The organism is Paenibacillus ginsengihumi DSM 21568 (assembly GCF_000380965.1).
In the GTDB taxonomy this organism is placed as follows: Bacteria; Bacillota; Bacilli; order Paenibacillales; family NBRC-103111; genus Paenibacillus_G; species Paenibacillus_G ginsengihumi.
Genome location: NZ_KB905565.1, coordinates 1 through 83,422, shown reverse-complemented (window position 1 = coordinate 83,422; position 83,422 = coordinate 1). Strand labels below are relative to the sequence as shown.

Here is an 83,422-nt window from a genome sequence, read left to right as displayed (position 1 = left end):
CTACGCATCGTCGCCTTGGTAGGCCGTTACCCTGCCAACTAGCTAATGCGCCGCAGGCCCATCCGTAAGCCGCAGATTGCTCCGCGTTTCTTGGCTCCCCCATGCGAAGAAGCCACCTATCCGGTATTAGCTACCGTTTCCGGTAGTTATCCCGGTCTTCCGGGCAGGTTGCCTACGTGTTACTCCCCCGTCCGCCGCTCCGGATAATTCCCCGAAGGAAATCATCCAGCGCTCGACTTGCATGTATTAGGCACGCCGCCAGCGTTCGTCCTGAGCCAGGATCAAACTCTCCAAAAAGGATGTTGATTTAGCTCATGGCTTTGACTTGCTTAAAGTCGCACAAACACTTGCTCGTTGTTCAGTTTTCAAAGGACAAGATCATTTCTTAGTGCTCCTATCGGTTTTATCAACCTCTCAGAAGCGACTTTTATAATATATCATGTTTACTTCTTCGTTGCAAGTACTTTTTTCTCCCAAAATCGATTTTATTCGACTTTTTTCGCCCGCAACAGAAGCAGCAACGAATACTATATCAAAATTAAATTCAGTTTGCAAGTATTAAATAGGGGGTGTTTCTTGCCAAGCAAAATGCAATGACGAAGGAATCATTCGTCATAGGCGTCGATGCGAAAACAATACTGCCCAAGCCGTGTTTATTTCATCAGCTGTTCCTTACTGAGCTGTCCCTTCCTGCGCTCCCGCCGAAGCTTCCAAATTTCTAACGCTGGTGACAAACGCTATTTTGCTGAATCGAGCATTTTTTAAAATGTAACGAAACGTAGTAACGCTATTTGGTCAGAAACGCTGAATCGGGTAGCCCAAAATGCCCAATAAGGCTACTCACTTGCGTTAGAATGTCAAATCGATCGTTTCGAGCTAAATAAGCTCTGTGGCTAGCGTTAGCTCGGGCAAAAGGAACTTTTCTGGCAGCGCTCGAGAAAAACTTGCTCTCGGGCATGGCCCTTTATTGTGCAAATCTGCACTTTACTGCGACGAAGATACCCAGCCCGGCGCCCCCGAAACCCGCGTAAGCGCGCACTTCATATTAGCGTTTGGACTCCACGTTAACGTACGCACTCCATGTTAGCGCGTCCTTCCCCGGGCGACTCCTAGCACATGAGGCAACAAATCCTGCATAAAATGCAACATTTGCCGCGTTCCTCGCACAATAGTAAGGGAAATGTTGCACTTCGTGCAACATTTTGGGCGCGATTGGCTTCAAACCCGGGATCATCGCCCAAAATGTTGTACATTCTACAACATTGAGCCGTAAATAGGGTTTATCCCCCCGTTTTTGTTGTACAAAATACAACATTTGCGGACTCTCTCGAAAATTTGGCGATTAATCCACGGGCCAAAATTTCAACGCCGGAGGCGACGACTGATGACGAAAGGATTCGCTCGTCATAGGCGCCTCTCGTGAAAGTAGCCCCCGGTTCTGCCGCGCTGGCGGCATTTTCAACCTATATTACACTGACCAGCTCTCCAGCTTCATCAGCGGCTCCGCCTTCATCGTCAAAGAAGAATACTGCCCCCGGCGAAGCTTGAGGAACGCCGCGGCGGCGATCATGGCCGCGTTGTCCGTGCATAAGCTAAGGGGCGGCACAAGCAGCGGCAGCCCTTCCGCAGAGCAGCGGGCGGCAAGCTCCGTCCGCAGTCCCTTATTGGCGGCGACGCCTCCAGCCAACAGCAGCTGCCGGGCGCCAACGTCCCGAGCGGCGCGGAGCGATTTGTTCACCAGCACATCGATCACGGAATCCTGAAAGCCGCGGGCTACGGCGGAAGGAGCAAGCTCGATCCCCTTCATACGAGCCTGATTCAAGGCGGCCATCACGGCAGATTTCAAGCCGCTGAAGCTGAAGTCGTAGGAATTGGACTCAAGCCACGCCCGCGGCATTTCGACCGCTTCGTCCGCTTCGTGGGCAAGTCGGTCGACATGAGGCCCACCGGGATAAGGGAGTTTCAGCGCACGGGCCACTTTGTCGTACGCTTCGCCGGCTGCGTCATCCCGCGTTTGACCTATAATGCGAAAGCGTCCCTCGGTCTCAACGTGCACAAGCTCGGTATGCCCGCCGGACACGACCAGAGCGACCAACGGATATTGCAAATCGTGGACCAGCTGATTGGCATAAATATGGCCGGCAATATGGTGCACGCCGATTAACGGTTTGCCCAAGGCAAAAGCCAGCGCCTTCGCCGCAACCATGCCGACCAGCAGCGAGCCGACAAGACCTGGCCCTTGCGTTACCGCTACCGCAGCTACCTCATGCGGTGCGATTCCCGCTTCCTCGAAGGCCTGCTCGATGATCCAGCTGACCGATTCCACATGCTTGCGGGAGGCCACCTCGGGAACAACGCCGCCGAATTTTTGGTGGATATCCACCTGGCTCGATACGACATTGGACAGCACTTCTTTGCCGTCGCGTACAACCGCTGCCGATGTCTCATCACAGCTCGTCTCAATCGCGACGATATATGTCGGCGAATCGCCGTTCGCCATTTCCTGCATTCGTTGAATGTTCATCCGTTTACGAACCTTTCTTCCATTGCTCGTTATTCCGTTTCCGCCGCAGCCCCGTTCCGCTGCGATCGGACGCTCTCCGCAGCGCGGTCATCGGGGAGCTCGGCCCACATGATAATAGCGTCCTCCTGATTGTCCGTATAGTAGCCTCGGCGCACGCCAACCGAATAAAAGCCCAGCTTCTCGTACAGCCGCTGCGCGATTATATTGGAAGGGCGCACCTCCAGCGTCATCCGCACGGCGCCAAATAATCGGGCAGTCCGCTGCATTTCGCGCATCAATCGTTCCCCGAACTTGAGCCCGCGGAATTTGGAACGAACGGCGATGTTCGTGACGTGGGCTTCTTCCATAATCAGCCACATCCCTCCGTAGCCGGCAATTTCGCCGTCGCATTCCAATACGATGTATTTGGCGAATTGGTTATGAGTCAACTCATTATGGAAAGCGCCGGAGGTCCATGGCGTCGTGAACGCTTCCTGCTCGATTTCGCAAATAGCCGGGATATCCTCCACCCGCATAGGGCGCAGCTGAACGGAATTGGACAAGCCCCAAGCTTTCGCTTCTTCCATTGACTCGCCCCCTTATTTTTGTTTGGCCAGCAGCTTCGCTTCGGCTTCGGCCAACTGGGTATAATTGGGGACGAGACGATGAATTTCCTCGAACTGCCCGCTCCGCCATAGCCCGCCGGCCAATTCGGCGACATGTCTCGCCCGCATCGCATGCGGAACGAAGGAGACGCTGCCGTCCCACCGCTCGGCGAATCGTTGAATCGCTTCCCGATGAAGGTCCAGTTCTCCTGTAAAAACAATCCGCGCCGGCGCCTCTTCCGCCTTCGTCCGCTCCAACAAACGCTCGGTCCAATCAACGACAAGTCGAATGCCGTCCGGCTCGCTGCGCTGCCAGTAAAGCTCATCGCCCGGAGCCGTCCGAAACAATGCCGTAAATGCTTGTCCGCGCCGGGCGTCGACCAGCGGCACGACCCAGACGGAACGATCGGCCCATGCTGCCTGCAACGAAGACATCGCTGCCAGCGGCTCGCCCTTGCCGCCAATTTCGGGATGGGCATCGCTTGCGGCGGATTGGACAGCTTCATCATTCCCTTCCGCTTCGCCCGGGATACCTCGAACCGTTTTCTCCGCCCCGCCAAGCGCCAGCGCTTCCAGCGTCGAGACGCTGATCACGGGAATTCCGCGCGTCCAGGCGAACGTCTTGGCCATCGTGACGCCGATTCGAACGCCCGTGTACGACCCCGGCCCGCAACCGACCGCCAACGCGGACAAATCGCCTGGCTGCACGCCGACAGATTCCAGCAGCTTTTGGACCGTGGGAACCAAATATATCGAATGGTTGCGCTCGGCTTTGGATACGGTCTCGCCAAGCAGCTTGCCGCCGCGGACAAGCGCTGTCGTCATCGATGCAGTGGCCGTATCGATTGCCAGCAGCAGACCATCCGGCTCCGTGATGGATGAAAATTGTTCTCTCGTCATGTCAGCACACCGTTCTCCTTTAATTGTCGGCACCACGCGCTATACGGCTCTCCTATCGGATGAAGCCGGAACGAGCGGCCGCTTTCTTCATAGGCGATATGGATATGGAGCCGTTCCGGAGGCAAAATGTCCTCGATGAGCGAAGCCCATTCGATCAAGGTCACTCCGCTTCCATAGAAATAATCGTCCAGACCGAGCTCGTCGGCCTCCTCCAGGGACAGCCTGTACACATCCATATGGTAAAACGGAAGCTGCGCGCCCTCATACTCTTTGATAATCGTAAACGTGGGACTATTGACAAGATCCCGAACGCCAAGGGCGCGAGCGAGCGCTTGGGAGAAAGCCGTCTTGCCCGCGCCAAGGTCGCCGTCCAAGCCAAGCACGCTGCCCGGCTCCAGCAGTGAAGCGAGACGCTGCGCCAAGTAGGCCGTATCCTCCAAGCTCGCCGCTCGATACAAGTAACTGTTGTCATTTGCTGCTTCCGCCATACTGGCACCCGCTCCTTTTGACTTTCTTGAAAATTTGGCGGTTCCCCGGGGCAAACATTTCAACACCGCAGGCGACGTCGATGGACGAAGGGCTCGCTCGTCACAGTCGTCTAACGAAAATGATTGTACCCGCCCTTCTCGAGAACTCGGCGGCTTCCGTCCGATCCGATCAGCCTGACCTCGCGATGCTGCGGAGTGACCGTTCCGATCAAGTGAAACGCGATACCTGCATCCTGCAGCTTGCTCTGCACGGCGGCAGCGGCGGACGGCGGCAGCGTGCCGATCAATTGATAATCTTCGCCGCCGTACAGCACATAATCCAGCGGATTTTTGCCTTGAGCCATGGCCCAATTCGCAACCGCTTCATGCACCGGCAATGCTCCTTCCAGCAGCTCGATGCCGATACCGGAAGCTTCCGCGATCTCCCACGCCTCGCTCGCCACGCCGTCGCTAACATCGTTAAGCGCGCGGCAGCCGGCCGCCAGCAGCAGACGGCCCGCCGCAATTTGCGGCTCCGGCCGGCAATGAGCCTGCACGAGCGCAGCTTCCCAGCCCGATGCGCAATGCCACTCGCTTGCCGGCACGTTGCGCTCCAGCAGCATAGCGAGCCCGGCCGCCGACATGCCCGGATGCCCCGTGACGAATACGACATCGCCCGGCCGCGCGGCCGAGCGTAGCAGCGCATGGCCAGCTTCCACTTCCCCGATAACGGTAACCGATACTGTTCGGCCGCCTGCCGAGGAGGTCGTATCCCCGCCGACGATCTCGATGCCGTGGCGGTCTGCGCATGCCCGAAGCCCGTCGTATAGGGCGCGTATCCCTTCAACCGGCGTATGCTTGGGAATCGATAAAGCGACAAGCGCATACCGGGGCATGCCTCCCATGGCGGCGATGTCGCTGGTCGCGGCAGCCATCGCTTTGTAACCGATGTCGTATTCGCGCATCGTGACGGTTTTAAAATGAATCTCCTCCGTCATTGTATCGCACGTAAGGACCAGCTGCATGCCGCCCTTAGGCTCGATAACCGCCGCGTCGTCCCCGATGCCGGTAATCACGCCGTCTTGCCGAACGGGCGCATCGTGCGGATTGCGTTCTGTCAAGAGCCGGATTAAAGAAAATTCATCGAGATTCAATGCGGACGCCCCCGAACGTCGAATTTCCGCGCTAGCGTTTTGACCATTATTATAGCCCTCCCCGGGAGCATGGGCAACAACGCGCAGCTTATTTTTTGAACGCCCTCTGCATCGCCCGCCATTCGCAAAACAAAAAAAGACTTCCCGGCGTTCATTATCAGAATCGACGGAAAGTCTCGCGTTTAAGCGGCGGAATTGCTATTCGGACTCGATCAATCGTTCGACCGGAACGACGCGCGTATCGTTCGGCCGGTTCTCGGCGTGTACTGTAGCGGTATGGTTCTGGCGATCCACATTGTCGATCCATACGGGTATTCCGTCCAGGTGCACGTTGATTTTTTGCGTGGATTCGATAATCGCCTGAGCGCGGTCGGCATTCATGATGTCATTCACCTCCGCCTGCAACCGAATCCGGTGCGTTCATGGTATCGGTCGTCGAATCGCCGATCAGACCGTTGTGGGGAGTGACGTATCCGCCCCCAAGCCCTTCGTTAACCATACGGTCGATATCCATAAAATAATCGTCCCGGCCTTCATGGGGCAGATCGGAGTTCGGGGCGCCGCCGGATGTGTTCGCATCGCTCACCAAATCATCATCCTTTCTGTCATCGCATCAAAGGGTATATTGCCCGCTCCAGGCCATCCTCATGCACGGGGCACGATTGAAACGCTGTGACGCATTGCGGGCGGGACGCCGGCCGTCCGCATGCAAAGGGCACGATGCATTCCTGGGCTTGTCCGAGGCATACTAACCGAGTAAACGACGTCAGATCTGTCGGACCAATTGCTGCATTACGCTTAAGATATCGGTTTTCCTTCGGAAACCGGGCAATGCTCATGAATGCCAGCTTATCTAATGGAAATCTCGGCTTAGGCTTTCGATGCCAGCTTTCCTGAAGGGATGCCCAGCTTATGCTTTTAGGCTTTCGATGCCGGCTTTCCTGACGGAAAGCCTAGCTTAGGCTTTCGATGCCGGCTTTCCTGACGGAAAGCCTTGAGGAGGGATTCTATGCACACGGTATGGAAAGGCGCGATCAGCTTCGGCCTCGTGCACGTACCTGTCAAAATGTTCTCTGCCACAGAAGACAAAAACATCTCCATGCGCATGATCCATAAGGAATGCAGCACGCCCATCAATTTCGTCCGCAAATGCCTAACATGCGACCGCGAAGTGGCGAACGAGGAAATCGTGCGCGGCTACGAATACGAGCCGGGAGCGTTCGTCGTGTTCGACAAGGATGAGCTGGAACAGCTGACAGGCGAGGTGACGAAGGAAATTAAAATTCTAGACTTCGTCAAGCTGGAGGATATCGATCCGGTGTTTTTCCAAAAAACGTACTACCTGGCCCCGAGCGAAACCGGGGCCAACGCCTACAGCCTGCTGCTCGAGGCGATGCGGCAGACCGGCAAAATCGGCATCGCCAAAGTATCGATCCGCTCCAAAAGCAGTCTGGCGGCGATTCGCATCATCGACCGGTGCATCGCCATGGAGACGATCTTCTATCCGGACGAAATCCGCTCCGTCGATCAGGTGCCCAATCTTCCCGAAACGGCGAAGGTGAACGACAAGGAGCTGGATATGGCCAAAATGCTGATCGAGCAGCTCAGCACGCCGTTCGAGCCGGAGAAATACAAGGACGACTACCGCTCGGCCGTGCTGGAGGCGATCGAGCAGAAAGTATCCGGCAAGCAAATCCGCGTAGCGCCGGAGCCGCAAAAATCGAACGTCATCGACCTGATGGCGGCGCTCCAGGCCAGCCTCGAGGCGTCCAAGCCCGCAGCCGACACCGGAAAAGCCGAAGCCAAAACGGCGAAGGGGAAATTAGCGGCAGATCCGGAAGACAAGCCGACAGGCAAAAGAAAAAGCAAGTCGAAAAAGGAGAACGTCGGCGGCTAAAGCCTTGTCCAGGCTGCGGCCGGGCATAGTAAAAGACCTGGCCGATTGGCCAGGTCCTTTCGCGCCGGTCAAAATCGTTTGTGAGTTGTCGCTTCGCGGGTACGCTGAAAATTATCCAAATAATAATCTTGATCCGTTAAGGCAACCCCGGTTACGAGCACATCGATGATCGTCAGCTGGGCAATCCGGGAAGCGGTGGCGTCCGTCCGGAAGCGGGTCTCCTTGGAAAAAGTGAACAAGCTGAAATCGGCCTGCTTCGTTAAAGGCGATTTCGAAAAGTTGGTGATCGCAATAACCGTAGTCTTCCTCTCCTTACAAAGCGAGATGGCCGAAAGAATATCCTTGTTCGTTCCGGAATGCGAGATGGCGATCATCACATCGTCTTGCGAAAGCATGCTCGCGCCCATCAATTGCATATGGTTGTCCAGATAAGAAATGACGGGAATGCCGATTTTCAGAAATTTATGATGCGCATCAAGCGCTACCATCCCCGAAGCGCCATTTCCTACGATCATGATGCGTCTGGCCTTCTTCAGCGCATCAATGGCTCCCTGGAGCTGCTGGTCATCCAATATTTGCAGCGTGTCGAGAATGGTGGAAGACGCGGCGGTAAATATTTTTTCCTTGATCGCTCCGATCGAATCCTCGTCGTTAATATCCTCGTGCAGCTGCTTTGTCGGAGTCGACAAGCTTCGCGCAACATCGATTTTCATTTCCTGATACCCTTTATAACCGATCTTGCGGCAAAAGCGAATGATGGAAGAATCGCTGCTCGTCGTTTTTTCGGACAGCTCCGTAATCGATAACCGAATAATCTCGTCAGGTTTGGATAACAGAAATTCGGCAATTTTCTTCTCAGTATCGGTAAAATACTGCTGCGTCGCTTCTATTCTGGCAATGTAAGAGGCTCTTTGAGTAATCATGCAAACTCCTTCTCTATTCCTGAAAAAATCTCGATTTTCTAGGGATTTGGCAGCACTAAGTTCATATTACACCGATAAGCTGAAACTAGCAATTCTTATATCTTTTTAGAAGAAATACTTCAGAAAAAATAAAATATTACTTGAAGTTTATCTTCAGGATAGATATAATCAAGGTGAAAGGAGGCTGCATTCGAATATGACGAGAAGCGCCCCGCCTGAGCGAATCATCCGTCCGTATTGCAAGCGCTTCCTGTTCGGAGGAGGAAACAACGCGGGTACCGCTCAATTTCTGAAGACGAGGAGAGAACGATCAGCATGAAGGCAGCTATTTTACATGAACCGAAAAAAATTTCCGTACAGGACGTGGCCGTACCGCAAATCAGCGAGTTTGAGGTACTCGTTCGCATCCGGGTCAGCGGGGTTTGCGGTACCGACGTACGCATTTTTAACGGCGAGAAAACGAAGGGAGTTCGCCCCGATTCCATCATCGGTCATGAAATGGTGGGCGTTGTCGAACAGGTCGGAAGCCAGGTCGCCGGGTTTGCCAAGGGAGACCGGGTAGGCATTATGCCCGTCATTCCTTGCCTTAAGTGTCATTATTGCTTGAACGGGCGGGAAAATGCATGCGCCAACCGCAAGGCCATCGGATACGAGTTCGACGGAGGCTTTGCGGAATATGTCAAAATTCCGCAGATTGCGCTGGAAGCAGGCAACCTGGTGAAACTGCCCGATCACGTTCCTTTTGAGCAGGCCGTCGTAGCCGAGCCTTTAGCCTGCTGCATCAACGGACATCGCAAGGCCAATGTGCGCATGAACGACACTGTCGTCGTCATCGGCGGAGGCCCCATCGGACTCATGCACGTTCAACTGGCCAAAATTTCGGGGGCGCGCAAGGTGATCCTCAGCGAACCGGTCGAGCATCGGTTGGAGCGCGCTTTGACAGCAGGAGCCGACATTGTCGTGAACCCGCTGAGACAATCGCTGCATGATGTCATCATGCAGGAGACGAACGGGCTTGGCGCGGATGTGGTCATCATGGCGATTGGCGTACCGTCCATCGTACAGGAATGCATCGGGCTGCTGCGCAAAGGAGGCACCATCAACCTGTTCGCCGGCTTCCCCAAAGGGGTGAAATGCGAAATCGATCCGAATGTGATTCATTACCAGGAAGTACAGGTAACCGGAACGACCGCCTTGACCCGCAACGATTACTTGACGGCCTTGTCCCTTATCGCAACTGGAAAAATAAACACCGAAGTTCTTACTACGCCGGGTTACACGCTGGATCGGATCGAGGAAGCCATTTTGGATGTAAAGACCGGAAAAGGAATGAAATCGATCATTCACATGTAAACGGACAAATTGAAAAAAGATTACCAGCCAATTTACACTCCAAGGAGGATGCTATATGTTATTAGGAAAAGAGATTCGATTGAAACGACTGCTCAATAAAGAAACAGGCCGGCTGCTTGCGGTAGCGGTCGATCAGGCGACGGCAAGAGGCATCTTTGACGAATTAATGCCGATCGGCCGGAAAATCTCGGAGATCGTCGCCGGCGGGCCGGATGCGATGACCATGCACAAAGGCATAGCCGAAATGTGCTTTCCGCAGCATGCCGGGAAAACTGCGCTTATTCTGAAATGCTCCACCTTCTCGCCATGGCAGCCGAATTATGACACGTGGGTAGCGGATGTGGAAGAAGGCATTCGGCTCGGCGCCGATGCAGTGTCGATGGGTTGTATCGTAGGGGGCGACGACCAGCCGGAACAACTTCGCAACCTGGGGCTCATTTCGGGGCAAGCGGCGAAGCACGGAATTCCGATGATCGCCCATATTTATCCGCGCGGCAACCTGATTCCTTCCGAAGAAAAGGATCATTGGAAGCATGTAGCCTATGCCGTAAGGGCAGGCGCAGAGCTGGGCGTAGATATCGTCAAGACGAAGTACACCGGCAACCCGGACACGTTCCGCAAAGTGGTGGAAGCGACGCCTTGCAAGGTAGTGGTCGCAGGCGGAGAGAGCGGAAGCCGCATTGAAGATTATTTCCAAATGGCCAAGGATGTCATTGATGCCGGGGGCATCGGCATTACGTTCGGACGCTTCGTATGGAGCAACAGCAACCCGACAGCGATCGTCAAGGCGTTGGATCATGTCATCCACCGGAACGGATCGGTCAAGGAAGCGGTCGAATTATATAACGAGCTGAATCAAAGGTAATTCAGGTTTGGCGCAAAGCGGGAAAGCGAGGGGAACGTATGTCTCATGTCATGGGAATTGATATAGGCACCAGCGGGATTAAAGTGGGCGCGCTAAATCGGGAAGGACAGCTTGCGTGGTTACAGTATGAGCCGTATTCTCTCCTGTTTCCCGGGCCGGGTTGGGTGGAGATCGATCTGGAGCTGATCTGGGAGCTTGTTCAGAAGCTGGCAGCCAAAGTGTGCAGACAAGTAAGAGATCACGGCGGAGAGATCGAGGCCATTTCCTTGTCCTGCTTCTGCAACGCCTCCGTGTTCATGGATGAAACGGGGAGACCGCTGTGCAACGGCATCATGTATATGGACCAACGAAGCATAGCGGAAGCCGATTGGATCCGGAACCATGTGCCCGAAGAGCAGCGCTTTGCGATCACCAAAAATCGGATCGAGCCGGGGATGTTCTCCGCGACATCTTTATTGTGGGTCAAAAATCAACGCCCCGAACTGTATCGCAATACGCACAAATGGGGGCATTTGTCCTCGTTCATCCTGTATAAGCTGACCGGCGAGTTCGTGCTCGATTGGACCCAGGCTTCCTATACGTCCTTGTACGATGTAGCGCAATACCGGTGGTCGCAGGAGCTGGCGGACCTGTATGGAATCGATGAACGGAAGTTACCCGAAGTGGTAGGCTCCAGCGAGATCGTGGGCAGGCTTCTCGCCTCCAGCGATCTCCCCCTCGGTCCTGTCCCGGTCGTCGCCGGAGGAGCGGATACGGCCTGCTCCACCCTGGCGCTGGGGCTGAAGCCCGGAGAACTCTTCGAATCGGTCGGAACGTCGAATGTGCTGACCATCTGCAACGATCATCCGCAATCGTTCGACGCCCGCTTCATGAACCGGTGTCACATCTTGAAGCACCGCTGGCTGTCGCATGGCGCTATGTCCACTCCCGGCTCCACCATCCGCTGGTTCAAGGAAACGTTCCTAACCGCTGCCGAACAACGGAACCACGCGGCCTTGGACGAACTCGTTCAAGGTTCGCGTCCCGGAGCTAACGGATTGTTTTTCCTCCCCTACATGTTTGGGGAACGAACCCCGATCTGGGACATTCATGCCAGGGGTACCTTTATCGGGCTGGACCTGACCTCGACGAAAGCTGATATGCTGCAAGCGATCTTTGAAGGGTGCGCATACGGCTTGCGGCAAATTTACGAAATCATGGAGCAAAATTATGCGCTCCCTTACAGCGAATTCAAGTCAATCGGGGGAGGAGCCAAGAACCAGCATTGGGCGCAGATCAAATCGACGGTGCTTGGCAAAAGTATCCAAGTGCAGGAGGTATCCGAATCGGCGGCCTGCGGTGCGGCCCTGCTGGCCGGCAATGCCGCCGGGTTCGTCGACAGCCTGCAGGAGGGCATTCCCGGGTTCGGGAAAACCTTGTATCACGTGGAGCCGGATCAGCAGCTAAGCGATTTCTACGAACAGCGGTATCAATTATTCAATGAACTGTACCCTTCACTGCGAAACTTTTTTGCAAAGGCCTCCATATTGAGAAATAAACAATGACCATTTAAACAGTTGCTCATGAAAGCGTTCGCAAATTTAGGAAGGGATGATGAGCAATATGGCAAAGCCTATTGGAGTACAAAAGAAGAAATCGGGTTACCGCTGGATCGTGCTTGCCGTTATTTTTCTCGTATACACCGTTTGCATGGCCGACCGGACCAATATCGGCGTTGTATTGCCGTTCTTAAAAAAGGAATTTACGCTTAGCAACTTCGAGTCCGGCGCCATCGCCAGCTTCTTCTTCCTCGGTTACGCGATTACCCAAATACCGGCAGGCTTCTGGTTAGGCAAAAAAGGATCGCGCGGTATCGTCTCATTGGCTGTGCTTGGATTTTCCGCCGTCACCTTTCTGATCGGGACGATCAGCAATGTGGCCAGCCTGAAATGGCTGCGTCTCGCGCTTGGCGTGACGGAAGGCCCTGCTCCGGTTAGCATGACCTCGACGATCAACCAATGGTTCCCGGCAAAAGAAAAAGCGACGGCCACTGGAGTGTATATCGCTTCCACGCAGCTGGCCCCTATCATTGTGCCGATCATTGCCACCTGGATTGCAATCGCTTACGGCTGGCGCAGCGTATTCTATTGGTTCGCCATTCCGGGGATCATTTTGGCTGCCGTATGGTACTTCCTGGTCAGAACGAAGCCCGAGGAAAGCCCTCATGTTTCGCAGGAAGAATTGGAATATATCCGCCAAAGCGAAGCGGACGACACCAAGGGAACCGTCGATCAAAAATCATTCGGTTGGCTGGATAAGCTGATTCGGTATAAACAGGTCGAACGCATTTCGAACATCAAAGGCGTTTTCAAATCATGGAATATTATAGGAAATACTCTCGTTTATTTCCTTATGAACTGCGTCGTTTACGGCATGTTAACATGGGTTCCTTCCTACTTGGTGAATGCGAAAGGCTACTCCTTTATGCAGATGGGGTTTGTTTTTTGAATCAAGGAGTCATTGCCGGCGCTGCCCTGGATGTTCTGTCCATCGAGCCGCCTCACGCTTCGAACCCGTTATTCGGTGCGGCCAACTGCATCATTACTCCGCACATTGCCTGGGCGACGAAAGAAGCAAGAGCCCGATTGCTCGCCATAGCGGCAAATAATATTCAAGCTTTTTTGTCCGGGACATTGACGAATGTAGTGAATAAATAGAAGCGGGGCTGTCCCTGCTTATCGAGCAAAGACGTACTTCAGGAGAAATTCCGCGAAGTACGTCATTTTCGCTTCATGGAGGGCGCTGCCCGCAGCTTACCCGCAGCTTTCCTGCGGCTTAAGTGAAATCGAACACGCAATCGGCCGGATCGGCATCGACGAAGGCCTGGATCGACGGCTGGCGCAGCGTGCGGCCTTCCTTCCAGCGCCACTCGGTATACTTCACCTTGACGACGAACCGCGGCTCGACAAAATAAGCTTTCTTCATATCCGGATGATCGTTGACGAAAGGCTTGACGCCGATCAGGAGCGGCTTCAGCTTGTCCGTCAGTGCAGCCCATTCGGACCTGGCCATTCTGCCCGTGCCGACATGCCCGATATAATAAAGCCGCCCTTGGCGATCATAGACTCCGACCAGCACGGCGTTGACGATTCCCGCATTCAAGGTAAAGCCCCCGATGACGGCCAGTAAATCTCCGTAATTTTTGACCTTTACCCAACGTTCGTCCTTGCCGTTCAACGCATAGGAGCTGTTCGCATTCTTGCTCACAATGCCTTCCATCCCCTGCTCCTTCATCAGCCTGAACAACGCTTCCCCGTCGGCAAAGGAAGGGACGAGCTGTACCCGGCGCTCGGGCTTTAAGATGGATTTCAGCAGCTCGTTTCTCTCTTTCAGCGTCCGCTCCGTGACCCACGCGCCGTTATAATACAGCACGTCGAACACCATATAAGCGACAGGCACCAGCTTCGCCGCCGTCTTCACCCGTTCGGCCCGGCGAATGCCGTCCCGTTTCATCACTTCATGGAACGACGGCTTGCCATTTGCTCCGAGCGCGATCATCTCGCCGTCCAGAATGACCGACTCCGCGGAGCAGTATGAGCGAATGTCCTGCAGCTCGGGATAATTGACGGTCCGTTCGTTCCGCTTGCGGTTGAACAACCTTACCTCGCTTCCGTCATAATAGGTCAAGATGCGGACCCCGTCCCATTTGACCTGGTGGATCCATTGCTCCCCCTCCGGGACCGACGTCCGGCTAACCGGTTCGAAAGGTATGATTGGCTCCATGAGGCAGCGCCCCTTCCCTCGTTTTTCTTAGTATATCCAGTCGGAATGGACCATACTATGAATGCCTGAAACGAAAAAAACGTGAAGCAGCAAGCCACCACACCCGCTTTCCGCCGGAAAGCCCGAGGAGGACAAGCCGATATGGCAGCGCCGGGAACTCCCCACCGTACAGTCAAGGGCACCGTGACGATCGACGGCCACGAGCTGACGATCACGAACCCCGACAAGCCGCTGTGGCCAGAGAAAGGAATCACCAAGGCTCAATATCTCGAAAAGCTGGGCAAGCTCGCCCCTTACCTGCTGGCGTATTGCCGCAGACGGTATTTGACGACGATTCGTTACCCGCACGGCTGGGAAGGCAAATCGTTCTATCAAAAGAACGCGCCGGAACCGACGCCGCCTTTCGTCAAAACCGCCGTGCTGCAAGGCGTCAATTACGTCGAGCTCGACTCGCTGCCGACGCTCATCTGGCTCGGCAATCTGGCCTGCCTCGAGTTCCACCCTTCGTTCCACCGAATCGGCGAGACGCTGCCCGCCGAATGGGTGATCGACATCGACCCGAGCGTCGACCCCGAGCCGCGAATTATGCAGGCCGTGCAGCTGATCGGCGAAATTTTGGATAAAATGAACATCCGTTCCGTTCCCAAAACGTCCGGGGCGACCGGCGTGCAAATCTACGTGCCGATTCGGCAGGACAAAGGCTACACGTTCGAGCAGCTGAGAAGCATCGGCCATTTCGTCGCGTCCTACGCCGTCAAGCTTCATCCACGGCTGTTCACGATCGAACGACTGAAGAAGGACCGCGGCGACCGCATCTATATCGATTATTTGCAGCATTGGCCCGGCAAGACGCTGTCCGCGCCGTATACGCCGCGCGCCCGCCGGGACGCCAGCGTATCCACGCCGCTCACCTGGGAGGAAATTGCCTTAAGACCGGACCCCCGCGACTTTCATCTGCTCAATATCGAAGAGCGCCTTAAAGCAACCGGCGATTTGATTGCCCAATGTCCGCCGCAGGATCTGGACCAGGTGCTGTCAGTGATTGGCGGCCGGCACGCTTAAAGCAACGGAGACAGCAAATGCGCCGCCGCCTCCATGCCCTTCTGCCAGCAGGAACGGCGCTCGAAGCGCTCCAGCTTGATCTCCGTGCTGTTCTTCAAATCTTGCAGAAAATCGCTCTCGATCCGCTTGATTGTCTCCTGATCGAACAGCACGGCGTTCAGCTCGAAATTGCTGAAGAAGCTGCGCATATCGACATTGGCCGTGCCGACGGACGCCATCAAATCGTCGATCAGCAGCACCTTGGCATGAATGAAGCCGGCCCGGTAAGCGTAGAAGCGAACGCCCGCGTGCATCAATTCTTCCATATAAGATAGCGAAGCATAATGGACGAGCCGGGAATCGGCCTGTTCGGGAAAAATGACGCGCACGTCGATCCCGCTGGCCGCTGCCGTCCTCAGCCCCATGCTGATGCTCGGATCGGGAATAAAATACGGCGTCGTTACATAGACCCGCTTCTTGGCGGCGGTGATCGCGCCGAAGTACATTTCGAGAATCGCGTCCGAATAGGCGTCCGGGCCGCTGGCGATCACCTGAACGGGCTTGCCCGGAGCCGTGCTATGCTCAGGAAAATAACGGCTCTCGGCGACAGCGCTTCCGCTGACAAAACGCCAATCGTTCAAAAAAACCTGCTGCAGCGAATAAACGGAATCCCCGCTCAAGGCCAAATGCGTATCCCGCCAATAGCCCAGCTTCGGGTTTCCCCCCAAATATTCGTCCCCGATGTTGATGCCTCCAAGGAAGCCGACCGTGCCGTCCACCACAATAATTTTGCGATGATTGCGGTAGTTGATTCTTTTATCGAAAAAAGCGATCGCCGCCGGCAAAAAGAAATAAACCTCCGCCCCCGCTTCCCTCAGCTCCTTGACGTATGCGCCGTCCAGCGCGTAACTGCCGATCCCGTCGAAAATGCAGCGGACCTCGACGCCTTCCCGCGCTTTGCGGATCAACAGCTCCTTGAATGCCGTGCCGATCCGGTCGCTGCGCACCGTATAAAACTCGAAATGAATGTGATCCTTGGCCTGCTCCATCGCCTTGAGCATCGCCGGGTACGTCTCGTGCGCATCGATGTAGATGGAAATCTCATTGCACAGCGTGATCGGCGCGCCGGGCATATTTCCGAGCAGAGCGTAGAGCCGCGGTTCGTCCCGCCATTCCTCCATGCCCCCGAACTCCAGCACACGTTCGACCGACGGGCGCGCCTTGACCGCCTGCTTGCCGATCCCCGTATGCCAGGCGCGCCGCTTCCGCACCTTCCGGCGCTTCCGGTATTCCGACGCCAAAAAATAATACATCACGAAGCCGATCAGCGGAAAAACGAACAAAATCGCCAGCCAAGCTACGGTTTTGGAAGGATTGCGGAATCCCCCGATCAGGATCGTCAATATTTGAACGATAAATAAAACAAGTGCGGCGATGATCCAAATCATGATGTCGCTCTCTTCCTTCCCTTCCCATGCAAATGCCTCGCAGGCTGCGCTTTGGACCTTTGTTAGCTTTTACCGCCAATTCCATGCCTATTCCTCGCAGCAGAACTTTTTGCGACGCGAGACAGTTTCAGCCGCTTCGCGTGCTCGCTGCTGCATTTGGCATAATTTTTCGTTATTGGAGAAAAATAAGCCGTATCCCAGGGATGTTATTGCATGGGCTTACGCAAGGAGGTCAGCAGTCCGGTGAAGCGCAGCCGCGGCAACGCTACTGAACAAACGCGCAGCAAGCAGCTGCACCAATTGGACTACCGTTTTATCGACGACCTGAAATCCGCGCCGATCGCGGATCGATTAGAAGACAATAAACAATATTTGAACGAGCTGTTCGAGGATTGCTCGGATTTTGTCGTACGCGAATTCCAAATTGAGCAGGGCGCCAAAGCGCTGCTGTTTTTCGTCGACGGCATGGTCAACACCGAATTGGTCAACGACGTCATGAAGACGTTGATGGTGTTTGACGGCGGCGACCGGGATATTGAGCGTCTTCTTCGCCAATCGCTTCCCGTATCGCAAATCCAGCAGGCCGACAATTTCGGCGATCTCCTCTTGTCGCTGTTGGGCGGCGACGCCGGGCTCATCCTGGACGGCAATCATCAGTCGCTGCTCTTGGGCATACGGGGAATGGAGAAGCGGTCGATCAACGAGCCGGAGAACGAAGCGGTCGTCCGCGGTCCGAAGGAAGGCTTCGTCGAGAACATGCGGACCAATACGTCGCTCGTTCGCCGCAGGCTGAAGACGCCGCGGCTCAAGATGAAGCATTTGACCATCGGCCGGGAAAGCAATACGAGCGTCGTCGTCACTTACCTGGACGGCATCGCCGACCCGCTGGTGGTGGACGAGGTGCTCAACCGGCTGGAGCAGATCGATATCGACGGCGTGCTGGAGTCCGGCTACATCGAGGAGTTTATCCAGGACTCTGCGTACTCCCCTTTCCCCCAAGTGCAGTATACGGAACGGCCGGATATGGTGGCGGGGGCGCTGCTGCAGGGCAAAGTCGGCATCATCATCGACGGAACGCCGTTCGTTCTGATCGTCCCCTTCGTCTTCATGGATATTTTGCAGGCGACAGAGGATTATTACGAGCGGTTCCAGATCGCTACCTTGATCCGCTGGCTGAGATATTTGTTCATGTTCCTGTCCTTGCTCACGCCCGGCCTGTATGTGGCGATCACGACGTTTCACCAGGATTTGCTGCCCACGTCGCTGCTGCTTTCGGTCGCGGCAGCGAGAGAGGCGATCCCCTTTCCCGCCGTCGTGGAGGCGCTGATTATGGAGATCACCTTCGAAGCGCTGCGGGAAGCCGGCATTCGCCTGCCCAAGACGGTGGGCTCCGCCGTCAGCATTCTCGGGGCGCTCGTTGTCGGACAGGCCGCCGTACAGGCCGGCATCGTCTCGGCTCCGATGGTCATCGTCGTATCGATCACCGGCATCGCATCCTTTACGATTCCGCGCTACAACGGAGCGATCGCCGTGCGGATGCTCCGCTTCCCGATCATTATTGCGGCGTCGCTGTTCGGACTGTACGGAATTATGATTTCCGTCATGCTGATTATCGGACATCTGGCCGACCTGCGCTCCTTCGGCATTCCGTATTTGTCGCCGCTCGGCCCCTTGTCTTACGCCGACCTGAAGGATGTGGCGATCCGGGCGCCGTGGTGGACGATGAGAAGCAGGCCTTCCTTTATATCGCTGAAGGATACGCAGCGGATGGATACCGAGCTTCCGGAGCAAATCTATAAGCAAGGCGGACAGCGGGGCATGGAATTCCGGCATCAGAAGGAGGAGGATGAAGCGCAATGAGGCGAATACGCCAAGCGGCCGTCTCGGTTCTGTCGCTCATCTGCATGCTTCCCGTGCTGTCCGGATGCTGGGACCGCACCGAGATCAACGACCTGGCTTTTATTTTGACATCGGCCTTAGATCTTGAGCCCGGGGGCAAAATCCGCTATACCGTGCTCGTTCCCCTGCCCGGGCAAATGGGCGGCGCGACCGGCGGCGGCGGCGGGACCGGCGGCGACAAAAGCTATTATGTCGATTCCGAGGTCGGCAATACATTCCCCGAGGTGCAGGAGAAGCTGCAGAGGCGCATGTCCCGCCGCATGTTTCTGGCCCACCGCCGAACGATACTGATCGGGGAAGACTTGGCCAGGCAAGGAATAAGCAACTTTTTCGACCATACTCCCCGATCGCCGGAGAGCCGAATGACTACATATTTAATCATTACGAAGGGCAAAGCATATGAACTGCTGCAGTCGAACCCCCGATTCGAGCGGTTTCCGTCGGAGACGATTCGCGAGCTGGCCAAAACCCGGGCTGTTATCGACATGGACATGAAGGATTTCGGTCTCGCGCTCAGCGCGCCGGGAAGCGACGCATCCGCCGCTTATATGTCCATCCGCAAGTCGCAGAAGAGCGAGAAGCCGTCGGAGGAGGTGGAAATCATCGGCTATGCCTTGTTCCGGGACTACAAGATGGTGGGAACAGTTAGCGGCATCAGCGCTCAAGGCCTCGGGTGGCTGAAGGCCCGCCCGGTCATGGCTACCGCCATGATCGAAATGGAAGGCGGGCCAAAGCTGACGATGCGCATCATCGATTTGCGCAACCGCATCCGCGTTAAAATCGTAAACGGCAAGCTGCGCTTTGTCATGAACGTCGAGGCCAAAGCCAAATTGCAGGACTCCGCCCCTCCCGTCGACATGATGCTGACAAGCAACGTCCGCAAGGCGGAGAAGGCTCTGTCGGATTATATCGAAAAGGCCATGCGCTCGACGCTGAAGGACATGGAGAAGCTTGGGGTCGACGCCGCGCAGCTCGGCGCTTATATCTGGCGAGCGTACCCGAAGCTGTGGGAGGATCGATATCTGCCGCAATGGCCGCAAGCGCTGGGGAAGGCCGAGTTCGATATCCGCGTCAACAGCCGGATCGTCGAAACCGGGCTCATCAACAAAAACGTCCTTACGGAATAGACGCCTACGACCGAATGCTTCCTTCCGTCATCGGTCATCACCTGCGGCGTTGAAAATTCAGCGTATGGATACCGCAAAATTTTCAAGATAGACCCCCATTCCGCTGGCGCAGCACCATCAGAAGATGAAAACGGGCCGCGCACCAAGCGCTATTTTCAAGATAGGAGAATCGCAGCATGAACAGCTTGTTTCTACTCGTTTTCCTGTGCTTTCTGGCCGGGCATCTTGCGTTGGACCTCAAAAAACTGAAGCGGGCCGGGAAGCCCGAACGAGGCGTATATTTCACCGTGTATGCGTTAACGGCAGCGTTCTATTGGTGCCTGGCGATCGGCTGGCTGCCGCCTATGCCTTCGCAGTGGTTCGTCCATGCCGTCTCGCCCAAGGTTATTCAAATGATGGGACTTTAACGCGATTCCACCCTTAAAGGAGGTATCCCCCTTGGACCGTACGCAAGTCGTCCAGGTGCGCCAGATGACCTGGCTGGTCGCTTCGCTGCTGATCGGAGGCGGGCTGCTCAGCATTCAGCACGTGCTCATTCGCATCGCCCGCATCGATGCCTGGACGTCGTATTTGCTGCCGATCTTTTATATATTCGGAGTCGCCTACGTCTTCTACAAGCTGTCCCAGCGCTTCGAAGACAAAAACCTGTTCGAAATCAACAAGCTCGTGTTCGGAAAAATCGCCGGCACGTCGATCAATGTGCTGCTCATTGCCCATTTGTGGCTGATGCTCGTTCGCGATATTCGCCTTTTCAGCCGGTTTGTCGGCACGGTGCTGCTTCCAAGCACCCCGGAGGAAGTGCTGGTGCTGCTGTTCATGCTGCTGCTGCTGTTTTACGGAAGGACCAGTCTGGAGGTGGTCGCACGGGTCAACGACATTTTCTTTCCCGTCTTCATGCTGCTCGTGATGTCGCTGCCGCTGCTTCTTTCCAACGAGCTGGACAAGCATTTTATTCAACCGGTGCTGACTGTGCCCGCGGCCAGCTTCCTCAAATCGAACCTGCTTGGCATCGGCTGGTTCGGCGATGCGATCGTCATCGGAGCGTTCCTGCATATGCTGTGGAGCCCTCGTCAGCTCCGGTCCGCGCTGCGGCACGGAGGCATTTTGGCCGGGGTGATCCTGACCGTCTTCTTGCTGATGGAAGTGATCGTGCTTGGGCCGAAAATGCCGGGCAACTTCATTAATCCGAGCTACAGTCTCGTACAGCTGATCCATATCACCGATTTTCTGGACCGCATTGATCTGACGATGCTGAGCATCTGGTATCCGATCACGCTTTGCAAGGTGATCGTCATTTACCTGGCTTTTTTGACGGGCATCGCCTCTTTGATCGGTCGGCGGGACTATACCTTAATCAGCTCGCCTGTCGGTCTGCTGCTGACGCTGACGGCCATCGCCTCTTTCCGGAACACGTCGGACGCCTACAGCTTCGGCAATTTCAGCTCGCTCGTCATCACGCTTGCTTATCAGCCGCTGTACTTTGCCGTCCTGCTGCTGCTTGTCCGCAAGCGGCCGGTCGTGAAGAACGAAGCCGCCCGCCGGGCGGGGGCCACCTCTGCATCCGGCAAGACGGCAAACGATTCAGAGCGGCAGGACGGCGGCCAGCGAAACGGCAGCAGGCGAAAGCGGGTCCGGTACGAGACGTGGTCTCTGGCCGGCAGCTTGCTCATGATTGCCTGCCTCGCTCTTATCGGCATCGGCATCGCCTGGAGCCGCTATTACTCGCTTGTCGGCATCGTCTGCGGCATCGGCTATGCCGCGCTGTTTTTGCTCGCGCTGCTTACCACCCGCATGGAGATTTCGTCTGTCCTGAAGCAGGCCGAATCGCCCGAAAATGCGCCTGCGGCGGCCAAGTCGGCCCCGGGCTAAACGGCTCGGCTCGTGGCCAGGAATGCGGCGGATTATTGGATATCGTCCGACTCGCCGATGCTTCGAACGCCGATCACTTTGTTGAAGGGGATGAGAATCGTCAGCTCTTCCTCCTCGTCCGGCCGATCGACGGTCAGCTCGAGGAAGTCGATTCCGGTTCGGTTCAGCAGCGCTACAAAGGCAGGCGCATACGTCGTATGCGTCAGCACGCGCTCCGCCCCGGCTCTGCGGGCAGCTCCGAACAGCACGATTTCCTCCATAACATAAGGAATATAGTATCCGTCATCCACGCGGATGAACCGTTTGCCAACATGCCGAAGCACGCCGGGCCCGCTGTCGAAGTCCCGGGCTTGCAGCGCAATCTCTTTGCTGACGTGCCGTGCGAGCCTCTCCAGCAAACTCATGCGGCTCGATTTCAATAAAGACAAGTCGCATCCCTCCCGGCATTGACTCGCTGTCTCCAATATATGCCGCAGAGAGAGGCATCATTCCGACCGAAAGGAGTCGTCATGCTACTTAACCGTTTCAAGCGCAAACTGACCTTCGTGATTATTCCCGAAGCGGACGAAAGCGTCATCCGCCTTTCGCTATCCCGCGCCGCGCTCTGCGCGATCGCCGTCTGTGCCGCCTGCATATTGGCCTCCTCAGGCTTCGCCTGCTTAAGCTATGCGAAGACGTCCGCAGCGCTTGCCATGTCGAGGACGGAGCTGCGCGGCAAGAACGAGCGGCTGCAGCAGGAAATGCGCCAAAAGAACGCGGCGATCGAGGAATTGCGCAGCCAAATCTACACCATATCGGAGCAGGCGGCGAAGGTGCGCGCTCAGGTCGAAGATTTGAAGCGGCTGGAGCGTGATTTGAAGGCGCTCGCTCCGCACGCGGACAGCGGCAAGCCCGCCGGCGCCGCCGCAGACGCTGCGGCGTCAGGCATGGCCGAGCGCGGAATGGGCGGCCCCCGCGTCCCGGTTACCGCGCAGGAGGTTCGCGCCATCGCCGCAAATGCCCGGGCCAGCTACGATCAGCTGCTGCAGGAGCTTTCGGGGCTGAGCAGCCGGCTGGACCAGGCGAAGGCAGAGCTGGCGGCGGCGCACGAGCGCAGCCGGCGCACGCCCAACCATTGGCCGACCGTCTCCCGCCTCATCACTTCGCCTTACGGTTACCGGCACGATCCGTTTACCGGCAAACTGAGCTTCCACCGCGGGATCGACATCGCCGGCAAGCTGAACGATCCGGTCTATGCGGCGGCCAGCGGCATCGTGCATACGGTCGGCTCCGACAGGCTGCACGGCAATCACGTGATCGTCGAGCACTCCGAAGGCCTGCGCACCTGGTATATGCATCTGAACAAGGCGACGGTCAAGAAGGGCGATGCGGTCGATAAAGGCCAAATGATCGGCAAGCTGGGAACGACCGGCCGCAGCACCGGCCCGCACCTGCACTATGAGGTGATCAAGAGCGGCAAAAGCATCGATCCGCGCACGTACTTGCCGTAGCTTTTCATCGGCCGTCATCTTCGGTATTGAAATGTTGTCGGCGGGTTACCGCCAAATTTTCAAAATAGACGCCTATGACGAGTGATTCCTTTCGTCATCGGTCGTCACCTTCGGTGTTGAAAAATTCGCCGGAGAGTTCCGTCCAATTTTTCAAAATAGACCCCCATGCGGCTTGCGCAGCACCATCAGAAGGTGAAAATGTGCCGCGGGTCTGGGGCGGGGCTATTTTCAAGATAGATAGGAGCGAAGCAGCATGCGATGGTTGAACAGGAAATCCGCCGCAAATGGCGGCCTCACTTTGATTGGCGAAGGAAGCGTATTCTCGGGACAGCTGGAAGCGGCTGCGGATATCCGCATTGAAGGGGAAGTGCGCGGCGATATCCGCGCGGCGGGAGAAGTCACGATCGGCCAGGGCGGCTTCGTCCGCTCCGATCTGACCGCCCGCGATATCGTGATCGCCGGCCGGATGGAAGGCCGCGTAATCGCCGAGAGGTCGCTGCGAATTACCGCTACGGGACGGCTTGCCGGAACGGTCCAGGCCGCGACTCTGATCATTGAGCCGGGCGCCGTCTTCCAGGGAAGCAGCGAAATGCTCGAGGCGCTGTCGAAGCCGGACTTGTCGTGCGTTGGCGTATAACGTGATATAATGTTGAACAAATGCCGACACGATACCCGGGAGATGAGGAGCCATGAAGCCGCAAACGATATTGTTCGATTTGGACGATACGCTCATATACTGCAATAAATTTTTCGATATGGTCATCGAGCAATTCGCCGATCAGATGGAAGCCTGGTTCCACGGTTACGGATTGTCCATGGACGAGGTTAAGAAGAAGCAGGCGGAGATCGATCTCGGCCGCGTGATGGCCGAAGGCTTCTCTCCGGAGCACTTCCCCCGCTCGTTCGTCGACACTTACGAGCATTACGCCAATCTGACCGGGAGAGCCAAAGACCCGGAAGAGGTCGCTCGGCTGGCCGAGCTCGGCCGCTCCGTGTACGGTCATCAGATCGAGCCCTATCCTTATATGGAAGAAACGCTCGAGGAGCTGCGCCGGCATGGCCACGAGCTGCGGCTGTATACCGGCGGCGATCCGGCCATCCAGATGCGCAAAGTGAAGGAGGCCGGCCTGGAGCGTTTTTTCGGCGATCGCATCCATGTAACGCGGCATAAAACGTCGTCATTCATGGATCAGTTGATCCGCATGTGCGGCTTGGACCGGAAAGCGACCTGGATGATCGGCAATTCGCTGCGCACCGACATCGTCCCGGCGCTGGAGAACGGTCTGCACGCCATCTTCATGCCAGCCGAACGGGAATGGTCCTACAACATGGTGGAAGTCGAAGTGAAGCCTGCCGGCGCCTATTTCACGCTGCCTTCGCTCAGGCTCATTCCCGAGACCATTCATTCCTATATTTCCGGCGCATGTGCCTCAAATAAATGAAGAACGCAGCGGCAATCGGAATCAGACCCAGCTCGACGACAGCCAGCGGCAGCACTTTGGCCTGATACAGCGCCGGCAAGAAATCCACGGCGGCATGAAGCGCGATGGCTGCGACGACATGGCGGAACCGGCCGCTGCGGACGCCGTGCAGCACCATAATCGACAGCGCCAGGTGAAGCAGCAGCGCAGGAATGCGTTCCCAGGCGGCGACCAGATAAAGCGCCCATGGCGTATCCGTGAGCTGCGCCTTGATCTGCTGCATCGCCTCGCCCGGCATGGCGGACCCCAGCGCCTGATCGAACGTGCCGGAGTTGATCATCAGGGCAAATCCGAGCATCTGCGCACCGCCGACAACTCCGAGCAGCAACGCTTCCAGACCGCCGTGGCCGAAGCCGAACGCGATGCCGTCGCTCCAGCTGCGCCGCCGCTTCAACCAAAAGCGAAACCCGATATAACGGCCCAGCTCTTCGAATACGCCCGCCGCCAGCGCCCCGTATGCGGCGAACAGCCACGGGTTTTGCAAAGCTTTGGCGGTCGCCGCATTCCCCTGCAGCATATAGACGTGCAGCACTTTTTCAAGCAGTTGGGAGAATAGCAGAAACACCGCCATTCCCGCCAGCAAGGGCAGCCAGCCGATTCGCTCCGTTTTGCGGAAATAAACGAACAAGCTTGCCACGAGGATGACGATGCTCGCCATCTGAATAATAATTCCTGCTATAGAAGCAGCGCTAACCATATAGCTCCTCCTTATTTTCGATAATTCTCGGGATTCGTTGTTTCGGGCGCCGGAATCAGGATCGTAGCAAGCGTCCGCTTGCGCCGCCCCGGCCCAGGTTCATTGGCCATAGCCTGCATAACGGCCCCCCCGATCGTATACAGCAGCTGCCGCAATTCTTCGTCGGTCAAGTAAAGGGCCGCCTGGCGGAACGCAACGCCGTCCTTAAACATATCCATCTTGTCCTGCTCCAGATAACTGCCGAACTCTCCGATCAATCCCGCAACGAACTGCATAAAAAATTGCATATGCTCTTCTCTTGTTGCCGCGCTCACCTCTTCAGGCGTCGGATCAATCCCTGACAGGGCGAGACGGTACGTTCTCTCAACGGCCCCTCTTACCTGCTTCTCCTCGGCAATCTCCAGCACGCCGCCCTTCAGCAGCAGATTGAGGTGGCGATAAAGCGTAGCCTGCGGAACGTCGGGCAGCCTTTCTGCCATCTGCTGGACGGTCAGCATTCGTCCCCCGATTAGCGTCTGAATGATCTTCATCCGCACAGGGTGGAGAATTAGTCCCGATTTCGAACGGATCATGCGAATCGACGTCCTTTTCAGATTTTATTATCGTTTTATAAAATGATAATAATAAATCAGCATTCGCATGTCAACATTTTCCTCTATCGGGAGCAAAAATAAAAGCATGGCTCCAAAGACCATGCCTGAGATGATGATCATTATGCCCAGGGCAGACCGTTCACCCCCGGCAGCCGCTCCCGCGAAACATGCCGAGCAGCTCGCCAACCAGGGAATGAATCTCTTCGCCTGAAAGAGCCTGCCCCCCATCGACCGAGGCAAGCAGGCGGGTGAGCGCATCCGCCGCATCGCCTGCTCCGCCGCCAGCTTGCGCGCGCAGGCCCTCCGCTGCTTCGCGGAGACATTGTTCTGTCCAAGATACGGATAATGGCGTTCTCCCTGAATGCATTGTCTGTCCTCCTCTTTCGCCCGCCTTAGGCTCGTTTTGCATCGCCCGCATCCCATCCGGCTTGAGCGGGTGCAGCGGCAACTGCCTAGCTTTATTGTAGCTCTTAAAACAGGAACAAAAAGCGCAAATTACAGGCACTGGTTTTCCTATTTTGTGCACTCGGTTATGCCGCCCCGCATGCGCGCTGCCGCCCCATCGCCGGCTGATTCAGAAGCAGCGGCGAAGCCAATACACCGGCCAACAATCCCGTAATAAAAATTTTTATTTTTTATTGAAAATGTAAATTATCCGTTATATATTTATTCGGAAAGTAATCATTCACTTCGTTTCACATACGTATTGCAACTATCCATCCCAACTGGAAAAGGAGTTGACTCGCCGTGCATAACGACACGCCTCCGGTACAGATCGACGATATCGATCGCCGCATCATCAAAATATTGAATGCAAACGGAAGAATCTCTTATACCGATCTTGCCAAAGAAATCGGCCTTTCGCGCGTTGCCGTCCAGGCCCGGGTCCAGGCGCTGCAGGAAAACGGGGTGATCGAGCGGTTTACCGCCGTCATTAATCCGGAAAAAATCGGCATCGGCGTCTCCGCTTTTTTCAACGTGGAGGTCGAGCCGAAGCATTTGCACGAGGCGGCGACAGCGCTGGCCGAGGAGCCAGCGGTCACCAGCCTGTATCATATGACGGGACCCAGCAAGCTGCATATGCACGGACTGTTTCAAAATAATCAGGAGATGGAAACGTTCCTGAAGCAGAAGCTGTATAAGCTGCCCGGCATTACGAGCGTGGATTGCCAGGTGCTGATTACGCGCTACAAGAGCAGAATGGGGATGAGATTGTAGAAGTATGGCTATATCACCGCATCGTCAAAGTTATTCTCAGCTTGCCTGGGCTATGTTCAAAACAGGCATCCTCGGGTACGGCGGCGGCCCCTCCGTTATCCCGCTCATCCGCCACGAAGCGGTCGCCCGGTACCGCTGGATGGACGACGAGGAATTCGGCGAAATTCTTGCTTTGGCCAATGCGCTGCCCGGACCGATCGCCACGAAGATGGGAGCGTATCTGGGCTACCGCCTGCATCGCACGCCAGGCGCGATCCTGGCGGTAGCAGCGCATATTTTGCCGTCCACGCTGGGCATGATCGCGCTGATGTCGGCGGTTCAAGCGCTGAGCAGCTCGCGGGTTGTCCAGGGCATGATTGCCGCCGTCGTGCCGGTCATCGCCGTCATGCTCGGGGTGATGGCCTGCGAGTTCGGCGAACGCGCCGTCAAAGGGCTGGGCAAGCCGCTCGGACTCTGCATGTTCGCCGTCTCCTTCGCCCTGCTGCAAACGGCTCAACTCCATCCGGCGCTCGTCATCGTCATCTTCCTCGGCTACGGCGCTGTTCACCACCGCATTGTCGGCTGGTTCAAAGGCAGGAAGCGGCGAACCGAACATACCGGAGAAGAGGAGCGCTCGACATGGACTGGTTAAATCTGCTGATCGGATTTTTGCTCTCCAACCTGCTCGGCTACGGCGGAGGACCGGCCTCGATTCCGCTGATGCACCGCGAAATCGTGACGAATTACGATTGGGCGACAGACCAGGAATTTTCGAACATGCTCGCCCTCGCCAACACGCTGCCCGGGCCGATCGCCACGAAGCTGGCGGCTTACGTCGGATACGACGTGTACGGCCTGCTCGGGCTTTCGATCGCTCTGGCGGCAACGGTGCTGCCCTCCGCGGCGGCGCTTATCTGGCTGCTCAAGCTGCTGCAGCGCTACCGCCAGTCTCCGGTCGTCAAAGGCATGACGCTGCTCGTCCAGCCGGTCATCGCGGTCATGATGGCAGTGCTGACCTGGCAGATGGGAGCAGGCTCCATAGAGGACATCGGCGTATGGCAGTCGCTCGGCATTGCGGCTGCGGCCTATTGGCTGATGGAGCGGAGGAAAATGCATCCGGCCCTCGTCATCGTCCTCGCCTTTGCCTATGGCGCGGCCGTGCTTTCCCATTTTATCGTTTAACGGCAAGCCCCCCTGGAAATTTCCGGCGGGGCTGCTTTTGTGCATGCCCTCCTCCCCTCCCGCTTGCAAAACAGGAACAAAAGAAGTAACTTGAAGCTAATAAATTTCCTATTTTACGCCGGCATGTTACGCTATGATGAATGAAGCATCTGCATTCGCGAAGTACAGATCGGGAGGTTGGCGCTCGTGAAGCTCGAGCATCACTATTTGAAGCTGCGGGAAGGGTATCCCCTTGCCGGGGAAGACGAAGCGCAATATGTCACTTTGGACGAGCTGGCGGCCGTGCTGCAGTGCACCCATCGCAATGCGGCGCTGCTGCTGAAAAAAATGGCGGCCCGCGGCTGGCTTCAGTGGTCGCCGCAGCGCGGCAGAGGCCGGCGGTCCGCTCTATGCTTCCGGGTGCCGGCGGAGGATTTGCTGCTCGGCCTGATGCAGTCGCTCGTCAATCGGCACGATCTGCGCGGCGCCATGGAGCAGCTGCATGTGGCCCGCTCCGAGCCGCTGAAGGAGCGATTTCGCCATTGGCTTGACGGCTATTTCGGCTATTCCAGCGAATTGCGCGGAGACCGCCGCTTCGACACGCTCCGCTTCCCGCTGGCGCAGCCGCCCGACTCGCTCGATCCGCTTACGATCCAGTTCGCCGCCGAGGCGCATCTGGTGCAGCAGCTGTTCGATCCGCTCGTCCGCTACAACCGGCTGACGCAGAGCGTCATCCCCCATATCGCGCATGCCTGGGAAACCGATGCGAGCCGCACCGTCTGGACGTTCCATCTGCGCAAAGGCATCCTGTTTCACCACGGCCGCGAGCTGCATGCGGACGATGTGAAATATACGTTCGAGCGGCTGAAGCGGTACGGGGGCGGGGCGTTATACAGCTGGGCGCATCAGCGGATCGAAGCGGTGGAGACGTTGGACCCCGTTACCGTCCGCTTCCGGCTGGCCGCCCCGAACGAATTGTTCCTTGCCTATGCGGCAACCAACCGCGCCTCGATCGTACCGGCCGACGTCTGCGCGGAGCTGGGCGAGCAATTCGCCCGCGCTCCTGTCGGAACGGGGCCGTTCAAGCTGTCGCTGAACGACGGCGCGATCTGCATTCTCGAAGCGTTCCCCGCCTACTTTCAAGGGCGGGCTCATCTCGACCGGGTCGAGCTGTGGCATATGGGCGAAGCTTCAGGCAAAGAAGCTTATCGCCCGCTGGACAGCTTTCAGATTCTCCACAACTACACCTTGCCCGAAGACCGGCAGCCGGAGGAATGGGAGCAGGTTCAGCAGCAAGGGGCGACGTGTCGGTTCCTGACCTTCAACCTGTTGAAGCACGGCCCCTTGGCCGATCCCGATCTGCGCGGCGCGGTCTGCGCCGCATTGGACCGCACCCGGCTGTTCGAGCGCCTCGGCGGCGACGTGCTCTACGCCGCGGACAGCTTCGTTCGCGGCGACGCCGGCGTCCTCGGGCAGACGCCCTGCCCGCAGGCGCTTCCCGTCGCTCACGATCCCGCAGCCGTCCGCGCTCTGCTGAAGCGGCTCGGGTACGCTCGCGAGCGGCTCGTGATCTGCACGATTCCGCAATACGAGCGGGATGCCCGCCTCGTGCAGTCCATGCTGCAGGAATCGGGCTTCGCCGCCGAGGTGCGGCTGCTAGCCATAGAGGATTTCCGCAGCGAGCAGCGGCTGCAGGCAGACCTGCTGCTGTTCTCGATTATGCTCGACAACGATGCGGAAGTGCGGCTGATCGACCTGTTCACGACCATGCAGCGGCATCTGGAGCCCGCAGCCAAAGCGGCAGTCGGCCGCGGCCTGGAGGAGGTGCTTGCGGAGCGGTGTCCCGAGCGCAGGCTCGAGCGCCTCGAGCGGATCGAAGGGTATCTCGCCGCCCGTCGGCTGCTGCATTTTCTCTATTTCAAACGGCTGAAAACGGTGTTCCGCACCTCGGTCAAAGGCATCGCGCTCGATTCCCTGGACTGGGTTCATTTTAAAGACATATGGTTTGAAAACGGTGCGCCCTGACCCCTTCTTTGGCAAGCGGTCCGGCCTTCCAGTTGCCATCCGCGGTATATAACCCTTTTTCTCCGAATACAGTATAGTAGCAACCATAGCAAGAGAGGAGACGGGGGAATGCCGAGACAACCGCAACAAATCATCTATCGCGATAACAAGTACGGATTCACCTTGCGGTTTCCGGGCTGGTGGCGGGCCTATACCGTGATCAGCCGCAAAAAGACGGACCGCGACACCGAATATGAGGTCCACTTTAAATTCAAGTATAAGGGCAAAGTGTACGACGACATTTTTGCCCTGCTCGTCTACCGCATGACCCGCAAGGAATGGCTGGAGGCAGGCTACGGCGATTCGCCGCTCGTTTACATCGCCGAATATAACGGGCGGGTATTCGCCTATCTTCCCCCCAGTGAGCTCCCTTATCAATTCATCGACCCGCAAACAGGCGATTACGACTACAAAAAATACGGAACCGCCATCGCCATCCTCAAACGAATGGTCAACCGCGATGTGCCGCGAATTGCGGAGACGCTCCGCTTTCCTTGCGAAGGCTCGGCCATCCGTTCGCTCCCGCTGCGCTCGCGCCAGGTGTGGCCCCGCAAATGCCGACGGAAATAGCCTCCCGGGCTCGGGTATCGATCGCAGCAGACGTCGGCCTTGCCTTCTCTATTCCGCTTGAGCGCTGCCGCTCCCCGGGCCCAGGCAAACCGTCGTGCCCGACTTGATCAGCGTCAGCTTGTCGTCCTGCCCGCAGGCGAGCTCCTCCTCCTTAAACGCGATGCCGGCGGCACGGAACCGTTCGCGGTTGGACCAGCTGTAGGCGAAATCGGCGGAAACCGGTCCGGGCGAAGCCTTGAGCACAGCCAGCTGTTCCCGCAGCGTCTGGTTCCACTGCGTCTGCCTCACCGTATATGCCCCTCCGACCAGCAGCGCATTGACGGCAAGCACCAGGACAAGCGCCCAGCTCACGCCGCGCACGAGCCGTCCTTCCGGCAGGCTGATGCCCAGCCAGGCCGCCACGAGCGGAACGAACCACAGCTGCGGCACATAGCGCGCCCACCAAACCCCCGGATTGATCAAGGCCGAGAAAACGAGCCAGCCCATGACGCCGGCGGCAATCAGCGCCCATCCCAAGCGGCGGCGGAAGGCCAGCGCCATGACGGCCAGCGACAGCAGCAGCGCTCCGCTGAACAGCGGCCCGAAGCCGGACACCGCCACGTCGGGCTCGGCGAACGCGCTTAGCTCCCGGGCGCTAAACGTGAACGGCCATTTGAATTTTGTGCGGATTTTTTCGGTGCTGTTTTCCCGCGTCTCCGCAAAATAGGAGGCGACCGCCTGCTCCGCCCGGTTCATCGTCTCCAGATTGCGCGGGGTAAAGCTCTCGACGACATCGATCGCCCCTTCGCCGGCCAGCGGATAGAACGGATGGCCGTTGTTCAGCGTATTGGTCACAAAAGGATTGTAGCCGAACAGCAGCACCCCTGCGATGCCGCCGATTGCCGCGAACTTAAGCAGCCGCTTTACGCCCGCGAACTGCTCGCTCATATACAAAGCGGCCAAAACACCGATCGTAACGAGCCCGGCATAGGCTATCGCCGTAAATTTGATATTCATCGTCCATATCATCCCCGCCGTATAAACGATGGCGGTGACCGGCGACATCCGGGTAACCATGAGCAACCCGAGTGCGAGAAGACACAGCAGCAGCGAAGCGATCAGGCCGTCGACATAAAAGCTGAACACCTGATAGACGCTTACCGGATTGAGCGCCAGCAGCATAGCGATCGCCAGCCAGCGGAAAGGCTTATCCGGCTTCAGCGCATGCAGGGCGGCGGCGCTGAGCAGGAACGAGGCGGTGATCATCAGCGCGTTCAGCGCCTTGCTGTGCTCAATCAGGCCGGTCGCTTTGAACAGCACAGCCGCGGCCGTCTCTCCCCCTCGCCCGTAATGGTTAACCCACAGGGCATGTCCTGTTGGCAGCGATAGCGCGCCGTCGTACACAGGGTTCCACCCGCCGGCCAAGTGTAAAATCGATTCCTGGTGATACGCCTGTCCATCGTAAGACAAATCATAGAACCAGCCGCTGACGACAAAGCAGACGGCAAACATCGCCGCCGCTGCCGCCAGGCCTGCGGCGAAAAGCTTGCCCGCCGCCGCAGCTTCCCCGCTGCCGGATCTCTCCCGCGCAGCGAACCAGGCCGTGGCGAGCGCCAGGCCAGCCGCCAGCCACAGGTGCAGCGGCAGGATCGGAATGCCGCACGCGAACAAGAGCGTCGGCACGAGAAAGCAGCCGGCGCACAGCGACAATAGCGCGATTCCGGCCACATAACTGATCGAAGCAAAACGATTGCTCATTCGGCCTTCTCCCCACATTCTTCTAAATATTGCAGCGTCAGAGCAGCAGCGAACCCGCCCAGCCGAGCGCCAATCCGACGCCGAGGCCGCCGAGCACCTCGAGGCGCGTATGCCCTTGCCGCTCGCGCAGCCGTGCCGTCTCCGCCCCTGCTGCCAGCCCGGCCGACAGCGCGTTGATCCGCTTGGCTGCCTCGCCGACAGCCCGGCGAATGCCGAGCGCATCGATCACGACGATGAACGTGACGGCAACCGCCAGGCCGAATAGCGGCGAGCCCCAGCCTTGATCGAAGCCGATCAGCATCGCCATGGAGGCGACGATCGAGGTGTGCGTGCTCGGAAAGCCGCCATTGCCGATCAGTTCGTTGGCCCTCCGGCCGTAGCGAACCCGGTTGACGGCATATTTCAGCGTGCCCGACGCGAACCAGGCCGCCGCAGGCAACGCCGGATATATAAGTCCTGGAAATAGCTCCATCGGCTTCTTTCCTCCCGCTTCATTCTGAATCCGGCTGACCTCATGCTCCCGCCCGGGCGATCAGCAGCACGCCGACGCCAATGAACGCCGCGCCGAACCAGTGCTGGGCCGAGACCGGTTCCTGGAACAACAGGCTGCCGCAAATCATGACGATAATGTAGCTCAGGCTGACCATCGGATAAGCCGTGCTGAGCGGAAACTGCCGCAGCGCCAGCAGCCAGAACACGGAGCTGAGTGCGTAGCTCGCCAGTCCCGCCGCCACCGGGGCGAATGTCGCAAGGCCGGACCATGAGAACGACGGCATGCCCCGCAGCTGCAGCGATTCGACGCCCCATTTCATTAATATTTGTCCGGCGGCTCCGAGCACGATCGAAGCGGCCAGCCACAAATACTTCAAGATCATGCGGTTCCTCCCCGAGTTATAAATACAGCAATATGAAGGCGACGGAAAAACCGTACAGCACGACCGTCAGCAAAATATGCCTGTCCTCCAGCAGCACCTTTTCCGGCCGCCCGCCTTTGCCTTCCATATGAATGAGATACAAATAGCGGAACATCCCGTACAGCACGAAAATGAGGGTCCACATCAAATGAACGGAACGGCCCGACGTAAACGTGAACAGAGCATAGCTCATAATGGTAGCCGTCGTCACGATCGCCGACATCTGATTCAGCATTTCCATGGAATAATACTTCAGCACCTTGCGGTGCGCCGTTTGATCCGCTTGCAGCAAATACAGCTCGTGACGCCGCTTGCCGATCGCCAGAAACAGCGCCAGCAGCATGGTGCACAGAAGGAACCAAGGGGTCAATGGCACATCGATCACCAGTCCGCCGCCGACGGCCCGCAGCACGAATCCCAGCGCAACGACAAGCACGTCGGCAATTACGATATGCTTAAGCCGCAAGGAATATAAGACGTTCAGCACAAAATACAGCGCGAGCACTCCGCCGAACGCGAGATGGAACCGGAAGGCGAACCAGAGGCAGACGGCCAGCAGCACGAGACCGCACAGCAAAGCCCCATGGGGGTTAATCGCCCCGCAAGCCAGCGGCCGGTTCTTCTTCTCCGGATGCAGCCGGTCCCGCTCCCGGTCGACGTAATCGTTCAAAATATACACGCAGCTCGAAACAAGGCAAAACAGCACAAACCCGATCACGGCCTGCCCCAGCATGAACAGGTCGGCGGAGCGGATGGAAAAAATCAGCGCTGCGAAGACAAGCACATTTTTGCTCCATTGCCGGGGCCGCATCAGCTGCAGGAAGACCGCAGGAGGAAAGGCTTTGCTCTCACCTCCTTTAATTTTGACATCCGCTTTCCAAGGATCCATAACCGATTCTCCTTTTTCGGTAAGGGTCAACAGACGGGGAGCGCCTGTCACGCCATTCATTATAACGAATGGAATATTCACTATAAAGAACAACATTGCGACGCATTTTGGCGAAAAAAGAAGAATAACCGCGTTTTTTGTTCTCTAAAACGAAACAAATGCCTTTCATTGGATTTTTCATTTTCAGAATCAAGTGGTATACTTCGTTGTGTCCGTTCGTTATAAGGAACAATTAAAGAACAACGATTGGCGCCCATCGCTCGAATGCGGTGCATCCCCACAAAGTGAGGCGAAGCTGGCAAGGCCACCCTATGCTTTGCGGGAACCCAAGATTTTACGCAAAGGACCGATCGACATGTTGGGAAAGCGTGTGAGGGAGCTGCGCAAGGAAAGGGGGCTGTCGCTTTCCGAGCTGGCGGAAGCCGCAGGTGTGGCCAAGTCCTATCTCAGCACGATGGAACGGGACATTCATTCCAATCCATCTGTCCATCTGCTCGCCAAAATCGCTGGCGTTCTCGAGGTTTCTCTGGAGGAACTGGTTTATCCGCAAGCGCAGAAGACGGACCCCCTGACGAAGCAGGCCTGGTACGAGCTGTTCAGCGAAGCGCTCGATTCCGGCATCAGCCGCGAGGAGCTGCGCAGCATGATCGCCGTTCGGAAGCGGCATAAAAGCCGGAACGCAGAATGAGGAGGAATAACGATTATGTGCGGAATTGTCGGTTATATCGGCAAACGAAATTCGCAGTCCGTATTGCTTAACGGGCTGAAAAAATTGGAGTATCGCGGATACGATTCCGCCGGCGTTGCGGTACATACCGCTCAAGGACTTCATATTTGCAAATCGAAGGGGCGCATCAGCGAGCTGGAGTCCCGGTTGCAAGACGCGCCGCTGGTCGGCTCCGCCGGCATCGGACATACCCGCTGGGCGACGCACGGCAAGCCGTCGGACGTCAATTCCCACCCCCATACGGACATTGAGACGAAAATATCCGTCGTGCACAACGGCATTATCGAGAATCATCTTTCATTAAAGGAAGAGCTGGAAGCGCTCGGCTGCACATTCGTCTCCGAAACGGACACCGAGGTCATCTCCCATCTGATTGCCCGTTATTACGAAGGCGATCTCGTGCAAGCGGTGAGACGGGCGGTTGCCCGCCTCCGCGGCGCCTACGCCATCGCGGTGCTGTCCGAGCATGAGCCGGACAAGCTGATCGCCGTCCGCTGGGCCAGCCCGCTCATTATCGGCGTCGGCGAGGACGAGCATTTCATCGGCTCCGATATCCCGGCCATTCTGGAGTATACCCGCGACGTGTACATTCTCAACGACGGAGAGATGGCTGTGCTCACCCGGGACGGCGCCGAGCTGATGACGCTGGAGGGCAATTTTATCGCCAGACAGCCGTTTCGCATCGAGTGGGATTTGGCGATGGCGGAAAAAGACGGCTACGAGCATTTCATGCTGAAGGAGATTCACGAGCAGCCCCGCGCCTTCCGGGATACGCTGCGCGGCCGGATCGATTCCGGGCGGCAGGCCGTCGTTCTTCCCGAGCTTGAAGCGTCAGGCTTCGACCCGCGGCAGGTCCGCCGGATTCACCTGGTCGCCTGCGGCACCGCTTATCACGCCGCGCTCGTCGGCAAGGCGGCCATCGAGCGGCTGACGCGCATTCCGGTCGAGGCGGAGGTCGCTTCGGAATACCGCTACCGCTCTCCGCTCGCGGACGAGCATACCTTGGTCGTCGCCGTCAGCCAGTCAGGCGAAACGGCGGACACGCTGGCCGCCATGAAGGAGGCCCGCACGCTCGGCGCGCGCGTCATCGCGATTACCAACGTCGTAGGCAGCTCCGCAGCCCGCGAGGCCGACGCCGTCCTCTTCACGATGGCCGGCCCGGAGATCGCGGTCGCTTCCACCAAAGCGTACACGTCTCAGCTGATCGCGCTTTATTTGCTCGCCATCTATCTCGCGGATCGCCTGGGGACGATGGACCCGTCCGACAGCGCGGAGCTGCTGGCCATGCTGGAGAAGCTGCCGCTGCAAGCCGGGGAGACGCTGGCCGGGGCGGGCCTGCTGCAGGAGCTGGCGGCGAATATCGCCGGGTGCGAGCATCTGTTTTTCATCGGGCGCGGGCTCGATTACGCGGCGGCGCTGGAGGCGTCGCTCAAGCTGAAGGAAATGTCCTATATTCATTCGGAGGCCTATCCTGCTGGCGAATTGAAGCACGGCTCGCTGGCGCTGATCGAGGACGGCACGCCGGTTGTAGCAGTTGCGCTCCAGGATTCGCTGCTGGAGAAGACGATCGGCAATATTAAGGAAGTTAAAGCGCGCGGCGCCTATGTCATCGGCATCGCTCCCGAAGGGGACACGGAGCTTGCCAAAGCAGCCGATCGGGTCGTCTATGTTCCCCGCAGCCACGCCCTGCTGTCTCCGGCGCTGGCCGCCATTCCGCTGCAGCTGCTCGCTTACTATGCGGCGCTGGCGCGCGGAAACGACGTGGACAAGCCGCGCAATCTGGCGAAAAGCGTGACCGTCGAATAAAAAGGAGGCGACTGCGATGCCGTCGACCATGGACGAATTGACGCCTGTTGTAGCCGTGCTGGGAGTGCTGTCCGCCATGACCGCAGGAGGCATCGCCCTGCTGCTGGCGCTCAGGGCGCGGCACGCGCGGACAGCGGCCGAGAGGGCCCGCTCCTTAAGCAGGCTGCGGGACTACTTCGCTTATTTGAGCGCCAGCATCGACCGTCCGGAACCGCTGCAGAAGCCTCCCGGGCCGCTTCAGCCAGGCGAGCTTGCGGCCATCCGCGGCAAGCTGCTGGAGTGGATCGAGACGATCGGCGGGCCGCAGCGGCGCAAGCTGACAGAGCTGTGCCGCGAGCTTGGCTTGGTCGAGGCGGAGAAGCGGCGGCTAGGCAGCAGCCAGCACGGCGTGCGCATCGATGCCGCGTATCACCTCGGCGTCATGCGCGCCGCGGACGGCTTCGAGCCGCTGCTGGCGCTCTTTGAGCGGGAGCGCGACAGCACCTCCTTCGTCGTGGCCCGGGCTGCCGCCAAGTGCGCCCGCAATGCGGACGAGCTGCACCGTCTGGCCGAGCAGCTTGTCAGGACGCACCCCGCTTCCCTCCAGCTCATCGCCGATATTTTGGCCTCCTCGTCTCTCGACCTTATCCCGTTCTATGCCAAGCTGCTGGAGTCGGAGAACGAGGCTCTGACGGCGCTGGCGCTGACTGGTCTGAGCGGCAGCCGCTATATTCCTGCCGCCTATCCGAGGCTGGAGAAGCTGCTCGCGTCCGGGCACAAGGAGGTGCGGATTAAAGCGTCCAAGCTGCTTTTGGCTGCCCCCCATCTGCTGTCTTCCGCACGCCTGACCCAGCTCATGCGCCACCCCGATTGGCAGATCCGGGCCATGGCGGCCAAGGCGGCCGGCGAGCTCATGCGCCCTCATTTCCTCGGAGAACTGCGGCAAGGCTTGAAGGACGACAGCTGGTGGGTGCGGCATTACAGCGCCAGAGGCTTGTCCAGGCTCGGTCCGGACGGTTTCCTGCTGCTGTGCGAGGCGGCCGCGGACGGGGAGAACGTCCTCGCCGCGGAGATCGCCCGGGAAGCCGCCCGCCAGGAGCTGGACCGCTCCGCCGCTGCCGCCGCCCGTGAGCTGCCGCACGCCGCGCATTTCAACAGGCTGTCCCGAATCTATCAAAGCGTGCTTGGCGAAGTGTATGCGCCGGCCAGCGCAGAGCCGCCCGCCCAGCCCGATATAGACCGCCGGCGGACCGGCTGAGTTCGGACAAAGAGGAGAGTAGGATGAGAGACTTTTTACTGTATTACGGAATTACGGCCGCCTGGCTGGTCGCCGGCTCCGGCCTGCTGTATCTGCTTATCATGGCGGTATCCTGCAGGCGAATGACGGCCCAGCTCAAGAGCTCGACGCATTCCCGCTTCCCAGAGATGGCCGGCTCGGAGCACGTCCCTCCGGTCTCGATTCTGGTGCCGGCGTATAACGAGGAGCTGACGATCATCGAAAGCGTCCGTTCTTTGATGACGCTGGAGTTTCCGGTCTATGAGGTCGTCGTCGTCAATGACGGCTCGCGTGACCGGACGCTCGAGGTGCTGATCGAGGCTTTCGGGCTGCGCCGCTCCCGGCAGGCCGGGTTTCGCCGGCTGCTCGCCTGCAAGTCTGTCAAGCAGGTGTATCGCAATCCGCAATATCCGAAGCTGGTCGTCATCGACAAAGACAACGGCGGCAAAGCTGATGCGCTCAATGCCGGCATCAATGTCTCCCGCTTCCCGCTCGTGGCGACCATCGACGCCGACTCCATTCTGGAGAAGGACGCCCTGATCCGCATGGTCAAGGTGTACATGGAGAACCCCGAGCAGCATATCGCCGTCGGCGGCAATGTGCGCATCGCCAACGGCAGCGTCGTCGAGAACGGCCGGGTGCTTCAGGCCCGCCTGCCCCGCAATCCCCTTGCTGCCATGCAGTATGTGGAATATATGCGGGCTTTTCTCGGCGGCCGGCTCGGCTGGAGCTCCATGAACGGGCTGCTCATCGTCTCCGGCGCCTTCGGCCTGTTCCGCAAAGATTATTTGATCGAGGTCGGGGGCTACGAGGAGGATTGCCCCGGCGAAGACATGAACATCGTCATGAAGCTGCACCAATACATGCTCGAGCGCGGCAAGCCTTACCGCATTCTCTTTTGCCCGGATGCGGTGTGCTGGACACAGGCACCAGAGACGCTCGCCGTGCTCGGCGCCCAGCGCCGCAGATGGATTCGCGGCACCGTATGGAATGTAGTACGCTTCAGGAGACTGCTGTTTCTCCCCAAATATAAAGTGATCGGCTGGCTGGCGCTGCCGTACACGATCGTGTACGAAACGTTAAGCCCGTATATCCGCATCACCGGGCTGGCCGCGCTCGTCCTCTACGCGCTGATGGATATGACGCGCCTGCCGATCGTGCTCGCTTTCCTCGCGGCGAACGTCCTGATCGGGCTGGTGTTCACCTGCGGCTCCATGGTTATGGAGGAGCTGGCCTTCCCGAACCGAACCCCTGCCCGGGACATGTGGCGAATGATCGGCTGGTCTGCGGTTATGGCCATCAGCTTCGATCAGCTCAACGCCTGGTGGAAGCTGCAGGGCCATCTGGAATATGTCCGCAAGAGCAACAGCTGGGGACATATGGTGCGGCGCAGCTGGAATGACGACCCGCGTCCGGGCAAGAAGGCGGAATCCAACGCGGCCAAGGCGCAGGCGCTCGGATAACCGGCTGGCGTGAAAGAAACGTTTCGGCAGCGGAGGGCCGCAGCGAGGGGCTGTAGCGAGGGGCTGTAGCGCCGGGCCGCTGCGGGGATCGCCCGCGATCGGCTGTGGCGGCGTACCGCAAAGACGTGCCGTGGCGGCACGCCGCTGCGAGGGCCGTGGGCGGCACGCCGCTGCGAGGCGCCTCTGCGGGGCAGCCGCTGCCGGACGTCTCCTCCCATAACGGCCCTTGGCCGGGCCGGATAACGCCGCCGTTGCCCCCGCAAATCTTATTTTCCGACCAAAGGAGCGATGATCTTATGAAAGCAACATTTTCCGCCCCGCGTCTGGCCGCAGAGCCGGGGGCAGGGCCGATCGGCCCGCTGCTGCAGCAGGTGGCCCGCGCGGCCGAAGCGTCGCAAAGCTGCGGGGTAATCCTGGCGCATGCCCGCGAACCCGGCGCCGCTGCGCTGCTGGAGCTTCAGGCGCGGCTGCGCCTGGAAGACGCCAGCCTGACCGCGCTGCCGAGCTATGACGCCGCGAGCGGCGCGCTGACCGTGGCGCTGCCGGGGTGCTCGCTCGCTTTCGCCCATTATTTGGCCTTGTCGGTCAAGGCTTATCTGCACCACGCCGGGCTGCTTGCCGGAAGGCTTGTCGTTGCCAGCTTTCCCGAAAGCGCCGACCCGGAGCCTGCGGCATTCCGGGAATTGCTGGCCCGCTTCTGTGCTCCCGGCGAAGAGGAGCAGGATATCGCGCTCTACTACCGGCAGCCTGCCGAGAAGCGCCCCCCTTCCATCGTGATGGCCGATACGAATGCGGATCTGATGGATTTCCTGAACGTTCGCTTCGGCATGCAGGGCTATGAGGTGCATCCGGCGCAGGACGGCCTGGAAGCGCTCCGGCTGATCGAATCAGTGAAGCCCGACATCGTGATGACCGAACTGACGCTACCGGCGCTCGACGGCTTCCAGCTGATCCGCCGCATCCGCCAGGCCCCATACCGGGAGCAGTGCCGCATCGTCGTGCTGACCGAGCTCGGGCTGGAGCATGAAGTCAGCCATTGCTTCGAGCTGGGCGCCGCCGATGTCGTCAGAAAGCCGTTCTCTCCGGTCGAGCTCGATGCGCGTGTGCGCCGGCTGCTCGGCTGAGATCCCCGATATGCCGAGGAGGGCTGCGTCATGAGAACACGATCCGCATCATTGCATTGGGCCATCAAGCTTGCCGCAGCCGCCGTCATCGGGGCGCTCATCTGGCACTACTGGCCCGTCAGCACCGTAGAGAGCGCCACAACGGCAGACGGCTCGCAAATCAAGTTTCGCACGCAGGAAGACCGCATTGAAATATACGCTGACGGCGCCTGGTCCCCTTTCTTCGTCAAAGGGGTGAACGTCGGCGCGGCGCTGCCGGGCGAGGACCCCGGAGAGCTGCCGATCACCAAGCAAAAATATCTCGAATGGTTCCGGCTGATCAGCGATATGGGAGCCAATACGATCCGGATCTACACGATCCTCCCGCCCTGGTTCTACGAGGCGCTGGTGGAGTATAACCAGAAGCATCCGGAGCGGCCGCTTTATTTCATTCAGGGCATCTGGTCGCCGGAGGAGGCTTTGATCGAGAAGCAGGACGCATATCTGGAAGAGATTTATGTCGAATTTCAGGGCGAAATCAGCTACGCCGTAGGCGCGGTATACGGTACGGCGGAAATTCCGGAGCGCTTCGGCAAAGCCGGCGGCTCCTATCGCGCCAATGCCGCTCCCTATCTGCTCGCCTGGCATATCGGCACCGAATGGGACCCGGCTATGGTGAGGAATACCAACGAGCTGCATAAGGACAATATCGGCTACCAAGGAACGCACATCTCGTCGAAGCCCGAGGCGAATCCGTTCGAGAACTGGCTGGCCGAGATGCTGGACCATCTGGCGGTGCAGGAAGCGCAGCATGGCTGGAAGCATCCGCTGACATTCACCAATTGGGTAACGACAGACCCGCTCTCCCATCCCGGCGAGGTGCTTATCGAAGAGGATATGGCCAGCGTCGATGCGCTCCACCTGTCCGTCCACGACTGGCCGGCAGGATATTTCGCCGCCTATCACGCTTATCCGTACTATCCCGACTTCTTCCGGCTGGACGAGTCGGTGCGCGATGTCAAGGACGAGGATGGCGAGATCAACACGTACCGCAGCTATCTCCGCAAATTAAAGGAGCATCATCAAGGAATTCCCCTGATGATTACGGAATTCGGCGTCCCCTCCTCGCTCGGCGTCGCCCACCTGGGCAACAAAAACCGGAACCAGGGAGGCCATAACGAAACGGAGCAGGGGCAGATTGACGTGTCGCTGCTGGACGACATTCACCGGGAAGGTTTGGCCGGCGCCATCGTCTTCTCCTGGCAGGACGAGTGGTTCAAGCGGACGTGGAATACGATGGCGTTCGAAATGCCGCCAGCCCGCCGCAAGCTGTGGCATAATGTGCTGACGAACGAACAGCATTTCGGTCTCCTGGCCATGCTGGCCGGCAAGGAAGGCGTGCTGACGATCAACGGCAGCGGCAACGACTGGGAGGCGCTGGACGAAAGCGAGAAGCAGCGGCTGAAGGGCGATTATCCCGGCTGGAAGGACATTTGGGTTACCCATGACGAAGCTTACGTCTATATCAAGGCCGAGCTGGAGCAGCCGTTCGATCCGCAGCGGGAGCAATTATACATCGGAGCCGATACGATTCCGGGCGGCAACCGGCACGGCAAAGAGCTTGGCGGCCGCACGCTGGACGAAGGTCTGGAAACGCTCGTCGTTCTGGGCAATGATCAAGAGAGCGAAGTGCGGATAGCCTCGAATTACGACTTCCATAAGCGGTTGTACGGGCACCAGTACGGCATGCTGGAGGTGAAGCCCGAGGAGATGAAGGACGATTCCGGCATCTTCAATCCCTGGAAGCTGGCCGTCGGACTGGAGCTCATCCCGCCCGATTCCAAAAAATATCACCCCTTCGAGGACGTCCCCGCCGGCAAGCTGGCCCGCGGCACCACCGACCCGTCTTCTCCGGAGTTCAATTCCCTCGCGATGTGGCAGCTGCAGGGGACGACGCTGGAGCTGCGTATTCCATGGATGCTGCTCGGCTTCACCGATCCGAGCTCTCTGCACGTCATGAGCTACGGAAAGACTGCGGGGGCTCCCTTGGAGGCGGTCGAGACCGAAGGCATTCGCTTCGTGCCGTGGATCGTTCGGGACGGCCAAGTGATCGGGCTCGGGAGAGAAACGGGCGGAGCCGCACCGCCGGAAGCTCCCTACCGCGTGTCCGAGCTGCCCTATTACCGATGGGAGCCGTGGGACGAAGTGAAGTATCAGGAGCGCCCGAAGCAAAGCTACTACGCAATGAAAGCCGCATTCGAGCGGCTGAAGGAGTAAAAGTATAAGCCTTCCATCCGACAGGGCAAACGACGTGCCGGAGGAGGCGGATGCACTGATGGCAGACAAGGAGCAGAATAGGGCAGCGGCAGACCGGCCGACGAGCTGGGGAAGGAGCTGCCGTCCGATAACGGCCATGACGTCAGCGCCGTGTTCGGCGTATTGAAGCCGGCGGCGGACCGGCCGGGCAGCGACGAGGAACGCCCCGACCGGTACCAGGGTAAATGCGAAAAGCGGCAATAATTACGAAAAAACTCCAACGCCCGAAATTGAGTCAGCGGGCTTTGGAGGTTTTTTTGGAATGAAGCGGCGCCGATCAAGACTGCTTGTCCCGGTTCATTCGCCACTTGTTATATTGAAGGAATTCGAGAAACTGTTCCTTGCTGATGCCGGATTCCATCGCTTCGCGGACCAGCGCCAGCCACTCCCCGTCGAGCTCCTGCGCGCGGGCAGAGGAATCGTGCAAAAAATATTCGATGGGCACCTCGAGCACCGAGCATATTTTTTCCAGAAAATGAAGCGACGGATTCGACTGGATGTCGCGCTCGATCGAGCTCAAATACGATTTGGCGACCCCGGCTTTCTCCGCCAGTTCTGTAAGGGAGAGCCCTCTTTCCAATCGAAGCTGCCTGACTTTTTTGCCGATCATGCGCTAACCCCTTTTGTCTCCGCAATTTCTTTTATTTCATTTTATCATAAATAAGGGGCCAGTGGGCATAACAAGCAGCAAGATTTTCATAGACGGATCATGAATTTATAACATTTTGTTCATATACGAAATCGCTTTCAAAACCCTTGAAAAAAATTCGCGTGACAATCGACGACGAAGGAAGCGCTTGTCATAGGCGTCCGCCTTGAAAATTGACGGCAAGCCGCCGCCCAAAATTTCAACACCGAAGGTGACGGCCGATGACGAGGAAGTCGCTCCTCATAGACGTCTATCTTTTTTATGAAAATTCGTTATGATCCATCAATTGGGTTGATCGGCGTCCTCGATTGCGTCTTCCGCCTGTTCGCGGATAAACTTTCTGACCTCGTCTTTAGGGATACCCATTTGGCGGGCGACAATCATCAGGCTGACCCAATTCTCATCGAGGTTCGCGTTAGGTGCAAGGGTGCGTACTGCATGCATGTGCCCGTTCCCTCCGATTCCGGAAAATTGGTACACTATATTTATTCGAAATGGCGAACGCTTAAAGGTGGGTATGGCCTGTCGGGCAGCGGAGCAAGCAGCGCTGTACCCGCCCGCGGAAGCTGTGCTATGATGAGTTGACGTCAAGACAGGAAGAAAGCGGTGAAGCGAATGGCCCAGCTATATTTCAAATACGGCGCAATGAACAGCGGCAAATCGATCGAAATCTTGAAGGTCGCCCATAACTACGAAGAGCAGAAAAAGCACGTGCTGATCTTTACATCGGCGGTCGATGACCGCGACGAGGTCGGTTACGTCTCCTCGCGCATCGGACTGCGCCGCAAGGCGATTCCCGTATACGACGATACCGATATTTGCGACATCGTCCGGCGGCACGGACAGCCCGTCTCCTGCGTGCTGGTGGACGAGGTGCAGTTTCTAAGCAAGGAGCAGATTGTGCAGCTGACGCGGATCGTAGACGAACTGAACATTCCCGTGATGGGCTTCGGCCTGAAAAACGATTTTCGCAACGAGCTCTTCGAGGGCAGCAAATATATGCTTTTATATGCCGATAAAATCGAAGAAATGAAGACGATCTGCTGGTTTTGCGAACGGAAGGCGACGATGAATTTGCGAGTCGACGAACACGGCAAGCCGGTGTATACGGGCGAGCAGATCCAAATCGGCGGCAACGACTCGTATTACCCGGTATGCCGCAGATGTCACGCCCATCCGAACCTGTAATCGGCCGCGAGGGCGCTGGCGGCCGAGATATCCGCTACAGCATCAGCCGGATGGCTGCCAGCGCCAGCCCGATCAGGAAGCCGCACAAAGCGCCGTTCACGCGAATCCACTGCAGGTCCTTGCCGACCTTCGTCTCCAGCATCTCGATCAGGCTGCGGTTATCGAGCTTATCCACGTTTTCCTTGACTAGCGCGCCCAGCTTCGCATGGTTCCGCTCGATCAAGGCAAATAGCCGCTCCTGCACCCAAGCCTCCGCCTGGGCCGTCCACTCCGGATCGTTCCTGACCTTTCGGATGAGCCCCGTCAAATAAGGGACGGCAACCCGCTCGGCGTACAACTCGTCGCGAACGAACCGCTCCAGGCCGGAGCGGAGACGTTGGATCGCTTCCCGGACCAGCCGCTTCAGCTCCTCTCCCTCGGCGAGCCGCTCCTTCCACTGCTGCAGTTCCGCGAGAAAAGCCGGCGACTCGCCGAGCTCCCGCAGCTTGCCGCCGAGCTCCCGCAGCATGCTTTGCCGTGCCGCGCTTCCCAAACGCTTCAGATCGAACAACGCCGTAATAGCCATGTTCTGCAGCAGCCCGCCCAGCTTCTCCTCGGTCATAAATCCGGAGAAGGCGCCGACCGCAAAGCCCATGATGCCGCCGAGCTGAACGTTGTTCAGCGCCTTCAGCGCAAGCGCCCCCATCAGATCGCGCGTCTCGCCTCGCATAATCCAATCCTGGGCTTTGTCCAGCAGGAAATCGAGGCCCGCCGAATCCCATCCCCGCTCCAGCGCGGTATCCGTCAATCGGGCGAAGACGGCGCCGCTGTCAACGTCCATCAACCACTTGCGCGCTTCCTGGACGATGCGCTCCTCGATCGACTCCCAGGGCAAGCGATCGACAAGAAAGATGCTGGCTGCGGCGACAGCACGCCGTCCCTGTGCGGAGGCGAGCTCTGTCTCCGCCCAATCGAGCGCGCGCTCGGTGACGCGAATGCTTTTGAGCTTCTCCTCGATGCTGGCGCGGTTCAGCAATTCGTTCTCCACTGCGGAGACGAGGGCATTGGTCAGCTTCTCCCGGTTGCGGATCAAAAGCGACGTATGCGGAATCGGGATGCCGAGCGGATGCCGAAACAAGGCCGTGACCGCAAACCAGTCGGCCAATCCGCCGACGAGTCCCGCCTCGAAAGCGCCATGAAGCAGGCTCCCCCATACCTGCTCCTCATACGGAAGCGTGGCGGCAAAGCCGACCGCCATTGCCCCGAGTGATATGCTTGCGATATGCTTCGTTGTCTTCTCCATTTTCGCTCATTCCTTCATCCATTCGATGTTTAACTCTTTTATGTGAATGATCGGACGTCCGCCCGAATTCGGCTAGCACTTTCTGGAATCCCTTCTTAGTGTAGCTGGATGGGACATTTGTATTCGCCTGCCTGCGCAAGGCTCGCATGTTCAGAACGTTCCCATTCTCCATCAGTTTACACAAACTTGCCGGCCAGCACCACATTCGCTTCCAAAAAGCCTGCAACAAGACGAAAGGTCTCCAGAGTGAGGCTCCGAAGACCTTTCGTATGATTTGTTGGAAAATAGCCGCCAAGACGGTGCGGCACATTTTCAGCTTCTGATGGTGCTGCGCCAGCGGCACGGGGGGCTATCTTGAAAAATCAGCTTAGCCTACAAGCTGATTTTTCAACACCGAAGGTGACGACCGATGACGTAAGGAAGCGCTCGTCATAGGCGTCTATAACGTTAATTGGGCCCCGGCTTCGATCATTCCGGAAGCTTATTCGGCCGGCAGCACGAGCTGCTGGCCGGGATAGATCAGGCGCGGGTTGCTGAGACCGTTCAGCTGCTGCAGCTTTTGCCAAGTCGTCTGATACTGAATCGATATTTTCCAAAGCGAATCGCCCTTTTGGACGATATACACTTTCGGCCGCGCAGCGGCCTCCGGCTCCGCGGGGGCCGGTGTTGTCGCGGGCGGTGTTGCAGGTGTTGTCGCAGGTGTTGTCGCGGGAGCTGCCGGCGAATTTTGCGGCGCTTCCTGCTGCGGCTGGGCGGCCGCCTGCTGCTTGGCGACGATGCGGCCTTCGACCGCCGCCTTCGCCTCGCCGTTCTTCTGCAAATAAGCGATGACCGACTCCTCCAGCGACGAATAATCGTTCGCTACGGGATAATCCTTGAACATCGTATATTGGTCGCCGCCCGCAGCCATAAAGTCGTTGGTCGCCAGCATGTACGTCTGCTCGGGATTCAGCGGCGCTCCTTGGATCTTCACATCCGTCACCCGCTGCCCCGCGGGCAGCCCCGGGTCGAATTCGAACGTCATTCCCGCCACATGCGGGAAGCCGCCAAGCGGCTCCGGATAGGCGGATACGCCGTGCTCGAGCGCCGCTACAATATCGGAGCCCTTGACCTGCTTCGTCTGAATGTAGTTCCCGAAAGGCAGCACGGACACAACCTGCCCTTTCGTAACCGGCCCCGCTTCGATGGAAGCGCGGATGCCGCCTCCGTTCGTGAGGGCTACGTCGGCTCCGGTCTCATCGAGCATGGCGTCGGCGATCAGGTTGCCGAGATTGGACTCGCCCTTCCGGACGACTTCCCGCTCGCCCACCAGCTTGACCGGCGTCGAACCGACGACTTCAGACAACACCTTGTCCTGCTCCTGCTTGATTTCGTCGATGATACGGATTACCGCCTGGTCCGGCTGCACCGATTCGGCCGCCGCGCGCGTGATTACCGACGCGGTTTTCGCCGTGACTTCGCCTCCCGATACGGTCAGCTCGACGCGGCCGAGATTTTTGCCGTATTCGCCGGTTTGCACGATCAGCGTGTCGCCCACCTGCATGCCCTGCTCAAGCAGCGTATGGCTGTGCCCGTCGATAATGAGATCGATGCCCGGCACCTGTTCCGCCACTTTAATGCTCGTATCGACGCTGGACTTGTCCACGCCGAGATGGGCGATGGCGACGATCACGTCCGCCTTGCCCTGCAGTTCGGCCACCGCGGCCTTCGCTTCGGCGACCGGATCGGCAAAGTCGATACCGGCGACGTTGTTCGGGTGCGTCTTGAAGGCAGTTTCCGGCGTCGACAGGCCGAAGAGGCCGATCTTGACGCCTCCGACCTCGCGAACGACAGAGGACTCCAGCAGACGGCTGCCGTCCTCGCGCTTCACGTTGGCCGCCAGGATCGGAAACCTGGTCTCTTGTGCCAGCTCCAGCAGCCGTTCCTGGCCATAGTTGAAATCGTGGTTACCCGGAGCCATCGCGTCGTAGCCGATTTCGTTCATGATGCGAACGATGCTCTCGCCGCGCACGAGGTTGGCGATCGTCTGGCCGTGGAACGTGTCGCCGGCGTCGATGACGAGCGTATTCGGATTCTGCTCCTTCACCTGCTTGATCAATGCGGACAGCCGGGCGTAGCCGATGCTGTCATCGCTGCCGTCCACGCGCGAATGAATGTCATTCGTGTGCAAAATCGTAATGCTGGCGCTGCCGGCATTCGTCTCCGCCGCTTGGGCGGGCATAGCCAGAGCCAGCATGAAAGCGGCCGCAATGCCGGACAGCCATGGTCTCCATCGTTTCATCCCCAATACTCACTCCTTAGCCAATATTTCATTGACTCCCTATTCGCTTGAAATATCTTTATGGGTTGTCCCGCATATTGTAGCAGGCAAATATTAATGGAGCTTTCGGGGAATGTAAAGATTTTTTGAAGAGGCAGTCATTGCCTGAAAAAGACCGGTCGCAAGCTATGCCAGCATTCTTAAGCAAACGCAAAAAAACGCCCCATGACTTGCTCAAAGTCACAGGGCGGTTCGCATCGGGGCAGCCGTATCGGTTAGGCTTCATGCAGCTTTTGCGTTGCATGATCTCGAACCGCAAGGCATGGCCTGGACATCATAAACCGCTGGCTAGAAGCGGGCCTTCATCTCTGATCATCTCTAACGCTTGTGACAAACGCTATTTTGATGAATTGTGCCCTTTTTAAAATGTAACGAAACTGAAGAGCGCTATTTTGTCAAAAACGCTGAATCTAGCAGTCGAAATTAAGAATAAGGCTGCTCACCGTCGTTAGAATGCCAAATCGATCGTTTCGAGTGAAATAAGCTCTGTGGCAAGCGTTATCCCAAGTTAGCTCAAGCTAGCCCAGCGAAACACGATGCGAAGGCTAACGAGCGAGCCATCCATTCCCGGCAGCTCGGGTCCCTGGTGGAGAATGCCGGCGATGATCGTTCGCCGTGACCCGGATGCAAGCCGCAGGTATGCCATGCCCCCTTCCACGGCCCCTTCAGCCTCTTACTTCATGAGCTTGCCCATCGTTTTCAGCAATTCATCGATGACTTCGCTGTCCCCCTGCTCCAGCCGTTCGACGACACAGCTTCGCATATGGCCTTCCAGCAAAATTTTGCCTACGCTGTTCAGCGCCGATTGAATCGCTGCGATCTGGTTAAGCACATCATCGCAATAAGTATCCTTCTCAATCATGCCCTTTACCCCGCGAATTTGGCCTTCGATTCGATTCAGCCGCGAGATCAGGTTATCCTTCACCTTCCGGGAATGGTGGCTCTTGCGCTCCCCGTCCGTATGACAGGCATGCCCTTGATCGAAATTCGGCTGTCCCGTCGATTCGCTCATCAAGCTTCATCCTTTCGCGTTCCCGGGCTGGGGGGACCCGGACCAATATAGAAATATTGCGGCCAATCCCGCACCCGACCGATGCCGCATTCAATGCCGTTTACGAATGCCGTTATTATATTATACCCCCCGGCTGCATTCAAGCGATTAAAACCCCCTTCGCGCGAGCTTGAAGGGGGTTCGTTTCTGCAGTGCGGAAGCAGCGGCAATTAGAGCGGATGCTATAGCGGACGGGCACTCACAGCAGGCTGGCGATCCGCACCTTCTCGCCCTTTTGCGCGCTTTCCAGGGCGGCGTATACCATCGCCATGCTGACGATATTATCGGTGCAGTACGTCTCCGGCTTGCGGCCTTCCCGCAGCGCGGCAAACATCTCGTCCAAGCAGCCCGCGTGCCCTTCCCGGCCGCTCCAGTCCATGCGCGCTTCGACCTTCCGGAAAGCGTGGGTAAGGGAGCGCTCCTCCTTCGGCAGCACGATCTCCGCGTACGGGTCCGCCGCGCCTTCCCAGATGGCCGTCCCCTTGCTGCCGGAGACGCGCCAGCTTGCTTCCCATGACGTAGGGCAGCCTTCGGAGCACCAGGAGCCGCGGTAGCAGAATACGCCGCCGTCGGCATATTCGAAGATGCACACAGCCGCCGCATTGCCCGCATACCAGGACCCTGCCGGGTTGAATTCATGGCAGTACACGGCGACGGGGTCCTTGCCCGTAATAAACCGCGCCTGGTCGAACGTATGAATGGCCATATCCAGCAGCAGCGGGCTTTCCATCGCTTCGCGGAAGCCGCCAAAATGCGGCCCCAGAAAAAAGTCGGCGTTCACGAAACCGATTGCGCCGATGCCGCCATGTAGTACCAGATCGCGAAACGCGCGAATTCCCCTTAAATAGCGGCGATTTTGCATAACGGCATACGTGCGGCCGAGCTTCTCCGCCAATGCGGTGACTGCGCGGGCTTCCTCCATGGAGACGGCCATCGGCTTCTCGCCCAGCACATCGCAGCCGAGCTGCAGCGCGGTTGTCGTCACGCCGGCATGGGCCGCCGGAATAGAGATGTCGAACACCAGGTTGGCTCCCGACTGCTCGATCGCTTCCCGGACGTCAGTGTAAGCTTTGGCATTGAGGCCATACTGGACCGCAGCCTGCTCCGCCTGCTCAAGGCGCAGATCCACCAACGCGACGATCTCGCCATCCGGAAGCTCCTTGGCATATTGAATCCAAGCTTTGGACATTGCTCCGCACCCGACGACGGCAATGCGAAATGGCGCCATGGTCATTCCTCTCCTTTTTCCCAGATTGACGCCTATGACGAGCGCTTCCTTCGTCATCGGTCGTCACCTTCGGTTGTTGAAATTTTGTCGGTAGATCACCGCCAAATTTTCAAGATAGACGCCTATGACGAGCGCTTCCTTTGTCATCGGTCGTCACCTTCGGTTGTTGAAAAATTTGCCGGAGGATTCCGTCCAATTTTTCAAGATAGACAATATGATTGATTCCATCATACCCGAACGCTGCCGCTGCTATCTTTATCTGGAATTGGCCTTTTCCTCCTCCATTATGTCCACCATTATGTCCCCTGAAGCGCCTAGTATATTGGGCCGTCAGCAAACGATATCGAAAACTCCTACGATAGAACTAGAAAATATGGTATAACAAAAATAAATCATCTAAATTATACCAAGGGGGAGCACAATGGGGAAAAAGGTCGTTATTTTAGGCGGCGGGGTTGCCGGGCTGAGCGCGGCTCACGAGCTCGCCGAACGCGGCTTCGATGTTACCGTGTACGAGCTGCGCCGCATTGCGGGAGGCAAGGCGCGCTCCATTCCGGTTCCGGGAAGCGGCAAGCAGGGGCGGAAGGATTTGCCCGGAGAGCACGGGTTTCGCTTTTTTCCGAGATTTTACAAGCATATTATCGATACGATGGAACGCATTCCCTACGGCAACAATCCGAAGGGGGTCGCGGACAATCTTGTAGAGGGGACGCGCCTGGGCCTGGCCCGAACCGACGGGCCGCCGGTGGAATTCCTCACCGAATTCCCGACCTCGCTGAAGGATCTCCGCGCGCTGCTCAAATCGTTGTTCGACAATCGGCTCGGCGTGAGCGAGCGGGAGTTCGAGCACTTCCTCGACCGGATCTGGCAGGTGATGACCAGCTGCAACGAGCGCAGGACGGAAGAATATCAGGATATCCCCTGGTGGGATTTCATTGACGCCGAGCGCCAGTCCGAGGCGTTCCGGCGCGTCTTCACCGGAATGACGCGCATTCTGGTGGCGGCGAAGGCCAGAGAAGCGAATACGGCGACGGTCGGATCGGTCGGAGCGCAAATTTTGGCCGATATGGTCGTCCCGGGAGGAAGCGCCAGCCGAATACTGAACGGCCCCACGAACGAAGTATGGATCGATCCGTGGGTCGAATACTTGCGGCAAATCGGCGTCGATTACCATAAGAATGCCCGCGTGGAGCGGATCGAGTGCAACGACGGTATCATTACGGGAGCGATCGTTACGAAGAACGGGGAAACGTTCGAGGTGAAGGGAGATTATTACATTGCCGCCTTCCCGGTCGAAGTGATGGCCGAAATGGTCACGCCGGAGATGGCCGCTACCGACCCTTCGCTGAACAATCTCAAAAAGCTGGCGGAAAGCGTCGACTGGATGAACGGCATTCAATTCTATCTCAAAGAAGACGTCACCATCATTCACGGCCATATCATCTATATCGATTCCCCGTGGGCGCTGACGAGCGTCTCGCAAAGACAGTTTTGGCCGCGTTTCGATTTCAGCGAGTACGGCGACGGCCAAGTAAAGGGCATTCTGTCCGTCGATATCTCCGATTGGGAGAAACCGGGCATCCTGTACGGCAAAAGCGCGCGGCACTGCTCGCCGGAGGAAATCCGCGACGAAGTTTGGGCACAGCTGAAGGCCGGTCTGAATGTCGAAGGAAAGGTCGTGCTGGAGGACAGCAACATCCATTCCTGGTACCTCGACGAGGACATTCATTATCCGAATCCGGACGGCCTGCCCGTCAATCTCGAGCCGCTGCTGGTCAACAAAGTATATACGTGGGACTGGCGCCCCCATGCCTATACGGCGATTCCCAATCTGTTCCTCGCTTCCGATTATGTCAAGACGAACACGGATCTGGCGACGATGGAAGGCGCCAACGAAGCGGCCCGCCGCGCCGTCAACGCGATTTTGCACGCCTCCGGCTCCAGGGCGAAACGGTGCAAAATCTGGGACATGTACCAGTTCGAGCCCTTCCTCTTCCTGTACCGGGAGCATGATGAATTCCGCTTCCGCCGCGGACTTCCGTGGAACGGCAAAATGATAGCCTCGCTCGGCTAGACGCCTATGACGAGCAGCCGCGCGCTTTAATGAAAAAATAGCCTTGGCAAATCGCCAGGGCTATTGTCTTTGAATTTGGGAAGAAATCACAGGGAAAGTAAATGCAGAAAGCAATCGACCGCAGCATATATTCGGCGCCGCCCAATTCCAGCTGCCGCATGCTTCGCGGCTTCCTATCTCCAAGAAATCCAAGATGCGTTATCGTTTCAATATACTGCGGTAGTTCCCAGTTGGTTTCATAGACCCCCTGGTTGGGCAGCAATAAAAGCTTCCGTCAACTCAGGTGAATGCAATCAAAATCACAATTCAATCCAAATTATGGTATAATTTTGTTATCGGGATTCATATTACAACCGGGAGAGTGATCGTTATTTCGAACAACATAGCGCGTTATTTTCTGCCGGGCCTCATATTTCTCGCTGCTCTATTCGTCTATCCAGGCAAAACCGAAGCGCTCCGCCTTATAACAGCCGAAGTAACTATCTTGAACGAAACACCTATTTACGGCAAGCCCGATCCAAAGAGCAAGCCGATCGGAACGCTTGCCCCTATGCAAAGCCTGTCCGTGGATAGGCAAACCCCCGAAATCGATCCTTCGACGCTCTTGACCGAAACCGGGGATTGGATAAGAGTAAACACGTGGCTGGGCCCCTGCTGGATTAAGGATAATGACAACGTCATTTATGGGACTCTGACAGAGGAAGCTCGGGAAGTGACCATCATGAACACCGCCGGTCTATACCATAGTCCAAAATCGGATACGAAGACAGGTCAAAGTCTATCTCCTCAGAAAGTAAAAATAACCGCCAAGCTCGGCTATATCCCCAAAAACGCTGTTAACGCGATTAGTGTGGAGTTGAGCCGCGGCACATGGTATCGGGTACAGACCACGTGGATGGGAGAGAAATGGATCGTGAACCCGGCTATCCTGGAGGATGTAAAAGAGATGCCGGCTTCCATGCAAATCAAACTGACGGAAGCGGAGATGGCTTATCCGGTCCGCTATGCCGACGACGGCGAAGGCGAGATCGTTCCGCCCGGGGCTATCGACGTGATTGCCACTTCGACAGAAGGGTTCGGGCCTTGGTCCACGACATGGTATAAGGCGCAGCTGCCTCAAGGCGTACGCTGGATTAGACCAAAGCATCAGATTCTTACGGATTATCGAGAGATGGATGAAACGGTTCAACTCACGACAGCTGCGAGGTATTTCGATGAACCGATGCAAGGCTTGGATACGGACAATAACCGTTGGCTGCCTGAAGGGAACTATCAAGCCATCGAAGCGTCCGGCAGTTGGATTCATCTGGAAACCCCGTTTGGCCCAAAGTGGGTGAATCGGGACAGAATTTTGGTTGAGCGGCCTGAAGGAATTGTGCCGACCTCGGAAACAGTAGAATTGACCGACGAAACAGAGACGTATTACTTTCCGGACGGCGAAAGTGTTTGTCATACGCGAGGTTTCTTTGCCCCTCAGCTTGCGCAGGCCTTTGAGAAATGGGAGTCCGGGGATGGCTTTACCTGGTATCGCATCCATACCTTTAGCGGCGAAGAATGGGTTCGGGTTATCAAGTAAACCTGGCGCGCCGCCCCCCTATGCATGTAAGCAACGGCGAAGGCTGCCTTCCGGCAGCCTGTCGTCGATTGGCGCAGACGCTCTTGCCTATTTGTTGTTATCGAAGATGCGGACGATTCCGCTATAGAAATCTTCCACGCCCTTTTTCACGTCTTTCTTGCCGAAGCCGATCTCCTGCACCGTCGTCTCCGCCAGCTTCGAGAATTCCGTGAAGCCCGGCAAATTGTAGCTGACCTTCACCGGATTTTGCTTGTTCGCCTCTGACACTCTGCCCACATAGTCGTAAATGATCTGGTCGACCGGGGACGCCTCCTTCGCCAGCAGCTCGCGCATCGCCGCCGTGACGGGAACGCCGCGGTCGTTGCCCAAAATTTTCGCCGCGTCGGGATCATTGATGAAGAAGTTCATCAGCATGGCGACTTCCTTCGGATGCTCGGTTTTGGCGTAGCCGGACAAGCCCTGGCTCGATTCGAACACAACGGCGGTACCCTGCGGGCCTCTGGGCACCTGCACGAGCGTCAGCGGATCCTGCGTAAGGTTCTGGTGAGCGACGAGTTGATTGGACGAAATGAGATTCATCGCCACCTTGCCGGTTACGATCAGCGACTTGCTCGTATCGGCGGGCGGATTCGCGACCTGCTGCTCCGGCGTGACGACGCCGCCGTTCGTGCGCATCGCATCCCAATATTCAAACCAGCCTTCCACATCCTTCGCCTCGAAGCCGAGCCGGTTATTGTCCATATCGTAGAGCTGCTTGCCTCTCTGTTTCAAATAAATGTCCATGCCGTCCACGGTAAAATCATAGGTGCCGGCGTACCCCGGGCCGAGCTTGTCGGCGATCTCCTTGCTGATGCGGGCGTAATCTTCCCACGTCCAGCCGTCCTTCGGCACCTCCATGCCGGCTTTCTTGAACAGCTCGGTATTGACGACGATGCCCCTGGCGTTCGCACCTGCGGAAATGTGCAGCAGCTTCCCTCGGATCGTGCCGTAATCGATCATCGCCTGATCCATGCCGCTGATATTAAGCTCCTTACCTACGTACGGATCGAGCTCGAGCAGCACGCCTTTGTTCGCATAATCGACGACGTTGCCGCCGAGAAAGAACACGTCGGGAGCGGTGCCGGAAGCGAGCTGCGTATTCAGCTTGTCAAAATAACCCGAGCTGGGCGCGAATTCCCCGACCACCTTGATGTTCGGATGCTTCTCCTCGAACTTGCGCAGCGCTTCGTTCGTCTTGTCCGCCCGCTTCTGGTCGCCCCACCACATGATGCGGAGCTCGACCTGCTTCGCCGCCCCCGAATCGCCGCCTCCCCCATCCTGAGTGCCCGAAGAAGCGCCGCCTCCCCCGCCGGAGCAGGCGGACAAGACGCCAAGCAGTGCAGCCATCGCTGCCAAGGAATACCGTTTGTTCATTCGATTTATCCCCCTATCATGAAAACCTGGCGGTTTCCACCGACAAAATTTCAACAACCGCAGGTGACGAGCGATGACGAGGATTCGTTCGTCATCGGCGTCTATCCTGATAATTTGAAGACGACCCTTAGAAAATTTTCAGTAACCCCGTATTACCGGGAAGCGCTTTCCACAGAGTGGGATGAGCAGCCTATTTCAATCCCGTTGTGGCGATGCCGTCGAGGAAATATTTTTGGAACGACAGGAAGATCGCCATAATCGGCACGAGCGACAGGACGGACATCGCCAGCAGCGCGCCCCAGTCGGATTCGCCCGACGGATCGAACAGAGAGCGGATGCCGAGCTGTACGGTGAACAGATCGACCTTGTTCAGGTAGATCATTTGGCTGAAGAAGTCATCCCACGTCCACATGAACGTGAAGATCGCCGTCGTGATGAGCGCCGGAACGAGCAGCGGGCCGACAATCCGCAAGTAAATTTGCCATTGGCTGCAGCCGTCCATCGTCGCGCTTTCGTCCAGCTCTTTCGGGATACCGCGGATGAACTGAACCATCAGCAGGATGAAGAACGAATCGTGGGCGAGCCACTTCGGAATGACGAGCGGCAGAAACGTATTGATCCACTCCAGCTTGTTGTACAAAATATACTGCGGCACCAGTGTCACATGGTAAGGCAGCATGATCGTGACCAGCATCAGGGCGAACCACAGCTTCTTCAGCCTGAACTGCAGCCGGGCGAAGGCGAAAGCCGCCAGCGAGCAGGTGACGATGTTGCCCAGCACGGACAAGATCGAGATTTGCGCCGAATTGGCGAAGAAGCGGGCGAACGAGATGCCCTGCAGCCCCTTCCAGCCGTTCACGTAGTTGTCCAGCGTCACTTCCTTCGGCCACAGGCTCGTATCCGAAAAAATAAGCGTATTCGGCTTAAAGGAGCTGCTGAGCAGCCACAAGACGGGATACAGCATGATCAGGCCGAGGGCGGCGATCAGCGCATGCCTGGTCCATCGCGATAAGGTCGAAGTTCGTATCATGCGACCAGCCCTCCTCTCATTTTCCGTCTCCGTAGAAGACCCAATATTTCGAGCTGACGAATACGAGAGCCGTAAATAAGCCGATAATGACCACCATAATCCAGGCCAGTGCGGAGGCGTAGCCCATGTCGAAGAACGAGAAGCCCTTCAAATACAGATACAGCGTGTAAAACATCGTCGAGTCAAGCGGCCCTCCCCTGCCGTCGCCGATCACGTACCCCGGAGTGAACACCTGAAACGAATTGATGATGCCCATCACGAGGTTGAAGAACAGCACCGGAGACAGCAGCGGCAGCGTAATTTGCACAAACTGGCGCGTCTTGCCGGCTCCGTCGACCTGCGAAGCCTCGTACAGATCGGCGGGAATTTGCTTCAGTCCGGCCAAAAAGATGACCATCGCGGAGCCGAATTGCCATACCGCCAGCGTCACGATCGTATGCAGCACGTAGTCCGGGTGAGCGATCCACGCCGGCCCTTCGATGCCGAACCAGCCGAGAAATTGATTGAACAGGCCGTCGCCGTCAAAAATCTTTTTCCATACGATCGCGATCGCCACGCTGCCCCCGAGCAGGGACGGGACGTAGTACACCGTCCGGTAAATGCCCAGTCCCCGGAGCCCTTTGTTCAGGGCCATCGCCACGAGCAGCGCGAACGCGAGACGGAGCGGTACGGAAAACAGCACATACTGAAACGTGATTTTTAAGGAGTGGGCGAATACCGGGTCGTCGGTAAAAATTTGGATATAATTTTGCAGGCCGAGCCAGCGCGGCGGGGTCAGCAGATTGAATTTCGTTAAAGACAAATACAGCGAATAAAGCATCGGTCCCAGCGTCAGGCAGAAAAAGCCGATCAGCCACGGCAGCAAAAAAGCGTAGGCCGTCCTGTCCTGCCGCCACAGGGCCGACCTGCGGGAAGCTCCCATAAAATCCTCCTCCTTCTCCAGATGACGGTATATTGATCATAAGGATTGGAGCGGCAGATTTGAATGCGATTTCTTCAGCTCTTCGCTATCAATTTTTTCGGAATTGCATTTTTTCGGAATGCGGCGATCCGGATCGCTGCTGCCGAAATTCCGAAGGAGTCATTCCGTACATCCGTTTGAACCTGGAGCTAAAATAGCTGGCGCTCGCGAAGCCGGTCAGCTCCGCGATATCCCATAAGCTGAGCGGCGTTTCCCGCAGCAGGCGAACAGCCTCGGCCATCCGCACCTCTGTCAAATACTGAATAAACGTCTTGCCGATCTTCGCCTTGAACAATTCCGAAAAATACGACGGGTGATAGTTAAACCGCTCCGCCAGCATCGTCAAATGCAAGTCGTACATGTAGTTGCCGTCGATAAATTGCTTGGCCGCCAGCATCGCCGACTCGTCCGAATCGCCGCTACCCGCCTGGTATGTGCGATAAATTTTGCTGCCCAGACGATACAGGAACGTCCTCGCTTTCTCGACCGAATCGAGATCAAGCGCCATTTCCGGGCGGACCCACAGCTGATCGCCGCTGTCCAGCGGCGCGCCGGCCTCGTATGCCAGCGAATCGAGCAGCAAATAAAGCTGGAAAATCGTTTTGACAAAGCGTGCCCGCGATTCCCGGAAGGCATCCGTCAGCTCCTTGCCGACCGCCCGCTCGAACGACGCCAGGTCGCCTTGCGACAGGTACCGCTGCAGCAGCTTCGCGTGTTCCCCGGTCAGTGCATGCATGCTCTCCGTCTGCCGGTCCGGCGCGGCATTGATGTCGCTTTCTGCCAAGTTCCAGGCGACGAGCGAGGAGAGATACCCTTCCTTCCAGGCTGTGAAGCCGGCAACCGGCCGGCCGACGCCAACGGCCGGCTCGAAGGCAAGGTGCCCGTGCACGCACTGCCGCAGCGCCTGCGCAAAGGCGTCCGCCTGCTCGTCAGGCAGGACGAAATGAATAAGACCCGGATAACGGGCATCGCGAAAGACCGGCGTCTCGAACGGGTACGTCTCGGCGAATTCCCGGCAGATCAGTTCGAACGGCAGCCTCAGCTTATCCGGCGTACGCCCGCCCGGGCCTTGGTCCGCCGCCCGCTTCCTCTCGCTCAGGCCGGCGGTAACGAAGCGGACAGCCGAGCCGTCCCAGCCGTCCAGCTGGAACAGCCTGGCCTTGTCCCGAACCGCTCCTTCCTTCTCCAGCTCCTCCGTAACCAGATGGACGATGAAATGCTCTTTCATCTGTTTATAATATTGGGACAATCGCCACTGCACCGTCTCCCGCTCTGCCTTGAGGGCCCGCTCCTCATCCAGCTCGCGGGTCACCTTGCGCAGCGCCGCCGCCAGCTCCTCCTGCGAGACGGGCTTGAGCAGATAGTCGCGGGCATGGTGGCGAATCGCCGCCCGGGCGTATTGAAAATCCTCATAGCCGGTAACGACGATGCACCGCAGGGACGGATGCCGCTCGCCGCATGCCTCCAGCAACGAGACTCCGTCCATGAGCGGCATGTTCATGTCCATGATGACGATGTCGATCGCTTCGCCGGCGAGCCGCTCCAGCGCCTCCCTCCCGTCCGCCGCCTCTCCTGCCACCGTAAGGCCGAGCGCCTCCCAATCGGCCTTAAGCCGGAGGCCTTGGCGAATTTCCGGTTCATCGTCAACGATCAATACCCGATAGCTCATCCTGTTTCTCCCCCTGTTGCCGGTATTTGCAGCTCGATGGTTGTTCCTTCGCCGATGCGGGAATCGATAGCGAACGCAAACAGCGGGCCGTAGTACAAACGGCACCGGGCCAGCACGTTGCGCAGCCCGATCTGCCGCGAGTCGCCGGTTAACATTTGGGCGAATTGAGCCGCCTCCGAATCCGCACGAAGCCGCTGCACAAGCTCGGGCGGCATCCCTGCCCCGTTGTCGCGGACGGAGAGACGGAGCCGGCCGCCCTCCGAACGGACGCGGATGGCGACGACCGCCTGCGGCTGCATTTGAAAGCTGTATTTCACCGCGTTTTCCACGAGCGGCTGCAAAATAAACTTGACAATCTCCGCTTTGTCCAGCCTTCCCTCTTCATCGATTGAGATGACAAGGCGTTCACCGAAACGAATTTGCAGGATCGAGATATAATAGCGCAAATATTTCAGCTCCTCCGAAAGCGGAACCAGATCGTCGCTCATTTTGAGCGAAAACCGCAGCATTTTGCCAAGCGAATCAATGACCTTCACGGTGTCTTCCTTCCGGCGCTGCATTGCCAGGCTGCTGAGCAGTTCCAGCGTATTGAACAGAAAATGCGGATTGATCTGCATGAGCAGCGATTTGTATTCCGCCTGCTGGCGGAGCAGCTTCAGCTCGAACTCCGTCTTGATATGATGCCGCAGCTGCACCACCATATTGCGAAACGTCGCTGTGACATAACCGACCTCGTTGCGGACGCTTCGCTCCGGAGGGATGCGCAGCTCCGCCAAGCCGAAATCGCCCTTCTGCACGGACCGCATCGCCGAGGCCAGACGGGAAAGCGGCTTCGTAATCCCGTAGGAAAGCCAGGTCGCCGCCAGAACGGCGGCGATCAGCAGCGCAGTGCTGAAGATCACGATGGTGTTGCGCAGCATGTTCAGCTTGGCGAACAGGTCGCCTTCGGGGACGACACCGACCAGCAGCCAATCGTTCACGTTCAGCTTTTTGTAAACGACAATATTGTTGGTTCCGCTTTCATTTTGCATATACCGAACGCCGTACGGCTTGTCGCTGTCGCGCAGCTCCTTCGCATTCAGCAAGTCCTTCGCCAGATTGAATTCCTCCCGCTGCGGCAATACCGGATCGCCTTCCCGATCCAGCAGGAAGATCGTGCCGCTTTCTCCAAGATGTATCCGGTTCAGCGGCTCCAGCAAAAAATCGGCGCTGATGTTGACCTTCATCCAATTTTTGGACGGGGACGGCTCGAACGTCCCGATCGGCAGCATCAAGCTGACGACCTGATACGGCTTGGACAGCGATGCTTCAAGGGGATCCGTATGCGCCGGCACCCAACGCTTGCCGTGCCGGATGAAATCGTTATACCAGAAGGCTTCCAAGAAGGAAGTATCGCTTGCCACCCGGTTGCCGCCGGTGACTCTTAAGCCGTCCTTATGGTATACGGAAACGGACGACACCCCCGAATAGCTGTTCGTCGCCTGCGTCAAAAATTCGCTCAGCCGGAGGTTGGCCAGCATTTTCTCTCCCTCCGGCAATCCCGGATCGGATAGCGCGATATTCCAGCTCTTTGTCAGTTCACTGTTGAATACGAGCGACGACAAATCGTAGATTTGCGTCAAGGCCATGCTGATGAACGAGCCGTACTCGTCCATTTTCTCCAATGCCGAGGATTCGATATAGGAACGGATGATGGATCGGGATTCGTTGAACATAAGCGATGACATCGTCGCAAACGACAGGACGAGCAGCACGACGAAGAACGCGATGAGGCGGCTTTTCAAAGAGTAGAACATCGGGGCATCCTCTCCCTAGGCCGAAACTGCGCAAATGAGGGCCGTTATTTCCTTCTATTCTGATTCGATTGTGGAAGGCTGTCAAACGGTAAGGGAGCGAAATGCCTGCGTCATCAATGATGGACCGTCGGCTCGTCGGCCTCGGGCCGCGCCGTGGGCAGGACCGGCACCTCCGGCTTGAGGCCGCTCGCGGCCTGCTGCCCAACAATGCCTTTCTCCTCCGCCCATTCCTCGATTAAGCCGTTCATGCGTTCCCAAGCCTTCGTCGGCAGCTGATGGCGGACGCCGGGCAAAAAATAGAGTCGGCTGTCAGGCAAATGCTCGTTCAGCAGGCGGGCATACTTGTAAAAGCCTTTATCCTTGGCCCCGTACAGCAGCAGCATAGGCTGACGGATCAGCTCAAGCTGCGCCGTGCAGTTGTATTTGAGGCTGTACGCATAATACTCGCGCACATTGCGTATGTCTCCGCGCACCGCCTCGCGGAACAATCGGCGGAACGTCTCCGGCGAATCTGCATTACCGAGGGAGATCGCGGAAGCGAGCATCCGTTTGAAGCGAAACGAGGACAGCCGAACCGCCGTCCAAATTTCGCTTTTCAGAAGGACGTTGCTGACCTCCGACAATCCGCTGATCATCACCCCGCCGATGAAACGTTCCGGATAATCCAGCATCGCTTCCAGCGCGATCGATGCTCCGGTGGAGTATCCTCCGATGCAAGCTTGCCTGATACCCAAATAATCCATCAAGCCGACGATATCGTCAGCAATCAAGGCGTAGGTGATCGGCGTTTTCGAATACCGGCTGCGGCCGTGCCCGCGAATATCGAACGCAATGACCCGGAACCGATCGGACAACCCCGACAATTGGTAACGGAAATTGCCGCTTGCCAGCAGCGGCGGATGAATGAGCAGCAGCGGAGTCCCGCTTCCCTTCACTTCGTAATAGATCGTCGTCCCGTTAATTTCCGCATAGGGCATCGTTATTCACCTCATGTATGTGCAAGGAAAATGCGCCTGCTATCATTGTAGTTTTCAAGATAGACCCCCATGCCGCTGGCGCAGCACCATCAGATGGTGAAAATTGGGCTGCGGGCCCGGCGCTATTTTCAAGATAGACGCCTATGACGAACGACTCCTTCGTCATCGGTCGTCACCTTCGGTGTTGAAAATTTTCGGCTTTGATCGCGTCAAATTTTCCACATAGCTTTCCACCGCTGTCCGAAAACCATACACTTGCCGAAACGATGAGCGCTGGTCGCTCGCGGTGCGGCGGGCCAGGCCAGTCGCATCCGGCTTCCTTCCGGCTCTGCTCGCATAGCCCGAGACTTTAGCCGGCTGGCGCAGAGCTTTATCATACAAGCGCTCCCGGCAAGTCGCATCCGGCGAAGCCTGTTCTTTTTGGGCATTTCCTCCCGTAGCCCGCATTTTTGTATGCGGCCGGTCATATGCTCTACAGACATTTCGTTGCGAGGTGACTTGCCGTGAATCATGAACCGACCGGGACCCGCGCGGGATGGCCCGGCGGGGAGAACGCAGCTCCGATCATATCTACGAAGGATTGGATGCTGACGCTATTCCTCTGCGCCATTCCGGTCGTCAATCTGATTTTGCTGTTCGTGTGGGGCTTCGGCGACAAGACGAATCCGAACAAGCGCAATTATGCCCGGGCTGCGCTGCTGTTAACCGTTATTTTCCTCGGTCTATATCTGATCTTCGCCATCGTTTTCCTGAGCGTCTTTAGCTCAGTACTCAACATGTAGTCTCCGTCCCTTAAAAAAGCAATAGCCCCGAATATATCAGGGCTTCGCCAACAGGCTGAACATGGCCTTCGGCAAGGACCTTTATCGCGCAAACCAATCTTGCTGGGATAGGGGATATTCAGCCGGCGGTCCCCGACCTCCGCGCTAGCGTTCGAACTCTGCGTTAGTGCTCCCCCTGCGCGGCACTTGAGACGGCGAATCCTGCAAAAAATGCAACATTTTCCTTACCCTTCGCGCAAGGGAAAGGGAAATGTTGCACTTTGTGCAACAATTTAGGTGTGATGGGCTTCAAACCCGGGAACATCGCCCGAAAAGTTGTACTTTCTACAACATTGAGCGGCCAGTGCGGTTTATCCCCCTGTTTTTGTTGTACAAAATGCAACATTTGTTGACTATCTTGAAAATAGCCCCCAGGGCCCGCGCCCCATTTTCATCTTCTGATGGTGCTGCGCGAGCGGCATGGGCGTCTATCTTGAAAATTGGACGGAATACGCCGACAAAATTTCAACACCGCAGGTGACGACCGATGACGAAGGAAGCGCTCGTCATCGGCTCGGCCTTGGCAAATGTCCATCGACGTCGTTATGCACTTCGCTTTAACACTTTATCGAATAACGCTACAGCAAAAGCAAAGCCGCCCGAACGGAGCCTTCTAGGCTTACGGGCGGCTTTTTGGCTTTGTTGGCGATGCGCCGACAAGCGGCATGCTGCCAAGGGGAGCGGCCTTCTCGGTCAGGAGCGGGAACGAATCTCCTGGCGCATGAACAGCGCATACGAAATGCCGAAGCAGACCATCGTCGCGGCCAGCAGCCCGACGAGCTGAGCCCAGACGAGCAGCACGCTTTGGCCCAGCGGCAGGGGGCTGGCGATTGCGCCGTACACCTGATCCATCGTCAGCGGACCGAGCGAGCGGACGCCGGGCGTCAGCAGCGTGGTCGTCGTCTCCGAGAACAAATAGGCGGGCGACAGCCGGTTCAGCAGCAGCATGGCGTTCGCGTGCGAAATGATTGCGGCGGCTCCCGCCGTTTCCGGCGGCGCGGTCGAACGGCCGATGAGATCGGTGATCATGCCGTAAAAGAAGGAGAAAAACAGCCACAGGCCGATTCCCGACAGCGCAGAGGTGGCCGCCTGGCGGAAGCGAATCGAGAACAGGATGGACAAATTCAGCCAGAACCCGACGTACACAATCCCGACGCAGACGAATAGCAGCACGCGCAGCACTTCCTCCGGCGTCGGCGGATAGCCGATCGTCAGCAGCCCAAGTCCCATGACGAGCAGAGCAAGGGCGAACAGCACGATGGCGACAAGCAGCAACGATGCGGTGAATTTGGCCCGGATGAATTCGTCCCGGTACAGCGGCTGCGACAGCAGCCTGCTGAGCGTCCCTTTGCTCCGCTCGGAATTGACGGCGTCAAAGCCGAGCGCGATGCCGATCAGCGGCCCGAGAAACGACACGAACGTCGTAAAGCTGGGCAGCGAACGGTCGGTTACAGTAAACATCTTCAGAAACAAAAAGGACGAGTCGGTTTCGTTCGATTGGACCCCGTTTCGCAGCGCGGTGATGGCGGCATAGACGGAGCCGATGCAGGCGAGAACCACGATGGCGATCAGAATGCCGAAGCGCCAGCTGCGCATATGGTCCCCCAGTTCCTTGTGCACGATAACCCAGAAGGGAGACGGCGTTCGGACGTTGCGAGCCGGAGCGTCGCCGGCCGGATCAGCTTCTTCCCCGGCCCGCAGCGACCTCAGCGCGAGGCGCAGCTTGCCGGGGATGCTGGCCAGCCGGCCGCGCCAGTCCTTCAGCCGTAACAGCCAGTCAGCCATGCGCTCCACCCCCTTCGAAATAGCGGTGATAAATATCGTCAAGGCCGTACTGCTTGCGCCGGACGGACACAATCCTCGCCCCGCAGTCGACGGCGGCCGCCGCGGCGTCGGCGGTTACATCGCTGCGGCATAAGAGCGTGGCGGCGGTCTCCCCCTGCCTGCCGCCCTCCGCGACGCGGCATTCGATCACGCCGGCGAGCCCGCTCAGCCGCTCGGTCAGCTCGGCGGACCAGTTCGCGGCCTCCAGCTCCACCGTCACCGTCCCTTCCTCGTCCAGTTGCGCGGCCAAGGTGGAGATATCGCCCGAAGCGATCAGCTTTCCCTGGACGAACAGCCCGACCCTGTCGCAAATTTGCTGCACCTGGTGCAGATGGTGGGAGGACAGCAGCACGGTCAGCTGCTCCTTGCGGCTCAAATCCGAGATCAGCTGCAGCAGCTCGCGCACCCCCTCCGGGTCGATGCCGAGAGTCGGCTCGTCGAGGATGATCACCTCGGGCCGCTTGATCAGCACATCGGCCAGCCCCAGCCGCTGCCGCATCCCCCGCGAGAAAGCGCCCACCTTCTTCCCGGACGCCTGCTCCAGGCCGACGCGCTCCAGCAGCTCAAGCGCCAGCCGGCGCGCCTCTTCCTCGGGAATGCGGTTCAGGCGGGCCGTGAACATCAGGTTGTCGAGCGCGGTCCGGTCTTCATAGAAGCCGACGTCGTCGGGCATATAACCGACGCGGCGCTTGACGGCGAGCGACTGGCGCACCGGATCGAGCCCGCACACCCGGGCGGTGCCCGAGGTCGGCTCCGCGAGACCGAGCATCATGAGGATCGTTGTCGTCTTGCCGGCGCCGTTCGGTCCGAGCAGGCCGAAGATTTCCCCTCTGCCGATCGCCAGATCCAAATGATGGACTGCGGTAAATTCACCGTACTTCTTGGTCAGCCCCTTCAGCTCGATAATGGGCGGCTCGCTTGCAGCCTGAGGCCCTGCATCCGGGCGATCCGCCAGCGTCTCCTTGTTCGCTTGCATCACATTACCGCCTCCCATATTTGCGGAACAAATGCGCGATGCCGGCCGCCACCGCGGCGATGATCAGGATGCCGACCCAGCCCCAAAGCGCGGACGATTTCACGGCGATGCGGAATTGGGCGTCGGCTTTTTTCTCCGGCGAGGAAGCCGTCATTTGCACGACATAGTCGCCGGCAAGCGCCTTCTTGTCGGCCTTGATCGTCGCCTGCACACGCGCTTCCGCCCCAGGCTCGATCGCCTCGACGGTGGAAGGCTCGAACGAGACTTCCCAGCCGGACGGGCTGGATGCGGACAGGCTGACATTCTTCAGCTGCGCCGAGCCCGTATTGGCCACGACGAGATCGATCTTGCGCTCCGACCCGGCGGTAACGTCCGTACTGAGCAGATCGTTCGGGGTGCTCAGCTTCATGTCATAGGTGCCGGTAATGACCACCTCGAGCTTCGTTTCGGCCGAGGTCGAATTGTTGGAGGCGGTGACCGGAATCGAATACGTGCCGGCAGTTATATTGGCTGGCGGCTTGATGTTGATCGTGATCGACTGCTCCGCATTCGGCTCCACCTCGACGGAGGTAACGTCCTTGCCGCCCGAGTTGAAGGTTACGTTCCAGCCGGGCTGCGCGGCCGACTGAAGCGAGTAATTTTGCTTCTCGGATGTCCTGTTGCGCAGCTTGGCGCTGAAGCTGAAGGACGACTCGGCGTGGCCGCTCATGTTCGCCTGATCGGTCGTGAGCTCCGTGCGGAACGTGCCTTTTTCCGTTACATGGACGGTCAGCGGCAGCGGCTCGCTGCCTCCGGCGACAAGCTGGAACGAATAGGCGCCTTTATCGATTTCCAGCGGAACTTCGAGCTGCAGATTCATCGTCTGCGACTCGCCGCTCTTGACCGCCAGCCGGTTGACCGCCCGCCCCCCTGCCGTCAGCTCGTACGTCCAGTTGTTGCCTTTCGTATCGAAGGACAGATCGACTGACGCGGTCGAGCTTCCCCGGTTGATGACATCGACGCTGTAGCTGATTGATTCGCCAGGCGGCGCGGACAGCTCCAGGTAAGGCGTGTACAGTTCCACCGTGCCGGCTGCGGCGGCCCGTGCGGGAACGAATCCGGCCGCGAACAGCAGCACTCCAAGCGTTAGGACGGCGATAAAACCAATCGACTTGATTCGGCATGCGGCTTGCATGCGCATCCCCCTTTCCAGGCGTTTGTTCATCTGTCGGTACGCACGAGACGGCGCTGCGGATTTACACATTTTTCGTTTTTTATCGGTTTTCTGCCGAGCGATTTTTTGATAAAAAAAGAAGTAAAGGGGTTCACCGGCAATACTTCGTCGCAAGGAGGTCTCGCAGATGAACGAGTCTGGCGGCGGCATGGCGAAGGTGCTTCGTGCGATGTGCGAAGGGTCGGCCGAGGCGTTCGACCTGTTTTACGCCAGATACGCGCCATTCATTATGAGCATCGCGCTGCGGATGCTGGACGACCGGATGGAAGCGGAGGATGTGTGCCACGATGTGTTCCTGGAAGCGCTGCGGAGGGGCGGCGATTACGACCCGCTGCGGGGCTCGGTGGAATCGTGGCTGGCTGTCATGACGCGCAGCCGCTGCCTGGATCGGTTGCGCCGGCGGCAACGGGTGCGCTGCGGCATCGGGGAAGAAGATGCCGCAGCGGCCGAGCGGATTGCGGCATCCTCCGCTCCCGGCAACGCTTCGCCTGAGGAGCAGGCGCTGCTGCGGGTGCAGAAGGAAGCGCTGTGGGAGGCGCTGCATGCACTGCCGCCCAATCAGAAGCAGGCGATTGTCGGAAGCTACTTGGGCGAGATCAGTCAACGGGAGCTGTCGGTCTTGTGGAACGTACCGCTCGGCACCGTGAAATCGTGGATTCGCTACGGAATGAACGGCATGCGCCGGCAGTTGGCAAAACGGGGCTGGCAAACAAGCGGCAACAGCCGCGCGAAGGGAGGAAAGAGCAAAGGATGAAGGATTGGAAGAATCTCGTTTCCCGTCCGGACGCCGAGGCCGCAGAAGCTTGCCGCCAAGCATACGGCGAGCAGGCGTGGATCGACTGGCTGCTGGGTCATACGGGGCGGGCGGAGATGCAGGCAATGGAGCGACATCTGGCGGAATGCACCGCGTGCCGGGCGATCGTGTCCGAATGGCGCCCGCTGCTTGGAGCGGCGGCCGAGCCGCGCAGCGGACGAGCGGAGACGCAAGGCCCCTTATCCGATGCATCCGCGGCGCTGCCGTCCGCATCCGTCCGCCGCTCGCTGCTGGCGCGCGTCCGCTTGATCGGACTGCGCCGCCGCCTTCGCGACCTGTTGCGGCGAAAGCGGCGATGGCTGTACGGGGCGACCGCCTCTCTGCTGCTCGGACTCGCCGTCTTCAGCCTGATGCGAACCGCCGCCGCGCCGGAGGAACAGCGCAGCCATTACGTCGCCGAACGTTTGCCCGAGGCGGCCTACATGATGGGCGACCCTGCGACGGCCAGCTTTCGCGCCGAACCGGCGAACCGGAGCCTGGGCGAAGGGTTTATCTGGTACAACATTGCTTCCGGCGAAGCGGTCGTGCTGCTGGAGGGCTTCATGCCGAGCGAAGGCTACGTCGTTCAAGCGTGGGCGGTTCGCGGCTCGGCTCGCGCCAATCTCGGCCTTATGCGCCAGAACGTCGACCGCGCCCACCTCTATATCCGCGACCGGTCGCTCAGCCAGGCCGACAACATTTCGCTGACGATCGAGCCGAGCGGCGGCAGCGACTCGCCGACCTCGCCGGAGGCGCTTATTTTCCGGTTGCCCCAGCGCTGAGGCGACAGGCGCTTTGCGGCGTTCTTTTACCAACTACGATGTGCTTGGCGTGACCGCGTGACTTGGCAAAGGGGGCAGCTGCCGCTCTTTCCCGTGCTCCCGTGGATCGCTATCAAACAAAATCCCTCGGACAAAGGCCACGCCGATTGTGCCGAGGGATTTTTTTATTTTATTCTTGCAGCACGCCGCCGGTCGATCCGTCAGGATATACAATGTATGAGAAAATGCGCTTCTCCCCGTTTTGCTCTGCCGTATACCAGAAGTCGTATCGCTCCAGCTGCCCGGAGGCGTTCCAGGTCAGAAACAGCTGCGCGGCCAGGTCGCCCTTCTTCAGGCCTTCCGTGTCTGTGCTCAGCCCGCCGTGCTGATACCCCTGCTTCGCCCCGACGTCGTAGCGCCACACCTGCTGCGAGGCGGGCTCGATGCGGGTCACGAAGGAGGGGTCGCCGAACCAGCGCTTCACGTCCTTGGATTCCATGCCCCGTTCCAGACGGTATTTGACCAGCCAACGGGTAAGCTTGGATTCGTCGGTCGTCTCGGGCTGCTTCACGATCGACACTTTGCGGGCCTGCGGGTCGTAGGAAGCGCCAGCGCCCAAATTTTCCGCGACAAACCGGATGGGAACATACGTATTCCCTTCATAGTTCAACACCTGATACCGCGCATCCAGCTCCTGCGCCTTGCCGTCAAATTCGAATGTTACGGGAAACAGCACCGCGCGAACTTCATCCGAGGCCGCCGCCGCGGTCGATATAGCAAGGCCGATGCCGCACAGCAGACCGAGCATAAATTTTTTCAAAGCCGATACCTCCCCAAATCTAGCAGTTCCGTCTTCCAGCCTATTATACCGCAAAGAGAGGGATGGCGCTCGTTTCGTCAAGTTCCTTATCTCGCCGAATGGAATTCGGCCGGGACGGCGATCATTCCTGCCCAAAAGCATAATCCCGCCAAACCGTAGGCAACAGGCAAAGAGAGCGACTGCTTCAAGACGCCGGACAAGCTCATGGCAAGCAGCATCGAGCCCGTCATGAGCGGCGTGCGAATGCCGGTGACCCGGCCGATGTAAGCTTCTCCGGCATGCTTCATGACCAAGCCTTGGTTGCCGATGAAGATGGCCGGCTGGAACAGCGCCAACATAAATTGGGCGGCCATTGTCAGCCACAGCTCAGCCGATAATCCCGTCAAGACGATGCCTGCCCCGTTGACAAAAAGTCCCGCCAAGAGCTGGCGTCGGGGAGACACCTTGGCGGCCAGCATAAATGCTGCCAGCCCACCGATGATTTCCCCCGCTCCGTAAGGAACGGCGAGCCACGGCAGGTGCAGAGGGGACAAACCCAGCCTTTCGGTCGCGACAAACACCGTCAGCGGCGTAATAAGGCCCACCCCGAGCCCTGCTAGCGCGAAGCATACGTTGAGCTTGAGCAGTTCCTTGACTCGCAGCACATAACGGATTCCGTCCGCCATGTCGCGCAGCAGCGCCGCCCGGGGCTCCTCTGCCTGCACCCGGTCTGAGGGCAGACGCAGCAGCGCCAGAGCAGACAGAACAAAGGCGGCCCCGGTCATCCACAGCGCGGGGACGATCCCCCATTGCCGGTACACCAGCGTGCCGAGCGGCGGGCCGGCCACCATAAAGACAGAAATCAGCGTCTGCAGCAGCGCCATGCAGGTCGGCGCGTCCTCGTCCCGCACATGCAGCTTGAACAGCTTCATTCCGGATGGCTGGGCAAATTGCGAGACGATGGAAGAGCATAGTGTGGCAACAAAGATCGCCGGCCATGCCCCGCACTCCACCAGCGCCAAGACGGCAAAGACGGACAGCGCGCTTAACACCTCGCAACAGACGATCGTCCGCTTGGGGCGCCAACGATCGGCAAAGGCGCCGCCGATGAAGGCAAAAATGAACATGGGGACGTATTCGGCGACGGAGATCATGGTGACGGCGAAAACATTCTTATCCGGCGAGAAGATGAATCAGCGGATTCAACGCCCCTCGTATGACGATCATATCGATATCGCTCCACCCGATCACGTACATGCTGTTATGAACGGCCGCTACCGGACCGTACAGCATCCCTTCTCCCCTGCTCCGCCTCATTCTCCTGCAGCGAACGCGCCAAAAAGTCGACGAGATGCAGCGCCTCCATCTGCTGCGTCAGACCGGCCCGGGCGATGCCCCACTTCATCTGTAACAGGCAGCCGGGGTTGGCGGTCAAAACCACGTTCGCCCGCGTCCGTTCCACGTGCTCCATCTTCCGGTCGAGCACGCGGGAAGACATGTCCGGCTGCGTCAGGTTGTAAATGCCCGCCGAGCCGCAGCAGCGGTCCGCCTCCTGCAGCTCGCGCAGCCGGACGCCCGGCACGGAAGCGATCATCCGCCGCGGCGGCGACTGGACGCGCATCACGTTGCGCAGGTGGCAGGAGTCCTGATACGTGACGGTCACCTGCTCCCCGTCCGCGCGCAATGGCTTCAGCGGCAGCGGCCGCCCTTCCGCGAGCAGCTCGGTCACGTCGCGCACGCCGGCGGCGAACCGGCGGGCGGGCTCAGCCAGCTGCGGATCGCCATGAAGGAGATGGTCGTACTCCTTCAAGCTGGCTCCGCAGCCCCCCGCGTTGCTCGCGACGCAGTCCACGCCGGCGGCCGCGAAAGCGGCCACGTTGCGCGCAGCCAGCCGGCGCGCGCTCGCCTTCTCTCCGGCATGGGCGTGCAGCGCGCCGCAGCACGTCTGCGCCGCCGGAATGACGACCTCGTAGCCGGCCAGGCGCAGCAGCTTGATCGTGTGCACGTTCGTCTCCGTGAACAGCGCATCCATGATGCAGCCGCGGAACAGCCCGACGCGGGCGACCGGCTTCGCGGCGGCGTCCAGGGCGGCGGGAATGACAAGCTGCCGGTCGCCGCCCGACACCGCCTCCCAGCGCGCCGGCAGCCCCAGCCGCTCCCAGCGGCGAATGACGCCGTCGCCGGCGGCGTCCGGGAGCACCGCCTCCATCTCGCGCATATGCTGCGGGAAAAGGCCGAGGATGCCGAGCCGCCGGGCCAGCGTCCGCAGGCCGCTGCGCTGGTACAGCCGCAGCAGGCCGCCGAGCAGGCGCATCCGGCCGTGGTGCGGGAACAGCCCCTCCAGCGCCAGACGGCGCAGCAGCTTGACCGGCCGCGAGTATGGCTGCTCGCTGGCGATCGCCTCCCGGGCCTGCTCGATCAGCTGTCCGTATTTGACATCGGACGGGCAGGCAGGCTCACAGGCGCGGCAGCCGAGGCACAGGTCCATCTGCTGCCGGAACGCCGCATCCGGCTCCAGCATGCCGTCGGCCGCCGCCTTCATCAGCGCGATGCGCCCGCGCGGCGATGCCGCTTCGAGCCCCGTCTCCTCGAAGGTCGGACAGGACGTCTGGCAGAAGCCACAGCGCATGCAGTTGGTGAGCTGATCCGCATCCAGCGTCAGCTTGAGCTTCTCGCTGAGCGATTTGGCGCTAGTCGTCATGGCGCGTTCCCTCCCGCTTGGCGTCGCCGGCTTCTCCCGCGCTCCAGACGATGCGCCTTCGCGTCTCGGCGAACAGCTTGCCCGGGTTCAGCAGATTGTCGGGATCGAAGGCGGCTTTGAGACGCTTCATCAGGTCGATGCCCGCGGCCCCGACCTTCCACTCCAAATAAGGCGCCTTCACGCGGCCGACTCCGTGCTCGCCGGTAATCGTGCCCCCCATCCGCAGGGCGGCGTCGAAAATTTCCTCGAACGCCAGCTCGACGCGGTGAATTTCGTCCGCATCCCGCGCGTCGGTCATTGCCGTCGGATGCAGATTGCCGTCTCCCGCATGGCCGAATGTGCAGATCCTCACGTTGTGCTTGGCGGCGATGCGCTGAATTTCGAGCACCATATCGGCGATTTTCGAACGGGGAACCGTCGCGTCCTCCAATATCGTTGTCGGCCGCAGCCGCGAGAGCGCCGCCAGCGCCGAGCGCCGGGCTTCCATCACCTTGGCTCCTTCCTCCGGCGATTCGGCCACCTTGACCTGGATCGCCCCTTCGGCCGCGCAAAGCTGCTCGATCTGCCGCAAATCCCGCTCCACCTGCGCTTCCTCGCCGTCCTGCTCGATCGCCAGCACCGCCTGCGCCTCGACCGGCAGCCCGATACGCGCGAACGATTCGACGACCTGGATGGTGGGCTGGTCCATAAATTCCAGCGTACAGGGGGTGATCCGGTTCGCGACGATGCGCGATACCGTCCGCGCCGCCGCGTGGAGATCGCTGTAGACGGCCAGCATCGCCCGGCGATAGACGGGCTTCGGAATCAGCTTGACCGTCGCTTCAGTCAAGATCGCCAGCGTCCCTCCCGAGCCGACGAGCAGCCGGGTCAAGTCGTAGCCGGCGACGTCCTTCACCAGCTTGCCCCCCGTGCGAATCACTTCGCCGCTGGCGAGCACCGCTTCGAGACCGATCACGTAATCCTTGGTCGTGCCGTACTTCAGCCCGCGCAGCCCGCCCGCGCCAAGGGCGATATTGCCGCCCATCGTGCAGATGATCATGCTGCTCGGGTCCGGCGGATAGAACAAACCGGTTTCCTCGACCGCTGTATGAAAACGCTTCGTATTCAAGCCTGTCTGAAAGGTCGCCGTCAAATTGTCCTCGTCGATTTCGAGCAGCCGGTTCATTCGCGTCATAACCATGACCAGCCCCCCATGCAGCGGCACGACGCCGGCGCACAGGTTGCTGCCTGCCCCGCGGGAGACGACGGGAATCCGGTGCCTGGCGCACACCTTCATAACGGCCGCCGCCTCCTCCGTCGAAGCGGGAAAAACGACGCCGTCCGGCATCGACTGATACAAAGGTGTCGCGTCGTAGCTGTAGGCGATGAGCGATTCCGCATCGTCGCGAAACCACGAAGAGCCGACGATCGCTCTGAGTTCATTGCAAATGGATGCAGCGAGCATGAGAATACAGCCTCCCATGAGACAACTTTTTTGGCATATGCGATATAATTGTTCAGGTCATCTGATGACTTTAAGTGAACAATCCCATTATAGAAGCCGCTATTTTCCGGTGTCAATCGTTTTCAGCAAAATTGCTCCGCAGGCGCTGTGGAGGCCCCGGGCGACCGCGCGGCAAGCGCTTCGGCAGCGTCAGCGCGCTCTTCTGCTGCGCCGCCCGTTGGATGCGATGAGGGTAGAGCTTCAGCGCGATTCTAACGTGGTAATATTCGGCGAGGCCACGCGGAATGTTCAATACCGCAGGCGGCGAGCGGTGACGCAAGGGACTCGTTCGTCATAGGCGTCTATGATAAAATAAAGAGACTTACATCCGGCTAATGCGCTAGCCAGGAATCAGTTACGCAGGAAAGCGAAGTGACCGCTTCAGTGATACGCAAAGCATACGAATTCGCGGCCGAGGCGCTGCGGGAAAGAATCGTTCGCGGGGAATGGCCCGTCGGCACGCGGCTGCCGTCGGTCGAACAGCTCGCCAAGACGCTGGGCGTCGGACGCTCGACCGTGCGGGAAGCGCTCACGGTGCTTAGAACGGAAGGGTGGGTCGACGTACGGCACGGCGGCGGCACCTTCGTGCTGAGCAATAGCGGCAGCGCCCGGCTGGAAGCGCCGCCGATCGTGAATATGCCGCAGCTGCTGGAATGGCTGGAGCTTAGATGCATCCTGGAACCGGAGAGCGCCGCGCTCGCGGCAGAAAGACGAAGCGGGGAGCGGCTGGCGGAGCTGGAGGCGATTCTCGGCGAAATGATGAACGAGACGGAGGAAGAAACGCTGGAGCGCAGCGACATCCGCTTCCATGCGGCCGTTGCCCGCGCGGCCGGCAATGCGCTGCTGGCCCGTACGCTGGAGACGCTGCTAAAGTCGATCGGGCCCGTCATGCGCGAGAGCCGGAAGCTGTGGCTGTTCGCCGAGCAGAGCGAGGCCGCCCGGCTTACAGCAGAGCACCGGTCGATCGTCGAGGCGATAAAGAAAGGAGACCCGCCGCTGGCAAAACAGCGGATGGCCTCCCATTTGCAGAAGGTCGAACAAACGCTCCGGGAGCTAAAGACGAGCGGCAGTTAATGTCTCTGCTGCTCCAGCGGGCATTCCCGCTCACACGAGCACAGCGCTTTTTGCACTGAGCACCAGGAGCGCTTGGCATAATAAATCGGCAGCGATTGCTCCTTGGCTTTTTGCCGAATCGCTTTGGATAAGTTGTGGTTCACATAGTCGGTCAGCACCAGCACGGCATCGACATGCTCGGGAATGCCCTTCTTGACCGCCTGGCACTTGCGTCCGGACACATGCAGCACCTCGCGGTAGCCAAGCGTCATAAGCTGCTCCGGCATGTTGCCGAGATGATCGGCGCCGACAATCAGTATCGAAGACACGGGCGAACACCTCCGTTAGGATTCAAACACATGGCATCCGGCAGTACAGCCAGGCGCGGGAAGCGGCTATTGGCGAAATCTTGCAACAAACTCTTCGCGTCGATCGTCCGGATGCGACGCTATTTGCCGTCCCGGTATGTATACATCCATTTGCAGGTTGCGCAAACTTTCCCTCTTCCAGCTGATCGCTGCCAGGGATACAAGTTTATGATAACGATTATCATTGTCGTCTATTCCAAATGATAATGTTTCTCATTCTCATTGTCAAGAGTAAGCTTCTGCCACACTTTTACGCCTCCCGCGAGGGAAAGTACGGTTATATTTTGTGCGATGCCCGCAGGCTTTCTCCGTCTAAGGACAGCGCTTACGAAAATCTCTTTCCTTCCCCCAGGCCAAATGGTACTATGAAATCAACGCCTGCCGCTGTTTCCGGATGCATTCATCCATGGAGGTAGAGTCTCAATGAATATCGAGCAATACGAGCGGTTAATTCCCCGCGTGAATTATTTTGTGGACCGTCGCTGCTTTCCCGATTGGGAGATTATTAAGCACAAGATTAATTTTCACGACCTCACCTTTGTCATCGAGGGCCGCTCTCATTATTATGTGAACGGCGAGCGGTATTTGGCGGAAGCCGGCGACGTTATTTACATTCCCGAGGGAGCCGTGCGGGAAGCGCAGACAGTCAAAGAAGCTCCCATGCATTCCTATGCGTTCAACTTTTATTGGGAAGAGCCGAGCAATCATATTCACCTTCCGTTCAACACAGTCAGCAAGCATATGATGACCAACGAAATTTTGAGCTATATCAAGGAATTCACGTATGTATGGATGAGCAAGCAGCCGGGATACGTCATGCACGCCCGCGGACTGTTTCAATTGATCATTCACCGGCTGCTTGCCTTGTACTTTCGCCAGTCGTCTCCGCAAGGCGACTCGCGCATCGACAAGATCAAGGCATATATTGTCGAGCATTATTCAGAGGATCTGGATATGGCCGAAATCGCCAAAATGGTCCATCTCCACCCGGTCTACCTCGGCAAGCTGTTCAAGCAGCATACGAACTATACGTTCAAGGAATTCGTCAACCGAATTCGCATCAACAATGCGGAGATGATGCTGTCCACCGGGGGCTTCACGGTGACGGAGGTTGCGGAACGCTGCGGCTTCAACGATATTTCCTATTTCAGCAACGTGTTCAAATCGATCAAAGGCTATCCTCCCTCGACCGTCGTCAAATAATCCGGCGGCTTCAGCAATTCAGCAATAATATGATGTACAAAAAAACACCTCTCCCTCAGGTGATCGCTCATTGAGGCGAGAGATGTTTTCGCGCTTGGAACGAATTAGTTCAGCTTGATGCTGCGGCCGGTGCTCTGCGACTCGAATGCCGCCAGAATCACGTTCAACGAGCGACGCCCTTCTTCGCCCGTAATGAGCGGAGGCGTCTTCGTCACGATGCTTTCCACGAAAGCGTCGATGACGCCGCTGAAGGTCTGCTTCTCGTTGGTCGCCATGGCGCCGACCTTGTATTTCTCCACGGTGCCGTTGCGCAGTTCGACGATGACCTGATCATCCGGGTCGGTGCCGATATACATGACGCCGTTCTCGCACCACAGCACCGTGCTGTTGTCCCCGCCCTTGTACTGCGTCCAGCTGGCGACCAGCGTGCCGATCGCGCCGCTCTTCATGCGCAGCACGCAGGCGGCGTTGTCGTCCACATCCGTGCCTTCCTTATGCAGCGTGCCGATAAACGAGGCCACCTCGGCCACCTCATCGCTGAGCAGCCAGCGGATCAGGTCCGACTTGTGCACGCCCAGATCGCCCATCGCCCCCATAATCGCTTCCGGCTTGCGGAAGAACCAGCTCTCGCGCTTGTCGATGCTCCAGCCTTCCGGGCCGGCATGGCCGAAGGAGGTGCGGAACGTCAGCACTTTGCCGAGGCGGCCGCTCTCCAAAATTTCCTTGGCCTTCTGGTGCGGCGGCATATAGCGCTGGTTGTGGCCGACCATCAGATATACACCGTTATTGCGGGCCGCTTCGATCATCGCCGCCGCTTCCTCGTCGGTCGTCGCCATCGGCTTCTCGACGAGCACGTGCGCGCCTGCATTGGCCGCGTCGATAGACACCTGGGCGTGCAAATAGTTCGGCGTGCAGACGCTGACCGCATCCGGCTTCACTTCGCTCAGCATTTGCTTGTAATCGGCATACGCCTTGCCGCCGTGCTGCGCCGCATACCCTTCGGCCCGCTCCAGCACGGGATCGACGAAAGCGACCAGCTCGACATGCGGATTGACCGCGTACTCGGGAATATGGCGATGCTTCGATATCGAACCGCAGCCGACGACGGCTACACGAATTTTGCTCATTTGCTTCATCTCCTTTATCTTTGACCGGGTTGATCGTTTAGCGGATTAAACATGAACGAGGTAATGCTTCTTCAGCCATTCGATGCTCGTAGCTACGCTTTGCAGCGGCGGATTTTGGCAGCGGTCCTGCTCGACGATGAGCCACTCTGCCCCCGCGTCCGACGAGGCTTGGATGATCGCCGGCAGATCCAGCTCGCCTTCGCCGAGCTCCAGCGTCACCATGCCGCCGTTTTCGTCCTTGCGGTAATCCTTCAGATGAACGAGCGGCAGCCTTCCGGCATAGCGGTTAATGTACGCCAGCGCATCCTGCCCGGCAAACTGCACCCAGCCCGTATCCATCTCGACGACGACCGATTCCGCCGGCGTCGATCCGTACACTGCATCGAACGCGAATTCGCTGCCGACCTTCACCTCGAACTCGAACGCGTGGTTATGGTAGCCGAACACCAGTCCCTGCTCGCGGCACGCCGCGCCGATCGTCTTGAACTCCTCGATGACGCGCTCCCACGCTTCGCTCGAGCCGCGGTCCTCCTCGCCGAGCCACGGGCAGATGATATATTTCGCTCCGATCGCTTTCAGGTAAGCGATTTCACCTTGCAAATCCTCGCGCAGCTTGGCGATCCCTACATGCGCCCCGATCGCCTTCAGATTCAGCTCCTGGAGCAGACGGCTCAGCTCCTCTGCAGACATGCCGCCGTAGCCGGCAAATTCGACGCCTTCATAGCCCAGTTCAGCTACCTGCCGAAGGGTTCCCTCGAAATCCTGGGCCAGCACATCCCGCAGCGTAAACAACTGCAGACCAATACCCATTCTTCTCATTTCGCTTCGCTCCATTTCGTTTCGCCGAAGGCCCGGCACCTGTCGCCGAAAGCCCCGCGGATTCAATTACATTATAAGGAGACATGCATTATAATGGCTATGAACGATGTGCCTGCAACATGAACTATTTGGCTACAATTTCTGGGCCGGGGGTGCGTTGGCGGATGCATACGGAGATCACCATGTGCAGCTATTCTTATCATAACGAGCCTTTTTACACGGGATACAGCGAGGGAGTGCCGACTTACTTATTTCGCTTGCAGACGGAAGGAATGAGCCGGGCGCTCATCGGCGGCGTCATGACCGAGGTGCGCAGCGGCGATCTGCTGCTGTATAAGCCGGGCGACGCGTATCAGCTGGCGATCGAGCCGCATACGAACGAGCTTGGGCAGACGCAGGTGTCCAGCGCCGATTATTTTCTGTTCTGCCGGGGCGGCTTCGTGGACAGCTGGTGGAAGCGAAGCGCGCGGCCGCAAAAGGTGCGGATCGATCCCGACGAGAAGCTGATCTCCTTATGGCGCTACATCATTCTGGAGAAGCGCCGCTTCGAGGAGGAAAACAAGGAGCTGTCGGACTATTTGCTGCGCTCCCTGCTGCTCTCCATCGACCGGGCCATTGAGCAATCCGCGGCGCCGCACGGTCGATCGTTCATGGCAACGCGGATGAAAAACTTCGTCGAGGAGCACGCCTCCTCTCCGTTCAAGCTGGAGGACGTCGCCCGCCATGTCGGCCTCAGCGTCTCCCGGGCCGGACATCTGTTCAAGGAATGCTTCGGCAAAAGCGTCATGCAGTACGCCCAGGAGCTGCGGCTCGCCATTGCGGTGGAACGGATGAAATACAGCCAGATGACGCTCGAGCAGATTGCCGAGACGACCGGCTTCGGCAGCTATTCCTACTTCCACCGCGTGTTCCGCGACAAATACGGCGTCACGCCGTCCGTATACCGGGAACGGCAGTAGCCGGCTTGCCCGGCGGCCGGCGGCTGTGAGCGTGCTTGACGGGGCGGCTCATTTCATGAGTCCTGCGCTTTTCACAGTCAAGTATGGCCTGGATGAGCGGAGCGTGCGTAAACTAACTATCCCTCAACACGTAAGAAGCCTGCACTCCGGCGGCAATCGCTCGGTCGATCATGACAGGGATCACTCCAGAGGCAGGCAGCAGAGCTTCCAGCCGCCGCTTGGAGCCGGATGTGCGTTTATCGATCCCCTAGCACAATAGTTGAAACTCGCGAAGACGGTCAAGCCCTGGAGAGCGAAGCGCGCTAGAAAAAATACCCCTAATGATATTGATAATCAATATCATTAGGGGTATGATTGTTAATGTGCTTATTGGCCGCATTCATTGCGGCAACGATCTTTGCTCTGGCTTAGACGGAAGTGAAGGAGGTGTTCGAAGATAGACATCGACATCAACAAGCTTGCGGAGCATTTTGCGCATGCCTCTTTCCGAGTGGAACAAGTATGCCGGTACGTACGGGAACCGGGAATGCGCTGCGACGGCTATACCGAACCTTTTCCCGGCTTTGTCTTTCCGCTAAGAGGAAAGGCGGAATTCATTTTTAACGGTACGTCCTATACCCTCGCTCCGGGACAGGTAGCGCACGGCGGAGCGCACATGCCGCTTAATCGCAAGGTCGTCGGCGATGCCAGATGGGAGTATCTGCTTGTGCTGTATCGCTTCTGCACTCCCGAGCCGGCGGGCTTGTGCCTGAGCCAAGCGCATTTCCAACTGACGCCGGGAGCGAGTCCCCGCCTGACGGAACTGCTTGAGCAGCTGTGGCGGCTGTCCCGTCAGCCGGGCGGGATTCGCGCCTTTCAGACGGAGACGCTGTTTCGGTGCGTGCTGGAGGAGCTGTTCATCCGCGTCCGCAATCAGAGTAGCGGCAGCGAGCAAGCGTTATTCGAACAAATATCGAATGATATCCACGAGCACTATATGGACGCGCTGACCGTGCGTGCTTTGGCAGAACAACATGGCATGAATGACAACAGGCTGTTCTATCTCTTCAAGAAATACGCCGGTATGGGGCCCGGCAAATACTTGATGACCTATCGTCTGAATCGGGCCAAGGAATGCCTGCTCGCCAGCGACGCGCCGATCAGCGAGGTGGCCGAAAGCGTCGGTTATGCCGATGCACTGTATTTCAACCGGATATTCAAAAAACAGTTCGGCGTCTCCCCCGGCGAATTCCGGGGCAGATTCAGGAATAATCCATATGAATTTCAGGATGGCTCCATTCATCGATAGACAACGTTTTGTTAAACTGACTTTATTCAGGTTAGACGTCGATGACGAACAAATCCTCGTCATCGGTATAACAAAACAGCACACATATCGGAGGAGTCGGAATGAGCAGACTTATGGGACTGACGATCTTGATCGCACTTTGGGGAAGCCTGTTATCGGGATGCGCCGGAGCGCCGGGAGCGGATCGCCATATGCCGCCGAATAGCGCGCCCCCTGCCGCCGGGGCCGGAACTTCCGAAACAGCCGATCGGGATGTGGAGAAATGGCCGAGAACGCATGTTGACGCGCTTGGCCGCGAGGTCGTATTGGAGAAGAAGCCGGACAAGGTAGCCCTTTTGTTTTTCAAGCATTTTGAGCCTTTGTTTTTGCTCGGCGAATCCCCGGTAGCGGCGGCGGATATCAATGTGCTGGACGATTGGGCGTCTTTGGCCCCTTATAAGGATAACGAGATTGCAGACCTCGGTTCGATCACCGGTCCGAGTATCGAAAAATTGCTGGAAATCGATCCGGATGTCATTATCATGTATTCGGGCCGATATGAGAACTACGGTGAAAAACTGGAGAAAATAGCCCCCGTCATTACCGTAGACAGCAATGAAAACGATTGGCAAGGCGTTTTGCGGGAATACGGAACCATCTTCGGCAAAGAGCAGAAGGCTGAAGCGGAGATTGCGCGGATCGAGGCATTGATCGCAGATTCAAGAGAGCGATTGAAGGCATACGCCGACCGGACGTTCGCCGTGATCATGCTGGGGAATAAACAATATTGGGCCTATACGACGCAGTTTATTTTCAACAAGGATAACGGCCTTGGTTTAAACCCGCCGAGCAACTATGCGAATATGGCAACCAAAGGGGAGCAAATTTCTTTAGAAGGGCTGGCAGCGATGAACCCCGACTATATGTTTGTTGCCGATATCGGCGGTTCTGTCGACAATTTGCAGAAGTACCTGAAGGATCTGGAGAGTGATGCGGTATGGAATGCTCTCGACGCTGTCAAGAACGGGCATATATTCGCTCTGGACAGCTCGATTGCCGCTGGCGGGCCACTGGGCATCGAGCTGGGGGTTAGAACGATTCTCGAACATATTGTGTCCGGTAAATAACGGTTTGAGACATGTGCTAACTTCCGTCAAATGCAGACAAGGGGCCACGGCATATTCACATCCTGCTTTATCAGCCCGACCCAAACGAAAAACCCTTCCGTCTAAGGACGAAAGGGTTACATATTGCCACCCGATGCTTACGGAAGCACATTGCCCGCGGCGCGGAAGATGTCGTACCATTCTTCCCGCGTCAGACGGATGTCGCTGGCCCGGCAGCAATCCTTCAGGCGTTCGATATTCATCGTGCCCGTTACCGGCTGCATGTTGGCAGGGTGGCGCAGCAGCCAGGCGATGGCGATCGTCGTGTTGCTGACCTCGTATTTGGCGGCGATCTCGTTGATTTTCCCGTTCAGCTCCGGAAACTCCGGGTTGTCCAGGAAAACGCCTTTGAAAAATCCGTATTGGAACGGCGACCACGGCTGAATCGTGATATCGTTCAAGCGGCAGTAATCCAGCACGTATCCGTCACGGTTCACGGCAGACTCATTCTCCATATTGACGTTAAAACCGCTGGAGATCATCGTGGCATTCGTGATGCTAAGCTGCAGCTGGTTGGCGACGATCGGCTGCTTGACCGCTTTCTTGAGCAGCTGGATTTGCAGCGGATTCTGGTTGGACACGCCGAAATGGCGCACCTTGCCGGACGCCTCCAGCTTGTCGAACGCTTCAGCCACTTCCTCCGGCTCGACCAGCGCATCCGGGCGGTGCAGCAGCAGCACGTCCAGGTAATCGGTTCTCAGCCGCTGCAAAATGCCGTCCACCGATTCAAGAATATGTTCTTTCGAGAAATCGAACATGCCTTTGCGGATGCCGCATTTGGATTGAATGATCATCTGTTCGCGAATCGCCGGGTTCATCTGAATGGCGTCGGCGAACAGCTCCTCGCACTTGCCCCCGCTGTAAATATCGGCGTGATCGAAGAAGTTCGCGCCTTCCTCCATCGCCGTCCGTATGAATCGTTCCGCACCGGCCTTGTCCAGCGAACTCAAACGCATGCAGCCGACGGCAATAACCGGCACATCCAGGGAGCTTGTTCCAAGCTTGATGGTTCTCATGCGATATATCCTCCCGTTCATTCGTGTAATAAGCTCACACGCTCATTGTATCCCAATCCGGCTGTGACTGTTTCTGCTGAAAGATAAGGTCCAACTACTGGCGGGATTGCCTGTCCAGAAGTTGCCGAATATAATGACCGTATCACAGGAAAGGAAAAGGATGCGTCCCATGAAGGTGAGTCTGCTGCAACAGACCCACGGGACGCATCCCCTACCCAACATGGTTATTGTAACAGAGTATGAGCTGGTTGAAAAGATACCCGGCGTTTTCCGTTAGATGTGCAGAATTGGTTCCTTCTCCTTGTGGCTTTGGCGGTGAAGATTTTTACAGCTTGTGGGAGCAGAACAACATCGGCTATGTCGGCAAGCTGAAATGGACAAAGCGGCTGGCCAACGAAGTTAGGGCTTGTCGTTACTGGACGCGCTATGTCGACGAAGAGTGGATCATCGAAGGCATTCGCTTGATCTACCAAGCGACCTCCTGGAACAAGGCGCGTCGTGTAGCGATCATCCGTAAGGCGCAAGTGTTCGAGGATGGCCAAGGCCGCCTCGTATTCGATACGGACTGGCAGTACGAAGCCAT

The 83,422-nt window shown here is 58.1% G+C and carries 78 protein-coding genes, 1 rRNA gene and 1 pseudogene; 37 read left to right on the top strand and 43 right to left on the bottom strand.

Features of this window, described 5'->3' with window-relative positions; genetic code table 11:
• The 8 genes from F591_RS0111590 to F591_RS0111555 all read right to left on the bottom strand — a co-directional run.
• Positions 1 to 297, bottom strand: a 16S ribosomal RNA gene (locus tag F591_RS0111590); the annotation flags it as partial.
• Between the two features lie 1,171 nt (positions 298 to 1,468).
• On the bottom strand, positions 1,469 to 2,524 hold the full coding sequence (tsaD, locus tag F591_RS0111585) for a tRNA (adenosine(37)-N6)-threonylcarbamoyltransferase complex transferase subunit TsaD (RefSeq protein WP_019534768.1): 1,056 nt from the start codon (positions 2,522 to 2,524) through the stop codon (positions 1,469 to 1,471).
• Between the two features lie 29 nt (positions 2,525 to 2,553).
• On the bottom strand, positions 2,554 to 3,090 hold the full coding sequence (gene rimI / locus F591_RS0111580) for a ribosomal protein S18-alanine N-acetyltransferase (protein WP_019534767.1): 537 nt from the start codon (positions 3,088 to 3,090) through the stop codon (positions 2,554 to 2,556).
• A gap of 12 nt (positions 3,091 to 3,102) precedes the next feature.
• Entirely contained in the window at positions 3,103 to 4,008 is a 906-nt protein-coding gene (gene tsaB / locus F591_RS0111575) for a tRNA (adenosine(37)-N6)-threonylcarbamoyltransferase complex dimerization subunit type 1 TsaB (protein ID WP_019534766.1), read from the bottom strand.
• Positions 4,005 to 4,496 (bottom strand): tRNA (adenosine(37)-N6)-threonylcarbamoyltransferase complex ATPase subunit type 1 TsaE, encoded by a 492-nt coding sequence (gene tsaE, locus F591_RS0111570; RefSeq protein ID WP_019534765.1) that lies wholly within the window; start codon positions 4,494 to 4,496, stop codon positions 4,005 to 4,007. Before tsaE ends, tsaB begins: the two co-directional genes overlap by 4 nt.
• Before the next feature lie 110 nt (positions 4,497 to 4,606).
• Positions 4,607 to 5,629 (bottom strand): thiamine-phosphate kinase, encoded by a 1,023-nt coding sequence (thiL, locus tag F591_RS0111565; RefSeq protein ID WP_019534764.1) that lies wholly within the window; start codon positions 5,627 to 5,629, stop codon positions 4,607 to 4,609.
• Positions 5,630 to 5,827: 198 nt separating this feature from the next.
• On the bottom strand, positions 5,828 to 6,010 hold the full coding sequence (locus F591_RS0111560) for an H-type small acid-soluble spore protein (RefSeq protein WP_019534763.1): 183 nt from the start codon (positions 6,008 to 6,010) through the stop codon (positions 5,828 to 5,830).
• Positions 6,011 to 6,014: 4 nt separating this feature from the next.
• Positions 6,015 to 6,215, bottom strand: a complete 201-nt coding sequence (locus tag F591_RS0111555; protein ID WP_019534762.1) for a hypothetical protein — start codon at positions 6,213 to 6,215, stop codon at positions 6,015 to 6,017.
• A gap of 423 nt (positions 6,216 to 6,638) precedes the next feature.
• Between F591_RS0111555 and ku the strand changes: the two genes are divergently transcribed.
• Positions 6,639 to 7,526, top strand: coding sequence for a non-homologous end joining protein Ku (gene ku, locus F591_RS0111550; RefSeq protein WP_019534761.1), 888 nt, complete (start codon positions 6,639 to 6,641; stop codon positions 7,524 to 7,526).
• A 68-nt stretch (positions 7,527 to 7,594) separates the two neighbouring features.
• Here ku and F591_RS0111545 read toward each other — a convergent pair whose 3' ends face one another.
• Positions 7,595 to 8,449 carry a MurR/RpiR family transcriptional regulator gene (locus tag F591_RS0111545; RefSeq protein ID WP_019534760.1) on the bottom strand — a complete coding sequence of 285 codons (855 nt, stop codon included), beginning with the start codon at positions 8,447 to 8,449 and terminating at the stop codon, positions 7,595 to 7,597.
• 315 nt (positions 8,450 to 8,764) lie between these two features.
• On the opposite strand from F591_RS0111545, the gene F591_RS0111540 reads away from it, so the two are divergent.
• The 5 genes from F591_RS0111540 to F591_RS33540 are packed head-to-tail and all read left to right on the top strand — an operon-like array spanning position 8,765 to position 13,363.
• Positions 8,765 to 9,802, top strand: a complete 1,038-nt coding sequence (locus F591_RS0111540) for a zinc-dependent dehydrogenase (protein WP_019534759.1) — start codon at positions 8,765 to 8,767, stop codon at positions 9,800 to 9,802.
• 55 nt (positions 9,803 to 9,857) lie between these two features.
• Positions 9,858 to 10,667: a class I fructose-bisphosphate aldolase gene (locus F591_RS0111535; protein WP_019534758.1), complete on the top strand. Its 810-nt coding sequence runs from the start codon at positions 9,858 to 9,860 to the stop codon at positions 10,665 to 10,667.
• 50 nt (positions 10,668 to 10,717) lie between these two features.
• Positions 10,718 to 12,211, top strand: a complete 1,494-nt coding sequence (locus F591_RS0111530) for a xylulokinase (RefSeq protein ID WP_019534757.1) — start codon at positions 10,718 to 10,720, stop codon at positions 12,209 to 12,211.
• Positions 12,212 to 12,269: 58 nt separating this feature from the next.
• A complete protein-coding gene (locus F591_RS27900) occupies positions 12,270 to 13,154 on the top strand; it encodes an MFS transporter (RefSeq protein WP_211217576.1) in 885 nt (294 codons plus the stop codon).
• Positions 13,088 to 13,363: an NAD(P)-dependent oxidoreductase gene (locus F591_RS33540; RefSeq protein ID WP_169445849.1), complete on the top strand. Its 276-nt coding sequence runs from the start codon at positions 13,088 to 13,090 to the stop codon at positions 13,361 to 13,363. Before F591_RS27900 ends, F591_RS33540 begins: the two co-directional genes overlap by 67 nt.
• A gap of 118 nt (positions 13,364 to 13,481) precedes the next feature.
• Here the strand turns inward: F591_RS33540 and F591_RS0111515 are convergent, their stop codons facing one another.
• Complete coding sequence (locus F591_RS0111515) at positions 13,482 to 14,429, bottom strand: ATP-dependent DNA ligase (RefSeq protein WP_019534754.1); 948 nt, start codon at positions 14,427 to 14,429, stop codon at positions 13,482 to 13,484.
• Between the two features lie 141 nt (positions 14,430 to 14,570).
• Here F591_RS0111515 and ligD point away from each other — a divergent pair, with 141 nt between their 5' ends.
• A complete protein-coding gene (ligD, locus tag F591_RS0111510; protein ID WP_019534753.1) occupies positions 14,571 to 15,491 on the top strand; it encodes a non-homologous end-joining DNA ligase in 921 nt (306 codons plus the stop codon).
• On the opposite strand, the gene cls is transcribed toward ligD, so the two are convergent.
• Complete coding sequence (gene cls, locus F591_RS0111505; RefSeq protein ID WP_019534752.1) at positions 15,488 to 16,918, bottom strand: cardiolipin synthase; 1,431 nt, start codon at positions 16,916 to 16,918, stop codon at positions 15,488 to 15,490. The two genes, ligD and cls, sit on opposite strands and share 4 nt — an antisense overlap.
• Before the next feature lie 213 nt (positions 16,919 to 17,131).
• Here cls and F591_RS0111500 point away from each other — a divergent pair, with 213 nt between their 5' ends.
• From F591_RS0111500 to F591_RS0111485, 4 genes are all read left to right on the top strand, one after another.
• Positions 17,132 to 18,778: a spore germination protein gene (locus F591_RS0111500; RefSeq protein ID WP_019534751.1), complete on the top strand. Its 1,647-nt coding sequence runs from the start codon at positions 17,132 to 17,134 to the stop codon at positions 18,776 to 18,778.
• The gene (locus F591_RS0111495; RefSeq protein WP_019534750.1) at positions 18,775 to 19,944 is read left to right on the top strand and encodes a Ger(x)C family spore germination protein; all 1,170 of its coding nucleotides are present in this window, start codon (positions 18,775 to 18,777) and stop codon (positions 19,942 to 19,944) included. The genes F591_RS0111500 and F591_RS0111495 overlap by 4 nt, the downstream gene beginning before the upstream one ends.
• Positions 19,945 to 20,120: 176 nt before the next feature.
• Positions 20,121 to 20,351, top strand: coding sequence for a hypothetical protein (locus F591_RS0111490; protein WP_019534749.1), 231 nt, complete (start codon positions 20,121 to 20,123; stop codon positions 20,349 to 20,351).
• 31 nt (positions 20,352 to 20,382) lie between these two features.
• Complete coding sequence (locus tag F591_RS0111485) at positions 20,383 to 21,813, top strand: GerAB/ArcD/ProY family transporter (RefSeq protein WP_019534748.1); 1,431 nt, start codon at positions 20,383 to 20,385, stop codon at positions 21,811 to 21,813.
• A 32-nt stretch (positions 21,814 to 21,845) separates the two neighbouring features.
• On the opposite strand, the gene F591_RS0111480 is transcribed toward F591_RS0111485, so the two are convergent.
• Complete coding sequence (locus F591_RS0111480; RefSeq protein WP_019534747.1) at positions 21,846 to 22,241, bottom strand: hypothetical protein; 396 nt, start codon at positions 22,239 to 22,241, stop codon at positions 21,846 to 21,848.
• A gap of 81 nt (positions 22,242 to 22,322) precedes the next feature.
• On the opposite strand from F591_RS0111480, the gene F591_RS0111475 reads away from it, so the two are divergent.
• From F591_RS0111475 to F591_RS0111465, 3 genes are all read left to right on the top strand, one after another.
• Entirely contained in the window at positions 22,323 to 23,303 is a 981-nt protein-coding gene (locus F591_RS0111475; RefSeq protein ID WP_019534746.1) for a M23 family metallopeptidase, read from the top strand.
• 253 nt (positions 23,304 to 23,556) lie between these two features.
• Positions 23,557 to 23,940, top strand: a complete 384-nt coding sequence (locus F591_RS0111470; protein ID WP_019534745.1) for a bactofilin family protein — start codon at positions 23,557 to 23,559, stop codon at positions 23,938 to 23,940.
• 52 nt (positions 23,941 to 23,992) lie between these two features.
• Complete coding sequence (locus tag F591_RS0111465) at positions 23,993 to 24,745, top strand: HAD family hydrolase (protein ID WP_019534744.1); 753 nt, start codon at positions 23,993 to 23,995, stop codon at positions 24,743 to 24,745.
• Here the strand turns inward: F591_RS0111465 and F591_RS0111460 are convergent.
• From F591_RS0111460 to F591_RS0111450, 3 genes are all read right to left on the bottom strand, one after another.
• The gene (locus F591_RS0111460; RefSeq protein ID WP_019534743.1) at positions 24,690 to 25,481 is read right to left on the bottom strand and encodes a YhfC family intramembrane metalloprotease; all 792 of its coding nucleotides are present in this window, start codon (positions 25,479 to 25,481) and stop codon (positions 24,690 to 24,692) included. The genes F591_RS0111465 and F591_RS0111460 overlap by 56 nt on opposite strands.
• An 11-nt stretch (positions 25,482 to 25,492) precedes the next feature.
• The gene (locus tag F591_RS0111455) at positions 25,493 to 26,053 is read right to left on the bottom strand and encodes a helix-turn-helix domain-containing protein (RefSeq protein ID WP_019534742.1); all 561 of its coding nucleotides are present in this window, start codon (positions 26,051 to 26,053) and stop codon (positions 25,493 to 25,495) included.
• A gap of 160 nt (positions 26,054 to 26,213) precedes the next feature.
• Positions 26,214 to 26,441: a hypothetical protein gene (locus tag F591_RS0111450; protein WP_026326546.1), complete on the bottom strand. Its 228-nt coding sequence runs from the start codon at positions 26,439 to 26,441 to the stop codon at positions 26,214 to 26,216.
• Between the two features lie 380 nt (positions 26,442 to 26,821).
• Between F591_RS0111450 and chrS the strand changes: the two genes are divergently transcribed.
• The 5 genes from chrS (at position 26,822) to F591_RS0111425 (ending at position 31,066) form a co-directional block, all read left to right on the top strand.
• Entirely contained in the window at positions 26,822 to 27,292 is a 471-nt protein-coding gene (gene chrS / locus F591_RS0111445; protein ID WP_019534740.1) for a chromate efflux transcriptional regulator ChrS, read from the top strand.
• Positions 27,293 to 27,296: 4 nt separating this feature from the next.
• Entirely contained in the window at positions 27,297 to 27,923 is a 627-nt protein-coding gene (gene chrB / locus F591_RS0111440) for a chromate efflux transporter ChrB (RefSeq protein ID WP_026326545.1), read from the top strand.
• A complete protein-coding gene (gene chrA, locus F591_RS0111435; protein ID WP_019534738.1) occupies positions 27,911 to 28,453 on the top strand; it encodes a chromate efflux transporter ChrA in 543 nt (180 codons plus the stop codon). The genes chrB and chrA overlap by 13 nt, the downstream gene beginning before the upstream one ends.
• A gap of 186 nt (positions 28,454 to 28,639) precedes the next feature.
• Positions 28,640 to 30,457, top strand: a complete 1,818-nt coding sequence (locus tag F591_RS0111430) for an ABC transporter substrate-binding protein (protein ID WP_019534737.1) — start codon at positions 28,640 to 28,642, stop codon at positions 30,455 to 30,457.
• A 108-nt stretch (positions 30,458 to 30,565) separates the two neighbouring features.
• Positions 30,566 to 31,066 carry a hypothetical protein gene (locus F591_RS0111425; protein WP_019534736.1) on the top strand — a complete coding sequence of 167 codons (501 nt, stop codon included), beginning with the start codon at positions 30,566 to 30,568 and terminating at the stop codon, positions 31,064 to 31,066.
• Between the two features lie 48 nt (positions 31,067 to 31,114).
• Here the strand turns inward: F591_RS0111425 and F591_RS27895 are convergent, their stop codons facing one another.
• From F591_RS27895 to F591_RS0111405, 4 genes are read right to left on the bottom strand one after another with little or no spacing between them, the layout of a single operon-like run.
• Positions 31,115 to 32,803: a hypothetical protein gene (locus F591_RS27895; protein WP_019534735.1), complete on the bottom strand. Its 1,689-nt coding sequence runs from the start codon at positions 32,801 to 32,803 to the stop codon at positions 31,115 to 31,117.
• 37 nt (positions 32,804 to 32,840) lie between these two features.
• Positions 32,841 to 33,275, bottom strand: a complete 435-nt coding sequence (locus F591_RS0111415; protein ID WP_019534734.1) for a divergent PAP2 family protein — start codon at positions 33,273 to 33,275, stop codon at positions 32,841 to 32,843.
• A 40-nt stretch (positions 33,276 to 33,315) separates the two neighbouring features.
• Positions 33,316 to 33,678, bottom strand: a complete 363-nt coding sequence (locus F591_RS0111410; RefSeq protein WP_019534733.1) for an EamA family transporter — start codon at positions 33,676 to 33,678, stop codon at positions 33,316 to 33,318.
• A gap of 16 nt (positions 33,679 to 33,694) precedes the next feature.
• On the bottom strand, positions 33,695 to 34,606 hold the full coding sequence (locus F591_RS0111405; RefSeq protein ID WP_019534732.1) for a decaprenyl-phosphate phosphoribosyltransferase: 912 nt from the start codon (positions 34,604 to 34,606) through the stop codon (positions 33,695 to 33,697).
• A 355-nt stretch (positions 34,607 to 34,961) separates the two neighbouring features.
• On the opposite strand from F591_RS0111405, the gene F591_RS0111400 reads away from it, so the two are divergent.
• The 6 genes from F591_RS0111400 to F591_RS0111375 all read left to right on the top strand — a co-directional run bounded on the left by F591_RS0111400 (position 34,962) and on the right by F591_RS0111375 (position 43,237).
• On the top strand, positions 34,962 to 35,294 hold the full coding sequence (locus F591_RS0111400) for a helix-turn-helix domain-containing protein (protein WP_019534731.1): 333 nt from the start codon (positions 34,962 to 34,964) through the stop codon (positions 35,292 to 35,294).
• 15 nt (positions 35,295 to 35,309) lie between these two features.
• Positions 35,310 to 37,139 carry a glutamine--fructose-6-phosphate transaminase (isomerizing) gene (gene glmS, locus F591_RS0111395; RefSeq protein ID WP_019534730.1) on the top strand — a complete coding sequence of 610 codons (1,830 nt, stop codon included), beginning with the start codon at positions 35,310 to 35,312 and terminating at the stop codon, positions 37,137 to 37,139.
• Positions 37,140 to 37,155: 16 nt separating this feature from the next.
• Complete coding sequence (locus F591_RS0111390; protein WP_019534729.1) at positions 37,156 to 38,376, top strand: HEAT repeat domain-containing protein; 1,221 nt, start codon at positions 37,156 to 37,158, stop codon at positions 38,374 to 38,376.
• A gap of 23 nt (positions 38,377 to 38,399) precedes the next feature.
• Positions 38,400 to 39,857, top strand: coding sequence for a glycosyltransferase family 2 protein (locus tag F591_RS0111385; protein ID WP_019534728.1), 1,458 nt, complete (start codon positions 38,400 to 38,402; stop codon positions 39,855 to 39,857).
• A 296-nt stretch (positions 39,858 to 40,153) separates the two neighbouring features.
• Positions 40,154 to 40,981: a response regulator transcription factor gene (locus tag F591_RS27890; RefSeq protein ID WP_019534727.1), complete on the top strand. Its 828-nt coding sequence runs from the start codon at positions 40,154 to 40,156 to the stop codon at positions 40,979 to 40,981.
• Between the two features lie 30 nt (positions 40,982 to 41,011).
• Positions 41,012 to 43,237, top strand: a complete 2,226-nt coding sequence (locus F591_RS0111375; protein ID WP_051109176.1) for a hypothetical protein — start codon at positions 41,012 to 41,014, stop codon at positions 43,235 to 43,237.
• 316 nt (positions 43,238 to 43,553) lie between these two features.
• Here the strand turns inward: F591_RS0111375 and F591_RS0111365 are convergent, their stop codons facing one another.
• Both F591_RS0111365 and F591_RS31365 read right to left on the bottom strand, forming a co-directional pair.
• Positions 43,554 to 43,886, bottom strand: a complete 333-nt coding sequence (locus tag F591_RS0111365; RefSeq protein WP_019534724.1) for a helix-turn-helix domain-containing protein — start codon at positions 43,884 to 43,886, stop codon at positions 43,554 to 43,556.
• Between the two features lie 321 nt (positions 43,887 to 44,207).
• On the bottom strand, positions 44,208 to 44,369 hold the full coding sequence (locus F591_RS31365; RefSeq protein WP_019534723.1) for an anti-repressor SinI family protein: 162 nt from the start codon (positions 44,367 to 44,369) through the stop codon (positions 44,208 to 44,210).
• A gap of 171 nt (positions 44,370 to 44,540) precedes the next feature.
• On the opposite strand from F591_RS31365, the gene F591_RS0111355 reads away from it, so the two are divergent.
• A complete protein-coding gene (locus F591_RS0111355) occupies positions 44,541 to 45,113 on the top strand; it encodes a thymidine kinase (RefSeq protein WP_019534722.1) in 573 nt (190 codons plus the stop codon).
• A 34-nt stretch (positions 45,114 to 45,147) separates the two neighbouring features.
• Here the strand turns inward: F591_RS0111355 and F591_RS0111350 are convergent, their stop codons facing one another.
• From F591_RS0111350 to F591_RS0111335, 4 genes are all read right to left on the bottom strand, one after another.
• Positions 45,148 to 46,395, bottom strand: a complete 1,248-nt coding sequence (locus F591_RS0111350; RefSeq protein WP_019534721.1) for a DUF445 domain-containing protein — start codon at positions 46,393 to 46,395, stop codon at positions 45,148 to 45,150.
• Positions 46,396 to 46,876: 481 nt separating this feature from the next.
• On the bottom strand, positions 46,877 to 48,676 hold the full coding sequence (locus F591_RS0111345; RefSeq protein WP_019534720.1) for a 5'-nucleotidase C-terminal domain-containing protein: 1,800 nt from the start codon (positions 48,674 to 48,676) through the stop codon (positions 46,877 to 46,879).
• A 712-nt stretch (positions 48,677 to 49,388) separates the two neighbouring features.
• Positions 49,389 to 49,727 (bottom strand): metal-sensitive transcriptional regulator, encoded by a 339-nt coding sequence (locus tag F591_RS0111340; protein ID WP_019534719.1) that lies wholly within the window; start codon positions 49,725 to 49,727, stop codon positions 49,389 to 49,391.
• A gap of 238 nt (positions 49,728 to 49,965) precedes the next feature.
• Positions 49,966 to 50,994, bottom strand: a complete 1,029-nt coding sequence (locus F591_RS0111335) for a Gfo/Idh/MocA family protein (protein ID WP_026326542.1) — start codon at positions 50,992 to 50,994, stop codon at positions 49,966 to 49,968.
• Between the two features lie 421 nt (positions 50,995 to 51,415).
• Here F591_RS0111335 and F591_RS0111330 point away from each other — a divergent pair, with 421 nt between their 5' ends.
• Together F591_RS0111330 and F591_RS0111320 are read left to right on the top strand one after the other, a co-directional pair.
• Positions 51,416 to 53,068, top strand: coding sequence for a hydroxysqualene dehydroxylase (locus F591_RS0111330; RefSeq protein WP_019534717.1), 1,653 nt, complete (start codon positions 51,416 to 51,418; stop codon positions 53,066 to 53,068).
• A gap of 283 nt (positions 53,069 to 53,351) precedes the next feature.
• A complete protein-coding gene (locus F591_RS0111320) occupies positions 53,352 to 54,644 on the top strand; it encodes a hypothetical protein (protein ID WP_156829525.1) in 1,293 nt (430 codons plus the stop codon).
• A gap of 87 nt (positions 54,645 to 54,731) precedes the next feature.
• On the opposite strand, the gene F591_RS0111315 is transcribed toward F591_RS0111320, so the two are convergent.
• The 6 genes from F591_RS0111315 to F591_RS0111290 form a co-directional block, all read right to left on the bottom strand.
• The gene (locus F591_RS0111315) at positions 54,732 to 56,057 is read right to left on the bottom strand and encodes an ABC transporter substrate-binding protein (RefSeq protein ID WP_019534714.1); all 1,326 of its coding nucleotides are present in this window, start codon (positions 56,055 to 56,057) and stop codon (positions 54,732 to 54,734) included.
• 190 nt (positions 56,058 to 56,247) lie between these two features.
• Positions 56,248 to 57,087: a carbohydrate ABC transporter permease gene (locus F591_RS0111310; RefSeq protein ID WP_019534713.1), complete on the bottom strand. Its 840-nt coding sequence runs from the start codon at positions 57,085 to 57,087 to the stop codon at positions 56,248 to 56,250.
• Between the two features lie 16 nt (positions 57,088 to 57,103).
• Positions 57,104 to 58,009: a carbohydrate ABC transporter permease gene (locus tag F591_RS0111305; RefSeq protein WP_019534712.1), complete on the bottom strand. Its 906-nt coding sequence runs from the start codon at positions 58,007 to 58,009 to the stop codon at positions 57,104 to 57,106.
• 88 nt (positions 58,010 to 58,097) lie between these two features.
• Complete coding sequence (locus tag F591_RS0111300; protein ID WP_019534711.1) at positions 58,098 to 59,717, bottom strand: response regulator transcription factor; 1,620 nt, start codon at positions 59,715 to 59,717, stop codon at positions 58,098 to 58,100.
• Positions 59,714 to 61,513 carry a sensor histidine kinase gene (locus F591_RS0111295; RefSeq protein ID WP_019534710.1) on the bottom strand — a complete coding sequence of 600 codons (1,800 nt, stop codon included), beginning with the start codon at positions 61,511 to 61,513 and terminating at the stop codon, positions 59,714 to 59,716. The genes F591_RS0111300 and F591_RS0111295 overlap by 4 nt, the downstream gene beginning before the upstream one ends.
• A 113-nt stretch (positions 61,514 to 61,626) precedes the next feature.
• Positions 61,627 to 62,490, bottom strand: coding sequence for an alpha/beta fold hydrolase (locus F591_RS0111290; RefSeq protein ID WP_019534709.1), 864 nt, complete (start codon positions 62,488 to 62,490; stop codon positions 61,627 to 61,629).
• Between the two features lie 503 nt (positions 62,491 to 62,993).
• Here F591_RS0111290 and F591_RS0111285 point away from each other — a divergent pair.
• Positions 62,994 to 63,272 (top strand): hypothetical protein, encoded by a 279-nt coding sequence (locus F591_RS0111285; protein ID WP_019534708.1) that lies wholly within the window; start codon positions 62,994 to 62,996, stop codon positions 63,270 to 63,272.
• Positions 63,273 to 63,435: 163 nt separating this feature from the next.
• On the opposite strand, the gene F591_RS32270 is transcribed toward F591_RS0111285, so the two are convergent.
• From F591_RS32270 to F591_RS0111270, 4 genes are all read right to left on the bottom strand, one after another.
• Positions 63,436 to 63,657: a hypothetical protein gene (locus tag F591_RS32270; protein WP_156829524.1), complete on the bottom strand. Its 222-nt coding sequence runs from the start codon at positions 63,655 to 63,657 to the stop codon at positions 63,436 to 63,438.
• A 347-nt stretch (positions 63,658 to 64,004) separates the two neighbouring features.
• Positions 64,005 to 65,096: an ABC transporter permease gene (locus tag F591_RS0111280; protein ID WP_019534707.1), complete on the bottom strand. Its 1,092-nt coding sequence runs from the start codon at positions 65,094 to 65,096 to the stop codon at positions 64,005 to 64,007.
• On the bottom strand, positions 65,089 to 66,111 hold the full coding sequence (locus F591_RS0111275) for an ABC transporter ATP-binding protein (RefSeq protein ID WP_019534706.1): 1,023 nt from the start codon (positions 66,109 to 66,111) through the stop codon (positions 65,089 to 65,091). The genes F591_RS0111280 and F591_RS0111275 overlap by 8 nt, the downstream gene beginning before the upstream one ends.
• Before the next feature lie 4 nt (positions 66,112 to 66,115).
• Positions 66,116 to 67,285 carry a COG1470 family protein gene (locus tag F591_RS0111270; protein WP_019534705.1) on the bottom strand — a complete coding sequence of 390 codons (1,170 nt, stop codon included), beginning with the start codon at positions 67,283 to 67,285 and terminating at the stop codon, positions 66,116 to 66,118.
• Between the two features lie 166 nt (positions 67,286 to 67,451).
• Here F591_RS0111270 and F591_RS0111265 point away from each other — a divergent pair, with 166 nt between their 5' ends.
• Together F591_RS0111265 and F591_RS0111260 are read left to right on the top strand one after the other, a co-directional pair.
• Positions 67,452 to 68,078: an RNA polymerase sigma factor gene (locus F591_RS0111265; protein WP_019534704.1), complete on the top strand. Its 627-nt coding sequence runs from the start codon at positions 67,452 to 67,454 to the stop codon at positions 68,076 to 68,078.
• Positions 68,075 to 68,899, top strand: coding sequence for an anti-sigma factor (locus tag F591_RS0111260; protein WP_019534703.1), 825 nt, complete (start codon positions 68,075 to 68,077; stop codon positions 68,897 to 68,899). Before F591_RS0111265 ends, F591_RS0111260 begins: the two co-directional genes overlap by 4 nt.
• 169 nt (positions 68,900 to 69,068) lie before the next feature.
• On the opposite strand, the gene F591_RS0111255 is transcribed toward F591_RS0111260, so the two are convergent.
• The 4 genes from F591_RS0111255 to F591_RS27880 form a co-directional block, all read right to left on the bottom strand.
• Entirely contained in the window at positions 69,069 to 69,698 is a 630-nt protein-coding gene (locus F591_RS0111255; protein WP_019534702.1) for a stalk domain-containing protein, read from the bottom strand.
• A gap of 86 nt (positions 69,699 to 69,784) precedes the next feature.
• Positions 69,785 to 70,867, bottom strand: a complete 1,083-nt coding sequence (locus tag F591_RS27885; RefSeq protein ID WP_281166693.1) for an MFS transporter — start codon at positions 70,865 to 70,867, stop codon at positions 69,785 to 69,787.
• Between the two features lie 71 nt (positions 70,868 to 70,938).
• A complete protein-coding gene (locus F591_RS0111240) occupies positions 70,939 to 72,378 on the bottom strand; it encodes a (Fe-S)-binding protein (RefSeq protein ID WP_019534699.1) in 1,440 nt (479 codons plus the stop codon).
• Positions 72,368 to 73,822: an FAD-binding oxidoreductase gene (locus tag F591_RS27880; protein ID WP_019534698.1), complete on the bottom strand. Its 1,455-nt coding sequence runs from the start codon at positions 73,820 to 73,822 to the stop codon at positions 72,368 to 72,370. The genes F591_RS0111240 and F591_RS27880 overlap by 11 nt, the downstream gene beginning before the upstream one ends.
• A 423-nt stretch (positions 73,823 to 74,245) precedes the next feature.
• On the opposite strand from F591_RS27880, the gene F591_RS0111230 reads away from it, so the two are divergent.
• A complete protein-coding gene (locus tag F591_RS0111230) occupies positions 74,246 to 74,935 on the top strand; it encodes a FadR/GntR family transcriptional regulator (protein WP_019534697.1) in 690 nt (229 codons plus the stop codon).
• Here the strand turns inward: F591_RS0111230 and F591_RS0111225 are convergent.
• Positions 74,932 to 75,243: a DUF2325 domain-containing protein gene (locus tag F591_RS0111225; protein ID WP_019534696.1), complete on the bottom strand. Its 312-nt coding sequence runs from the start codon at positions 75,241 to 75,243 to the stop codon at positions 74,932 to 74,934. The two genes, F591_RS0111230 and F591_RS0111225, sit on opposite strands and share 4 nt — an antisense overlap.
• Before the next feature lie 462 nt (positions 75,244 to 75,705).
• Here F591_RS0111225 and F591_RS0111220 point away from each other — a divergent pair, with 462 nt between their 5' ends.
• On the top strand, positions 75,706 to 76,485 hold the full coding sequence (locus F591_RS0111220; RefSeq protein WP_019534695.1) for a helix-turn-helix transcriptional regulator: 780 nt from the start codon (positions 75,706 to 75,708) through the stop codon (positions 76,483 to 76,485).
• Positions 76,486 to 76,589: 104 nt separating this feature from the next.
• On the opposite strand, the gene F591_RS0111215 is transcribed toward F591_RS0111220, so the two are convergent.
• The gene (locus tag F591_RS0111215; protein ID WP_019534694.1) at positions 76,590 to 77,612 is read right to left on the bottom strand and encodes a Gfo/Idh/MocA family protein; all 1,023 of its coding nucleotides are present in this window, start codon (positions 77,610 to 77,612) and stop codon (positions 76,590 to 76,592) included.
• Between the two features lie 45 nt (positions 77,613 to 77,657).
• Complete coding sequence (locus F591_RS0111210) at positions 77,658 to 78,431, bottom strand: sugar phosphate isomerase/epimerase family protein (protein WP_019534693.1); 774 nt, start codon at positions 78,429 to 78,431, stop codon at positions 77,658 to 77,660.
• Positions 78,432 to 78,595: 164 nt separating this feature from the next.
• Between F591_RS0111210 and F591_RS0111205 the strand changes: the two genes are divergently transcribed.
• The 3 genes from F591_RS0111205 (at position 78,596) to F591_RS0111195 (ending at position 81,784) form a co-directional block, all read left to right on the top strand.
• Positions 78,596 to 79,390 (top strand): helix-turn-helix domain-containing protein, encoded by a 795-nt coding sequence (locus F591_RS0111205; protein WP_019534692.1) that lies wholly within the window; start codon positions 78,596 to 78,598, stop codon positions 79,388 to 79,390.
• Positions 79,391 to 79,838: 448 nt separating this feature from the next.
• Positions 79,839 to 80,678 (top strand): helix-turn-helix transcriptional regulator, encoded by an 840-nt coding sequence (locus F591_RS0111200; RefSeq protein WP_425414355.1) that lies wholly within the window; start codon positions 79,839 to 79,841, stop codon positions 80,676 to 80,678.
• Between the two features lie 101 nt (positions 80,679 to 80,779).
• On the top strand, positions 80,780 to 81,784 hold the full coding sequence (locus F591_RS0111195) for an ABC transporter substrate-binding protein (RefSeq protein WP_026326538.1): 1,005 nt from the start codon (positions 80,780 to 80,782) through the stop codon (positions 81,782 to 81,784).
• A gap of 137 nt (positions 81,785 to 81,921) precedes the next feature.
• Here the strand turns inward: F591_RS0111195 and F591_RS0111190 are convergent, their stop codons facing one another.
• A complete protein-coding gene (locus tag F591_RS0111190; protein WP_019534689.1) occupies positions 81,922 to 82,839 on the bottom strand; it encodes an aldo/keto reductase in 918 nt (305 codons plus the stop codon).
• Between the two features lie 305 nt (positions 82,840 to 83,144).
• On the opposite strand from F591_RS0111190, the pseudogene F591_RS27870 reads away from it, so the two are divergent.
• Positions 83,145 to 83,422: pseudogene (locus F591_RS27870) on the top strand (IS1380 family transposase); the annotation flags it as partial.

What these genes read in the sequence shown, in the direction of transcription:
- tsaD (WP_019534768.1), bottom strand. Translation starts at nt 2,524, where the DNA reads ATGAACATTCAACGAATGCAGGAAATGGCGAACGGCGATTCGCCGACA.
- rimI (WP_019534767.1), bottom strand. Translation starts at nt 3,090, where the DNA reads ATGGAAGAAGCGAAAGCTTGGGGCTTGTCCAATTCCGTTCAGCTGCGC.
- tsaB (WP_019534766.1), bottom strand. Translation starts at nt 4,008, where the DNA reads ATGACGAGAGAACAATTTTCATCCATCACGGAGCCGGATGGTCTGCTG.
- tsaE (WP_019534765.1), bottom strand. Translation starts at nt 4,496, where the DNA reads ATGGCGGAAGCAGCAAATGACAACAGTTACTTGTATCGAGCGGCGAGC.
- F591_RS0111560 (WP_019534763.1), bottom strand. Translation starts at nt 6,010, where the DNA reads ATGAATGCCGACCGCGCTCAGGCGATTATCGAATCCACGCAAAAAATC.
- ku (WP_019534761.1), top strand. Translation starts at nt 6,639, where the DNA reads ATGCACACGGTATGGAAAGGCGCGATCAGCTTCGGCCTCGTGCACGTA.
- F591_RS0111545 (WP_019534760.1), bottom strand. Translation starts at nt 8,449, where the DNA reads ATGATTACTCAAAGAGCCTCTTACATTGCCAGAATAGAAGCGACGCAG.
- F591_RS0111540 (WP_019534759.1), top strand. Translation starts at nt 8,765, where the DNA reads ATGAAGGCAGCTATTTTACATGAACCGAAAAAAATTTCCGTACAGGAC.
- F591_RS0111535 (WP_019534758.1), top strand. Translation starts at nt 9,858, where the DNA reads ATGTTATTAGGAAAAGAGATTCGATTGAAACGACTGCTCAATAAAGAA.
- F591_RS0111530 (WP_019534757.1), top strand. Translation starts at nt 10,718, where the DNA reads ATGGGAATTGATATAGGCACCAGCGGGATTAAAGTGGGCGCGCTAAAT.
- F591_RS27900 (WP_211217576.1), top strand. Translation starts at nt 12,270, where the DNA reads ATGGCAAAGCCTATTGGAGTACAAAAGAAGAAATCGGGTTACCGCTGG.
- F591_RS33540 (WP_169445849.1), top strand. Translation starts at nt 13,088, where the DNA reads ATGGGTTCCTTCCTACTTGGTGAATGCGAAAGGCTACTCCTTTATGCA.
- F591_RS0111515 (WP_019534754.1), bottom strand. Translation starts at nt 14,429, where the DNA reads ATGGAGCCAATCATACCTTTCGAACCGGTTAGCCGGACGTCGGTCCCG.
- ligD (WP_019534753.1), top strand. Translation starts at nt 14,571, where the DNA reads ATGGCAGCGCCGGGAACTCCCCACCGTACAGTCAAGGGCACCGTGACG.
- cls (WP_019534752.1), bottom strand. Translation starts at nt 16,918, where the DNA reads ATGATTTGGATCATCGCCGCACTTGTTTTATTTATCGTTCAAATATTG.
- F591_RS0111500 (WP_019534751.1), top strand. Translation starts at nt 17,132, where the DNA reads ATGGGCTTACGCAAGGAGGTCAGCAGTCCGGTGAAGCGCAGCCGCGGC.
- F591_RS0111495 (WP_019534750.1), top strand. Translation starts at nt 18,775, where the DNA reads ATGAGGCGAATACGCCAAGCGGCCGTCTCGGTTCTGTCGCTCATCTGC.
- F591_RS0111490 (WP_019534749.1), top strand. Translation starts at nt 20,121, where the DNA reads ATGAACAGCTTGTTTCTACTCGTTTTCCTGTGCTTTCTGGCCGGGCAT.
- F591_RS0111475 (WP_019534746.1), top strand. Translation starts at nt 22,323, where the DNA reads ATGCTACTTAACCGTTTCAAGCGCAAACTGACCTTCGTGATTATTCCC.
- F591_RS0111470 (WP_019534745.1), top strand. Translation starts at nt 23,557, where the DNA reads ATGCGATGGTTGAACAGGAAATCCGCCGCAAATGGCGGCCTCACTTTG.
- F591_RS0111465 (WP_019534744.1), top strand. Translation starts at nt 23,993, where the DNA reads ATGAAGCCGCAAACGATATTGTTCGATTTGGACGATACGCTCATATAC.
- F591_RS0111460 (WP_019534743.1), bottom strand. Translation starts at nt 25,481, where the DNA reads ATGGTTAGCGCTGCTTCTATAGCAGGAATTATTATTCAGATGGCGAGC.
- F591_RS0111455 (WP_019534742.1), bottom strand. Translation starts at nt 26,053, where the DNA reads ATGATCCGTTCGAAATCGGGACTAATTCTCCACCCTGTGCGGATGAAG.
- F591_RS0111450 (WP_026326546.1), bottom strand. Translation starts at nt 26,441, where the DNA reads ATGCATTCAGGGAGAACGCCATTATCCGTATCTTGGACAGAACAATGT.
- chrB (WP_026326545.1), top strand. Translation starts at nt 27,297, where the DNA reads ATGGCTATATCACCGCATCGTCAAAGTTATTCTCAGCTTGCCTGGGCT.
- chrA (WP_019534738.1), top strand. Translation starts at nt 27,911, where the DNA reads ATGGACTGGTTAAATCTGCTGATCGGATTTTTGCTCTCCAACCTGCTC.
- F591_RS0111425 (WP_019534736.1), top strand. Translation starts at nt 30,566, where the DNA reads ATGCCGAGACAACCGCAACAAATCATCTATCGCGATAACAAGTACGGA.
- F591_RS27895 (WP_019534735.1), bottom strand. Translation starts at nt 32,803, where the DNA reads ATGAGCAATCGTTTTGCTTCGATCAGTTATGTGGCCGGAATCGCGCTA.
- F591_RS0111415 (WP_019534734.1), bottom strand. Translation starts at nt 33,275, where the DNA reads ATGGAGCTATTTCCAGGACTTATATATCCGGCGTTGCCTGCGGCGGCC.
- F591_RS0111410 (WP_019534733.1), bottom strand. Translation starts at nt 33,678, where the DNA reads ATGATCTTGAAGTATTTGTGGCTGGCCGCTTCGATCGTGCTCGGAGCC.
- F591_RS0111405 (WP_019534732.1), bottom strand. Translation starts at nt 34,606, where the DNA reads ATGGATCCTTGGAAAGCGGATGTCAAAATTAAAGGAGGTGAGAGCAAA.
- F591_RS0111400 (WP_019534731.1), top strand. Translation starts at nt 34,962, where the DNA reads ATGTTGGGAAAGCGTGTGAGGGAGCTGCGCAAGGAAAGGGGGCTGTCG.
- glmS (WP_019534730.1), top strand. Translation starts at nt 35,310, where the DNA reads ATGTGCGGAATTGTCGGTTATATCGGCAAACGAAATTCGCAGTCCGTA.
- F591_RS0111390 (WP_019534729.1), top strand. Translation starts at nt 37,156, where the DNA reads ATGCCGTCGACCATGGACGAATTGACGCCTGTTGTAGCCGTGCTGGGA.
- F591_RS0111385 (WP_019534728.1), top strand. Translation starts at nt 38,400, where the DNA reads ATGAGAGACTTTTTACTGTATTACGGAATTACGGCCGCCTGGCTGGTC.
- F591_RS27890 (WP_019534727.1), top strand. Translation starts at nt 40,154, where the DNA reads ATGAAAGCAACATTTTCCGCCCCGCGTCTGGCCGCAGAGCCGGGGGCA.
- F591_RS0111375 (WP_051109176.1), top strand. Translation starts at nt 41,012, where the DNA reads ATGAGAACACGATCCGCATCATTGCATTGGGCCATCAAGCTTGCCGCA.
- F591_RS0111365 (WP_019534724.1), bottom strand. Translation starts at nt 43,886, where the DNA reads ATGATCGGCAAAAAAGTCAGGCAGCTTCGATTGGAAAGAGGGCTCTCC.
- F591_RS31365 (WP_019534723.1), bottom strand. Translation starts at nt 44,369, where the DNA reads ATGCATGCAGTACGCACCCTTGCACCTAACGCGAACCTCGATGAGAAT.
- F591_RS0111355 (WP_019534722.1), top strand. Translation starts at nt 44,541, where the DNA reads ATGGCCCAGCTATATTTCAAATACGGCGCAATGAACAGCGGCAAATCG.
- F591_RS0111350 (WP_019534721.1), bottom strand. Translation starts at nt 46,395, where the DNA reads ATGGAGAAGACAACGAAGCATATCGCAAGCATATCACTCGGGGCAATG.
- F591_RS0111345 (WP_019534720.1), bottom strand. Translation starts at nt 48,676, where the DNA reads ATGAAACGATGGAGACCATGGCTGTCCGGCATTGCGGCCGCTTTCATG.
- F591_RS0111340 (WP_019534719.1), bottom strand. Translation starts at nt 49,727, where the DNA reads ATGAGCGAATCGACGGGACAGCCGAATTTCGATCAAGGGCATGCCTGT.
- F591_RS0111335 (WP_026326542.1), bottom strand. Translation starts at nt 50,994, where the DNA reads ATGGCGCCATTTCGCATTGCCGTCGTCGGGTGCGGAGCAATGTCCAAA.
- F591_RS0111330 (WP_019534717.1), top strand. Translation starts at nt 51,416, where the DNA reads ATGGGGAAAAAGGTCGTTATTTTAGGCGGCGGGGTTGCCGGGCTGAGC.
- F591_RS0111315 (WP_019534714.1), bottom strand. Translation starts at nt 56,057, where the DNA reads ATGAACAAACGGTATTCCTTGGCAGCGATGGCTGCACTGCTTGGCGTC.
- F591_RS0111310 (WP_019534713.1), bottom strand. Translation starts at nt 57,087, where the DNA reads ATGATACGAACTTCGACCTTATCGCGATGGACCAGGCATGCGCTGATC.
- F591_RS0111305 (WP_019534712.1), bottom strand. Translation starts at nt 58,009, where the DNA reads ATGGGAGCTTCCCGCAGGTCGGCCCTGTGGCGGCAGGACAGGACGGCC.
- F591_RS0111300 (WP_019534711.1), bottom strand. Translation starts at nt 59,717, where the DNA reads ATGAGCTATCGGGTATTGATCGTTGACGATGAACCGGAAATTCGCCAA.
- F591_RS0111295 (WP_019534710.1), bottom strand. Translation starts at nt 61,513, where the DNA reads ATGTTCTACTCTTTGAAAAGCCGCCTCATCGCGTTCTTCGTCGTGCTG.
- F591_RS0111290 (WP_019534709.1), bottom strand. Translation starts at nt 62,490, where the DNA reads ATGCCCTATGCGGAAATTAACGGGACGACGATCTATTACGAAGTGAAG.
- F591_RS32270 (WP_156829524.1), bottom strand. Translation starts at nt 63,657, where the DNA reads ATGTTGCATTTTGTACAACAAAAACAGGGGGATAAACCGCACTGGCCG.
- F591_RS0111280 (WP_019534707.1), bottom strand. Translation starts at nt 65,096, where the DNA reads ATGGCTGACTGGCTGTTACGGCTGAAGGACTGGCGCGGCCGGCTGGCC.
- F591_RS0111275 (WP_019534706.1), bottom strand. Translation starts at nt 66,111, where the DNA reads ATGCAAGCGAACAAGGAGACGCTGGCGGATCGCCCGGATGCAGGGCCT.
- F591_RS0111270 (WP_019534705.1), bottom strand. Translation starts at nt 67,285, where the DNA reads ATGCAAGCCGCATGCCGAATCAAGTCGATTGGTTTTATCGCCGTCCTA.
- F591_RS0111265 (WP_019534704.1), top strand. Translation starts at nt 67,452, where the DNA reads ATGAACGAGTCTGGCGGCGGCATGGCGAAGGTGCTTCGTGCGATGTGC.
- F591_RS0111260 (WP_019534703.1), top strand. Translation starts at nt 68,075, where the DNA reads ATGAAGGATTGGAAGAATCTCGTTTCCCGTCCGGACGCCGAGGCCGCA.
- F591_RS0111240 (WP_019534699.1), bottom strand. Translation starts at nt 72,378, where the DNA reads ATGACGACTAGCGCCAAATCGCTCAGCGAGAAGCTCAAGCTGACGCTG.
- F591_RS27880 (WP_019534698.1), bottom strand. Translation starts at nt 73,822, where the DNA reads ATGCTCGCTGCATCCATTTGCAATGAACTCAGAGCGATCGTCGGCTCT.
- F591_RS0111220 (WP_019534695.1), top strand. Translation starts at nt 75,706, where the DNA reads ATGAATATCGAGCAATACGAGCGGTTAATTCCCCGCGTGAATTATTTT.
- F591_RS0111215 (WP_019534694.1), bottom strand. Translation starts at nt 77,612, where the DNA reads ATGAGCAAAATTCGTGTAGCCGTCGTCGGCTGCGGTTCGATATCGAAG.
- F591_RS0111210 (WP_019534693.1), bottom strand. Translation starts at nt 78,431, where the DNA reads ATGAGAAGAATGGGTATTGGTCTGCAGTTGTTTACGCTGCGGGATGTG.
- F591_RS0111205 (WP_019534692.1), top strand. Translation starts at nt 78,596, where the DNA reads ATGCATACGGAGATCACCATGTGCAGCTATTCTTATCATAACGAGCCT.
- F591_RS0111195 (WP_026326538.1), top strand. Translation starts at nt 80,780, where the DNA reads ATGAGCAGACTTATGGGACTGACGATCTTGATCGCACTTTGGGGAAGC.
- F591_RS0111190 (WP_019534689.1), bottom strand. Translation starts at nt 82,839, where the DNA reads ATGAGAACCATCAAGCTTGGAACAAGCTCCCTGGATGTGCCGGTTATT.